Source organism: Massilia sp. TSP1-1-2, from assembly GCF_049896185.1.
Taxonomy (GTDB): Bacteria; Pseudomonadota; Gammaproteobacteria; order Burkholderiales; family Burkholderiaceae_D; genus Telluria_A.
On record NZ_JAFCTU010000008.1, the window covers coordinates 113,798 to 209,498 of the forward strand.

The window sequence follows — 95,701 nt, forward strand, 5'->3', positions numbered from 1 at the left end:
GCGCGCAAGCGCATGTCCGTGCTCGCGAAGGCCGCGCACGCCGGCGTGGCCCTGTCGAACGCGACGATCCTCGAATCGCTCAATGGTTTGCGCGAGGGCAGGGTGACCGGTTCGCGCCCTTTTCATCACCAGCGTCTGCGCACCGCGCTGCTGCAGAGCGAGGAAAAGTTACTGACGGCTCGTATCTACAGCGCATTGATGTTCGGCACGCTTGGCTTGATTCCGATTATCGTCACGGCCATGATCTGGGTGATCGGCGGCTGGAAAATTTCCACCCACGAGATGACGGTTGGCAGCCTGGTCTCCTTCATGTTTGCGCTGTCGATGTTGTACGGTCCCATCAATGGGCTGTTCGGCGTGGCCTCCGGTTACGTGTTCGAAGTGGCTGCGTTTGAAAGAGTTGCTGCGCTGTTTACGACCAGCACGGTCGCGCCGGCTGTCGCCGCCACGCTCGCGGTCGAGCGCGAGCGTGGCGCTGCGGCCGCCGCCCCAGCTTTCGAGGTGCGCGACGTGGCCTTCGCCTACGGCGACGAAGCAGTTTTCTCTGGCTTTAACGCCAGCATTCCGGCCGGTTTGTGCACCACCTTGGCAGGCAGCAATGGCGCCGGCAAGTCGACCCTGCTTTCGCTGCTGTGCGGCCTGGAAGCGCCGACCGGCGGCAGCGTGCTGTTGAACGGCATGCCGGTGACGGCGCTGGAGGCGGACTACCTGGCCAACCATGTCGGCTACTTGCCGCAGAATATACTGGTCTTCGGCGATACGCTGCGCATGAACATTACGATGGGACGCAGCATCAGCGATGCCCAAGTGCTTGCGGCGGGCGCCGAACTGGGCCTCGATGATTTTCTGGCCGACTGGAAGCAAGGACTCGACACGGTGATTCTGGAAAGCGGACGCGACTTGTCCGGCGGGCAGAAGCAGAAAATCGCGCTGTTGCGCGCCGTCGTCAACCAGCCCGCCATCCTGATCCTGGACGAGCCGGAAAACAATCTGGACCATCATGCGCTGACCCATCTGCTAGCCTATTTGCGGCGTGCCAAAGGCAAGTGCACGGTCTTGCTGGTCACGCACGGCGCAGCGTTCGAGGAGGTGATCGACCGCACGCTTGAGATATCGGCGGGCGCCAGGCCATTCCAACAAGCGGCCTGAACAACTCCTTCGGGAAGTCCAGGCAACAATTCAAGCATGATGACAAGGAGCTTTACATGACGCAATATCATTCAAACACACCTGCGCTTGGCCGCACCGTCAAGCTGGGACTGGCGCTGTTGCTGGGACTGACGCTGGCAGCCTGCGGCGGTCCGGGCGCCTCGACTGTGCCGCGTACGGGGACGCTGGAGGAGAAGCACGCCTACATGGTCTCCCACATCGACGATTTGCTGGCGCAACAGCAGGATGCGTCCCAGCCCGGCCTGAGCATCGTGATTGTCAAGGACGGCGCAGTTGCTTACAGTCGCAGCAAGGGCATGGCAGACATCGCCCGCAACACGCCTATCAGCGAGCAGACCGTCTTTGAGCTTGCCTCGTTGACCAAGCCGATTACCGCGATCGCCGTGATGCAGCTCGAGCAGCGCAAACTGCTCTCGCTCAACGATACAATCGGCAAGTGGCTGCCGCAACTGCCGCAGACATGGGGCGCCATCACGGTCCACCAGTTGCTGTCGCACCAAACCGGTATTCCCGACTATATGGGCGGCATCTCGCCGTTGGCCGCGCTGCAGCTCGACGGCTTAACCAACGACGACCTGTTCAAACGCTTCGCACTTGACAGCCATCTCAATTTTGCCCCCGGCACGAGTGCGGGCTACAGCAACAGCAACTACGTCATTTTGGCGGAGATCATCGCGCGCGCATCGGGCCGCAGCTATGCGCAATACGTGCAGGAGAATATTTTCACGCCGCTCGGCATGCGCTCCTCGTATGTCACCGGTGCCAGCGCGCTCCAGCCGGGAGACGCGGCGTTAAACTATGCGCGCAGCACGACGACTCACGGCGCCAGCTTCGTGACGGTGGGGCCGATCGGCGTGCACAGTTCGGCGGCCGACATGACGCTGCTGTTACGCAGTCTGGGGACCGGTCAGTTGGTATCGCTGGACACACTTGCCGTTATGACGAGTCCAAAATCGGGCTTTCCCGTACTTGGCAGTGGTGAGTACTACGGTTATGGATGGTTTATGCAACGCAACTCCTCGCCGCTGACCTTGTTTGCTCATCGGGGCGGTGCGGACGGTTTTCGCAACATCATGCGCGTCAACTATACAAAAGGAATCTATTACGTAATACTTAGCAATGGCGGCGATGCAACCGAGAAGACGCTCGATGCCGTGCTGCAGGTGGTGCAACCGCTGTACGAATAGTGCGCGCCGATTCAATGATGAGCTGTGGCCAATAGTGCGGTTAAACCAAGGAGTGAACAGATGCACCAAGATGTGAGACGCAATGGTTTCTTGATGCGCCGGCGGCCCGGCAGTCGCCTGGCGCTGGCGGCGCTGTTGGCCGTAGCACTGACTGCTGCCGGATGCGGTGCCCCGCGTTTGCAGACCCCCGAGGAAGTTGACGCCGTATTGGCCAAATCGGCAGAGGGGTATAACCGCCGTGAATGCGAACGCAAGAACATCGACGCCAGCGCTTACTTCGCTTGCAGGCAGCAGAACCACCGCTCCTACGAGCAGTGGCGCAAAGAACGCGACAACGCCAAGCCTTGAAGCGTGAGGCTCGCCGGCGCAGTCGCGGCGCCGCGCCGCTGGTGCAGGCAGCTTTGGCGCGCAGCGGTCGGGCCGCTACTTCCCCTGCGCCGGCACGAATTCCTGCATGACCGCTTTTCGCAGCAGCGCCGGCGGCACCAGCCCTTGCGAGAGCACGAAGTCGTTAAAGGCGAGCCGGTCGAATTTCTTGCGCAGCGCAACTTCGGCCGCCTGGCGCGTTTCCATCAGCCGCTGGTAGCCGTAAAAATACGCCGTCGCCTGGCCCGGCGCGCGGAAGGTATAGCGCTGCATCTCCTGCGTGGCCATGCCTTCGGACTGGCCCACTTCATCCATCAAGAACGCTTTCACGCCTTCCGGTGAAATTTCGCCCAGGTTGACCATCGGGTCGAGAAAAGCGCGCGCCGCGCGCAGCATGCGCGCCTGCTGCGCGAAGAGCTGCCCGTCGAGCGGCAGGTAAGGCTGCATTTCCGCCTCCGCATACAAGGCCCAGCCTTCGACGTTGACGCTGTTGAAGGCATACACGGCGCGCGCGGTCGACACGCCCGCTTCGATCATTTTCGCGAACTGCAGCTCGTGGCCCGGGCGCGCTTCGTGCGCCGTGATGGTCCAGGTGCCCGCCTGGTGCGAAAAATCGTCGAATGCAAGCGTCTTGCCCTTTGCGTCCGGCGCCATGCCGGTGGTGAGCACGAATTCGCCGTACTCGCCGGTATTGCCGAGCAGGCGCGGCGGGTTCATGTGCGGCGCGGGCGAGGCGGCGTTTTCGGCCACGCTGGCCAGCCGGATCACGGCCTTGCGCGCCGGTAGCGAGACGATGCGCTGCTCGTTGACCGCCTGTTCGATCGTGGCCAGGCGCTCGGCATACAGCGGCATCACTTGTTCGGCGCTTAACTGCTGCTTTTTCAGTTCGCGCATGACGGCGCGGTAGTCGGCCACGGGCAGCTTGCGTTCGCGCGCGATCTGGCCAGCGGTGATGTTCATCTGGTTGCGAATTTCCGCGAACGAGGTGAGCGACTTGGCGATCAGCTCTTGCGGGCTGATGTCGACGCCGAACTGGCGCAGGTTGTTGGCATACACTTCGGGCGGCAGGCGGTGGTCCAGGCGCGCGCGCGGCAGCACTTGCGCTTTGACTTGCGCGTTGTAGGCAACCAGCTGCGTCTCGAGGGTGGCGAAGGTGCTCTCCCAGCCAACCAGGCCGCTTTTGGCGAGCAGCTCGCGCATGCCCTGAATCAGGGTAGGGCTGTCGTTGATGGTCTGCTCCACTTCATCCTTGAAAGGCCCGAGCAGCTTGCCGTCGGCTTTCAGCCGCTCCTGCAAGCGCTCGTTGGCCAGCACCGTCAGCGGCCGGTAACCCTTGGTCAGGCCCGCATATTTTTCCAGCCGCACCAACAGCGCCTTCTGGCGCTCCTTGGGAATGCGCGGGTCGAGCATCTCGCGCACCACGCCGAACATCATCCCCGTTACGTCGATAAAAGGCAGAAAATAGCGTCGGTTCAGAGCCGCCGAGCGGATCTGGTCTTCGCCGGCGCCAATCAGGATGGCGAGGTCTTGCCGCACTTTGGGGTCAAGCTCGGACGCCAGCTGCTTTTGCAGTTGCGCGATGGCCGCGCGCAAGTCCTTGTTCGAGGCCTCGAACTGGTCGCGCGACAGGTCGGTGATCTGTTCGTCGTAGCCGTCCACCCCCAGGCCGCTGGCGCTTTCGGGCGAATATTTGGCCAGTACATGGAGCAGCAGTTTGGCGCTCTCATTGCTCTTGGTGACCCAGGCTGGCTGGGCCGCGCCGGCGGGCAGCGACAGCGCGCCGATGATCAGCGCGGCCAGCAAAACATGGGCCTTTTTATATGTATGCGACATGCCATTCCTCCTCGGTAGTGGCCAATAGCGGCATCGGCAAGTATAGGAGGCGCTCGCGTCCCATGTCAGCAAAATCTTCGCACAATCGTGTATGCATGCGCTGCCGCCTGGGCGCCTGGCTTCGCCGGGAATATTTGCCGATCGGCTCGTGCCCCCTTTTATGCGGCCCGGGCGGACTGAACTGATATACTGACGCCCCCGCGAACGAGCAGAGAAGCGCCCGAAATTACAATGATGGACAATATGGCAGGCGCGGTTTTGACCGCAGAACAACTTACCCCCGGGCAGGACGATCACGATTCGCTGCAGTCGCACTTCCACGCCGGCATTTCGGCCGACGAAATCGAGCAAGTGTTTCACCTCAAGCGCGCGCAGCCGACGCTGCAGGCGTTCACGGCACTGTTCCACGGCGGCGCCGACGGCGTGCTGATTCGCCTGCTGGTGCTGCGCGAACTGGCGGCCGACACCAGCACGGCCGCGTTTACGCGCGCCGACATCAACCTCAAGCTGTCGTACCTGATTCCGGAAAGCCTGGAGACGGTGCTGCTGCGACTGCGCTCGCATGGCTTGCTGGCCTGGGATGCGCAAGGCGCCGTGTACCGCGTCACGCCCATGGCGCGCAACGTGCTCTCGGCGCTCGACACGCTGCTCTCGCTGGGCAAGGCCGACGACGAAGCCGAGATGGGTTTTTTGCTCTCGCAAGTGGCCGGCGCGCAGGCGGTGGGCGGGGTGACGGTCGAACAGCTCAAGCACCTGCTCGGACGCCTGGTCGACTTGACCGAGGAGTTTCGCGACGCGATCGCCTCCGGTTCCGAATTCAAGCTGCGCACCTCGCAGTCCAAGTGGCACATGGCCTGCGACTGGGTCGAGAAAGGCTCGCTGATCCTGCGCGCCATTCTGGCCGACGAACGGGCCGACTCGGCCACCCACAAGGCGGCGCAGGCGATCGGCCGCGCCCAGAGCGCGCTGCTCAACATGCAGGGCATGTTTTCGCGCGCGCTCAACCAGATCGAACGCCAGCGCGTGCACCTGGGCCAGTCCGGCCTGTCGACGACCGACGTCAAGCGCTGGCTGCTGGCACACGACGACCTGGCTTCGCTCGCCACCGGCGCCATCGACCGCCCCGTCATGCCGATGTTTTGCACCCCGGCCGAAATGATCGACGTGGCCGAGACCGAACTGCTGCAGGAACGCTTTGCCGTCATGGCGCAGGCCGGCCTGCCGGTCGGCCAGGATGCGCCGCTGACCGTGAACGACGCGCCGCCCATGCAGGCCGAACTTGACGACTGGCTGGCGCGCCTGTCCGACTTTGCCAACCTGGGCAACTTCCCCAGTTTTTCGGAAGACGGTCCCAAGACAGTGCCGATCCAGGATTCGCTGCTGCCAGCCAGCTTTGCAATCGCCTCCTACCGCGCCTCGATGCTGCCGCTGCTGGGCGACGCGTCAGAAGCGAGCTTGCAAGGCGCCACCGCACAACTGGCGCGCCTGCCCATTACCTTCACGCCTACCGACGAGATGGTCATGCTCAACGATCCGCACGTGTTTGCGATGTCGATTGCCACCCTCTCACTAGACCTCGAAAGCGGCCTGCTTGATGAATGACGATTCCCAAATCCTGATCGCGCGCCTGCTCACGCATCAAACGCTGCGGCGCGACGACAAGCTGGTCAAGCGCGTGCTGTCGGACGAACTGTTTCGCGCCGAGGTGGACAAGCGCCTGCTCGACTCGGGCTTGAAGATGATCGACAACGTGTATGCCGACCATGTCACGCTGGCGCTGCACCGCGCCGTGGAGCCGAAAATTTTCGGCGCCAAGGATATCTGGCAAAACAATAACTTCGGCCTCACGCGCGACGGCGTGGCGCTGCTGGTGGTGCTGTGGGCGCAGATTATTCTGCCCAAGCGCGAGCGGCAGGAAACGCACCAGAACGCCGACGACGACCAGGACGACATGTTCGACAAGGACAAACCAATGCCGCGCGCCGAAGACACCTCGATCGGCATTTCGTACACGGCGCTGCTGTCGGACTTTGGCGACAAACTGGGTAAAAAAACGCGCATGGACATGAACCTGGGCGTGCTCTCGCGCATGGGCTTTATCGAGCGGCGCGGCGACGTGATCCTCGAAGGCGCGCTGCTCGACCTGCTGATGGACACCGACGTGCTCAAGGAGCGCATCATCAATGGCGCCCTGGCGGACGTGTTCAAGCGCGCGCCGGTGGCAGTGGCTGACCCGGTGGCTGACCCGGTGGCCATCCTTGACCCTGACGCTGGCGTCGATTCCGACAGCGCAGCAGACCCGATAACCTGAGGCAGACCATGTTCCATATTAAATCGCTAGAACTGGTCCACTGGGATTACTGGCAACGCATCAAGAATATTCCGCTCGACGCCAAGATCATCACCATCGCCGGCCAGAACGGCTCGGGCAAGACGACCTTGCTCGACGCGCTGCGCACGCTGTTTGGTCTTGACTGTTCGATGGGCCGCACCTACAAGCACTACGCGCGCCACTCGGGCCAGCAGACCGCGTGGATTCGCGCCGTGGTGGACAACAAGAACGTTGGTCGCCAGCTGTCGAACCGGCCGTTTCGCAGTTCCGGTTTTTTCAGCGACGACGAAGTCACGCTGTTTTGCCAGATCCAGAAAAACGGCGGCGACTGGAAGCGCCAGTATCTTATGCGCCCGGGCAATATCCAGATCGAGGATGTGACGGAAGCGAACGACTGGCTGGGCGTGGAAAACTACCGCAAGCGCCTGGCCAACGCCGGCCTGTCGCCCGCCATGGCCAAGGTGCTGGCGCTCGAGCAGGGCGAAACCGACAAGCTGTGCGAGTACGCACCGCGCCAGCTGCTCGACCTGGTGTTCCAGGTCTTTGGCGACAAGGAAGTGCTGGACGCGTACGACGAGGCCAAGCGCCACCAGCGCGACACCGAGACGGAACTGAAGCGCTTCGAGACGGAGCTGGAAGCGTCGCGCACCAACCTGGAAGGCCTGCGCCTGCGCGTGGCCAACTACCACCAGTGGGAAGACCTGCACAAGGAACGGCGCAACCTGCTCGAAGAAATCATGCCGAGCCTGGAGTACCACGAAGCGCGTGAAAAAGCCGGCGCGGTCAGCCGCAAACTGCGCGACGAGCGCAAACCCATGGCGCAGGCCGATTCGCAGCTGGTGGAAAAGCGCAATGGCCTTGCGGCCCAGGCCAAGGCACTGACGGACGCCCAGCAGCAGGAGACCTTGCTGGAGCAGGAAGGCACCGTGCTGGCCAGCCGCCTGACGCAAATTAACGCCAAGCTCAAGCCCCTGGACAGCCTGCTCGAACAGAAGGAACGGCTGCAAAAGCTGGCCGCCGATTCGGGCGCCGACATTGCCGAAGTGGCCGCCCAGCTGGACGCCAAGGAAGCGGAGCTGACGCGCCAGCGCCAGGCGCGCGAAACGCTGTCGAACCGCATCGCGACCGAACAGTCGACCATCTCCGCGCTGCAGGGCAAGAGCGCCATGCCCGAGCCGGAAGCGGTGCGCGGCATGCGCCGCGCGCTGCGCGAGGCGGGCATACCGCATGCCATGCTGTCCGATATCGTCGAGGTGACGGACGCCAAGTGGCAAGGCGCGGTGGAAGGCGTGCTCGGTGGTTACGCTTCCGTGGTGCTGCTCGAACGCGCCAAGGATGCGCCGGCCGCGTATCGGCTGGCCGAAAAGGAGCGCTATCGCCACTTCATCGTGCCTGAATGCGTCGACGCGCCCAATACCAGGGATGACAGCTTGCTGTCGGTGGTGCGCTTTTCGGCGCCGGCGCCGTCCTGGCTGATCGACCAGCTGGCCCGCATCGACCGTGTCGATTCGGTGGAGGCGGGTTTCAAGCTGGGCAAGGAAGCCGAATGGATCACGCCGGACGCGTATCATCGCGAACGGCGCGGCGGGCGCTCGCTGTTTGTGGAAGCGTCGCGTTACCGCTTTGGCGACGCCGGGCGCACCCAGCGCCTGGAAGCGCTGCAAAGGTCTTTGCCGGGCCTGGAAGCGAAGGAAGATGAGCTGACGCTGGCGATCAGCAAATTGGCCGCCGAAGTGGGCGCGCTCAAGGGCCGCATCGCCGGCGTGGACGCGGCCAAGGAACTGACGGCGCGCCACGCGGAGTTTGAAGAAGCGCTGCGCAGTACCGCGCCTTTGAAGGCCGAGCGGCTGGAAGTCGGTTCGCGCCTGGGTGAATTGCAAGGGCTGACCAAGGCCGCAACGGTGGCGCGCACGCGTGCCGACACCGTGTGGCAGAACGCGCGCCTGGCCTTGTCGGAGGCCGAAGCGGGTTTGCGCCTGGGGCACAAGCGCCAGATCGAACAGCGCAGCGAACATGCCAAGGCGCTGGTTGATCTGCGCCGCAGCTGGCGCCACCTGCCGCAAAGCTGGCGCCGGCGCGCCAGGCGCGCCTCGCTGGTGGCCGAACACCAGAACACGCACCAGGTCGACCTGCGCGTGGCCTCGCTGCAGCATAGCCTGGCGCGCGACGACTGGGAGCTCGACGCGACCGTCATCGACCAGCACCACCGCCTGAACGACCAGTTGCAGGGCCGGCAGTCGGAAACCGACGAGCGGCGCTACCAGAACAACCGGGCGATTGAAGCGACCGGCAATGCGCGCGGCGCGTATATCGAACGGCTGCGCTATACCATCAAGACTTACAGCAAGAACATCAAGGAACTGGGTGAACTGGCGGGGATCGAAGTGCATGCCGACACGGTGCGGCTGGAGAACGACGACGTGCAACTGGCGCAGGCCGGGCTGCACGTGCGTTTCAAGTTCGACGGCAAGGACCAGATCGGGATGAACGATGGCGAAGCGTCGGGCGGCCAGCAGGTGATGAAGTCGCTGGTGCTGCTCATTGGTTTGCTCAAGTCGGAAGACGGCTCGGGCGGGTTCGTGTTTATCGATGAACCGTTTGCGCACCTGGACATTCGCAATATCCAGCTGGTGGGCGAGTTCCTCAAGAACACCGAGGCGCAGTATTTGATGACCACGCCGCTGACGCACAATACGGATGTGTATGACCCGTCGGAGCTCACGCTCATCACCAGCAAGAAGAAGAAAGACATGCAGTGGGCGCAGCCGATTTTCGTGCTGCAGCGCAGGCTGGCGGCCGACAAAAAAGCCGCCGCCTGACCCACTGCACGGTCCGGGGCTCATGGTGGAAAAACCGCCACTTGATAAATCGCGCATTCCGCCATGCTCCGCCGGCGCCATTGCCCACTGGTTCCAGCGCTTACGGTGGCATGCGAGACCCGACCAGAGCCTGATAGTTTCTTTATTGGGAAATTCTGCACATAAGCAGCAATTAGAGCGTATTATTTCCATTTATGGAAACAACCTACTCTCAAGCTACTTCTGCATCGTTAATTTCTGAATGAGGAAACAATGGCTCGCTCCTTGTCCCATCCCGGCACGCCGGTTGGACCACGTATTGCCAGCCTCGCAGACCTGGGCGACCTGGTCCGTAACCGCCGCCTGGAGCTCAGACTGCGCATTGACGACGCTGCGCATGCGTGTGGCGTGGCGGCCAACGTCTTCTCCCGCCTTGAGAATGGCGGGCCGATTGGTGCTGACCGCCTCTTGCTCGTACTGGCCGGTCTCGGGCTGAGCATGCTGGTCACGACCAAAGAGCATGCCCATGCAATTCTGCCGGCCAGCGATGGATGCTACGGACGGCCATGATGACCCATCGCCTCCATGTTGCCACGATGGGTGCTGCAGTTGGGGAAATCATCTTTGAATCTCAGGACGACAATTATGGATTCCAGTATGACGCTGCCTGGACCCGGTCGACTGCAAGCTACTACTTGGCGCCTGCGATTCCCCTCAACGCTGCTCCGCACAGCCCGGGTTCCGTAAAACGCTTCCTGGAAAACCTGCTGCCGGAGGGACGCGCGCTGGACATTGCGGCCCTGGTAAGCCAAGTTTCGAAGAGCAATATTTTCGCGTTGGTACGGCTACTGGGGAAGGAGCCGGTCGGGGCCTTCAGTTTCCTGGCATTGGACGCTTCACCCGAGGAGGCCGCAAACATTGCACAGGAGCGGTTGAACGAGGTGGTTCGCCGATCTATTTCAGATGACGAGCTGAGCCAACGCATCCGCGAACGCGACGCCATTCCCTTCCCAGTCTGGGACGGCAAAGTGCGCTTGTCGTTGGCGGGCTACCAAGACAAGCTGCAGGTCCTGGTTGAGGGCGACCGCATATCGCTCGTCGATGGCGCGCTTAGCTCGACACATCTGCTCAAGCCAGAAAGTCAACATTCGCACATGCCATGCATGGTTGCCAATGAACACTTTTGCATGAGCCTTGCGGCGCGGGTCAATCTTGCAGCGCGACTGAACCTGCCGGTCGCACCGGTCAGCATCAGACGCTTGCCAGAACCGATCCTGCTCATTGAACGGTTCGACCGTGCTGTAGAGTGGAACCGGCAAGCTCCTGATGCCGTGACGGCTGTAACGCGGATGCACATCATCGACGCTTGCCAAGCCTTGGACGTCCCATCGACCTTGAAATATGAGCGGAACCTGGGCGCCGGCAAGGACGTGAGCCACATACGGGAGGGCGTGAGTTTCGAACGACTGTTCGGGCTGCTTAAACAGACGGTTGTGCCGGCCGCAGCGCGCTCTTACTTGCTGCGATGGGCAATCCTGCAACTTTTGCTTGGCATCAGCGACGCCCATGGGAAAAACATTTCATTTTTCGTTCGCCCTGCCGGGTTGGTGCCCGCGCCAATGTATGACCTGGTCTGCGTCAACGCTTATGGCGACGACGTCGAGCGAGACATGGCCATGGCCTACGGGGACGTGTTTATACCTGAGGGTATAACGCCGTATGCGCTTGCCGACTTCGCACATCGCACGGGCACGCCACCATGTGCTGCGCCTCGCGCCCGAGCAAGCAGCCATGGACATCTACATCGGCGACGAGCGCGCACTTGTGGCTCAGATTGCCGCGTATATTTGCGCCCAGGCCAGGCAGCTACTGACTATTGCGCGCGACGTCCCCAAGGTCGACCTGTCTTTGTTTGAAAATGTCCAAGGTGCACCACGATAGAATATCGAGCGAACCGCCTGAACCATTCGTCAGACGAGAAGAGGCGGCCCTTGTTGGTACCTGAGCCTGCGCCTCCGTCAACAACCGCGGCCTTACCCGGCATCCACCGCCTTGCGCAGCCTCCACCGCCACCGGAGCATCCCGGCCGAGTAGGTCCCGAAATACCCCAGCATCAGGCCCAGGCACGGCAGGAAAAACACATAATCGGTCACGCGCGGGGTCGGCTGTCCCGAGCCGTCGTTCGCATAAATCTCAAAGCCGATAAACAGCACGCACGCCACGAACAGCATCGCGATCACCAGCCCAAGGCGGGCATTCGGCGTGAAAAAATAACCATCCTGCACCGCCTCGAAGCGCGTCAGCTTCAAGCCCCAGACGCCGTAGGCGATACCGCCACCGACACCGACCGCCAGCCAGCCCAGCAGCGCCAGGTCAGGCGCCACCTGCGACGCCGTGACGGCCGCGATGGCCGTGAACACGCCTGCGCCTGTGTAGTGCCGCTGCATGACCGAGCGCTGGCGCTTCATCATGCCCTTGACGCGCGAGTAGATGCGCCACACCAGCAGCGGCGCCAGCGCCAGCAAGGCGAGCGTATAGACGGACAGGCCGTTCAAGCTTTTTGCTCCAGGGCGCGCTCGGCGCTGCGCCAGCGCAGCAGTCCCGCGCCGTACGCGAGGTAGTAGCCGGCCATTATGCCCAGGATGGACAGCGTCGGCGGGCTGCTGCCCAGGTTCGGCGTCTGCTGCACGCCCAGGGTGACCATCTCGAAAATCCGGTACGCCATGCGCGCGATGAAGAGCATCGACACCACCATGCCGATCGGGGCGTACGGTGTATAAAAATAGTCGCTGCCGACGCGCTCGAAGCCGGTGCGGCGCAGTGCGACAACGCCTAGAATGGCGCCCACGACGACGCCGCCGGCAATCGCGGCCAGCGCCAAAGGAATGTGAATCACAGCCGTTGCCAGTCCAATCAGTAACAGCGGAAACAGGGTCACGGCGCACCAGTGGCGCCAGGTGCGCGACTGCTGGCGCACCGTCAGGCGCTGTACGCGCTTGTAGACGCGATACATCAGCAAGGGGGCAAGTGCCATGATGACGATATTCGTATTGCTGATCATTTTTTGTCCTGGAGATGACATGGAAGGAAAACGAGACGAGCATTGTAAGCCACGCCGTAACGGGCAGGCGTGGCGGCCGGTCTCATGGTAATGTCATTACTTCATCATCAGGAGCAAAACCATGAATCCCGTGCCCTACGAATTTCATCGCGCCCCGGACCCGGCGCCAGTCGAGGAACCGCTGCCCGAGCCGTTTGACAATCCGCACCCCCACCATCCGCCGGTAAACCGGCCCAATGATGATGAGCCGGTGCCGGATCACAAGCCGAGCATGATGTAAGGGGCAAAAAAGGGGCCAGGCCGCATTGCGCCGTGTGTCTCGACGGTGCTTGTCCAAAGAATGGGCCGCCCAGGCCCCTTCGGCCCCTTCGGCCCCTTCGACCTTGTAGCCAACTGTTTTGCAATCCCTCCGTTTTCGAGGACGGGGGGCGCCTAGTCGTAGGCCCAGGTGTACAGCAAATCAAGCGCCGTATTGGTCCCGGTCTGGAACTGCAGCGTGATCTTCGGCGTCACTTTGTAGCGCAGCTTGACCAGGCTCGACGCCGTCGTCGCACCTTGTTCAAAGCTCAGGTATGCCTTTTTCGACAAGCGCTTGCCCACCGTGACCACGGTGCTTTCCAGTCCCTTCGCCTGCGACAATCCCAGCTCATCGAGGCCCAGCGTATTGGCGATGCGCGACTGGAAGCCGCCGCCATTGCCGCCCAGTAGCGCGCCGGCCGCCGCCGTCAACACGCCCGCCTCATTGCCCGACACCGCTTCCATGCCATGCCCCAGCACCAGCCAGGCCAGCTTTTCGCTGTCCGTCACGCTCGGCGTCGACACCAGCTTGGCCACGGGCGAAAGCGCCGTGCCGCGCACTTCAACGCCGGCTTCCACGTTGGTCTCGGACAGCTGCTCGCCTTCCGGACGCCGGCGCACCGCGCGGATATTCAAGGCGGGATTGTCGTACCGGCCGCTAAAGGTCAGCACGCCGCGTTCGATCGTCAGGTTCTGGCCGTACGCCTTGTAGGTGCCGCTCGTAACCCGGATGCTGCCGTTGGCGCGCGGTCCGCGCCCATTGCTGCGAATGCGCACCTGGCCGGTCAGATCGGCGTCGATGCCCATCCCGCGCAGGCGGAACGAGTCGCCCAGGTCGGCATCGAGATCGATGGTCAGCGGCAGCGGCGGGGCGCTTGGCTTTTCAATCGTGCCTTGCTTGGTGCGGCCCAGAACGATCACGTCGTCCGACAACGTCGGGCGCCCTTGGGGCGCCAGTTCCACCAGCGCGCGGTCGGCCTTGAATTTGCCGACCAGTTCAAAACGCTTGGCGTCGCGGACCAGGGTGCTCTCGCCCGTCACCACCAAGGTGCGGTCGGGACGCGAGAGAATCTCGAGCTTGTCGGCCACGAGTTTGAGTTGCGCGGTCGCTTCGCCGCCGGAAAAGCGCACGTTGCCGTCGGCCGTCATGCGTCCCTGCACGCCGTCAAAGGTGAGCCGCTGCAGCAGCAGCTGGTCGCCGGCCAGCTGCGCGCGCAGCACGCCGTTGCGCAGCTTGACGCCTTGCTCGGCCCAGCGCACCGCCAGGTTGTCGCCATTCACGCTCCCGTTCAGGGTCGGCGTGCCGACCGTGCCGGCGCCCGTCAGCGCCAGCTTCAGGCCGCCGCCAAGTTCAAGCCCGGGCTGGCCCGACAAAGGCGCCATCCATGCGATCGAGGTCATGTCGGCGTTGACGGCCAGCTTGAGCGGACTGGCGTTGGTCAGGCGTCCGCCGACCAGTTGGGCGGTGGCGTCGACGCTGGCCTGGCCGGCGCGTGCGCCGTCAAAGCGCACTTGCGTGCGCAAGGCGCCGCCGGCCACGTCGGCGCGCACGTCGAGCGTGCGCAGGCCAAGGACCACGGGAATTTCTGAGCCGACGATCAGGTCGCCCTTTTCGCGGAACACGTGCAGCATGCCGTTCAGGGCAGGCGGCGCGCCGGCCGCGGCAGGGCCCTGCATGTCGAGCGACCAGTCGGCGCCGATGGTCAGGTCGCCGGAAACGTTCTCGCGCATGGCGGGCGAAAACTGGGCCAGGTAATTGAGCGGCACGCCGGCGGCGGCGCCTTTGCTGGTCCAGTGCAGGCCTTTTTTGTCCAGCGTTTGCAGGCTGACGGTACCGTTGGGCAGCCGCACGACGGCGTCGCGCAGCGCGATGTCGGTCGGTTTGAGCAGACCCATGACGCCCGAGCCCGGGGCGCCTGCGATGCGCAGCGGTACCGGCGCTTGCAGCGCGAACGCGTAGCGGCCCTTGTTCTGCAAGGCGGCCACGGTGCCGCTCCAGACGCCGGCGTTCCAGCCGCCTTGCACGTCGCCGGCCGCGTCCAGGTCAGGATTGCGGGCGGCAAAACGCAGCGTGTGCGCGCCGCGCGTGCCGCCAGTGGTCAAGCTGGCCGTGTCGACGCGCGTGTCGCCATTCACGTAGCCGGTGACGACAATGTTGCTCACCAACGGGTCGGCCGCGCCGCGCCCGGTGCCCAGGTTGGCCGACGCCTTGATGGCGCGAATTTCATGCTTGCCGAGCAGGCGCAGGTTCTGGCCTTCGAGCGCCGCGTTGACCGCCGGCGCGGCCATGGTGCCCGAGACGGTGCCCGAGCCGCGCAGCACGCCGGCAAAGTCGGGACCGAGCGCGCCCAGTTGCGGCGCATCGATGCGCCAGTTGAGGACGTCGGCCCCGGCGCCAAAACTGCCCTTGGCGTTGACGACGTTCGCTCCCAGGCGCAGGTCGACGTCGGCGTTCGACACGTGGCGCGCGTCGGCGGCCAGCTTGGCGTAACCGGTCAGCGGCGAAGTGCCCAAAGTCGAGGGCTGCAGCGCCAGGTTGAGCGAGCCGCGCCAGTCGGGACCCAAGCGGGCGTCGGCGTCGAAACTGCCGTTGATACTGCCGGCCATGGGGGAACCCAAGGCGGCGGGATTGAACTGCTGCGCCGCGCCCTTGGCCTTGACTTCGACAAAGCGCGCCCCATCCTTGGCCGGCGCTGTCAGATAAGCGTCGCCGCTGGCGTGCAGCACGCCCAGGTTGTTGGCGCGCGCCGCCGGCGCCCAGCCCAGGCCCTTGGCGTCGACCTCGAACGAGGTGCGCGGCGCCCCGAATGTGCCGCTGACGGCGCCGGTGGCCACCAGCGTGCCGTACAGGTCCTTGCGCACGGCGGAAAGCTGCTTGCCGTCGACGCGCCACAGCAGTTTTTCGCCCGGGGCGCCAAAACTGCCGCGGATATCGACAACGTTCCCGCCCATCGCGAGCGTGGCCAATACGTTGCTGATGTGGGCCGCGTCCGCGTTCAGTTTCGCCTTGCCGGCGAGCGGCTGGTCGAACACGCGGCTCGGTCGCAGGTTGACGTCGGCAGCCACGCGCCACTTGGGCAGCACGAAGCCGTTGACGTTGATGTCGGCATTAATGTCGGCCTTGGGGTAGTCCCCGAACGAGGCGGGATTAAAGCTGTTGGCGCTGGCGCTGACCTTGAATTCCTGGTTGCCCGTGAGGCTCGCGTTGCCGGTCAGGTGCACCACGCTGCTGCCGGCCGCGATGCTCGTTTTTTTGATCTGCAGCAGATTGTCGGCCAGGGTGGCGTCGGCGTCCAGGCGCATTCCCGCTTCGGCCAGCTTGGCGCTCAAGGTTTGCGTATTGCCGTAGTTTGCCAGCGACAGGTCGCCCGCAATTTTCGTGCTCTTCATGCGGCTGTGCAGCTGCTTGAGGTCGAGCCGGTCGGTGTGCAGCACGAAGTTGGCGGTACCCAGGCCCACCTGTTCTTCCTGGCGCGCCAGGCTGCCCGAGCCGGTAAATTTGCCGGCGCCGCCAAAGTCGATGACGGCGTTGTTGAACACCAGCGCCAGCAGGTTGCCGCTCATGTCGCCATGCATGGCGCGCAGCGGCAGCAGTTGCTGGTCGATGGTGCCGGCCGGGCCCTGGTTTTCGATGTTGACGCTACCCTTGACGTTGCGGTTCGCTTCGATGCGCGCCGCGATCGTCACGGTCAGGTCGGCCTTGGGCAGGGCCGGGTTCAAAAAGGCCGGGTCCAGATTTTTTGCGTTGATCGACATGGCGCGCAGCGGCACCGGATCGAACGGGGAGAGCGTGAAGCGGGCGTCGCCCACCGCCTTGCCCGACTGCCCGGTGGCGGCCAGTTCGGTCGTTACCAGGTCGCCCGTGGCGTGCAAGTTCAGTTGCGCCGCCGCCTGGCCCTTGGGCGGCGCGAGCTGAGTCAGGCTGGCGCTGGCATCGAGCTTGAATGGTTTGTTCGCGTTGATGGTGCCGCTGGCCTTGGCGTAGCCCACCGGCGTGATGGCGCTGCCGTTACCAAGCTTCCACTGCTGTTTGGTACCCGCCAGGTCGAAGCGCACGTCGGCGATGACGGTCTTGACGCCCTTGTTGGTCATGATGACTTCATTGATGCGCGCGTCGTTCAGCTGCAGCGTGAAAGGCGCGGCCAGCGAGGTGGGCATCTTGGCTTTTTCGCCTTCCTTGAGCGTGTCCATGCGCAGCGTCATCACGTGCAGCTTGCTGATGGCAATGCCTTTGGTCAGATACTGGAACGGAGACCAGTCAATGGCGATGTTTTCGGCCGTGATCAGTTGTTCCGGGCTGCGAAACACCAGTTTGTCCATGTGCATGGAGCTGTACAGGGAGCCGGTGACGCCGGTGATGACGATGCTGCCGCCGCTCTCGCGTGCCACGCGGGCAGCGAGCGACTGCAGCGTGGATTCGCGCCCCAGGTACCAGTAGGCGCCAACCAGCACGGCGCCGGTGACGGCCACGCCAACGCCGACCCGGCGCGGCCAGCGGCGCGCGCGCGCCGCTGGAGGAACAGTCGAATTTGCCTCGGCAGGCGTGGCTGCCGGTGCTGGTGTGGGCACAAGTGTAGCTGCAGCTGCAGGTAGGGCGTCGTCGTTCATCAGAATGTAAATCCAAGCGAGAAGTGCAGGCGGGCTTTTTTAACGGCCTGGCCGTAAGCGATATCAACGTTGATCGGGCCGACCGGGCTGCGCCAGCGCGCGCCCACGCCGTAGCCCGACTCCGGTTTCAAGTCCTTGATGGCGTCGGCGGCGTTGCCGGCGTCGTAGAAAAAGGCGATGCCCCAGGGCGGCTTGAACCAGTACTGGTATTCGGCGCTGCCGGTGAGCAGGTAGCGCCCGCCGACGATGGCGTTACCTTCGCGCACGCCCAGTTGCTGGTAGCCGTAGCCGCGCACCGACTGGTCGCCGCCGGCGCGAAACAGGAAGGTGGCCGGTACCCCCGCTTTTTGTTTCGATCCCAGCGCGCCCGCTTCGGCGCGCAGCACCAGCGTGCCGGAGTCGCCCAGCGGACGGTAGGTGATGTAGCGCGTGGTCAGGCGCAAGAAGCGCTCGTCGGTCAGGAGCGGCAGCACGGCGGCCACGCCCTGCGCGTTGAAGACATAGCCTTTGGTGGGCAGCAGCAGGTTGTCCAACGCGCGCTTGGTGAAGTTGTAGGTGAACGGGACGCTCTTGCTACCGCGGTCGGGCAAGCCGTCGACGCTGCGTTTCTCGCTCAGGTATTCAAGCGTGATCGAGCGTTCCAGCAGGGGCGAACCCCAGGCCCGGCGCACCGCCAGCGAGGCCACGGCGGTGACCTCGCCCTGCACGTCGTTGCGCTCGAAGCCGGCGCCGAAACTGTCGTTGTAGCCGCCCGGCTTGGTCGGAAAATAAAAGTCGGCGCGCGCGCTCTGGCGCTTGGTCTCGGCAATCAGGTTGCTCTTCATGCGCAGGCCGTACACCGACAGGTCGTCGTAGGTAATCTGGGCGCGGTTGCCGGTGTTGGTTGAAATACCCAGGCCGACTGAAATATTTTTTTGCTTGTTCTCGGTCACCCGCACCAGCAGCGGCAGGAGCATGGGATTGTCGACCGGTTTCTTGGGGGCGGCCGCTTTTTGCTCGTCGGTCAGCGCTTCGATTTCTTCGGCCAGCGTTTCGGTCTGGTCGGTGCTCACTTCCACGCCGCTAAAATAGCCGGTATCTTGCAAGCGCGCCTGGAACGCTTGCATGGCCGCCTCGTTGTAGACCTCGCCCGGCTTGATTTCGTTCAGGTTCAAGATGATGGCGGGGGCATAGCGCTTCAAGCCTTCGATGCGCAGTTCGCCGAAGCGCACCTCGGGGCCGCTGTCGAGGACCACCTTGAGCAGGGCGCGCTTGACGTCCGGGTCGACGACGGCGCTCGACTCGACCAGCCGGGCGCGCGGATAGCGGTTCTGGATCACGCGGCGCAGCAGGTCGCGCTTGGCCGTTTCCCAGTCGTCCTGGCGAAAGCGGCGGCCCGCCGGCAGCGACCAGCGGCTGCGCAGGTCGGCGCTGTCGAAGGGCTTGGCGCCGCCTTCGATCGGCTCGAACCCCTGCAAGATCAGCTCGACGTCGCCCACCACCACCGGTTCGCCCGGTTCGACCAGCACGCGCGCGATCGGCGTGGCGCCGCTGGTGTCCAGCCCGGCGGAAACGCGCGGCGAATAATAGCCTTCGGTGGCGATCAGGGTCTTGACCTGGTCGGGCGCGGCCTTGACCAAGCGCTGCAGCTGGTCGATGTCCAGGCGCGGATTGCCCTCCCAGCGCAGCAGGTCGAGGTTTTCCTTGAGCAGCTTTTCGATAGGGCGGGGCGCGTCGATTGCCACGCTGTATTTAATGCCCTGGGCCCATGCGGCGGCTCCTGCCTGCAAGCTGAACACGGTGATGGCAATGTGTGCCAGAATTCGTGGCCGCCGCGGCGCATGCGCTGGCGTGTGTGCGGGTCGTGCAGAATACATGTCGCTCCATTGGGGAAATTGCTGGCACATCTTACCGGATTGCCTACTTTGGTGGCGAACGCTTAACATTAGAGAACTTCATGCCAATTCACCCTACCGACAGCGCCCTCGTTTTGTTTAGCGGCGGGCAAGATTCCACCACTTGCCTGGCCTGGGCGCTGGAGCGCTACGGGCACGTCGAGACCGTCGGATTCGACTACGGCCAGCGGCATGCCGTGGAGCTGACCGTGCGCCCCGCAGTGCTGGCCGGCGTGCGTGCTATCAAGCCCGAATGGGCCGCGCGGCTGGGCGAAGATCACATGGTCGACCTGTCGGTGATTGGCAAGATATCCGATACCGCGCTCACCAGCGACGTTGCCATCGCCATGCAGGACAATGGGCTGCCGAACACTTTTGTACCTGGCCGCAACCTGCTATTCATGACAGTGGCGGCCACGCTGGCCTATCGGCGCGGCTTGAACGTGCTGGTGGGGGGCATGTGCGAGACCGATTTTTCGGGTTACCCGGATTGCCGCGACGACACGATGAAAGCACTGCAAGTGGCGTTGAACCTGGGGATGGCCACCCGGGTCAAACTGGAAACGCCGCTGATGTGGATCGACAAAAAGGAAACTTGGCAGCTTGCCCATGCGGCAGGCGGCACGGCGTTGGTCGACCTGATTCGCTCCGGGACACATACCTGCTACCTGGGCGAGCGGGGCGCGCTGCATGCGTGGGGCTACGGGTGCGGCACGTGCCCAGCCTGCGAGCTGCGCGCGCGCGGGTACCAGCAATACGCCGCGGCAATGCCATAGTCCGGCCATACCGCGTCAGCGCACCACATCAAAAGTGCTTTTTAAAAGTGGTACTCGGCCCTGAGCATTGGCGTACTGGCCCGATAACCCTGGCCTCCCGTCGTGGCCGACGTATTGCCGAATTTATTGTTCCAGTACTGGTATTGCAGCCCGATCCGGAACTTGTTCTTGCCTTGCCCCAGGTCCAGCCCGACGTCGTACATGATCTGCATGTCGATATTGGTTTCCGCGCCCGTGTCATTGCCCACTTCGTCGCGGCCCTTGGCGGCAATATAGTTGGAATAGCCCTCGAAAGCGAGCCGCTCGCCGATTGGCAAGCCCCAGGAAGCGGTCAGCATGGGGTGGGTGTTGTAGGTGTAGCGGCCGGTGACGGTGGAAATGGGCGCAAAGGCGCCGCTGGGCGCATTGCTTTCGCGTAGCAACAGCAGGCTGGTGTTGAAAAACCCTTTCACATCCCACATCAGCGTGGGACCGGCCACCAGCATGCACTTGCGCGAATTGTAGCCGACATCATTCTTGCTATTCCAGTCGAAACCGATGGTCGCGCCAAGGCCGCGCAGGGCGCCGAACTTGATCTCGCTGCCGCGCAGCTTGCCGATGTCGAGCGTGTGGCGGTACACCACGTAGGCTTCCTGGGCGCCGTCGCGCTGGGTCAGCGAGCCTGGGTCGTTCTCATCGGACTGCAGCAAGTCGACGTTAAGGAAATTGCTGCCGTATCGGTAGCCGCTGGCGTGCGTGAGGGCAACAATGTTCTTGCGAATGTCCAGCGGGTTGTAGGGTTCGCGGAACGTGTTTCCGATGCGCCAGCTCAGCGCCGTGTCGCTCCAGTCGGCGGCGTGGACGCCCGGGCAAAACAGCAAGAAAATGCACGCGCACTGCAGCAGTGCAGGCTTAGCTTTGGCCATGATTTGCTCCTGTAGGGGCTATCCGTATAGCATGGTTTTCCGAGCTATAATCATCGCACCTTGCAGTGCGCAGTCATACAGCAGCACGGCAATGTTGGTATGGGTGTTGTTTTTCTGAAAAAAGCGGACCGACCCATTCTGCAGTAAAACCCACAGATTGTGACCATGCGCCTTGCCTTACTGACCGACCTGCACGCCAACCGAGAGGCCACCAGCGCCTGTCTGGCCCACGCCGAGCAGCAAAAGGCCGACCAGTACGCGTTCACGGGGGATTTTGTCGGCTACGGTCCGGATCCGGCCTGGGTGGTCGATACCGTGGCCGCTTACGTCGAGCGCGGCGCGATCGCGGTCCAGGGAAATCACGACATTGCGGCCACGCGCGACTCGCGTCCGAGCATGCATGCCGAAGCGCGCGAAGTCATCGAATGGACGCGCCGCCAGCTCGACGCCGGACAAGTGCGCTTTCTGGCCGAGCTGCCGCTGGTGCGCGAGATGAAGCAGATGCTGTTCGTGCACGCCAGCGCCAACAATCCGCCCAAGTGGGAGTACGTGACGGGGTTGGAAGAGGCTGAACTGAGCTTGCAGGCGACCGATTGCAAGATGGTGTTTTCGGGCCATGTGCACGCGCCGGCGCTGTACCGCAGGGCGGACGATGGCCGCATGGGCTCGCATGTACCGGGTCCGGGCAAGCGGATCGCGATTCATCCTCAGCACCAGTATCTGGTGATTCCCGGTTCAGTCGGGCAGCCGCGCGACGGCAACAGCGCCGCGTGCTACGCGCTGTATGACGACCAGACGCGCGAACTGAGCTATTTCAGGGTGCCGTATGACCATGGAGCGGCGGCGCGCAAGGTGATCGCGGCTGGGTTGCCGATCGTGTTCGCGATGCGCCTGATCGAGGGGATTTGACCTGTCACATTGCCTACATCGTCCTTGCGCGTGTGAGTGTTGCAACGCTTTTGGCGACCCTTTGACTGCACAAACGCCGCGCTATTTCCTACCTTGAAACCCCAAATAACATCGTCCTCGCGCACGCGGGGACCCATGGAACAGTTGCTAAATCGCACCGTTCTATAGGTCCCCGCGTGCGCGAGGACGATGTTGTTGAGATGCTCGTCATCATAGACAGCGTGGTCCTGGCGGGGCACCGTACCCTGTTTTCAAAGGCGTCGCCCGGCTATGAGCCAGCGCGCTGCTTCAGGTCGTGGTGGCGACGCTTGTCACGGCGTGACAGGTAGCAGATGATCGCGACCGGGATCAACACCGGCAGCATCAGCGGCGAGAGCGCGAGCACGGCGGCGATGGCTGCGAGCACCACGGCCACGATGACCACGATCCCCACGCCGGCGCATACCACTGCCGTCACCACTGCGGCGACCACCAGGGCCACCATGGCGACCAGCAGGCCGCCGCCCGCAAGCAGGGCGCCGAGCGGGCCGTCGGCATCGGCGTCGTCGATGTTGAACGACATCTGCCAGGGATCGAAAGTGGCATCCCAGATCCACATCGCCATGATGAATAAAAGAAGAAAGGGAAAGAGCTTTTTCATGTCGGAACCTCGTCAAGTGGTATGGCTTGACTGTAGCCAGAAGCCTGCAACGGCGCCATCCGTTTGCGACAGACTGCATGTTCGCGGGGTCGAATGGTGGCTTTGGGCACATCAAATTGCACGCTTGCCAACACGGGAAATGAGGCAATTTTTCACCTTGTAAATTGTCTTACGTTGCCTATACTGAATGCCTGTTCTATCCGGTATAGGGATTCAAAATATGCATTTCGTTTATTATCCAGCAGACCACCTCGCCTACGCGGCGTTCGGGGATCTGGCCCGCCAGCTGCGTACCTTGCTCGGCGGTGGGGGACCGAAGGGGCCGCCATCAGCGCCCCCTGCGATTCCGCCAATTATCATCAATCCGTTCAGCTACCAGACGCCCGGTCCGGCCATCGATCCGCGCGTGACGCCCGTGGGTCCTCCGATCCGACCGCCGCGCCGTCCGGATTGCCGCTTCGAAAGCGCACTTCAGTAAGGCCCAGCCCGCGTCAAGCGGGCTATTTATTGGTGCGCCTATGCGCCGCGCTCGCTGCGAACTGGCTGGAATTGGACTATCATTCAGGCCCCTGCAGTTTTCCCTACTTGAGCCCCGCACATGACCGATCACGCACCCGACGCCGCCGCCGACGAACCCGAGCAAGAAGACACCGGCGACGGCCTGGTCCAGGAGCCGCGCCTGTGGCAGGGCAATGGCTGGACCGCCAAGGTGATCAAGAACGAAGATGACGAAGGCTGGGCCGTGGCCATGATCAAGGATGGCGAGCCCGAACCGGCGCTGGTCGGCCCGTGGACCATGGGGCGCGACAAGAAAAACCCCAAGCCGCTCGACACCAACGCCTTCCATACGCTGGTCAAGACCGCCGCCGAAGTCATCCGCCGCCACGAGCAGCAACTGCATGCCATCCTGCACAAGAATATCTGGGTCAATATCGAGGGCACCGAATACAAGGTCACGCTCGACATCGTTCCCGACGAAGAGCATCCGTATGCGATGCTGGCCGCTTTCGACATGGATGGCGAACAGGTTGGCAAGGTGCGCACCTCGGCCGCCTTCAAGTTGTCGACCTCAAGCGCCATCAAGTGGATTGAAAACGACTTTCGCGATCCGTCACCGCAGCACGGCTAACTTTCCGTCACGCCGGCCAGCGGCGGGTAGCGCTTCTGGCAGCGCTCGCAATAAAAGGAGCGCCGCGGGGTATTGCCAAGGCGCCCCTTTTAAAAGGCAATCTTGCAGCGCGGGCAAGTCGATTTGGTGTGTGCCAGCCAGTTTTTCTTCAGCACAAACGTTTTTTTCCATGCGAGGAAGTCGAAACTGTACTCGCGCGCCTGCTCCACCAGCTGGCGCAGCTTGGGCGCGGGCAAGCCGCCGATGGTCGACAAGGGGTGCAGCCGGATGCGAAATAGCACGTCATTCTTGATGATATTGCCCACACCGGCAAAGATGTCCTGGTCGAGCAGGGCGTCGCACACCAGCATGTCCGGCTGGGCGCGCAACTTCTTGCGCGCCTTGGCCGCATCCCAGGTGGGCGACATGATGTCCGCGTCCCAGTCGTAGTCGGCATCGAGGTCCTGGTCGACCGGCTTGACGGAACAGGCGTAAAAATTGAGTTCGCTGCCGTCGGTGAACTGCAGCGACAGACGGGGCGCACTTTCCTTGCGTTCGTTGATGCGGTAGCTCCCGAACAGCATGAAGTGGATCCGCAAGGCGGACTTGGGCATGGCGATCAGGAAATGCTTGCCCCAGCTGCGCAGCGCCAGCACGCGCTGGCCCGCCAGGCTGTCCAGGTCGATGGCATTGGTATTGCCCTCGGCACGGACGATTTGTTTGCCGGCGAAATCGGCGGATTGTTCCCGCAAGATGACAAGCGATGGTCCTTCTGGCACGGTGCGCCTCCTTTCACGCCATTGTGCGGGCGAAATGGAAACAGCTGTGTGCGTCCCCTAACAATTCGATACAAACTTGCGAAGATCTGCCGCTGGCGGACGATGCGAAACGGCGTATATTGGTACGGTAAAGAATCGAAAGGAAAGACCATGATGACCCTGATACGCCCCTTGGCGCTCGCTGCGGCGCTGCTGTGTGCCGCTGGCGCGGCTAGCGCGGGCACCGCAAGCGTGAGCTTTGCCAATCCGGACCAATTCGCCGACCTGCCGCGCGACGCTTACCAACGCGAACAGGTGCTGGCCGACCTGGGCGAGCATTTTGGCGTGCTTGCGGCCAGGCTGCCTGCCGGGCAAGAAATGAAGGTGGAAGTACTGGACGTTGACATGGCCGGGCGCAGCTGGCCCGGCGGCTGGGGCATGCGCGAATTGCGGGTGCTTGACGGCGGCGCGGACTGGCCGCATATCAAGTTCCGGTACACAATTTCGCACGACGGCAAGGTGGTCAAGGGCGGCGACGAGATGTTGCACAGCATGGATTATCTGTCGCGGCTGAACCGGTATTCGAGCGGCGATACGCTCCGGTATGAAAAGCAGATGCTCGATACCTGGTTCAAGACGCTGACGGCGGTGCGCTAAGCGGCACGGCTTGCGGCACGGCTTGCGGGGCACGGGTGAAAAACCGTTGCCTGTCTTGCCCGCCCCCCAGTGCCTGACTGCTGGGGCAGGGCCTTACCTTTTTTCGATCTTGTCGCCTTTCCTGAGTTGGGCCATCATATCGCGGACGGTGTAGTCGGACGGTACGCTGAACAGCGACGCGGCCGGTTCGTCGCGCTTGATGCCCGCCACGCGCCAGGTGCGCTCCCCGAAGCGCGGGTCGGTTCGCTTGTTGAGCAACGTTACCTGCAGCTCGGGCGAATACCAGCTCTCGGTCGTCACTACGATGGCATTGCGGTTGCCTATCTCGCCGGCCGGGATCTCGTAGCTTTTCAGTTTGCCCTGGGCCTTCACCCCTTCGATGTCGCGCGTTCCCAGGTCCGTGACGGTGGCTTTTGCAGCCCATTTCATGTCGCCAAAGGCGCCTGCGACGAGCGGCCCGAGGCGTTCCAAGGCTGCGCGGGCCGGCCCGTCGCCGATGTCCTTTAGGACGCGAATGCGTACATCTTCGCGCAGGCGCTGGCGCGCCTCGCCGTCGGCAGGGCGTTCGATGCGCTTGACGATGACTTGTTCGCCGTCGTCCGAGCGCGCCTCTTCAACGTTCGCGCGCGCCTTGTCGGTGGCAGCGCGGGCTTTCTGGGCCGCCAGACGGGCGAGGTCGCGGTGGGGACCAACTTTGGTGGCGGTCCTGGCTTGCGGATTGAGGATATAAGTCACCTGTTCCACAGGATCGTGGATCGTCGCGCTGCGCACGTTGCCGGACGCGTCGCGCAGTTCCTGGCGGGTGCGCCCGGCGCTGTCGCGGTAGCTCATCGAACTGGTCTTGTTGACGATCTGGTTGCCGTCGGCGAGGTTGTGCTGCTGTTCGGTGACCACTTCGGCGCTGTAGGGCGCATTTTTGATGCTCTTGACATGCATCTGCATCATCGGGCCGCCAAGGGGGCCGCGCCCGATCGGCACCGCGCCGCCCACGTCCTCACCTTGGATGACGATGCGCTCGCGCTCGACGTCGCGCGGTCCGCCCGTGTCGTCGGCGGTGCCGCTGGCGAAGGCCGTGGCGTGGAACTGCAGCGCGGCGGCGCCGGCCATGGCCGGGGCAAAGGCGCCGGTCAGTAGCGCGGCGATCAGGATATGCTTGGTATTCATGTCGTCCTCTGGTGGTGGGTTGCTAAGGGAGTGAAACAAGACGCAGGGCCAGCGGCGCGCCGTCGGCGCCGACGAGCATCTCGGCGCGGACCGAGTCGCCCGCGTTTTCGGGACTGACCGGCAGGCCCAGCGCGGCCAGCGCGGTGCGCGGGACATCGGCTTCGAGTACGCGCGGGTCGGTTTCCTGCTCGATGCGTTCGGCCGATTCCAGTGCAATGAAGGCGCCGCTGTCCTGGCCCATCATGGCGGGGGCCGCGCCCGGCTCGGGCGTGGCTTGCAGCGTCAGCATCAGGGCCGTGAGTGCCACCAGTGCGGTACTGCCGGCGCCTACGCTCCACTGGCGTGGCGAGAATGCGTGATACCAGCGCCGTGTGGGAAAACGCGTGGCGAAGGCTGCCATGAGTGCGTTTTCCAGCGCTGGCGGCGCGTGCTGTGCCTGCATGGCGCCGCGCAGGGCGGCCAGGGGCGCGGCGAGGGCGGGGTCGGCTGCTTGGTCGATATTCATTGTTTGCACCTTAGTTGCAGCATCAGGCTGCGTTGATCGGTTCGCGGCGGTGGAGCGCCAGTCGCTTGGCCAGCGCCGCGCGCCCGCGCGACAGGCGCGAGCGCACGGTGCCGATATCGACCTGGCAAATGTCGGCGATTTCCAGGTAGGACAGCTCGTGCATTTCATACAAAATGACCACATCGCGGTAATGGGGTGGCAGCAGCGCGATGGCGCGCCGCACTTGCTCGGCCAATTCCTCGCTGAGCAGGCGCGCGAGCGGCTCGTGGGCGGTGCTGGCGCTGTCCGGATCCTCGTCGCCCTCGTCATCTGGCTCAGCGAGTTGGTCTTCGCGCTGGCGCGGATGCTCGTGTTTCAAAATGAGCTTGCGGGTCACGCCGAACAAAAAGTTGGGCAACGTCCCGCGCAAGGGATCGAACTTGAAGCTGTCGGTCAGCAGACCCATGAACACTTCCTGCACCACGTCGGCCGCGGTATCGGGCGAACCGCAGCGCAGCAGCGCGAAGCGGTACAGCGGACCCTGGTGACGCCGGTACAGGGCCTGGAACGCGGCCGCCATCCCGCAGCGCAGCTGGCGCAGCAAATCGGTGTCGGTATCGGTGGCAGGGGTGCTCGTTGTCATTGTCGTGTCTCTACTACTATTCCCGTTTCGACCGCGAAAAGTTCCAACTATTTCAACCCCGGGGTCAGACCTCAATTAAAAAACATTTCACAGCGTGCAAGGAATCGCTTTGCTTTTTGAAATGGATCTGTTGCGATGCGGTACGCGGCATTGCGGTGCGTGGATTCTCCGGGCGGGCACTGGCCGAAACGGTGCAAATTTGCGGCTAGCAATTTTTATCGCGTAAATATTTCTCAAATCTGGAGGTCTGACCCCAATTAAAAAACATTGCCCGGATTTGGAGGTCTGACCCCAATTAAAAAATGTTTCGCAGGCGCTTGTTGCTGATCTGGACGCTGGCCGAGGCGATCTTGCCGTCGATGACTTCGTAGATGGCGACGAGGTCGACTTCGCCGATGCCTTCCGGGAAGTTGCGGGTGACGACTTCCTGGTCGATAACGATATTGCCCATGACGGCGCGCTGCACCAGCCTGGCGTGCAAGTCGCTCTCCTGGAAACGCAAGGCCATGCGTTCGCGGATCTGCGCCGCGCCGCTCGCGGCCAGCGTGGCGGGGTGCTCGTACTGGCGCGCGTGCTCGCTGTAAGTGGCGAGCAGGCCGTCAAGGTCGCGCCGGTTGTAGGCGTCGAGCTGGCGCTGGACGACGGCGGCGGGGGTAGGGTCGGTCATATGGTATTTTTCTTGGTGGGATGGACGTGATCAGGCGCGGCTGCGCCCGGCCCGATGATTGTACTGGCACCAAGAAACTTTGCTGCTGCGGACCCGCTGTCAGGCGGCGACCGCTCCTTCTTGCCTGAGCAGCGCTTCGAACTCTGCCGGGGGCAAGGGAACGCTGAACAGGAAACCCTGGCCATAGTCGCACCCGGCCGAGCGCAGCACGTCGTACTGCTGCTGCGTTTCAACGCCCTCGGCGATGACCTTCAGATTGAGCTTGTGCGCCATGACGATGATCGCTTCGCACAGCGCCACGTTGGCCGCGTCGTTCTCAAGGTTGTAGACGAAGGATTTGTCGATTTTCAGATAGTCGAGATCGAACTTGCGCAAATAGGACAGCGACGAATAGCCGGTCCCGAAGTCGTCCAGGGAAATCTTGATGCCGGCCTGCTGAAACGCGAGCAGCTGCTTCATGACGGCGCTGTTGGAGGCGAGCAGCAAGCCTTCGGTGATTTCGAGTCCCACTTCCGGCGTGCCCGTCCCCCCGCCAAGAGGCATGCCGTCGCCCGTCAGCCAGTTCCACCAGTCTTCGCCATTGCTGTGATAGAACTGCGCCGGGGACACATTGACGTTGATGGTCAGTTCCGCGTTCCAGGCCCGGCAGCGCCGCGCCTCGGCCAGCGCCTGGTGGAACACCCAGTTGCCGATGCCGACGATCAGGCCGGTGTGCTCGGCGATGGGAATGAAGTCGGCCGGGCTGACGTCGCCCCGCTCCGGGTGCTGCCAGCGCAGCAACGCTTCCGCCTTCCGAATGCGCTCGCTCGTCATGTCGATGATCGGCTGACAGTATACGTCGAGCTGGTCGCCGTCTAGGGCGCGGCGCAACTCGTTGCTCATGGCCATGCGGGCCTGGGCCGCCTCTTGCATGCCGCTGGTGAAGTAAGTGACGCGGTTGCGGCCGTGGTCCTTGGACTGGTACATGGCCTGATCGGCGTTGCGCAACAAGTCGCCCACGGTGGTGCCATCGCGCGGGTAGAGCGTAATGCCCACACTGGCCGAAATGTAGGCCAGCTCGCCGCCCAGCCGGAACGGGCGCGCCAGGTCGTGCCGGATTTTTTGCGCGATGTCGGTCGCGGTGTGAATGTCGTGCAGTTCGCTGAGCGTGACGGTGAATTCGTCGCCGCCCAGGCGCGCCACGGTATCGGTTTCGCGCACATAGGTTTGCAGCCGTTGCCCCACCTGCTTGAGCAGCAGGTCGCCCGTAGCGTGCCCCAGCGTGTCGTTGATTTCCTTAAAGTGGTCCAGGTCGATGAAAAGCAGCGCCAGCGGCAAGCCGCTGCGGTTGGCCTTTTTGATGTCCATTTCGAGGCGGTCGTGGAACACGTTGCGGTTGGGCAGGCCGGTCAAGCGGTCGACGTTTACTTCGCGCAGCGCTTGCTCGATTTGCTGGCGGTCGCGCACCTCTGTCGTCAGCGAATAAGCTTGCTGCTGCTGCAGCGCGGCGATGGTGCGGTGCAGCGTCTGCGCATTGACGCCGGGGTTGAAGCTTTCGGCCGGCAGCACGTGGCTGTGCAAGGTGCACACTTCGTTGAACATGCTGGCGTCATTGGCGCTGGGAAAAGCGTTGAGCGGGTAGACGCACAGCAGCGAAAAGGCAAAATGGCGCTGCAGATTGTTGAAATAGCGCTCGACCCGGATGGCAGCGTCATGCTTGCCCGCCGACTGCAGCGAACAGTGGCTGGTGGCACACAAGATGGCCACCATTTCGCCAAAGACATAGACCTGGCCGCCGCCATGCTCGGCAGCGTGGCGGATCACGCCGCCGATGGCATCGCGAAAGCGGTTTTCGTCAGGCATGCCAGCGTGCATGAATAGCGGTAGCATGTCATCGGCCCGCAGCGGCAGATAGGTGCCATTGCGCGCGCAGCCCTGCGCGTCGAGCAAGCCACGGGCCGCCAGCGAGCTTTCAAGCATGTGGAGATGCTCGGACGTGGCGATGGCGATGCCTTGGCTTCCGCTTGCAATGGCATTGCCGATGTAGTCGGCCAAGCCCTTGATGAGGAGAACGTCATCTTCGTAAAACTGCACCAGATGAATGGTTCATGGCACGCGCCAAAAGGAGTGAACCTTTTTAGACTATCGCGGCGGTATGGAGTTCAGTTGGATTTGGCGGGAGCGGGAACGGGAACGGCGGGAAGCGGCTCGCGCCGGCGTGTCTTGCTGACCACACCGGCGCGGTCGAACAAGACCACGTATTCGGCGAACTGGCCGCCCGCGCGTGGCGTCTGGTACAGCCACACTTCGTAACCGCTGTCGAAGGCAATGTTGCGCGTGGGGCCGAGCGCGGCCTGCACGCTTGCTTTGGTGGCGCCCGCAACCACACTGGCCGAAAAACGCTGCTCGTCAACCTGGGTGCCGGGCGGCGGCGCGCTGGTGGCGCAGGCGCCCAGGACCAGCAGGCAAGCCAGCGCCGCGGCAGAAAAAACGGGGCGCGTCATGGCTGGCCATCCATATAATCGAATTCGATGATGGTGTCGTCCGGCCAGCTGCGGTCCCACAGCGGCGCGTAGTAGCTGCGGTCGAGCAAGACCTGGCAATCGCAGAACGGCAGCGTCTCGCGCGTCTGGTCGCCGCCGGCGTACAGCATTTTGAATGGCAACACCTCGCTGCGCCCGCCGTGGCGCAGGGTGACGCTGAACACGGGACGGTCGGCAAAAAACAGGTAATTGCCATCGGCATTGCTGCACACCTGGTCGGTATTGGCCAGCGCGTTCGAGAGCCAGCCGAACATGGGCGAACTGTTGGAAATGAGGCCCGCGTCCATGCCGACCCGGCATTCCAGCCGCAGGTCGCCCAGGCGGCGGGTGCCGCTCGCCAGGCCCGGCGTTTGCACCCAGGCGCGCCAGGTCATGGAGTCGCTGCGGCGGTTGGCGATGACGGCGGCGTTTTCGCGCAGCGCCTGCTCGTTGCGCGGCAGCACAAAACTGTAGTCGGGCGCCACTGGCACCGGCACCGTCGCATTGTCGGCAAGCACGCGCAGCGTGACGCCGTCGAGCTTTGAATTGGGCAAGCGCGGCAGCACGCGAAAGCGCAGCGTGGCTGCAGGGGCCAGTGCATGTTCGCGCGCGAAGCGCTCCATGCCTTTGATCATCTTGGGGTAGGACTTGTCGACCGGATCGCGTACAAAGGGCACGTGCACGGTTTGCATTGGCGCTGCCTGCGCTTGGGCTTGGACCTGAGCTTGAGCAAGCGCCGCGCTGCCGGGCACCAGCAAGGCGAGCGCAGCGATGGCCGCGCAAGAGGCGAACCAATGCGCCACCGCGCGGAGCCGATGCGGTGCTGGCAATGAGCGCGAGTGGCGCATGGCCGTTACCAGTGACGCGGGCGGCCAGTGTCCATGTGGACAAATTGCGAGGCGGGATAATAGCCGACCCCGCCACCGTTGGCGTTCATGGCCGCCTTGTGCAGCGTGGCCAGGCTGCGCCCCGGCATGCGGATGTCGATTGCCTTGCCCTCGAGGTGCATGCTGTGCTTGGCCACGCCGTCGCTGGCGGCGGCCAGCAGGGCGTTCGATGCCGGCGAGCGGTAGCCCGAGATCACGTGCAACATGTCGTTCGGGCCCACGTTTTTGCTCACGCGCTCAAGCAGCAGCAGCAGTTGCGGGTCCATATTGGCGATGCTGTCGTTGCGGTGGTCGCGCAGCAGCTTGTTGATGTCGGCCAGCGCGTCTGGGACGAATTGACCTTCGGCCCAGAACACGCTCTTGACGCTTTCACCGGTGTGGGTGTTGTACAAGCGCAAAACGCGTTCGTTGGGCGCCGTCACGGCGGCGCGCGCCAGGGCGGGCACGCTCATTGCCGAAGCGATGACAGCGGAAGTCTTTAAGAAGGAGCGGCGTTGGTTCATGGAGAGTCCCCTGCACGTGTTCATAAGGGATCATGATAACCCCATCGGCAACTTTCTGCTGAGATTTCCGAGCAGCAATGTTCTTATTGTCAAGTATTTAACGGGCAACTTCTGTCAATTGTCGCGATTGTGCGACGCCTGCGCCTTGGCAAGACCAGTCAGAGCGCCCCGTTGTTTCCGCCGCTAACGCAGCGTCCCGCACTGCAGCTTGCACCCGGATCCATGACCGCTGAGCAATTGGACAACATGCCCGAGGCCAGGTTGTCGGCCTTGCGCCGCGCGCCGTAGGCGTCGGCCAGGCGCTGCAATTTGGCGCCGTCGGTGCCTTTGGTGGACCAGGCCAGGTAAGTTTCCGGTCCGCCGCATGCCTTGTGGCCGATTGCGACTGTCCGGCATTGTTGGGCCGCGTCGCAGGCTGCGCCGCCAATTTCGGCGCGCAACTGCTGCAGCAACGCCGTGCTGGGAGTGGGCGCCGCCGCCTGCGTGCTCACGCCGCTGCAGGCACTGCCCGCAGCGCCAAGCAGGACCGCGCCGCACAGGCGCACGACGGAAGACGAGATGTTCATGCTTGATGATCGCCCACGCTTGCCGTGTTGGCAAGCGCGGCACGCAAGAAAAGCGCTAGAACGGCGAGAGCACTGGCAGCGCGGATAATTTTTCAAGCAGAAAATCGAAACAGGCCCGCAGTCGGGGCGGCATGTGGCGCGCGCTGGGCAGCACCAGCTGGACCGGCACGGGCGCGAGCTCGTACGCGACCAGCAGGCGCTGCAGCGCGCCGCTGGCGAGCTGGTCGGCGACCTGGTACGACAGCGGCCGACCGATACCGCGCCCGGCCAGCACGGCCATCAGCATGGCGTCGATTTCATTGACCGACAGACGCGGCGTGAGGCGCACCACCTGGTCGCGAAAGCGCCATTCGGTGTTGTTGCCAAGCCCAGAGTTATAGATCACATCGTGTCCTTCAAGTTCCTGCGGGGTGGCGGGTGCGCCGCGCCGCGCCAGGTAGTCGGGACTGGCGACCAGCACGCGCGTGACTTCGCCCACCTTGCGCGCCACCATGCCAGTGTCGGGCAGGGGGCCGATGCGCACTGCCAGGTCGATGCCGTGTTCAATAAAGTCCAGATTGCGGTCGTGGAACACCATTTCTACCTGCAGCGCGGGGTGCAGGTCGAGGAACGCGATGATGGCCGGGGTCACATGGCGCCGGCCAAATACGTGCGGCGCCGTGATGCGCAACTTGCCGCGCAGCTCGGCGCTGTCTTCTTCGCGCACCGCATCCTGGTAGTCGGCCAGCACGCGCCGGGCGCTGTCGGCCAGGCGCAGGCCAGCGTCGGTGGCCGCCAGGCGGCGCGTGGTGCGCTCCACCAGCCGCGCGCCGACCCGCTCTTCGAGCGCGGCAAGCGAACGCGTCACCGACGGCGGCGAGCGCCGCAGCCGTCGCGCAGCGCCACTCAAACTGCCGGCCTCCAGAATGGCGATGAAAACTTCAAGTTCATCGATGCGGCCCATTGATTCTTCCAGTAAATGAAATAATTATTTCCACTTTAACATTATTGTGGTCAAGCCGTGAAATGGCTAGGATGAGATCTTCTTTGACAGCGGAGGCACCATGACCAATACCATCACCCTGCACGGCACCCCATTGTCCGGCCACGTCCACCGGGTAAAACTGTTGCTCCACATGCTGGAGCTGCCCTACGCTTTTGTGGAAGCGGGCGCCGACGTGCGCGCCAGCGCCGCCTTTCGCGCCCTGAACCCGCTCGGCCAGATCCCGGTGCTGCAGGACGGCGAGCTGACCGTCTGCGACAGCAACGCGATATTGGTGTATCTGTGCAAGCGCTACGCTCCCGAAGGCAACTGGCTGCCAGACGACGCCGCCGGGGCCGCCAGCGTGCAGCGCTGGCTTTCCATTGCCGCCGGCGAACTGGCCTTCGGTCCCGCCAATGCACGCGCCATTGCCCTATGGAAGGCGCCGGGCGACCCGGCCGGCGCCGGCGCCATCGCCCAGCGTCTGCTTGGCTTTATGGAAACGCACCTGGCTGGGCGCGCATTCCTGGCAGCCGAACACGCCACCATTGCCGACCTGGCCTGCTACGGCTACGTGGCGCATGCGCCCGAGGGTGGCGTCAAGCTGGACGGCTACCCGGCGCTGCACGCCTGGCTGCAACGCGTTGAAGCGTTGCCCGGCTTTGTTCCGATGTCCGATTCGCCGCTGCCATGATCGACGCTCCCTTTCATGCCGGTGAGCTGCAGGCGCAGCAGCTGGCGGGGCAGGCGCCGGCCCGCCACGGCATTAACGAGTTCATGCCCGAACAGCACCGCCTGTCTTTCGAGGCGCTGCCTTTTGTGCTGCTTGCCAGCGCCGCGCACGAGGGCTCACCGCGAGCGCAAGTGCTGTACGGCGCCCCCGGTTTCATCCATAGTCCCGATCCGCAGACGCTGGAAGTTGCGTGCAATTGCCAGCTGGCGGCGGGCGCGCAGGTGGGGTTGCTGGGGATCGATTTCGCCACCCGGCGCCGCAACCGCGCCAACCGGGTGGTGCGCAGCAATGCGCTGGGCAAGCTGGTCATCGAGGTGCGCGAAAGCTTTGGCAACTGCCCCAAGTACATCACGCCGCGCACTGTGCAAACGGCGCCGCGCTTGCCGCTCGCGCCGATCGCCTTTGAAGGGCTCAGCGAGGCGGCGCGCGCGCTGGTGGCCGCGTCCGACACTTTTTTTGTGGCCAGCAGCGGCGCCGGGCACGGACTGGATATCTCGCACCGCGGCGGTCCGCCCGGCTTTGTGCATATTCAAGGCGACAGCCTGGTCATTGCCGACTTCAGCGGCAACCGCTACTTCAACACTTTTGGCAACCTGCTGCTGGACGCGCGCGCGGCGCTGCTGTTCATCGATTTTGCCTCCGGCGACGTCTTGACGCCGGCCGGCACGGTGGTCATCGCGTGGGAAGAAAACGCGCGCAGCTGGCGTTTTCGCTGCACCCAGGGGCTGCTGGCGCCGGCGGCCCTCCCATTCTGCTGGCATTAAATGCTACAGTTCAGTTGTCACAGTATAATTTGAGTCGCAGTTCCACTTTTATGGGCCCGAGCATGCCAACTGATTTGACAATGTCCTTCACGCCGGTCAACGTTCCGGTGTCGCAGCGTATCCGCGAGCGCCTGGTCGCGAGCAAGACGCGCTTTCACGCCAACGACAATATCGCGCCCTACATCGAACCGGGCGAGCTTGACGCCCTGCTTGACGAAGTGAGCGCCAAGTTGCAGGGCGTGCTCGAAAGCCTGGTCATCGATACCGTGAACGACCACAACACCCAGGACACCGGGCGCCGCGTGGCGAAGATGTTCATCAATGAAGTGTTTGGCGGTCGTTACGTCGACATGCCGCCGGTGACCGAGTTTCCCAACGCATCGCACTTGAACGAGCTGATGATCGTCGGCCCCATCACCGTGCGCAGCGCCTGCTCGCACCACCTGTGCCCGGTAATTGGCAAGGTGTGGATCGGCGTCATGCCCAACGAGCACTCGGCGCTGATCGGCCTGTCGAAGTACGCGCGCATCGCGCAGTGGATCATGGGCCGCCCGCAAATCCAGGAAGAAGCCGTGGTCCAGCTGGCCGACCTGCTGCAGGAAAAAATGCAGCCCGATGGCCTGGCCGTGGTGATGGAAGCCGATCACTTTTGCATGCAGTGGCGCGGCGTCAAGGACATGGATGCGAAAATGATCAACAGTGTCATGCACGGTTCGTTCCTCAAGGACCCGAACCTGCGGCGCGAGTTTCTCTCGCTGATCAAACGCTAACCGAACACGAAAGAGGCCACCATGCTAGTCCGACTCCTGTATGCCAGCCGTGCCGTCGGTAAGATCGATTGCGCAGCGGTCCAGAACATCATGCAAAAATCGCATGCCTACAATCCGAGCAACGGCGTGACGGGCATCTTGTGCCATAGCGAAAAGGTGTACATGCAAGTGCTCGAAGGTGGGCGCGACGCCATCAATTCGCTGTATGCCAAGATCTTGTGCGACGAGCGGCACACCGACGTGGTGCTGCTGCACTACGAAGAAATCGGCGAGCGCCATTACGCCGGCTGGACCATGGGGCAGGCCAACCTGTCCAAGGTCAATGCCTCGGTGTTGCTGCGCTTTTGCGACCTGCCCGATATCGATCCGCATGCCATGTCGGGCAAAAATTCGCTGGCGTTGATCGACGAGTTGATGGCGACCGCCACCATCGTCGGCCGCCCGTAAGAGAAGGCGGCAACGGACGGTTCGCGCCGCTTATTCGCCGCTGTTTTTCATTTGGCCGATTAGCCGGTACGCCATGAAACCGAGCACGCACACTCCCAGCAGCAGCACGCCCCACAGCATCAGCATCCGGTTGCGCGCCGCACTGCCGGCAGCGGCGGCGTCGCTCGGCGCTGCCGCCTGCACGCTGCCAGCCTTCATCTGACCTGCCACCGCCTGCTCCACCGCCTGCAATTCCGCCGCTGAAAATCCAGGCGCCACTTGCGCCACGTCCAGCGCCGCACTCTTGGCGCCAGCACGCCCGAAGACCATCGAATAAGGCCCCGGCCCACTGGCCATGAACACCAGCGTGGCCGGTAGCCACGACAGTTTCAGTTCGGGGGCCGCATCGCTTGGCGCCGATGTTGGCCGCAGCACCCAGCGCGCTTCATGCGCGTCGTCGACGATCACGTCGCCCGACTTGCGCAGCTTGCCGTCTTGCGTAATCTGGAAGAACGTGGCCTGCAGCTGCGGGCGAAATTCCCAGCGCGAGGTGCTTGCGCCTTTCAACGCGGGCAGCTCGACGTAGTTGCCAAACACCGCAGGCAGCACCACGTTCTTATCCGAAAACTGCAGGCTCATGCGGCGCACCGGAATCGCCTGGGCTGCGTTATAAACCAGGTCGCCGGCGAGCTTGCCGGGTTCCGGCTTGAGCACCACGCTGTCGAACGCGGGCGGCAGGTCGGTCAGCGTGGGCGACTCGGCCACGATGCGGGCAAACTGGATCGGCGTGCCTTCGCGCCACGACAGGCGCGCATAGCGAAACGCGCGCGGCGCAAACTCCATGCGGTTGCTGGTGAGGGTCTGGCGCTCGCTGTTGGCCAGCCAGCTCAGGCTCGCGTAGCCCAGGCTTTCCCAGCTGCGCAAATCGTCGCTCACTTCCAGCTCCACCTGCGCGTGGTAATTGGTCACGGCGTCGGGCAGCGTGAACGAGAGCGCGTCGAAGGCGGCAGGCGCGCCTTGCGCCTTGCCCATGTCGAACACCAGCGCCTCGAGACGCGCGCCGTCGGCGCCGCTCTTGCTCTGGGCGCCGTGGCGCGTCGTGATCGACATGACCGAACCGTCGGCCGAGGTCTTGATCTCAACATCGTTCTTCACGCTTGCGGCCTGGCCGGGCGCGTTGACGGGGAATACCGTCACCGGCACTTCACGCCTGCTGGCCTGCGATTGCGCCGCTGTCTGTACCAGCGCGAACGGCAGCGCCTTGCCGCTGGCGTTGAACACCCGCAGGTCGCGCAGGTCGGCGCTGCGGGCGTTGAGGTATACCGCTTGCGGCAGGCGCAGCTGGACCACTGCGTTTTTGCCGCTGACGGTGAGCCCAATTGCGTGCGAATAGTCGGCTGCGGTGTCGCTGGCCGGCTGGGCCGCCGCCACCAACGCCCAGCAACCAGCGGCCAGCGTCAAGCTGCGCAGAATGGTCATGTTTGTCATTTATGCTCCTGAGGGTTGTGGTTCCTGCTCGCTCGGATACGGGGCCAGATAGCCGATCAGCACCATCAGCAAGCCAACGCCCACGAACGAGACAATGCGTGAAACGCTGCCGTTGCTGGCCAGGTCGATCAGGAACAGCTTGGCCATGACCAGCGCCAAAAAGCCCGCGCCCACCATCCACCAGCCGCGCGAACGGCGGCGGGTGGCGGCGCGCATGATGACCATGGCCGTCACGCTCCACACCAACGAGAGCATGGCCTGGACGAACAGCGACGCGATCAGCGCGCCGGCCTGGTAGCCGATGTCAAGGTAGTGCGCGGCGCTGCGCAGCAAAATCAGGTTGAGCCAGGCGTACGCGACGATCATGCCGGCCAGCGGCAAGCGTGCCACCAGTGCCACCAGTGCCACCAGCGCATTGCTGGCCCCGGCCAGTTGCGCGCTGTCGGCCTTGAGCATGCGGTAGCAGAACGCGCCCAGCATCAGCGCAAAAGCGGTGGTCAGGTCGAGTGGATTGAGGACCGGCACGTACGGCAGCGGCGCCATTGAACCGTCCTGGAACAGATTCCAGACGGCCGCCAGCACCAGCGACCAAATGGTCGCCGCCGGCAGCAGCAGGTGACGGTACCAGGCGGCCAGCGGCGCCGCCGGCCAGCGTTCCTGCGCGCTGCGGCGCATCAGCCACACCACGGCGAGCATCATCGCCCACGCCGGCACGAAGTTGGCCCAGCTGCCGCTCACCTGAAAGCCGCCTTCGGCCAGCAGGCGCGCCTCGGCGCCGGCGCCGTACAGCCAGGTGCTAATCGCAATTTCGCCCACTTTCCACAGCATGATCCACGGTCCCGCAGTGCGCAGCAGGTGGATCGGCTTGAGCAAAAAGTCAGGCGTGTTCCAGCCACTGGCCGGCCACAGGCGCAGCATCAGTTCGCTGGCGGCCCAGGTCGCGCCAAAGCCGATCCAGACCAGCGCGACAGGCAGTCGCTGCTCGACAAAAAGCAGCGCAAGGACCAGCAGCGTGGCCGGGGCCAGCGCCAGCCACGCACTGGCGCTGTACAGGCGCAGCACTGGCCAGGAGAGGCGGCGCGCCAGCAAGGCAAAGCCGGCGGTGGACGCGCCGATGCACACCAGGTACCACGACCACCAGGCATGCTCGCGCATGGTGTCGGCAGCGAGCGGGGTGATCGTGAGCATCAGAAAACCCGACAACGCATTGAGGATGGGGCCGAACCACCATAACGCCGACCAGCCAAGCATCAGGCGCGAGATGCCTTCCAGGTCCTGCGCGTCGCGCGAGCGCCACAGGGTCCAACTGGTAAAAAAGGCGGCCCCGAAAATCATCAAGGCGCCCAGCAAAGCATTCTCGAACAGGCCGGCCGTCGGCTCGGTCCACGACCATTCGGTGGCGATCAGCAGCGTCAGCGCAACGCCCGACAGCACCTGTGCGACCAGTGCGAAGGTGCGGGCGCGCGCCCACTGCATGCGCGCTGCGATGACGGCCAGGATGCTCGCTGTCGCCAGGCCGCTGGCCACGAGCATATTGGCCATTGCCGTGCCGCGCTGGTGCAGGATGATTTCGGTCCAGGCGCCGGCCATGAACCAGGCAGCGGCCAGGCCAAGAAAGAGCGCGGCGGCGCGCGGGAAAGCGTGGTCGGTGCCGTTTTCATCTTTTTGGGCGCGGAAGGTGGTCGCCATGAAAAAGGCGGTGCCGGCCAAAATCAGGAAGCCGAGCCACAGGTTCGACTGTCTGGCGGCCTGCTGGTCGAGGCCACTGACGGCGCCCAGGAACGAGATCCAGCCCGCTGCTTGCACCAGCAGGCCGAACATCATCGTCAGTTTCTGGCGCTGGCGCAGGCCAACCCAGACCACGCCTGCGCCTTCGAGCGCCCAGGCGGCCGACGTCCAGCGCCCGTCCAGCGCAAACGGAATGGCCAGCGTACCGAACACGATGCTAAGCGCCAGGAACGATTCGATCAGCAGCTTGAGGCGCGATTTGCGGCGGCCCCACAGGGCCAGCGCCAGCGCGGTATAAAACCCGCCCATGGCCAGGGCCGAAAACGCGTTGCCGAAGTGGGTGCCTTGCATCAATGCGATCTGCAGGCCGAAGGCGGCCAGCGGCGTGCCGAACACCAGCGTGGCGTCGACATAGGCTTTCAGCTGGAGCGACTGGCGCATGGCCCAGACCAGGGCGATGGCGACGTAAAAGACGAAAAACAGGATCAGGAACAGCTGGGTGGAGAGGTAGTGCAGTTCCGGCACGTAGCTGCGCATGCCCCAGGCGGTGCCGATGACGAAGGTGAACGCAAAGCCGAGCAGGTTGAGCGCGCGCCAGCTGCGCTTGAGCGCAATGGCCAGGATGCCGGCGTTGAGCAGCGTGTAGTACGAAAACAGCGCCACGTGGCTGCCGCTGCCGGTGGAAGTGAGAATCGGCGAGACGAAGCCGCCGACAATGCCGAAGGCGGCCAGCCAGAAGGCATTTTGCAGCACCGCCAGCAGGCAGGTAAAGGCAGTGAGCACGAACAGCAGGCCAAAGGCCAGGCCGGAGGGAATCAGGTGGTAGAGGCGGAAGGCGCCAAAGGTCACCAGCATCATGATTGCGAGGGCGGCGCCCTGGATCGGCAGGCTCAGGCCGCGGTGCGTCAGGCGCATGCGCCAGCCCCATACCAGCAGGCCAATGTCGGCCAGCACGATGCCGGCCAGGCGCAGTTCGATCGGCACGGTGACGTGCTCGGACGCGTATTTGAGCAGGAAGCTCACGCCAATGAACAGGATCAGCAGGCCCATCTTGGCCACCAGGTTGCCGGTAAACAGCCAGTTCTTGACGGCCTTGATCCATGCCGGCGTTTCCGCCCGTGGGTAGACGGGGCTCGGCTCGGGCAGCATTGTGGGTGCAGGTGCAGGTGCAGGTGCAGGTGCAGGTGCGGGTGCAGATGCGGGAATCGGCGCCGAGGCAGTGTTAGGCGCAGGGGTAGCAGCGGCCATGGCGGGCACCGGCTTTTGCGGCGCGAGCGGCGGCGGAGACAGTGGTTCCGGTTCCGACACCGGCGCAGGGGTGGGGGCAGGGATGGTTTCAGGTGCCGGTACAGGTCTGGCGCGCGGCACAAAGGAAGGCACGGGCTGCGCGGTCTTTTCAGCTTGCGCCGGCGCAGCAGCAGTCTTGAGCTTGGCCCGCACCTCGTCGAGCTCAGCTTCCAGGCGCCGATTGGCGCTCTCGAGATTGTCAAGCCGGCGCCGGACCGCCCCGGTCGCTATCAGCGCCGCCAGGAACGGATAGCCGAAGATGAATAAAATACCAAATACCGCCGCCAGAAACATACAACCCCTCTTCTTGTCATTCTGAAAAAGTTTCCAAAGAGGATTGTATACTGACGGCGGGTGCAAAAGAATAATTCTTTATTAACTTATGCTACCTTGGTTCGGTGGTATCAATCCGCGCGACCTCGGGTAGCGCGGCCCGCAGCGCACGCGCACATTACCAGTTCGATTCGCGCTCAGGTGTCGACGAAATATGGTGGATCGACAGGTCGGCACCCTGGAATTCCTGCTCGGGATCGAGCCGCAAACCCATCGTCGCCCTGAGCACGCCATAAATAGCGCAGCCGCCCGCCAGTGCAATGGCGATGCCGAGCAAAGTCCCGATCGTTTGCGAGGCAAGCGACACGCCGCCCATCCCACCGAGCGCCTTGAGGCCAAAAATGCCGGCCGCGATGCCGCCCCAGGTCCCGCACAGGCCGTGCAGCGGCCAGACACCCAGCACGTCGTCGATCTTCCAGCGGTTTTGGGTGAGCGTAAACATTCCCACGAAAATGAGGCCGGCGATGGCGCCGGTGGCCAGCGCGCCTAGCGGATGCATCAGGTCCGAGCCGGCGCACACGGCCACCAGGCCGGCAAGCGGGCCGTTGTAGGCATAGCCGGGATCGTTCCGACCGGCAATCAGCGCGGCCAGCGTGCCGCCGACCATGGCCATCAGCGAGTTGACCGCCACCAGTCCGTTCATTTTTTCGAGCGTTTGCGCGCTCATGACGTTAAAACCGAACCAGCCCACCGTCAGGATCCAGGCGCCCAGCGCCAGGAAGGGAATTGACGAAGGCGGGTGGGCGGCGATGGCGCCGTTGCGCCCGTAGCGCCCGCGGCGCGCGCCGAGCAGCAGCACGGCCGGCAGCGCCACCCAGCCGCCCAGCGCATGCACCACGACGGACCCGGCAAAGTCATGGAATTCGGCGCCGAAGGCGAGCTTGAGCCAGGCCTGGAAGCCGAAGCGCTGGTTCCAGGCGATGCCCTCGAACAGTGGATAGACCAGCGCCACCAGAATAAAGGTGGCGATCAGCTGTGGATGAAATTTGGCGCGTTCGGCGATGCCGCCCGAAATAATGGCAGGAATGGCCGCGGCAAAGGTCAGCAGGAAGAAGAACTTGACCAGCTCATAACCGTTTTTCTGGGCCAGGATCTCGGCACCCGAAAAGAAATCGACGCCGTAAGCCACGCTGTAACCGACGAAAAAATAGGCAATGGTGGAGACGGCAAAGTCGGCAAGGATTTTGACCAGGGCATTGACCTGGTTTTTCTTGCGAACCGTGCCCAGTTCAAGAAAAGCGAATCCTGCGTGCATGGCCAGGATCATGATGGCACCGAGCAATATAAAGAGGGCGTCGGCGCCGCTGTGAATGACGTTCATGGGATTCCCGAAAAAGGTGCAAAAGTGGAAGATAGCAGTTGCTAAGCAACAATCGTTCCAAATTGGTGCAGTAAACTAAGTCATTGTTCGTAATGAACTTTTTCTGTCCCACGCTTTCGGGTGCCCGCCGCTTGCACCAAAATGTTTGCCCCTTTTCAGTGCGCGCCGCTACCTGCGCATGGCGCCGACGACCTTGACGTGCACGCTTTCGCCCTCGTATCCGCTTCGTCTGCCCCATTGCCGTAGCGCCGACAGGTAGCCGGTTTCCCGGGCCAATGCTTGCGGTGTGTCGCTGCGCCGGATGATGAACACCTCCAGCGTCGGCTCTTGCCTGCAAGGTCGGTCCGGCAGGGCGGCGTTCGACGCCGGGACGTCTTCGCGCACCAGCAGGCGGCAATTAAAATGCAGCAAGCCGGCGGCCAGGACCCGGCCGGCGGCTCCTTCCATGATCGTTGCGGATTTTTCAATGCAGCTATGGGGGCGGCAGCCGTGGATTAGTATTGTCCCATCCGTTAATACTTCATTCGGTGCGGGATTACCCATCGACAGGTTGATAGCATCTTTCAACAAGAAATCGTTATTCAGCGTGTCCTGGCGATCTTCACCAAACAGGGTGTTGATTTGCCTGGCGCTCATGGCGTGCAAGTCCGGTGCGGGCGCGTCCGGTACGCCGTACGCGCCCGCACCGGACATGCAGGTCAACAGGACTGCTGTAAATAACGGTGCTTTCACTGGTTTTCCTTTTTTACGACGCTGTACCGCCGGCCTGCGCCGCAATCCAGTCCAGCAATTCGCGCCCGCACACACGAATGCGCGCCGCTTCCACCTGACGCCGCTTGTACGCCGCATGGCTGGCCGGCCCGCTCAAGCTGCGTTCGTGACTTTCTCGGTCCATCAGCTGGATTTCGTACTCGAAAAAGAAATCGACATCGCCGCCCTCGCCGTGCAGGTGGATCATCTTGCGCAGCGTGACCTGCAAGCTGTTGAAGCCACTGCCGCTGTGCGGATTGTCGCTGCGGGTTTGCGGTTCGGACAGCGCCAGCAGCTCGTCATCCATTGTTTGCAGCAGTTCGGCCGGATAAGGCCCGCTGCGGTCGAGCAGAGTGCGGTACTTGACGAAGACTTGCTTTGCCGCATCGAGGTCGAGCAGCGTATTGCGCGTGCGCTGGGGATCGATATTGGTGACCGACAGCAAATGAACCCGCTGCAGCGTATGCAGCGCGAGCAAGCATTCAAAGCGTGTCGCAAAGGTCAGCCGCACGCCCAGATGGTCGTAAATGTCGGACGCCAGGTAGGCTGCCTTTTGCAGCAGTTTCAACAGAATGCTGTCGCGTCCCTTGTTGCTTTTCTTGTCGTAATGTAGCAGCGGCAGGCAAACTTCGCCGTCGGTCAGGAAGTATTGCTCGCCATCTTTGCGGATCACTTCATCCAGGCTGGCGAACACTTGCTCGCGGATGGTGTGGAAGTGACGCAGCTTGAGGTCGCTGTCGATGTAGAAGATCCCGTGCATGACCTTGAGCACCGCGCACGACCACATGTGCAGCGCGTCATTGTGCTCCGCGCGCTGCGAGGCGTAGACCAGCAGTTGCAGCGGATCCTCGGCCAGGCGCACTTGCGCCGGCATCAGCTCGCTCTGCTTGGGTTCGAGGAAATGGGACAGGATGAAGGCGACCGCTTCGCGGTGGCCGCGCACAATGCGCGCGACCGTGGCCGCGTTCTCAAGGTCAAAGCCGTACTCGCGCGCGAACTGGCGCGCGTCGTGCATATTGCGCAGCGCCAGCGACGCCAGGTCAATGGCCGACATGCCATTGGTGATGGCAGTGAGATAGCCCCAGTTCAGCGAAAACTTGTGCTTGCTTTTGAGCGATGCAACGTGCTCCGACATAAACTGGGGCGGCGCGCTTTACTTTGTGGCGGAAAGGCAGGTTTTCATGAAGGCTTTGCGCTCCCCGCCAGTTTTGCCGGTGGCGTCGGTGTTGCAGCTTTTCATTTTTTCCTGCTGAGGCGTCATGGCCTTGACTGGCTTGGCACTAAGGCATTGCTTCATGAACGACTTGCGCTCATCGCCCTTTTTACCGCTTGCGTCGGCGTTGCAGGTGACCATCTTGTTTTGCTGCGCGGATTTGGCCGGCGCGACAGCTTCAGGGGCGGCAAAGGCGCCGCTGGACAGGGTGAGGGCGGCGATCAGGGCAAACAGTGTTTTCATATAAGTCTCCTTCAGTCGTTGAGGAATGAATGCAATTTTGCAACATCACGACTATACGATAGCCCGGCATTTTTCGCCCGTTATTTTGCGCTGCAAGCGCCGCGTCAGCGGATCACCTCCAGCTTGGTCTTTTTGCCGCCCCGGAAAGTGTAGATCGTCATGGCCGCATTGAGCAAGTCGCCTTGCGGATCGAAGCGGATGTTGCCCGTCACGCCCTGGTAGTTGATGCGCTTGATGTAGGGGGCGTAGCGCGCAGGGTCCGGCGATTTCGCTTGTTGCATGGCCGTGGCCAGCACCATCACCGCGTCGTAGGCGTGCGGCGCATAAGCCTGCAGGTCCACCTTGTAAGTCTTGCGGTAGCGCGCCACAAAGTCCGTGTAGCCCTTTTCCTGCGCCGGCGTCACGCCGCCGGCCACCGCGCAGGTGACATTGCCCTCGCCGAGCGCCTCGCCTGCCAGCAGCGGCAGTTTTTCGGAACAGATGCCGTCCCCGCCCATGAAGCGGGCCTTGAAGCCGAGCGCCTGCATTTGCTTGAGCATGGGGCCGGCGACCGCGTCCAGACCGCCATAGAACACCAGGTCAGGCGTTTTGCTCTTGAGCTGGGTGAGGATGGCGCTGAAGTCGGTGGCCTTGTCGTTGGTGAACTGGCGGCCCACGATCCGGGCCGATCCGCCGCCCGCTTTGACACCCTTGATGAATTCGTCGGCCAGGCCCTGGCCAAAGGCGGTGCGGTCGTCGATCACGCCAATGCGGCGCGCCTGCAGCTTGCCCAGCGCATAGCGCGCCAGCGTGCTGCCGATCAGGGTGTCGTTGGCGACAATGCGAAACGCCGACTTGAAGCCCTGGCGCGTGTAGACCGGCGTGGTGGCGGACGGCGTGATTTGCGGGATGGCGGCGGCGTCATAGATTTTCGAGGCTGGCACGGTGGTGCCGGAATTGAGGTGACCGACCACCCCGGCGACCTTGGCGTCAACCAGCTTTTGCGCGACCGCAGTGCCTTGCTTGGGGTCGCCGCCGTCGTCTTCGGCCATCAGCACCAGGCGCACTTTTTTGCCGTCGATGGTGAAGCCCTTGGCGTTCAAGTCTTCGATGGCCATGCGGGCGCCGTTCTCGATGTCCTTGCCCAGGTGGGCGCCGGCGCCGCTGGCGGGGGCGGCGCTGCCAATGCGGACCACGTCGTCGGCGGCGCGCGCGGCGAAGCTGGCGGCAGTCAGGCCGAGGCCGAGGGCGAGGGCGAGGGCGAGGGCGAGGGCGCGCGGGAGGGCGCGGGGGAGGGCGAAGGCGAAGTCGAAGTCGAGGGAAAGGGAGAGGGAAAAGGAAAGGGACAGCGGGGAAAAGGTCGCGCGCATGGGATCCTTGGCATCGGTGTGCGGCTGGCAGGCCGTGACCCCTGATTGTAGCGTGGCGCTCTGCACGCGGCGCCCGGTACGCCGGCGCACCGCCACACCCTGGCAACGCGGACCTTGCGCTGCAGGAAACTGCTGTTGGCGGCGCCGCTTAACCGGGCAAGCGCTGGGCGTCGATATGCTCGCGCAGCTGGGCCAGGCTGGCCTGGGTGTAGTCTTTGTTCAAGTCCCAGGCGAGCAGCGGCTTGAGTTGCGGGTCGAGCAACTGGCGCAGCAAGCCGAGAAATTCGGGACTGGCGATCAGGGCAACGTGCTGGAAGCGGCCTTGCTGTTGCTCTGCAGCAAGGCGGCAATGACGCTGCGGGCGAACAGTTCGGTCTCATGTTCGGTGGGCGTTTGCGGCGGCTCGTACGCCTTGTTGGGCAGGGCGCCGCCGGTGTTGTGGATGCTGTTTCCCGCCGACGTTGGTCCCAGGCGGTCCGTTTCGGTCTCGGCCGTGCGCAGCCGAACGGCAGCGTTGACCATGTCGTCGATTTCATCAAGGGCGCCGTTGGCGCCTGCGCGTGAAAAAAGACGGGCGCGGGAAGCGTTGGCGACGACGATCCAGGTATGGTCCAAGGCGGCTCCAGGCAAGTTGGCTAGAGGTTAGAGTGGATTGAGGGCGCTTATGTTCCCGCGCTGCCGCAATTTTTGTGCAGCGCATGGGACGTGCCATGCAGCTGTTACAGGGCCGGCAGATAGTGGGTTTCGAGCATTTTCTCGAACGCTGCAATCGGTACCGGCTTGCTGAACAAATAGCCCTGGTAGGCGGTGCAACCGTGCAGCTGCAAAAAGTCCAGCTGCGCCTGCGTTTCCACCCCTTCGGCAATCACATGAAAATGAAAATTGCGCGCCAGGTCAATGATGGTCTTGACCATCACCGCATCGGTCGCATCGGTGGTGATGTCGCGCACGAAACTTTGGTCGATCTTGATCTGGTCCAGCGGCAGTTGCTTCAGATACGACAGCGACGAGTAGCCAGTGCCGAAGTCGTCCATCGACAAACTTACGCCCAGGGCGCGCAGCGCCACCATCTTGGTGACCATGTCGGCCACGTCGTTGAGCACCACGCTCTCGGTCAATTCCAGCTTGAGCCGGGCGGCGTCAAAGGCGTGGCGTCCCAGCAGCGCGGCCAGCGCCGGGACAAAATCGCTCTGGTGGAACTGGCGCGCACTGACGTTGACGGCCAGCGTCAGGTGCTGCAGGCGCGCGTCGCGGTGCCAGCGCGCCAGCTGGGCGCAGGCGGTGGCCAGCACCCAGTCGCCAATGTCGAGAATGAGCGAGCTTTCTTCGGCGATCGGGATGAATTGCAGCGGCGAGACGGCGCCGCGGGTCGGATGGGTCCAGCGCGCCAGCGCTTCGGCCCCCAGCGCGCGGGCGTCGGCGTCGATCTGCACTTGGTAATGCAGGCTCAGTTCGCCGCGCCCGACCGCGTGGCGCAGGTCGGCCTCCAGCGCGGCGTGGGTTTCAACCGCCAGCTGCATGGCGGCGCTGAAAAAGCGCATGGTGTTGCGCCCGGCATCCTTGGCCTTGTACATGGCCATGTCGGCCTGGCGCAGCAGCACGTCGGCACTCTCGCCATTGCCCACGAACAGGCTTACGCCGATGCTGGGCGAACTGTGGTGCGCGCTGCCCTTGAGGTAAAACGGGGTGGTGAGCGCGCGCCGGATTTTCTCGGCCACCAGGGCGCTCGACTGCGAAGCGGCTTCCACGCCAGGGTCCAGTTCCCCCAGCAATACGGCGAATTCGTCGCCCCCGATGCGCGCGACAGTGTCGGTTTCACGCACGCAGCCGAGGATGCGCTGCGCCACCTGCATCAGCATCTGGTCGCCCACGGCGTGCCCGAGCACGTCGTTGATGGCCTTGAATTTGTCCAGATCGATGAACATCACCGCACCGTAATGCAGGCTGCGGGCCGAGGTGGCCGTCGCTACCTGCAGCCGGTTCATTAACAGGTGCCGGTTCGCCAGGCCGGTGAGCGAATCGAAAAACGCCAGATGATGGATTTTTTCCTCGGCCTGCCTGCGCGGCGAAATATCGTCGAAATTGACGACCACCTGGCGCAGCACGCCCTGGCCGTCGAATTCGGGAAATGCGTGCACCAGCAGCCAGACCACCCGCAGCGTCTGGTCGCGCCGCACGCCCACCACCAGCGCTTCGAGCGGCTCGCTGCTGCGGATGACGCGACTGACGGGGTAATCTTGCGGCGCAATCGGCGCGCCTTGCTCGTCGACAAAGCACCACGCGACATCGAGCGCAACCTTGCCGCGCATTTGCTCCGGCGACAGGCCAAGCAGCGCCGAGGCGTGCGGGTTGCAGTAGATGACGCTGGTGTCGGGGGCGTGCACCACGATGGCGGTGTGCAGGTTGCGCAGCAGTTCGCGGTGCTCGCGTTCGCTTTCGACGAGCTGGCGCTGCTGCTCGGCGATCTGCTCTTCGTGGCGGCGCCGCTCGTCGATATTGAAGGTGACGCCGATCAGCCTGTGTCCGCGCACACCCGTGTCGTCCCCCATGATCTTGCCGTGGTTGGCGTACCACACCCATTGCCCGGCGCTGGAGCGCAGGCGAAACTGGCAGCGGTAAGTTGACGTAACGCCGGCCAGGTGCTCGGCCAGCGCGCTCTTGACGCCGGCCACGTCGTCGGGATGGACCAGCAGGAACAGGTCGTCGATGCAGGCAGCCGCTTCCCCGTCGGTGTAGCCGAGCTCGGCAAAAATCTTGGCTGCCTTGCGCGTCACGGCGCCCGTGACGAGATCGTTCTCCCACAGGTCCATGCCCGCAGCTTCCATCACCAGCTCGAGGCGTTGCTTGCCGTATTCGCCATCGTCCCGCGCCATTTGCTGTCCTTGAAAATTGATGTCCCGCGTGTGCCAGTGTAAGCCAGAAGTGACAATCAATGCGCTACAGTAATGTGCTTGAAGCCTGCAAATTTCACGGCGCTGTGCACTCTGCTCCGGTTTTTTTGCACTCGCGCCCTGCGACGGTTGGCAATGTCCTGCCTACCTGTTAAACTTTTGAAAATAGATGTCCAGATGAAACTTCTCCTGCTTGTATGAATTTTTTAGCAAGCTTGGTCTCGCGAAGACCAGGCTATCCGGGCCGGCTGCGGCACGCCTAATCACTCTTACACAACGACAGGGGACGCACCCGATGACAAGACAGTCTGGGCGATGTATGCGGGCGTTGCCAGCTGCTTTGATGTGCGTGTTTTCGGGCGCTGCGGCGCAGCAGCCGTCCGCAGCGGTCAACGCGCCGGCGCTGGCCAAAGTGCTCGACGTGCTCGACGGGGTCGAAGTGATCGTCACGGCGCAGCGCAGCGCGGCGCCCGCCTCCAAAACGCCGGTCTCGATGTCGGTGCTGGGCGAGGCCACCCTGGCGCGGGCCGCAATCGACAACCCCGCCGCGATCGGTGCGCGCCTTCCCAACGTGCATATCGATGGCGCCGCCGACGGCTTGCGCATTACCATGCGTGGTGTGTCGAACAACGACACCAGCGAAAAGGGCGACCCGTCGGCCGCCTTCATGCTTGACGGTATATATATAGCGCGCCCGCAAAGCATGAACGTCAGCATGTTCGACCTGGCGCGCGTCGAGGTGCTGCGCGGCCCGCAAGGCACGCTGTACGGACGCAATGCAACGGCCGGCGTCGTCAACGTGGTCTCGAACACGCCCGCCGGTCAGCTGGAAGGCGCGGCCAGCATCGCCCTTGGCAACTATGCCAGCCGCGATGCCAGCGCCATGCTCAATGTGCCGGTGTCGGCAACACTGGCCTTGCGCGCCGCGCTTGCCTACAACAAGCATGACAGCTACCTGATCAACGGCCAAGGCACCGGCTTTGGTCTGGGACTGGACCGCGACGAGCGCGCCGCGCGCCTGTCGGCCAGGCTCGCGCTCGGCCCGGCGGCGGCGCTGGTGCTGCGCTACGACAGCGCCACCCAGGACCAGAACAAGGACAGCATCGTCCCCGAATCGAATTTTTATGCGCGCGACGCCGCCGGCCATCCGGTCTGGGTTGGCGGCAACGCAAACGCCCGTCTGACCAATGCTTTTGCGCCGCCCAACGCGCCACTGCAGCAGGGCGCAAGCCGCGGCAAGACGTCCGGCCTGGGCGCACAGCTCGACTGGAACCTGGGGCCGTACAGCGTGCACTACCTCGGTTCGCACCGTCATTTTGCGCACGACTACCGCGTCAACTACTATTACCGCATCGCCCCCGCGTTCGCGATCGGCGTGCGCGCGGGCTACAGCGGCCAGTACCGGCAGGACTCGCACGAGTTGCGCGTTGCTACCGCGGCCAAGGGACCGCTCACCGCGCAGGCCGGTATTTACTACTTCCGCGAAAAATCGGACCTGCGCGCCGATTTCCGCGACCTGGAACTGCTCGGTCTGCCGCCTTACTACCTGTTCCACCAGGGCCCGACCGTGGCCGTCGGCAAGGCGCTGTTCGGGCAGGCAACGTGGGCGTTCACCGAACGCGCGCGCCTGACCTTCGGCGCGCGCTATTCGGACGACGGCAAGTCGCGCCTGGGCAGCACCAGTTTCCAGCAAGGCCCCGCATTTAACGCGGCAACCGACTTCAGCCTGCCGAATGCAGCATCGCTGGACACGCACAAGACGACCTGGCGCCTGGGGGGAGAATGGGACCTGGGCGCGCGCACCTTGTTGTACGCAAGCGTTTCCACCGGTTACAAGGCCGGCGGCTTCAATGACGGCTGCCGCGCCGGTTCCAGCGCCGACGGCATCGCCTGCCCGGCCGTGCTGGCGGTGCCCGAAGCGGCGCTGCTGTACCAGCCAGAAACGCTGACATCCTGGGAAGCCGGCGTCAAGACCAGCTTTTGGGGCAACAAGGCAAGTCTGCAAGCGAGCGCCTTCCATTATGACTACGCCAATTTGCAGCTGTCGGGCGTGGTGGTGATCTCCGGCGCGCCGCGCTTTACGACCACCAATGCCGGCCAGGCAAAGGTCACGGGGTTCGAACTTGAAGGCCAGCTGCGGCCAAGCGCGGCCGACAGCATCAGCTATGCGCTGGGGCTGCTCGACGCCCATTACGACGCCTACCTGCCGGACGGCGTCACGTCGTGGGCCGGCAAAAAGCTCGACCGCGCGCCGCGCGCGAGCGTCACATTCGGCTACGAGCATACCTTTGGCCTGCAGGCGGCGCAGCTCACTGCGGGGATGTTTTCGCGCACCAGCGCCGCTTACTTCATCAGCGTGCCGAGCCAGTTGCTGCAGTACCGCGTGCCACGCCGCACGCAAAGCGACATCAGCGTTGGGTACCGGCCGCAGCAGGGCGCATGGAGCCTGCATGCGCACGTGAAAAACCTCCAGAACAAGGTCGCGCCGATCGCCATCGACAGCTTTGGCATGGTCCAGCCAAGCGATCCGCGCACCTGCGGGGTGCGCCTGGACTACCGCTTTTAGGGGCGACATGGCAACGCCGATCTTCAACCGTCGACAGGACGCCGGCTTGACGCGGCTGTTGGCCCTGGCGCTGGCCTGCCTGATATGGCTGGCCGTGCCGCCGGCCGCTGCCTCGCCGGCCGCGGCCCCGCTGCTGCTGCAGGACCAGGACGCCCAGATTGACGCCTGGCCCGCCGTGCGGGTGCTGTACGACGCCGGCGGGCAGCTCACGCCGGCCGCCGCGCTGGCCAAGGCCGGCGCTTTCGCCGCGCCCACCTCGGCCTACGCCACGCTGGGTGTGCGCGAGGAAGTGGTGTGGCTGCGCATTCCCGTGGTGGTGGCGCCCGCCGGCGATGGCCGCTGGATCATGAACATCGATTACGCGCTGCTCAATCGCGTGGACTTGTATGTCATCGATGGCGGCAAGCTCACGCGCCATACCGCGCTGGGCAGCCTGCGCGACAATTCGGCAGCGTCGCTGGCCGGGCGCACGCCGGCCAGCATGCTTGAACTAACGCCCGGCACCAGTTACGTTCTGCTGCTGCGGGTCGAAAACTCGGGCGCCAAGATCTTGCCGATCCGCCTGTCTAAGCCCTACGCCTTTCATGCCACGGCCATGAACGAGCAAATGCTGCAGGGGCTGCTGATCGGCTTGAGCGTTTGCCTGCTGTTGTACAGCCTGGCGCAGTGGGTCAACCTGCGCTCGCCGCTGTTTGCCAAATATGCGCTGATGGTGGCGGGGCTGAATCTGTTCACGATCGAGTTTTTCGGCATCGGCACCCAGTACCTGTGGAAGAACAATCTGTGGATGACCGTGCATTGCGGCGGCATTTTCGCGCTGATGGCGTCATGCGGCGCTTACCTGTTTGTCGAGCAGGCCTTGGCGCGCCCCGGCAAGGACCACGTGTTCAGCTGCCTCATGAAAACCGGCGCGGTCCTGACGGTGCTCGCCGCGCTCGCCTATGGCCTGGACCTGGTCAGCGTGGCTCAACTGGTGCTGATCGTCAGCACGCTGGGCTTGATGCCGATGCTGCTCGGGCTTCCGGGCGCCTTTCTGCGCGCGCGCCGCGGCGACACGGTCGGCACATATTTTTTAGTCGGTTGGGCGATCAGCTTTGTCGCTTCGCTGACAGTGGCGCAGGTCATCTCGGGCAGGGTGGGGGCGACCTTCTGGACCATGCATGTGGGCCAGTTCGGCAATACGCTCGACATGCTGATCTTCATGCGCATCCTGGGTATGCGCAGCAAAGCCGCGCAAGAGGCGATGTTGCGCGCCGAAGCGGCAAGCCGCCTCAAGTCGGATTTCTTGGCCAATATGAGCCATGAAATCCGCACGCCGATGAACGCGATTATCGGCATGAGCCGGCTGGCCCTGATGACCAGCCCGAACGCCACGCAGCGCAACTACCTGGCCAAGATCCACGGCGCCGGCGAGCACCTGCTGGGCATCATCAATGACATTCTCGATTTTTCCAAGATCGAAGCGGGCAAGCTCAGTGTCGAATCGGTGGCCTTCAAGCTCGCCGACATTTTCGAGCACTTGTCGAGCATGACGGTCATCAAGACCGATGCGTCGCGCGTGGAGCTGGTGTTTCGGGTGGGGCGCGACGTGCCTGCCACGCTGGTGGGCGACCCGCTGCGCCTGGGCCAGGTGCTGATCAACCTGACCAACAACGCCGTCAAGTTCACTGAAAAAGGCGACATCGTCGTCGCCGTTGACGTCGCCGAGCGCTTGGACGATGCCTTGGTGCTGCGCTTTAGCGTGACCGATACCGGCATTGGCATGGACCACGAGCAGCAGGCCCGGTTGTTCCAGTCGTTCAGCCAGGGCGACGGCTCGATCACGCGCCGCTACGGGGGCACCGGGCTTGGCCTGTCGATCTCCAGGCAACTGGTGGAACTGATGAAAGGGACGATTGCGGTCAGCAGCACGCCGGGCGTGGGTAGCCGCTTCAGCTTTACCGTGCAGCTGGGAATCGGCAGCGACGCCGTGGTGCCGCTGGCCACTCCCGTGGCGCTGCTGCACCAGGTGCGCGTGTTGGTGGTCGACGACAGCGTGACGGCCGCCGATGCGCTGGTCGAGATGCTCGGCTCGTTCGGCATCAATGCGCAGTCGGCCCATTCAGGCGAGCGCGCGCTCGAGATGCTGGCCGCTGCGGTGGAGGCGGGCACGCCGTACCACGCGGTGCTGATGGACTTCATGATGCCGGGCTGGGATGGGATCGAAACGATCCGCCGGATTCGCGGCGATGCGCGCTTTGCGGCGCCGCCGTCGATCCTGATGGTGAGCGCCCTTACGCGCGAAGACATGGTCCGCGCCGACGCCGACGCCGACGCCAACGCCAACGCCAACGCCAACGCCAACGCCAACGCCAACGCCCACGCCCAGCTGCAGCCGGACGGTTTTTTGTCCAAGCCGGTGGGGCCGTCGCTCTTGTATCACAGCCTGCTGCAGGTGCTGCGCCCCGAGCTGGGCGAGGCGCAGGGCGAGCCGGGACGCGTGGGGCCGCGCGTGCCCGATTTGTCGGGCTTGAACGGTGCGCGCATTTTGCTGGTGGAAGACAACGCCAATAACCGCGAAGTAGCGCTCGACTTTCTGGCTGCCGCCGCCATGCAGGTGGACGTTGCCATGCATGGCGTCGACGCGGTGCGCATGGTGCGCGAGCACGACTACGACCTGGTCCTGATGGACATCGCCATGCCCGACATCGACGGCTTGGCCGCCACCCGCAAGATCCGCGCGCTGGGGCACCGCAACGAGGTGCCGATTGTCGCCATGACGGCGCACGCGATGGCGGGCGACCGCGAGCAAAGTCTGGCGGCCGGCATGAACGATCATGTGACCAAGCCGATCGACCCGGAACACCTGTTTCGCACGCTGCTCAAGTGGATTGACCCGGCGCGCCTGGCCGGGCGCCGCGCCGTGGAGAACGCAAGAGCGGCGGTCGCGGGCGCGGACGGCATGCCGGCGCCGGTGCCCGGCATTGAGTGGGATAAAGCGCTGGCCGACGTGGACGGCAGCCTGCCGCGCCTGCACAAGCGCCTGCGCAGCTTTCTGCGCGAGTACGCGCGCGCGCCGCAAGTGGTGCGCGACGCCGTCGCGAGCGGTCGCTACGATGCGCTCGAGCGCCTGGCGCACAACCTCAAGTCAAGCGCCGTGTACGTGGGCGCGAGCGCGCTGTCGGCCATGTCGAACACGGTCGAACAGGCGCTGCGCGCCGGGCGATCCGAACAGGCGGCCGCGCTCGCGCCCGAACTGATTGAGTTGCTCGACACGCTGCTCGCGGCGTTGGCTGACGTACGCGCTCAACCTGCAGACGCAGACCGAGGGGAGTAGCGAGCCTGTGCGAGAATGACGGATGGATGAAAAAAAGCGACACGAACTTATAGAAACGGGTTGGGAAATGCACAGTGCGGTGGAAGAAGCCTACCTTCGCCATCCCGCCACCAGGCAAGATCAGAACGCCGCGGACGCTTGGCGCGAGAAGCAGCGTTTACTGTTGGCTGACATGGCGATTCATTTATTGCAAACAGCAATTGCGCCAGGACCCATCGAGCGCGATAAATTGAGGAACAATTTGCACGCCATTCTCACCATTTCGGATCCATTCTTGCCGCTTGCCGAACTTAAAAAGGCAACGGAAAAGCTCTATAGCGGCAGTTAACTGGCCGATGGGAACCCTGGGCGCTGACCGTACCGGCCGAACAATTTTCCCGTCGTCCAGGTGCGGTTGGCAAACCACAGCAGCAAAGCCGACGCGGCCAGCGTGCAGATCGCATACGTGAGTGGCGCCACCCGCACATGCATCGAAGCGTCAAGCGACGGAGAAAACAGCAGGCTCACGCAGTAAATACCCCCAACCAGCTTGATCCGCGCCGGACCGTAACGGCCCGCCAGTACCAGCGCGCCACTGGTCATCAGAGCCAATTCCAGCAGCCTTGGCCAATAGCCCAGCAGATTGGCGAGCAACAGTGAACTACTGACGCCGCGGCCAAGCAACCAGGCGCCAAGCAGTGCATACGCGGCCAGCATGAGCAGCAATTGCGCCGCGAACGTGAAGCCGAAAATGCGCGTTGCGATGCGGCCGCGCCGCAGACCGCCGGGCACCAGCAGTTCGCGCAGGTGCAGGTCGCGCATCAGCAATGAACAGCTGATGAAGGCAGCGCCCATCGCCAGGCCGCCCAAGCGCGCCAGGTCGAGCACGCCGTCATGGGCCACCGGCCGGGTCGTCAGCAGCGCCAGCGGCATGCCGATTTGGAGTACCCGCTGTGTCAGGAGTGCTGCCGTGGAAGCGGGGCCCGGGATGCCGTTTTGGTCCCAGCCGAGGATCGTCCAGCGCCGCAGTTGCGCACCGAACCAGAGGTGCAAGCCACCCGTGCGCTTCGGCTGCGAGCGGTACGATTGCAAGCCACGTTCGCGTTGCAACTGTGTGCCCAATAGCAGGGCAGGGAACAGCAGTACGCATCCGGCCAGCAGCAGCGGCGGCAAGCCGTCAAGCCCGGCGAGCACCTTGTCCACACCGCCGATCAGCACTGCGACGCCCGCCAGCCAAGGCGCCGCTTCCAGCAGCCGGGCCAGCGCCATGCTCCCCCGGCCAGTGCCCGGCGCGCCTCTTAACAGGCCGAGACAGGCCGTGAGCGAGACGAGGGCGGCGCCGCTCAGCGGGGTGTACGGGGAGTGCGGAAGCTGGAATTGCAAACCGATGCCCGCGGACAGGAAAGCCCAGGTCAGGGCCAGGCGCATGCTGGTGCCGCGGATCAGGCTCTGGCGCAGGCGGCGCGGCGACTGGCGTTCGCCGAGCATGACGAGCGCGCGGGCCAGCTGTGCACTTTGAAAGCGGGCCACCCAAAACATGGTACCCATCACGGGCAACATCAGCACGGTGCTCGCCGCTGCTAGCGGCCGCCCGGGAGCCGCATCGAAGACGAGCATGCAGATCCAGTACACCAGGAAAATCGCCATCACGAGCAGGTAGGCTTGTGCATGGCGCATCGGTTTGAGGATGGCGGTGCTCATTGATTCAGTTCCGCGAATAGTTCGGGCAGTGTCATGGCCTTGCCGGCAGCGGCCAGTGAGGGCGCGTGGCGAGTGTCGATGATCATGCTCGCGTGGCGCGGCGGCGCACTGACGATGGCGGCCGGGTCCACGGCGCTGGCGGCCGGCACCAGCCGCAGGTAGTCGAGCATGGCATCCCAGGTGTCGAGCAGTTGCAAAACGCCGCCGCGCATGAAAGCGACGTGCGAGACCACCCGTTCAAGGTCGGTCAGGACATGGCTGGAGATCATGACCGTGCGTTCGCACGCGTCGCCGCGGGCGAACATGGCGCGCATGAATTCCTGGCGCGTGAGGGGGTCGAGGCTGGCGACCGGTTCGTCGAGCAGCAGCAAGTCCGGGTCGTGCGAAAGGGCCATCACGAGGGCCATTTTTTGCTGGTCGCCGCCGGACAGTTCGCCCACCTTGCCCGCCAGCGGCAACTGGAAACGCGCCGCGAGCACGTCGCAGCGCTCCAGGCTCCAGCCGGGATACGCTTCGCCGACCAGGCGCAGGTGGTCCGACACCACCATCCATTCAAGCAGGTCAGGCGTCTGGCCGACGTAGCCGAGGCGCGCGCGGGTGGCGTCGTCCAGGTCAAGCGAGGCTCGCCCCAGCAGTTGGCTGGCGCCGCTGTCGGGCTCCTGCAGCCCGGCGAGGCAGCGCAGCAAGGTCGACTTGCCCGCACCGTTGCGCCCCACCAGACCGACTACCGCGCCGGACGGGATGTCGAAGGTGATGCGGTCGAGAATGGTGGCGTCGGCGTGGCGGACGGTTAGGCGCTGGGCGCTGATGGCCGGCTTATTCATTATCTTCTTTCTGGGTAAATTGTTGCAGGCTCAGTTCAAACAGGGACATTGCGTCGGCGTTGCTCAGGCCAAGCTGGCGGACCGTGCGTGCGGCGGCGTCGAGCGCCGGTTGCAGCATTGCCAGCTTTTCCTGGTGCGGCGTGACGCCTGTGACCGCGGCGATGGCCATGCCCACCCCGCGCAGCCGCACCAGTAGTTGCTCGCCTTCCAGCAAACTGTAGGCCTTGCTGACGGTCATCGGGTTGATCGCATAGTGCTGCGCCACGGCGCGCACGGAAGGCAGCGCATCGCCAGGCTTGAGCTGGCCGCTGGCGACCCGGCGCCGTATCTGCTCAACAATTTGGCGGTAGATCGGGGTTGGGGCGTTCGGAAAGATGTCAAAGTCCATGTGAATCAGTGTATCACTACAATAATTCACCTAGCTAGTTCTTTTCAGCGCGCTGGTAGTATTGCTGTAATAAAATGGTTGCTAGCGAGTTAATGGAAGCAAGTTATGGCGTCGAATAAAAAGCCGGCCGGTAGCGCAGTTCCAGACAATTGCCGCAGCGGCACCAGCATGGACGTGGCGCACATCGTCATCCTGATGCAGGAAAACCGTTCCTTCGACCATTACTTCGGCACCATGCCCGGCGTGCGCGGCTTTGGCGACCGCTTCCCGATCCCGGTTCCCGTTTCAGCTCTCGCCCCAAGCGGGCAGGAGCGCGACGTCTGGACCCAGCGCGCCGCCGATGGCACACTGATCTCGCCATTCCATCTCGATACCGGACAATCCTTCGCGCACATGCGCGCAGCGGGAACGCCCCACACCTGGCCGGACGCGCAGCGCGCCTGGAACAACGGCATTCTCGATGCCTGGCCCACGCACAAGCACAAGCACGCGATGGGCTACTTCACGCAAGCGGACATCCCCTTCCAGTTCGCGCTGGCCAACGCCTTTACGGTATGCGACGCCTACCATTGCGCGGTCCAGGCGGGCACCAATCCGAACCGCGTGTACGCCTGGACCGGCAGCATCGATCCGCTGCGGCAGGGCCATGCTCCGGTCATCGGCAACAGCTACGACAACGTGCTTTTCGACCCGGACGGCGGTTACACCTGGAGCACCTATGGCGAGCGCCTGCAGGCGGCGGGCGTGAGCTGGCAGGTGTACCAAGACACGGCCGACAACGACACCGACAATCCGCTGGCCGGTTTCAAAGCATTTCGCGACGCCCTAGCCGGCGTGAGCGGATCGGATCCTGCGCTACGCGAACGCGGCATGAGCACCCGCACGCTGGACCAGCTGCGCGCCGACGTTGCCGCCGGCACGCTGGCGCAGGTGTCGTTCATCGTCGCCACCGCCGACGGATCCGAGCATCCCGTCCCTTCCAGCCCGGCGCAGGGCGCCAATTACACGGCGGGCGTCATCGGGGCGCTCAGTGCATGCCCCCAAGTGTGGAGCAAGACCGTGCTACTGCTGATGTTCGATGAAAACGACGGCTTTTTTGATCACATGCCGCCCCCGGCCGCGCCCTCGTACCAGCGCTGGGACGCCGATCCGGACCAGGCCGTGCTGGCGGGCGCCTCGACGGTCACCACGGCCGGCGAATACCACGAATCTGCCAGCACCGAGGCGAGCGAAACGCCGGAGCTGATGCACCGCCCCTATGGCCTGGGCCCGCGCGTGCCGATGTATGTGATTTCGCCGTGGAGCACGGGCGGTTGGGTCAACTCGCAGGTGGTCGATCACAGCTCCGTGATCCGATTCATGGAGCGGCGTTTCGGCGTGCCGGAGCCGAATATTTCGCCATGGCGGCGCGCCGTGTGCGGCGACCTGACGAGCGCTTTTGACTTCACCCGTCCGGATGATCGCGCGTTTTTCGCCGCGCTGCCCGCCACCGGCGAGCTGGCCGCGCGCGCGCGAACTGGCCGGCACCGTGTTGCCGGCGCCGCCGCCGCTTGCCTCCCTGCCTGTGCAGCAGGGCGGCACCAAACCATCGCGCGCGCTGCCCTACGTGCTGCACGTCCATGACCTGATCGACAATGACCGCATCGCGCTTGCCTTCGTCAACAGCGGGCAGGCCGGCGCCGTGTTCCATGTCTATGACAAGCGCCGCCTGCAGCTTGGACCGCGCCGCTACACGGTTGAAGCGGGCAAGGAGCTGCGGGCCGATTGGCTGCCCGACGCCGACGGCGGCTACGACTTGTGGGTGCTGGGCCCGAACGGCTTTCATCGCCATTTTTGCGGCCACGGATCGCAAGGCCTGGCAGTGCGCTGCGCTGATGGCGTTGACGGGATTGCCATCGCGCTGGCCAATCCCGAACCTGGCGCGCTCGCCTGCACGGTCAGCGACAACGTCTATGGCGCGCCGGCCTGGATTGTCACCGTCGCGCCAGGCGCGAGCGCGGTGCGCCTCTGGCCGCTGGCCGCCAGCGGCAACTGGTACGACCTGAGCGTGCAGGTGCACGCGTGGCCCGGCTACCTGCGGCGTCTGGCCTGGCGCATCGAAACCGGGAGCGACGGCATCAGCGACCCGGCGATGGGCGCCGTTCTGCGATAATGACTGCCTTGCTCCATGCCCCGGCCGTCCCTCCATGCAATTCTCCCTGAACGATATCCTTCGACACTACGATCGCGGCACCTATTCCCGGGGCCACGACTATGCGCAGCGCGGCAAGGTGCGCGCGCTGGCGATGGTGCGCGGCGTGATCCAGAGCGAAGTGAGCGGTAGCGGCGGCCATCTGTACCGCCAGTCCATTTCATTCGGCGCCTCCAAGTCGGGCGTCGTCATTGACGGCGACTGCTCTTGTCCCATGCAATCGAATTGCAAGCACGTGGTGGCGGCCCTGCTCGCGTATCTGGACCGGGAACCGTTCATGGCAAACGAGCCCGATGCCGGCCCGGTCGTCCCGCAAGCCATGTCGGCCTGGCTGCAGCAGGTCGAGCAGATGCAAAAGATCGCCGACAAGAGCGCCGCCAAGCCAAAAAAAGTGCGGACCGCGTCGCTGCGCCTGCTGTTCGTGCTGCAGCCCGATCACATCTTCCACCGCATCGATGTGCGCGTGGCCAAGGCAAAAATGGACGACGGCAAGGTCGTTTCCGCCACCCTGTTCGGCGACTCCTACAGCCTGCTGCGCAACACGCAGCCGTTTGTCCGGGCTGCCGACCGGGCCGCCGTGGCGCTGCTGGTCGGCATGGCCAACGGCGGCCTGTACGCTTCTCCGACCGCCGAGGTGCACGGCGAAGACGGCGCCCGCTTCCTGCGCCAGGCGCTCGACGGTGGCGCGCTGGCCTGGGCCGATGAGCATAGCGACCTCAAGACCGGCAACCTTCAGTTGCTGGAACAGGGGCCGGCGCGCGCCGGCCAGATCGCCTGGATTTCCGAGGGCGAGCACAGCGACAGTCTGCGCCTGGACTGGCAGTTCACGGGCGCCGAAGCGGTGGCCTGCGTCTTGCCAACCGTGCCGCCCATGTATGTGCATGGCGGGCGGGTGGGCGAATTCATCCTGCCCGATTCGGCCCGGACGGTGCCGATCGCCGAACTGCAGGCGCTGCTGCTGCACGCGCCGCCGGTCAGCCCGCGCGACCGCGATGCCGTCGCGCGCCGCATCGTCGAGCAGGGCCTCGGTTTGCTGCTGCCCGCGCCCCCCAACTTGCAGAACTCGGTGCGCAGCGATATCGCGCCGCTACCCGTGCTGTGGCTGGGCAGCATTGCCAAGCGCGACCCGCATACCGGCCAGACCGGCTGGGATGACTACGCGGTGCTCGGCTTCGACTACGACGGCGAGCGCGCCGGCCCCGCCGGCGACATCTACCGGCATACAGCGGCCGGTTTTGAAACCATCGTGCGCGACATGGCGCGCGAAGCGGCATCGGCAGCCATGCTGGCCGACCTCGGCTTTTCGGTGCCGGCCGCGCTCAAGGGCATGCGGCGCCTGGCGCACCTCGACGCCTGGATGCGCTTCGCGCGCGAGCAATTGCCGCTGCTGCGCGAGGCTGGCTGGGAGATCGAGCAAGACCCGTCGTTCCGGTTCGACCTGACCGAGGTCGACGACTGGTATGCCGACGTCGAGCAGGGCGACGAAGGGGGCAACGCCTGGTTCGACCTGGAACTTGGCATTGTCGTCAATGGCAGCCGCGTGGCGCTCATGCCGCTGCTGCTGCAACTGATCGGCAGCGCGCCGCACGAGTTCGATCCGGCTGCGCTCGAAGCCCATCCGGACCATGAACAATTGCTCGCCCAACTGCCCGACGGCGTGCGCGTGGCGCTGCCTTGGGGCCGCATCAAGCCCATCTTGCGCACCCTGGGCGAACTGTATTTCACCGACCACGTAGGCAGCACGCTGCGCCTGTCGGCGCTGGACGCGGCGCGCCTGGCCGAACTGGAGGCGAGCGCGCGCCTGCGCTGGGCGGGCGGCGCCCAACTGCGCGCGCTCGGCCACAAGCTGCGCGACTTCAAGGGCGTGCAGGCGGTCGCCGCGCCGGCGGGCTTGCAGGCCAGCTTGCGCGCCTACCAGTTCGACGGCCTGGCGTGGATGCAGTTCCTGCGCGAGTTTGGCATGGCGGGCATCCTGGCCGACGACATGGGCTTGGGCAAGACGGTGCAGACGCTAGCCCACATTCTGGTGGAAAAAGAAGCCGGCCGTTTGACTTCGCCGGCACTGGTGGTGGCGCCCACCAGCCTGATGGGCAACTGGCAGGCCGAGGCGGCGCGCTTTGCGCCCGGCCTGCGCGTGCTGCTGCTGCACGGCGCCGAGCGCCAGCAGCATTTTGCCCATATCGGCCAGTACGACCTGGTGCTGACCACCTACGCCTTGCTGGCGCGCGACGAAACGCAGCTGCGCGCGCAGCGCTTCCACCTCTTGATCCTGGACGAGTCGCAATACATCAAGAACAGCCGCGCCAAGGCGGCGCAGACGGCAGCATTGCTGGTGGCCACGCATCGCCTGTGCCTGACCGGCACGCCGCTGCAAAACCACCTGGGCGAATTGTGGTCGCAGTTTCATTTTCTGATGCCCGGCCTGCTGGGCGAGGAAAAAGCGTTCAATGCGAATTACCGCAAACCGATCGAAAAGCTGGGCGACGCCAGCCGGAAGGATTTTCTGGTGCGCCGCATCAAGCCATTTTTGCTGCGCCGCACCAAAGACGCGGTGGCCAAGGAATTGCCGGCCAAGACCGAGATGGTGCGCGAAGTCGAACTGACCGGGCTGCAGCGCGACCTGTACGAAACGGTGCGCCTGGCGATGGATAAAAAAGTGCGCGACGCGATTGCCAGCAAGGGCGTGGCGCGCAGCCAGATCGTGATCCTCGACGCGCTGCTTAAGCTGCGCCAGGTTTGCTGCGACCCGCGCCTGGTCAAGATCGCCGGCAAAAAGGGTGCCCCGGCGCCGTCGGCCAAGCTGGTCGAGCTGATGGACATGATCGTCGAGCTGCTCGACGAAGGGCGCAAGATCCTCGTGTTCTCGCAATTTACCAGCATGCTGGCATTGATCGAGGACGAGCTGCGCGCGCGCGACATCGCGTACGCGCTGCTGACGGGCGAAACGCGCGACCGCACCGGTCAAGTGGCCGCTTTTCAGCGCGGCGATGTACCGCTATTTTTGATCAGCCTGAAGGCGGGCGGCGTGGGCTTGAACTTGACGGCGGCCGACACCGTGATCCACTACGATCCGTGGTGGAATCCGGCGGCCGAAAACCAGGCCACCGACCGCGCCTGGCGCATCGGCCAGGACAAGCCGGTGTTTGTCTACAAGCTGATTGCGCGCGGCACGCTGGAACAGAAAATCCAGGAATTGCAACGCAAGAAAGCCGACCTGGCCGATGCCGTGCTCGACGGCGGCGCCTCGCAAAACCTGGCGCTGACCCAGGACGACTTGCAAGCCATCCTGGCGCCGCTGCACGAACAGAAGTAGCGCGCTGCAGCCACGGCAAAGGCAGGGTGCCGTCCTGGACGGCGCCCTGCGGTGCTAACGTGCGACAATCGTTTTCCGATAAATTGACTTGGGAATACGATGAAAAAACTACTTTGCATGTTGGCCATGGTGCTTGCCGGAAGCGCTCAAGCCCAGGTCCACTTTGAATCGGGCAGTACCCGTCCCATCAACCCCGGCGCGGCGACGGTCCAGATTGAGCAACAGCAGCGCATGGCGCCGCGCGTGAGGGTGCAAAAGCTGGTGCGCTGCCGCGACGGCTCGCGGCGCATGGTGCGCCAATGCCGGCATCACGGCGGGGTAGCACGCCGCTGACGAACACTGGCGCGCACGCAAGGTCGGCGTTCGCTCCGGCCCGCGTGCGCTTAGCCGTCGATCACAACGCCAAGCTGTGGGTTGGCGTTGTCGATTGAGGAAACTGTTAAAGACGCTACAGCACGGCCAGCGCCGGCCCGCCGGGCTTCCCCAGCCACGTGGTCGCAAAGCGTTTTTGCGCCGCTGCCAGTGCGGCCGCGTCACCGCGCTGGCGATACACCTCGACCAGCCCGCGCAGCGCCCAGCCGTTCGACGGCGTGCGCGCCAGCGAGGCGCGAAAGGCCTGTTCGGCGTCGTCTAACCGGCCCGCGCGCAGCAGCACGGCGCCCAGCGACTGGCGCACCGGGTAGTACCAGTACGGCGGCTCGGTGTAGGGCCGGGCATCTTGCACCGCGACCGCCTCCTGGTAAGCCCGGATCGCTCGCGGCAAGTCACCCGCAGCGTCAGCCAGGCGCCCGGCCGCTACCGCGCGCGCCGTATGCACCATGTCCTGCGCCGGGATGCCCCACTTGGCAATCGGGGTAAAGTCGGCCGTGCGCTCGATCTGCGCGATGGCGTCGATTTCCTTCTGGCTCTCGCTGAGCGCGCCGGTACGGGCGTAGCCGGTGGCGCGCGCGTAATGCCACATGGCCCGGACCAGCACCAGGTCGGGGCCGGGATCGGGCAGCGCCAGCAGCACTTCCGGACGGCTGAACTGCACGTGCGAAAAATAGGGCGCGGCCTTGACTGGCTGCAAGTTGGCAAAGTCCTTGAGCAGCGCCGCCGGCAGCGCCCGGTCCAGCTTGGCGGCAGCGGCGAGCGCCGTCTTGCCGTCGCCGCCCATCAGTGCCGACACCATCACGAAGTGGATGTTGTGCGGGTAGTAGGCGCCCTTGTAGACCGGATCGCTGCCGGAGCGGCGGAAGTACCGTTCGTCGGCGGCAATCGCGTCCAGGTTGGCCTGCAGCGCTTCCTTGTACATGCCGACCCGGTAGTAGATGTGGGACGGCATGTGCACGATGTGGCCGGCGCCCGGTATTTGCCGGGCCAGCACGCGCGCCACCGGCAAGGCCTTGTCGGGGTGGGTCGACGCTTCCATCGCGTGGATATAGTAGTGGGCCGCGCCGGGATGGGTGGGGTTGCGCTCGAGTACCCGTTCGAGCGCGTCGACCATCTCGGCGGTGCGGTTCTTGGGCTTGCTGCCGGCCGCTTCCCAGTAATCCCAGGGCGACAGGTCCATCAGCGCTTCGGCGAACAAGACCTGGATCGTGTCGTCGTTGGGAAAGGCGTGCGCGGCCTCGGTCGTAGCGTCGGCGTAGGCACGGTCGAGCGGGGCCCGGTCGGCCGCCGTCTCGTGGGTGTAGCGGCGGGCGACGGCGCGGATCAAGGCCTGTTCGGCCGGGCGCGCACCACCGGCCAGGCGCAGCGCTTGCGCGGCCGCCGCTGCGGCAGGCGCTGCGGCGGCGGGAAACATGGGCGCGTTGATGTTGGGACCGAGCACCAGTGCCTCGCCCCAGAAACACATGGCGCAGCCGGGGTCGAAGCGCTGGGCGGCGCGAAAGGCCTGGGCCGCTTCGGCGTGGTTGAAGGCAAACGTCAGGCGCATGCCCTGGTCAAAATATGCCTGGGCCCTGGGGTTGGCCGTACTGACGGGAACATGCAGTTTTCCCAGGTCGGCAAACAGTGGCGGCAGGGCTGCGTTGATCTGAATGGGACCTTGCTGCGCAGAGCGGAAGGGCGCCGTTTCGCCCTGGGCCTGGATCAGCCGCGCCAAGAGCAGCGGCGGGCCGCCTTGTGCTGGCATGCACGCAGCGCCAGAGGAAAACAAAGGATCGAACGCGACGGGATCGAACGCGACCGGATCGAACGCGATGGCATCGAACGCGGCCAGCGACGGCCTGACCAAGGTTACGGCAAGTAGCGCACCACCAGTGAGCGATGCGGCAATGATCGTCTGTTTCAGTTTCATGATTCCCCCTTCGGCCTGTGCTTATGGGGCCGAATGCGACGTCGGAGTAGCTTAGATGCGGGGCGGGGCGGCGAGTTCCCGCCGCGCGTTCGTCCGCCGCGCCCCGCACTGGTCCCTTCGATTCCGGTGTTCGTCGCACGCGTTTCCCCGGGGGGCGGTGGCGCGCTTATCCTCGTCGCACCACAACAACGCTGCGAGGACTTTCCATGAATCTGATAGTGAGCCGTGTGCCGCTTGCGGCCGTTATGGCGCAAGTTTTGATGGGGCTGTTCCTGGTGCTGGCGCTGGCCGTGCTCTAGGGATCGATTGTCGATCTGCAACGCAACCATTACACTTGAAACACAATGAAACTTTTCAACACGCTCTGGAAGGGGCTGCGCCGCGCGGGCAGTCTGGTATATCAAGGTAACGATTTGTCGGTGCACAGCGGCGTGTGGGTCACGCGCATTTCGCGCGAAGCTGTGGTGGTGCAGTTCCTGCTCATGGCGGCCATTGTCGCCTTTGAGCTGCTGATGTGGTGGAGTTCCAACCGTTCCCCCAGGCGCTGGACGGGCATTGCCATGATGTTGTGCGTCTTGCCGCCCGTTGCGGTGAGCACCTGGCTGGCGCACACGCTCGACAAGCATCCGGACCGGCCGCCGTCGAACCGGATATTTGCCGCCTGGGCTGCACTCACGGCGGTGCTCGGCTTGCCTTTGGGACACCTGGCATTTTTTCTGCTCCAGCAAGTCCAGCCGATTGCCAATGTGTCGCGCTTCATGCGCTTTTTTCCGGAAATTGGCGTTGGCTTCCTGATTGCCACCAGCTACTGGCGGCTGGTCATCATCCGCCTGTGGCACGAACGCGTTGCCAATGAAGCGCTCAAGCGGCACACCGCCGAGCAAGGCCAGGCGCTGGCAGAAGCCCGGCTGCAGATGCTCAAGGCGCAGATCGAGCCGCATTTTTTGTTCAATACCCTGGCCAGCGTGCAGCACCTGGTGCGCAACGATCCGGCCCAGGCCGATTTTTTGCTGACCAAGCTGATCAGCTACCTGCGGCAAGCGATTCCGGAAGTGCGCGGCGCGGCGTCGACGCTGGAGCGCGAATTTGCGTCGGTCCAGACCTATCTGGACATTGTGCGCGTGCGCATGGGCGCTCGCCTCGAGGTGAACGTGCACTGCGATCTGGCGCTGGCGCAAGTGGCCTTTCCCGCGCTGATCATCCACACGCTGGTGGAAAACGCCATCAAGCACGGCATTGAAATGAAAACCGGCGCCGTGCGCATTGCCGTGCTGGCGCGCAGCGTCGCGCTTGGCGCGCAGCGGGAGATTGTCATCAGCGTCGAGGATAACGGGGTTGGGTTTGGTGCGGCCGAGACGGTCAGCGGCGGCGTGGGATTGCGCAACATCCGCGACCGCCTGGCCGCAGCTTATGAGGGCCGCGCCCGGCTCGACATCAGCGCCGCGCATGGCGGCGGCGTGTGCGCCACCGTCACCATTGCGGGGAACCCCGCATGACCGTGACCGCCATCATTGCCGACGACGAGCCGTTCGCGCTGGCCGGCCTGGTCGACGCGCTGGCGCAGGTGTGGCCGGAACTGACCGTGCTGGCCACGGTCCGCGACGGCCTTGACGCTTTCCAGGCGATCCAGGCGCACCGGCCCACGCTGGCGTTCCTGGACATCCGCATGCCCGGCATGACCGGCCTGCAAGTGGCCGAGGCGCTGGGCGGGCAAACCATCGTGGTGCTGGTGACGGCGTACGACAACTACGCCTTGAGCGCATTTGAAAAAGGCGTGGCCGACTATGTGCTCAAGCCGGTCGAATTGGCGCGCCTGGCAAAGGTCGTGCTGCGCCTGAAGGAGCGCATCGTGCAGGGCGTGGCCAGCCGGGCGCCAGCGCCAGTGCCGAGCGCGCATGCGGCGCCGTCGCAGGCGCTGCAATGGATCAAGGCGTCAGTCGGCGCGCAAGTGCGGCTGATCCACGTGGACGACGTCCACTATTTCGAGTCGGACGCGAAGTACACGCGCGTGGTGACGGCCGACAGCGAAGCCTTGATCCGCATGCCGCTGCGCGAGTTGATCGAGCAGCTCGATGCGCAGTGGTTCTGGCAGGTGCACCGCAGCGCGGTGGTCAACGTGCGGCACGTGGCCAGCGTGTACCGGGTCGATGAGAACATGGAAGTGATCCTGAAGGAGCGGCCGGAGCGGATCAGGGTGTCGGTGGCGTACCAGGGCTTGTTCAAGCAGATGTAGCGGCGCTGGCGGGAGCATGCGTGGCCGCGGCATAGCCCGCGCCAGCCGCCACGCCCGACAGCAACGTGCCCCAGGCCATGTCGATGATGGTCAGCTGCCACGGCCAACCGCGCAAGGTGGCCAGGTTGCTCAAGTCATAGGTGCCATATGCCACCAGGCCAAGCAGGCCGCCCAGCCCGGCCGCGGCGCGCCAGTCGCGCTTGCGCACGGCGGGCGCGACGGCAAACACGACCAGTCCCATCGGGTACAACACGTAAAACAGCGCTGCCGGCGCCAGCTTCGGTTCGGCCAGCATCAGCGCGCCGATATACGCTTGGTAGGTAGCGCCCATCAGCACGGTAAGCCAGAGGGCGTCGATGGCCAGCAGCGTGAGCATGGTGGCGAAAAAGGCGAACAGCAGCTTGCGGACACTCATGCGGGGAACCTTTGCGGGATAACTGTTCAATTTCAGAAGTAAGTTCTTGAACGCTAACACAAACCTGCGTGACGCGCCGTTCAGCGTGGCGCGCCCAGTGCCTGGGTCCAGTACACCCGGCCGGCGCGCTCGCCGCCGCTGATGGCAAAGGCCGCGCCCATCTCGGTAAAGCCGGGGTTCATGATATTGACGCAGTGGCCCGGGCTGTCGAGCCAGCTGGCGACGGCATCGGCCGCGCTATCTTGCCCGGCGGCGATGTTTTCGCCGATCAGGCGCCAGCCATAGCCCGCTTGTGTTGCGCGCTGCGCCACCTGGCGCCCGTCCTTGCCTTGGTGGCTGAAATAGCGCTGCTCGGCCATGTCGCTGCTGTGACTGAACGCCGCCTGGGCCAGCGCGTTATTCCAGGCCAGCGGCGCGGCAGCGTCGAACTGTTGCTTGCCGCAGGTGCGCGGCGCGGCGCGCGCCGCGTTGACGGCCGCCAGGATTGCCGGGCCGGCACTGTGCGCGTCCGGCAGCATGCGCACCGGCGCCGGCGGGGCGCTCTGGGCCAGCACCAGCATCCAGGTGTCGCCCGTGCGCGTAACGCCGGCAGCGGTAAATTGCGGGTTCAGCAGTGCGGCGCAGTGCGTGACGAGCATGGCGGCCAGCACTGACCGGGCTTCGCCCGCGCCGCTCACCGAAATGGCGTCGGCCTGCGCCACCGGATAGCCGGCCCGTTCCAGCACCTGGTCGAGGAAGACGCCGGCGCCGATGTTCAGATCGGCCAGGGCCGGATGCGCGGCAAGGGGCGCCACCGGAGCCGGTACGCGGGCGCCGCAGCGGCCGGGCGCGGCGCGGTAGGCATTGACGGCGTCGATCAACGGGTCGCGCTGCCCGGCCAGCACGGGGCTGGCGGCGAGCAGCGCCACTGCCAGGGCCAGGCCTGGCGCTCCGTACGGGCGCGCGGCATGGCGCAATTGTAAGTACAGCGTGCTTTTCGTTTCCATGAAGAGAAAATGTCGTCCTGACGTTACGGGCAATGTCGGTTCCAGGAGGATACGCCATGACTGCCAGCGCATGTGGCCGGACGAAAAAAACGCCAACCCCAGGGTTGGCGTTTTTCTTGGTGCGTTTATCTTGCCGCTCATCGCGGCCAGCGTGCGCAATTAAGGCGCGGGCTGGGTCACGGTATTTTTTTGCAGGGTCACTTCGGTCTGGGCCAGCAGGCGGCCGTTGATCGTTGCGCCGGTCTTCACGGCGACCAAGGTCTTGGCCAGCACGACGCCTTCAAAGTGGGCCGTGGTGCCGATCGTGACCACGTCGGCTGCCTGCCAGAACACGTTCTTGGCCAGCACGCCGCCGGTCAGGTTCACGCGCGTGGCGCTGGCCTGTTTGATGCCACCGGCGATCTGGAAGATGAACACATCGGTCGAGCTGCCGGTCAGCGTGACGTCGGTCGAGATCTTGACGTCGGTGCCCCATTTGTACAGACCTGGCTTGAGCGTCAAGCCGCCGATTTCGCCGGTACCGAGTTCAGTGAAATCCGGGCGCACACGGCCGGCTGCATCGAGGTAGGCAGTTTGCATGTCGCTCACGGCTGACGTGAGCAGGGTGGCCGCGGTTACGCTGCAAGGCAACGGGCCGGCGGCATCGACGGTGTAGAGGATGCCGGTGGCGACTTCACCGCAGGTAAGACCAATGGCCGCGCCGGTAATCGGGCTGGCGCCCACGTCGCCGTTGATGACCGAAGCGTATACATCTGTGATGCCGGTCTTGCTCAGCAGGGCAAAGGTGCCCGCTGAACCGAGCTTGACCGGAGCCTGTGAACTTGCTGCGCCGGCAATGGCGTGCACTGCGAGCAGTGCGCTCAACAGCGTGGCAAGGAATAAGGCGCGTGGCTGGGTGTCAAAACGGGTCATGGGTTTCTCTCTATTTTTTGCGCATCCACCACCGGGTTTTTCGGGTGATGAATGGGCCGGCACGGGGGCCGTTGCAGTGCCTACGTTATACAGTTGTTGCTTTACATTATTGTGTGCGGTAGCGCGCTTAGTTACACAAGTTACATTTGACTGGACTCCATATTTGACATACAGGCGCGAATTTTGTTAAGTAAATAGCGCGGTTCCTGAAGCGCGCCCGAAGGCGCGGGAAAGTTGTCAGCCGGCGCTCTCGACCGGTAGCCGGGCCGCGGTCCAGCCGTTGATGCCGGCCGACATCACCCGTACGTCCGTGTAGCCGAGCTGCTTTGCGCGTCTGGCAGCGCCGGGCGCCTTCCTGCACAGGGGGTTCGAGCAATAGAACACCAAACCCGCGCTTTGGTCGGCCGGCAGGGCGCCCGCATCGAAGTCAACGCCAAGGTTGATCGCCCCCGGCACGCGCGCCTTCTGCCACGATTGCCGGGAGTTGACGTCGATAATGGTCAGCGCACCGCCGTGCATGCGCAGGTGCAGGTCTTGTGGTGAGATGGACTTCAGTCCCATCAGCATGGCGAACATGGCAGCTTCCTTCAGCTTGGTGCGTTGCCGGCGCCGGTGCGCACGCAGCGCAGCACGGCAAGAATCAGCGCAAAAGCGAGCACGGCGCCACCGATCAGGCCAGCCATGGCGAACGGGGCCAACAGCCAGGCAGTACTGTAGCCGAGGCCGCCGAGCACCAGTGTCCAGCCGGCAAAGCGGCGCGCAGCCTGGTCTTGCGCGGCCGTGCAGCGCAACCGCGCGCGTGCCACCAGCGCCTTGGGAATAGCGTCGGCATACACCACCACCACCGCGCCCAGCATGGCGCCAAGCAGCCGGTGCGACAGGTCGGTGCTGATATACACCGGCGCCAGCCATGCCAGTGCGGCCGAGACGGCGATGATGATGGCCGCGGCAAGCAGGGAACGGCGCAGCGGGGAAGCGGTATTGGCGGTACTCATGGTTTCTCCTTCGATGACGAGTTGTTCTTGCCCGTTTCCGGGCGGCTTACCTGCAGGCCGAACGTTTGCGCAAACATGAGCAGTGCATCTTCGAGCACCGACAGCTTGAGGCGGTAAGTGATCGTGCGCCCCTGCTTTTCCGGCTCGATGAGACCGGCCGCAACGAGCACGGCAAAGTGGGCCGACATGGTTGGCTTGGAAACGTCGAACAGGTCGGCCAGTTCGCCCGCGCCCAGCGGTCCTTGCTGCAAATGCTGCAGGACCTGGCGGCGGGTGGGGTCGGACAAGGCTTTGAAGATTGTGCTCATGTGATCGATTATTAGCTAATCATCGAACTATTGCAAGCAAAATCGGCGGCAATCGCCAATCTGCCGGGCCGCCAGGTTTGCTATGCTAGCGCCTTTGCACCGGCGCGCGCCGGCGCCTTCATTTTACGAAAGTGGCAAGTATGGCCTCGTTACAAGAGCAGTTTTTGAAATCCGGCCTGGTCGACAAGAACAAGGCCAAGCAGGCCAACCAGGAAAAGACCAAGCAAAAAAAGGACGAGCGCCGCAGCGGCACGCAGACGGTCGATGAAGTGCGCCTGGCCGCGCTGGAAACGCAGCGCAAGAAAGCCGAACAGGCGCGCGAAGCGAACGCCCAGCGCGATGCAGCCGCCACCCAGAAGGCGATCCTGGCGCAGATTGCGCAAATGGTACAAAAGAACCGCCAGAACAAGGGCAATGGCGACATCGCTTACAACTTCACGCACAACAACAAGATCGACCGGATCTATGTATCGGCCGCGGTGCAGGCGCACCTGATGGCGGGGCGTCTGGTGATCGTGCGTCAGGGTACGGCCACCGACTTGGTGCCGCGCGTGATTGCCGACAAGATCGCCGAACGGGACGCCTCGATGGTGGTGCGCGTAAACAAAAAAGCCAGCACCGAGGTCGATGCCGACGATCCGTACGCGGCGTTCCAGATTCCCGACGACCTGATGTGGTAGCCGCGGGGCGCGCGCTGCGTACGTACGCGGCAGCGCCACACATGCATATCCGATTTATCGCGCGTGGCCTGTTCAGTGACCACCGTCTGCTTTAGCATCTGACGGACAACAAACCTCGTCAGGAGCGAAACATGCAACGAACCTTGTGCAATACCGTCATCGTGGGGCTGCTGGCCGGCATGTCGTGCGTGGCCTCGGCGGGTCTGGCCACGGCGGCGCCAATCGTGGAGGCCGCGCGCTCCGGCGTCGACGTCGGCTCGCACGACAGCGCGGTGCGCGCCCAGGACGACTTCTTTCGCTATTCGCTGGGCAAGTGGCTCAATGACGTCGAGATTCCGGCGGACCGTGCCAGCTGGGGCGCTTTTAATATCGCCCAGGATAATGTGGAGAAGCAAATCCTGGCGCTGGTTGAAAAGGCAGACCAAGACCCGCAAGCCAGCGCGGACGGGCGCAAGATCGGCGACTACTACGCCAGCTTCATCGATGAAAAGCGCCGCAACGCGCTCGGTCTCGCGCCGCTCAAGGCCGAGCTGGCCGGCATTGCCGCGCTGCGCGACACGCGCCAGCTGGCAGCGCTGATCGCCCACTTTACGCGCATAGGCGTGGGCACGCCGCTCAACCTGTCGGTGGGCCAGGACAACCGCAACGCCACACGCACCATCGTCAATATTTCGCAGTCCGGTCTTGGTATGCCCAACCGCGACTATTTCCTTGCGCTCGATGACGCCAAGCTGGCGGCCACCCGCGCCAAGTACCAGGCGCACGTGCAAAGCATGCTGGCGCTGGCCGGCCACGAGCAGGGGGCGACCGAAGCGGCGAACATCGTCGCGCTCGAGACCGAGATCGCGCGCGCGCAGTGGAGCGCGGTCGAAAACCGCGACCCGGTAAAGGCTTACAACAAGCTCGACCTGGCCGCGCTGAACAAGCTGATGCCCGGCTTTGACTGGCCGGCCTACCTGAAGGGAACTGGTGTGCAAGGCAAGGTGACGTCACTGATCGTCAGCCAGCCGAGCTACCTGGGCGCGCTGGACGCCATCATGCACAAGACGCCGCTGGCAGCCTGGCAATCGTATTTCACCTTCCGCCTGCTCAGTTCAACGGCGCCTTTCCTGTCGCAGCCGTTCGTCGACGAGAGCTTTGGCTTTCGCGGCGTGGTGCTGTCGGGCGCGAAAGTGAACCGGCCGTTGCAGCAGCGCGCCATTGGCGAAGTGAACCGCGCGATGGGTGAAGCGGTGGGCGCGGCCTACGTGAAGGCGCATTTCCCGGCCGAGCGCAAGCGGCAGGTGGAAGCGATGGTGAAAAACTTCCTGGCCGCGTTCAAGGACGGCATCGCCACGCTGGACTGGATGTCGCCCGAGACAAAGCAACAGGCGCAGGTCAAACTGTCGAAAATTGGCGTCAAGGTGGGCTACCCCGACAAATGGCGCGACTACAGCGCCCTGAAGGTGGCGCGCGCGGACCTGCTGGGCAACGTGATGCGCGCGCGCGCCTTTGCGCACGAACACGATATCGCCAAGCTGGGCAAGCCGGTTGACCGGCTGGCGTGGGAAATGACGCCGCAAACGGTGAACGCGTATTACAGCCCGGAGATGAACGAGATCGTGTTCCCGGCCGCGCGCCTGCAGTACCCCTTGTACGATCCGAACGCCGAGCCGGCGATCAATTATGGCGCGGTGGGCATTTCGATCGGGCACGAGATCAGCCACGCCTTTGACGACCAGGGCGCGCAGTACGACGGCGACGGCAACCTGCGCAACTGGTGGACCAAGGAAGACAGCGCCAAGTTCGCCGCGCGCGGCAAGGTGCTGGTGGCGCAATACGGCGCCTACAGTCCGCTGCCGGGATACTTCATCAATGGTGAATTGACGCTGGGCGAAAATATTGCCGACAACGCGGGCGCGGTCATGGCCAGCCGCGCGTACCGCATCTCGCAAGGCGGCAAGGAGGGGCCGGTGATTGACGGTTTTAGCGCCGAGCAGCGCCTGTTCATGGGCCTGGCGCAGGCGCGGCGCGGCAAGGCGCGCGAGCCGAGTCTGATCGCGCAAGTCAAGTCCGATCCCCATTCGCCGGCCGAGTTCCGCGTCAACGGCAGCATGCGCAATCACCCGGGGTTTTACCAGGCCTTCGACGTCAAACCGGGCGACAAAATGTATTTGCCGCCGGAGCAGCGGGTGATTTTTTGGTGAAGTGAAGTGGGTCTACGGACGAAAAAAAGCCCGCTTGAGCGGGCTTTCTTGTCACTGCTTGCAGTGTTTAGAATTGGTTCATGGTGTTGTCTTTACCCGACGCCTTCAGGGCTGCTTCGCCGCTGAAGTATTCCTTGTGGTCGTCGCCGATGTCCGAACCGGACATGTTCTGGTGCTTGACGCAGGCGATACCTTGGCGGATTTCCTTGCGCTGCACGCCGGCCACGTAACCGAGCATGCCTTGGTCGCCGAAGTAATCCTTGGCCAGGTTGTCGGTCGACAGGGCGGCCGTGTGGTAGGTCGGCAGCGTGATCAGGTGATGGAAGATGCCGGCTTCGCGGGCAGAATCTGCCTGGAAGGTGCGGATCTTTTCATCGGCGGCCAGCGCCAGTTCGGTCGCATCGTACTCAACGCTCATCAGCTTGGCGCGGTCGTAGGATGACACATCCTTGCCTTCGGCCTTCATGCTGTCAAACATTTGCTGGCGGAAGTTCAGCGTCCAGTTGAACGATGGGCTGTTGTTGTAGACCAGCTTGGCGTTCGGGATCACCTTGCGAATGGCGCTGACCATGCCGCCGATCTGGGCGATATGCGGTTTTTCGGTTTCGATCCACAGCAGGTCGGCGCCGTTTTGCAGCGACGTGATGCAGTCGAGGACGCAGCGCTCTTCGCCGGTGCCGGCGCGGAACTGGAACAGGTTGCTCGGCAGGCGTTTCGGGCGCAGCAGCTTGCCGTCGCGCTTGATGACGACGTCGCCGTTGCTCATCGATTCGGTCGACACTTCTTCCACGTCCAGGAACGAGTTGTACTTGTCGCCCAGGTCGCCCGGCTCGCGGGTGACGGCGATCTGCTTGGTCAGGCCGGCGCCGAGCGAGTCGGTACGGGCGACGATCAGGCCGTCGTCCACGCCCAGTTCCAGGAAGGCGTAGCGCACGGCGCGGATCTTGGCCAGGAAGTCTTCATGCGGGACCGTGACTTTGCCGTCCTGGTGGCCGCACTGCTTTTCGTCCGATACCTGGTTTTCAATCTGGATGCAGCAGGCACCGGCTTCAATCATCTGCTTGGCCATCAGGTAGGTCGCTTCGGCATTGCCGAAACCGGCGTCGATGTCGGCGATGATCGGCACCACGTGGGTAATGTGCTTGTCGATCTGGTCCTGGATGGCAGCCTTGGCGGCGCCTTCGGCAGCGTCGAGCTGGCGGAACAGGCCGCCCAGTTCGCGCGCATCGGCCTGGCGCAGGAAGGTGTACAGCTCGCGGATCAGGTCGGCGACGGCGGTTTTTTCATGCATCGACTGGTCCGGCAGCGGGCCGAACTCGGAGCGCAGCGCGGCAATCATCCAGCCCGACAGGTACAGGTAGCGGCGGTCGGTGTTGTTGAAGTGCTTTTTGATCGAAATCATCTTTTGCTGGCCGATGAAACCATGCCAGCAACCCAGCGACTGGGTGTACTTGGACGAGTCGGCGTCGTAGTTCGCCATGTCGTCGCGCATGATTTTTGCGGTGTACTTGGCAATGTCAAGGCCGGTCTTGAAGCGGTTCTGGGCGCGCATGCGTGCGGCGGACTCAGGATTGATCGCGTTCCAGGCACTACCTTCTTTGTCTTTCAGGCTGGCGATGGCTTGAATGTCGTCTTGATACTGGGACATGTGAATCTCCTAGATGATGAAGCAAAAATGAGAAAAATCGGATTCGAAACGCACCTTCTGTTCACGCTCGCACTGCCCGGGGGCGGAAATCGAAAGCAAAACTGCACACAAGAATGATAGACGACTTTTCGAAAACGATCGAGTCTTATATAAGACATATAACTCTATTTTTTTCGTGCGTTTTCAAGCACTTGGTACTTGCATTTCGGTATGTGGAATGAATTTTCAAAAAATGGGATGGTCGGCGGGGTTTGCAGGCGGGCTGCCTCTCACATTGTGAAATGGTTTTTCAGCTCAAGCAATCCAGGCATGCGAAAACACAGCGCCGCCGCCTGGAAGCCGCGTCTGGTCCCGCGAAGGCGACGTTTTAGGATGGCATGCTGTAAAGACGGTGTCAACCTGCACGCCAGCGGGGCAGGCTAGCTGGTGCGGCGCAAGTGGCGGGCACATCGCAGTGTGGGATTTGTGCAAACCTTGCGCCAAAGTTGATCGTAGAAAAAAATGCGCTACAGTAATATTGTAAATGCGCATAGCAGCTTGAGGCTCGACACATCCTGGATCGACCTGATCTTGTCCACTTATTCCGTCCACCTGCGCCGTCCACCGTCCAGGAGAAAACCTTGCCACTTTCGCGCGTGCCACCTACCCGTTTCTCCGCCATGAGCGTCCTGGCCTGTGCCTTGTTGCCGGTGCTGGCGCTCTACTGCGCCAGCACCGGCGCCACCACCACCGGCAGCCTGGGCGCTGCGCGCATGTATCACCAGGCCACGGCCATGCCCGAGCCGCTCAAGATCGATACGGCCACGCTGCTCGAGAACGGCAACGTCATCCTGACCAGCCCCACGTCCAGGAATCTGATGCATTACCAGAGCGCCACGGGCGCGTGGAATGTCACGGGGCCGAAGCGCGCAGCCACGCGCGACACCAGCGTGACGCGGCTGTCGAACGGCAAGCTGCTGCTGGCCGGCGGCGCCGCCCTTAACGACGCCACCGCAAGTGCCGCATTATGGGACCCGGCGTGCGCCCCGCAAAAGCTGGCGCTGCCGCTGCCCGCGCAAGGCGTGGACGGCGACGGCGGCGCGCTCAGCTGGACCGTGACGGGCGCGCCGGGTTGCCACTTTGACGCGGCCGACTTGCCCGCCTGGCTCACGCGCGTCACTGGCGAAGCGCTGGAAATGGCGGCCGAAGGCAGCCTGGCAGTGGGTTTCATGGCCGCGCCCAACACCACCGGCTCGCCGCGCACGGCCAGCTTCATGCTGGGCAACGAGACGGCCACGCTGACCCAGCCATCCGTGCCGGCGTGGCCGTCGATGCCGACCTTTTCGCCCACCTATGCGCTCAAGTCTTGCGCCGCCACCGGCGCCATTAGCGTGAGCGCCGCACCGAGCTGCCCGTGGCGCATCAGCGCGCTGCCCGGCTTTGTGACGGCCACCTCAAGCCTGGGCGGCAAGGGCAACGGCAGCGTCAGCTATGCGGTTGCGGCCAACGGGGGCGCCGCGCGCAGCGGCCAGGGCCGGATCGATGCGCTGGACATGAGCGGCGCGTTTACCATGAACCAGGAAGCGGCCCCGTTGTGCCCGAGCGCGCCCGCCTTGAGCTTGACCAGCGCGGCGCTGACGGCAGGTGGGGGCAGCGGCGCCGTCAGCGTCAGCGCAGCTGCCAGTTGCCCGTGGCACGTGGGCGCGCTGCCAAGCTGGGTCACGCTCACCGTGGGCGCCGACGGTACCGGCGACGGCAGTTTTTCGTTCTCCGTGGGCGCCAACAATGGCGCGGCGCGCAGCGCCAACGGCGCGGTGACCGGTCCCGGCGTGTCCTCCACTTTTGGCCTGAGCCAAGCGTCGGCGGGTGCGCCGGGTGCCTGCACGAATGCGCTTGGCAGCGCGTTGCCGTCGAGCGGCACTTTGCAGGCGTCGGCCTGCAGCGCCTGCGCGCGCGGCGCCAATTTGTACACCGACCGCTATACGTTTTCCAGCATGCCGGGGCGGCAGGTGACGATCTTGCTGACTTCGTCCGCCTTCGACACCTACCTCTTTCTGCGCGACCCCTCCGGCGTGGTGATCAAGTCCGATGACGACGGCGGTGGCGGCACCAACTCGCATCCCGTACGGCAGCGACAGTTTTACCTTGCCCCCCCGGCAGCGGCGGCGTGTACACGATTGAAGTGTCCAGCTATTACAACAAGGGCGGCGGCGCTTACAGCCTCAGTGTCAACCAGTGAGGCAAGGTGCCGATTTCCGTGCAGCACCGTACAGAGCATGTGCATGGACCCTGCCATGCTGTTCTCCAGCAGTGACAATCACAGGAGAGCAAGCATGGGCAAATATGTATTGGGATGGATTTTGGGTATTCCGGCGGTCGTGCTGGTCGTCATCTACCTGATCGCGAACTGATCAGCTCGCGGCCGTTTCCGCGTAGCAAAAAAAGCCACCTGAGGGTGGCTTTTTTAATGGGGCTGGCAGGGGCCGGCACTTTTTTTAAAAGTCGGCGTTGAAACCGGCGCCAATGGATTTTTGCGAATAGTTGTAGTCGATCAGGCTTTGTCCGTACCCGGAGAACACTTGCAGGTAGCCCTTCAGGTTGGTCGTGATCGGATAAGCCCAGGCCGCCTGCAGCGCGCCGTGCCTGGTGCGCCAGTTGCGCCGCGCCGTGACCGAATATTCATACCCGTTGTCGCGGTACACGGCGTGGATGTCGCCGTGGCCCAGGAAGTCCGTGATGTCCGGGTTGTCGTTGTTCGACTTGGCATTGTCCAGGCGCCGCCAGAGCCGTCCCGCCACTGAAAAGTTGCCGCGGTCCACGCCCAGTTCGGCATACATCCGGTTCCAGCTGCGCGACAGCGTCCTGGTCTGGCCGTTCGATTGGTGCACGATGCCGACGTTAAAATACTGGAAGTGAAGCCCCGCAAATTCCTTCTTGATGGGCACCACCGCCATGACTTCTGGCTGATAGTTGGTTTCCCTGAACGGGCTGGAAGCGGCGCGGTTATACGCTTGCCAGAAACTTTGCTGCGTGTAGCCGAGCCAGATATCGATCGGCGAGCCGGCGACCTGCTCGGCCGCCTTGACCTTGAAACTGAGCTGATAGCTGATTTCCACCCGCTTGGGCGGCAGCCCGGCCGGCGTCAGCGCGCGGTAGGGCTCGGTGTTTGACTGCGCGCTGTAGTTTGCCAGCAGCAGGTAGTTTTCGTGGTGCGGACGGAACGAGAACACGCCGCGCCGGGCCGACGGCACCAGTTCCCATGATTGCTCGGTGCGCGAAATGGGCGTTTCGGGCGGGGCGGCAGTGGCCGACGCCACCGGCGCGATCACCTTGGGTTCGGCGGCGGCTGTGGCTGCGGCGGCCGGGTTGGCGGGGGCGACTGTGCGGTCCACCGTGGGGTTGCCCGCCACGGTGGCGGCGGTGGCCGCGCGGGTCAGCTCATCGAAACAGCCAAGGCGGGCGCTGGCGTCGCCCAGCGCCGAGCAGCGCAGCAATTGTTGCTCCAGTTCGCCAGCCTGCGCGGCGGCGGTGGACAGGAGGAGGGTGGCGACGACGATTCGGGGTACGGCAAGGTGCATACAAATAATTTCTATAGGAAGGGGAAAGAGCGTGGCGCGCTCGCTTGAACGCGACGCAGTTTAGCCTAAAGGCATTTTCTTTGCAGACAGACACCCACTGCCCGGCGGCTGCCACGCGCCTGCCGCCGGCGGTGCCGCCAAGCGCGCCTCTACAGTGCCTTGCTACACAGGCGAAAGTCCGGGTCCTCGGTGTACGGACGAATCTGAAAACCCAGGCTCCCCATCAGCTTGAGCATGCCGCTGTTTTTGCACAGTACCAGGCCGTCGATCTCGGTCAGGCCCTTGTCGCGCGCCACCTCCATGATCCCCAGCATCAGGCGCGTGCCCAAGCCCTGGCCGCTGAAGCGGTCGTCGACCAGCAGCGAAAACTCGCAGCTGCTGCGGTCCGGGTTGGCGATATAGCGCGACACGCCGATGATGCTGGTCGTTTCGACAAAGTCGCCGTCCGGCCCTGGCGCGCGCTGCGTCTGCACCGCCACCAGCGCCATTTCGCGGTCGTAGTCGATCAGCGTATAGCGCGCCAGCATCGGCACCGACAGCTCGCGCAGCGAGGAGGCAAAGCGGTAGTAGCGCGATTTTTCCGACAGGCCGCGCACCAGGTCTTGCAGCATGCAGGCGTCGTCCGGCTGCACCGGCCGCAGCAGGTACTGGCCGCCGCCGCGCATCGGCCACTCCTGCGTGTAGTTCGACGGGTAAGGCAAAATGGCTAGGTGAGCATAGCTGTGCGACGCTTGCGGCGCGGCGTCGACGACGATGCGGGCGTCGACCGCCAGCGCCCCGTGCTCGTCGACGATGAGCGGGTTGATGTCCATTTCGCGCAGCTGCGGCAGCGCGCACACCATTTCAGAAACGCGCAGCAGCATGTTCTCGACCGCTTCGCGGCACGCCGGCGGCGCGCCGCGCCATTCGTCGAGCATGCTTGACGCACGTACCCTGCCGATCAGGCGCTGGGCCAGGAACTGGTTCAGCGGCGGCAATTCGACGGCGCGGTCGTTGATCAATTCGATCATGGTGCCGCCCGCGCCAAAGCTGATGGCAGGGCCGAACAGGTGATCGGTGACGACGCCGATATAGAGCTCGCGGCCATGGCGCTTGCCGGCCATTTTCTGGATCGTCACGCCATTGATGCGCGCCTCGGGCGCCAGCCGGCGCACGGTGGCCATCATGTCGCAGTAGCCGTCGCGCACGGCGGCCGCATTGGTGAGGTTGAGCACCACGCCTTGCACGTCGGACTTGTGGGCGATATCGGGCGAGTCGATTTTCAGCGCCACCGGGTAGCCTAGCTGGCTGGCGATGAGCATGGCTTCGTTGCTGCTGCGCGCCAGGATGGTGTGCGTGATCGGAATGTGGAACGCTGCCAGCAGCGCCTTCGATTCCATCTCGGTGAGCACCTTGCGGCGCTCGGCCAGCACGCCTTCGATCAGCAGGCGCGCGCCGTCCAGATCGGGCTTGGTCAGTTGCGACAGCGGCGGCGGGGTCTGGCGCAGCAACTGCTGGTTCTGGTAAAACGCGGCGATATTGCTAAAGCCGTCGACCGCCGCTTCCGGCGTGCGGAAGGTGGCTACGCCAGCCGCGTTGATGATCTGGCGCGCCGCCGTCACTTGCCGGTCGCCCATCCAGCAAGTCAGGAGCGGCTTGCCCAGGCTGGCGTTCAGCGCGCTCACGGCGCGCGCCACGGCCGCCGGGTCGCCCCCGAGCTTGGGCGAATAGATCACCAGGATACCGTCGACCAGCGCGTCGCGCGCGCAGGCCTGCACCGCGGCGCAGAAGGCGTCGGCGTCGGCCTCCTCGGACAGGTCGATCAAATTGGAGAGGGTGGCCAGGGGCGAGAGCAGCGGGGCCAGCGCCTGCACGCTGGGCTCGGACAGGCGCGCGAGCTGCAGGCCGAGTTCTCCGATCCAGTCGGCCGCCAGTACGCCGGGCCCGCCGCCGTTGGTGATGATGGCCAGGCGCGGACCGACCGGGCGGTAGCGCGAGGCCAGGCATTTGGCCGCCGAAAACAGCTGCACGAACGACTTGACCCGTACCGCGCCGGTGCGGCGCAGCGCGGCGTCGAACACGTCGTCGCTGGCGACAAAGGCGCCGGAGTGGGTCAGCGCCGCCTGCGACGCGGCGGCCGCGTTGCCGGCCTTGAGCACCACCACCGGCTTGGTATTGGCGGCCCCGCGCAGGGCCGACAGGAAGCGGCGCGCGTCGGTCAAGCCTTCCATGTAGATGACGATGCTCTGGGTGGCCGGGTCGGTGGCCAGAAAGTCCAGCGTCTGGGCCAGGTCGACGGCGGTGTTCGGGCCCAGCGAGACCACGGTGGAAAAGCCGACCGCATTCTGGCTGCCCCAGTCGAGGATGGCCGAGGTGAGCGCGCCCGATTGCGAAATGAGCGCCAGGCTGCCCGGTTGGGCCATGGCGCCGGCGACGCTGGCGTTGATATGCAGGCGCGGGCGCTGGTAGCCCAGGCAGTTAGGGCCGAGCAAATGGATGCCGAACTTGCGGGCGATGGCGTGCAGTTCCCTGGCCAGCGGGCTTTGCACGCCGCTCGACAGGATCAGCGCGGCGCGGCACTGGATGCGCCCGGCCACTTCCAGCGCGAACGCCAGCTCGTCGTTGGGAAGCGCGATCACGGCCAGGTCGGCGCGCGACTGGGCCAGGTCGGTCAGGGTGCCGCTCATGCCCACGTCAAGGAAGGTGATCGGGCCGGTAAAGCCGCCTTGCTCCAGTTGCGCGCCGATGTCGCGCCCGTAGCTGGTCTGGGACGGCGGGAGCTCTGGCTGGTCGGCCTTGCCCGCGAAGACGACAATCGAGCGGGGTGAAAACAGCGGCGTGAGGTAGTGATTTTCCATGAGCGTGCCTGGCAAGTGAAGGGGGGCGTTACAGGTCGGACTGGTCGTCAAGCCCCAGCAGTGCCTTGACATGGGCGGCGGCGCTGCGCGCCAGCGACGACAGCTCGTAGCCGCCTTCCAGGCAGGAGACGATACGGCCCTGGCAATGGCGCCGGGCCACGTCCAGGATTTGCCTGGTGACCCAGGCATAGTCGGCTTCGACCAGGGCCAGGTTGCCCATGTCGTCGTCGCGGTGGCCGTCAAAGCCGGCCGACATAAAAATCAGTTGCGGGCGAAAGCGCTCCAGCGCGGGCAGCCACTGGTCCGTCACGGCCTGGCGCAGCAGCTCGCCGCCGGAACGGGCCGGCAGGGCGACGTTGATCATGTTTGTCCCGCGCGCGATGTTGCCGCAAAACGGATACAGCTTGTCTTCGAAAATGGAGCACATCAGCACCCGTTCGTCATCATGCAAAATGTCTTCGCTGCCATTGCCATGATGGACGTCGAAGTCGATCAAGGCGACCCGCTGTAAGCCATGCACGTTGAGGGCGTGGCGGATGCCGACGGCGGCATTGTTGAAAAAGCAAAAGCCGCCGGCCGCGGCATATTCGGCATGGTGGCCGGGCGGGCGCACATTGCAAAAGGCGGTGGCGCAGGCGCCGGTCAAGACCATATCGGTGGCCAGCACGGCGGCGCCTGCCGAGCGCAGCGCAGCCTGGTAGCTGAAGGGGTTCATGCTGGTGTCAGGATCGACCTGCACCGATCCTTCCTCGGGCGCGAGCGCGGCAAGGGTGTGGATATACAGGCTGGAGTGGGCTTGCGCCAGTTGCTTTTCGGTCGCCAGCGGTGCCTCGCACGGCTGCATGAAGTCGAGCAAACCCTTGATCAGCAGCATATCCCGGATGGCGCCTAGGCGTTCCGGACACTCGGGGTGCTGCTCTCCCATCGTGTGCTTCAGGCAGTCGGGGTGGGAGATATAAGCTGGGAGCATCGTTGAGGCTGGGAGCATCGCTGCCTTTGTTTGACGTTGCAGGCACGCGGCGTACCCGGGCCCGTACTTGATCGGGAATGTAATGATGTGGTTTTAGCTCAGTGTAATGATCGATGTCAAACAATTCGTTGATCCAGATCAAAATTGACAATCTCAGTACACAGTGCGCCATGCGTCTTGTCGCTATGGTCAAATGGACTGATAGACCACGATTGACGGGAAAGGGGAATCACCATGGCAGAGGCATTCAAGGTGGGCGACAAGGTGCAATGGCAGTCAGCGCAGGGCACGGTGCATGGCACGATCCAGAAAAAGCTCACCGAGCCAATGGAAATCCACGGCCACCATGTGGCGGCGTCCCCTGATAACCCTGAATACCTGGTGGTCAGCGACAAGACGGGCGCGCAGGCCGCGCACAAGGCTTCGGCACTGAAAAAAGCCTAAGGCAAACGGCGTCAGCGCCGTTCGCCACCCTCAGTTGGGCTCGGGGCGGTCGCGCGGCGGCACCGTTCTGAGCAATATTTGACCTGTTCCCAGTCGCGTTCCCACTTCTTGCGCCAGGTAAAAGGAAGCGCGCAGTGGGCGCATAGCTTGGAGGGCAGCTCGGATTTTTTTCGCATCTTCATGCCGGCCATTCTACAGCCGTACCTCGCCGGACCGGAACCGGACCACGGCCTGCAGCGCGCGCCCGCCGGCAATGCGGCGCAGATGCACGGTTACTGTGCGCCAAACCCGGTATCATTGCGCGAGGGCGCCTATGCAGGATGGGCATTTTCCAGGCGCCGCACATGAACGAGACTGGATTTTTGTATGGTAATTGTGACTCACAGCGGCAAGTTTCACGCCGACGACGCGTGGGCCGTCGCGGCGCTGAAGATACTGTTCCCGCAGGCGCAAGTGGTGCGCACGCGCGATGCCGCAATAGTTGAGGCGGCTGACTTTGCCGTCGACGTCGGCGGTATCTGGGACCCGGCGACGGGGCGCTTCGACCATCACCAGAAAGGTTTTTGCGGCGCGCGCGCGACCGGCGTGCCGTATGCCAGCGCGGGGCTGGTATGGAAGGAATACGGCGCGCGCTGCGTCAGCGCCCTGGCGGCGGCGCATACGGGCACCACCCTGGCCGACGACAGGGCGGTCGAGATGGCCCATGCCATCGACGCCGATGTCGTGCAGTATCTGGACTTGTCGGATGTGGGCGCGGCCAAGAATGCGCCGGGCGGCTATGGCCTCTCGGCCGTGGTGTCCGGCTTCAACCCCAACTGGCTCGACGAGCAAAGGGTGGGTTACGGCGACGCCGACGCTGCCTACCGGCTGAGCCAATTTACGCGCGCCATGGAACTACTCACCGACATCATGATCAACGCCGTCAAATACCGCGTTGGCGCGCTGCTGTCGGTGGAGCAGGTGAGGCAGGCAACAGTGCTTGACGATGGCAGGGTGCTGTTCCTGGAAAACGGCGCGCTGCCCTGGGCCCAGGTGGTGCGCAAGGAAATGCCCAAGGTGATGTTTGTCATCAGCCACAATATCGCCGAGCAGCGCTACATGATCCACACGATCCCGGTCAGCCCTGACAGTTTTAAGGCGCGCGCCGATCTGCCCGACGCATGGGCCGGCTTGCGCGACGCGCAACTCGCTGCCGTCACCGGCGTGGCCGATGCCGGTTTTTGCCATAATGGCCGCTTCATCGCGTCGGCCAAGTCGTATGAAGGCATACGCAGCATGGCGGCGCAGGCGCTGCAGGCGCTCGGGCAGTAGCGCCCTGGCGCCGGCGCGTTTTTTGCGATTTACCTCGCGCTGAAAAATTCGGCGTGGATCAGGCGCAAGGCCAGGCGCCGGTCTTCGCGATCGACCAGCATATAGGCGGCCACTTCGCTGGCGCCGGCAGCGCTGAGCGTCACGCGTACGCCGCCGGCGAGCGCCGCCGACAAGGCCCGGCTGGCGATCGCGCTGCCCACGTTGGACGCGTCGAGCACGCCGTCGCCGACCACCGCCACGATGGCAACCGCATCATTGCGGCTCACTTCGACGACCCCCGCCATGTGATGCGTTGCCAGCGCATCGTACGCTGCTTCAAGGTGCTCGCGCGCGAGCAAGATATTGATCGCCGTTTGGGCCGTCAATACGCTCTTGATGTTGATGCCCTGGCGGTCGAGCGTGGAGGTGACCTCGGCCAGGATGCCGGGCTTGAAGCCCACGCCCGGGCCGTGCAACTTGAGAATGGCGACGTCGTCGCTGGACGAGACGCTTTTCACCACATCATGGGTGACGGTGCGTTCGCCGTCGATGACGGTAAATGCGTGCAGGCCCAGGTCAGGACGGGTGATGTTCAGGATGCGGATCGGGATCGCCTGGTCGAACAGCGGTTCCACGGTGCGCGGATGGAGGATCTTGGCGCCAAAGTAGGACAGCTCGGCAGCTTCCAGGTAGTGCAGGCGCGCGATCGGATGGGGCGCTTCGACCGCGCCCGGATCGGCGCTCAGGAAACCGTCCACGTCTTTCCAGACGTCGAGCGATTCGGCGCCGATGCAGCGCGCGATCGACGCGGCCGAATAGTCGGAGCCGCCGCGCCCGAACAGGGTGGTCTTGCCGTCGCGGCTGACGCCGTAAAAGCCCGGCACGACAACGATGCCGTCGCCGGCCAGGGCCGCTGACACCGGGCCGGTACTGGCGTCAAAATCGCAGGCGGCGTTGCCGAACACGCCGTCGGTAAACAGACCAATATCCTCCGGCAGGGCTTCGCGGGCGGCGATGCCGCGGCTTTGCAGCACCGCCGTCACCAGCAGGCTGGACAGGCGTTCGCCATAGCTCAAGATGACATCATTGACGAAGTCGGGAACGTCGCCAATATAGTGGATGCCGGTCAGGAAGCGCTCCAGCTGGTCGAGGCGCGCGTTCAGGGCCGCTTCGGTGCGGCTGCGCTGCTCCAGGTCGGCGATGTTGGCGTCCAGGATGTCCTTCTTTAGCGTGCGTAAGGTGAGCGTGTAGTCGCGGCTCTCGGCCAGCGCGGAGAGCTTGCCGGCCCCCTCCTTGGCCGCCTGGACGCAGGCAACGAGCGCGTTGGTGATGCCGAAAAAGGCCGACACCACCAGCACCAGCGGGCGCTGGTAGGTTTGCACGACATTGACCACGCGATCGATGTCTTCGGGGCGGCGCAGGTTGGAACCCCCGAATTTGACGACGATTTTCTTCATTTGATGTTCCTGGATGGGCATGGCGATCATGTGGGGTGGCGCTGGCAACTGGCGCGGCATCGCCGCGCGGCAGGCTTGCCTTGTGCGAGGCTCTGGAAGTATGGCGGCGCCTCCGGTGCTTGTCAAAGTTTGCCGCGTACCACCAAGCCACCTGGCTTGCAGCGAACAACGCTAGGGTGCGAACCGAATTGACAGTGGCAGTACAGAAAACCCGGAGGCTGGATACACCGCCTTCAAGGCTTCCATTCCCGGCATCAGGGCGATGTGGACGGTGCGTGCCAGCAATTGCTCCATGCAAATTCGCAGCGACATCCGTGCCAGCGGCGCGCCCGGGCAAACATGGATGCCTGCACCGTACAGCAGGTTTAGCGCTGGGTCACGGTCCAGCCGGAATTCATCGGGATTGCCAAAGACGGTTTCGCTGCGGTTGGCGGAGGCCCAGATAAGGCTGATGCGTTCTCCTGCCGCGAGCGTGCGCTCGCCGATCTTGACCTGCCTGGTGGTAATCCGGCGGCTGGCAATCAGCGGGGCATGAATCCGTAGTATTTCATCGATTGCGGCGGGCAATAATGCCGGTTCCTCCCGCAGTTGTTGCTGCAGCGACGGTCGCTCGGCCAGGTAATGGACCAGAATGCCCACGCAGCTGGCAATCGTGCTCAGTTCCCCTACCGTCCAATTGCGCAAGATACTGATAATGTCCCGATCGCCCAGCAGGCTCTCGCCTATCCTGTCGCGCAGCAGGCTGGTGGTGATATCGTCGGGGGCGTCGGCGCCGGCGTCGCGGCGCGCGGTGAGCAAGGCTTGAATGTAGCTGTCGAATTCGAACGCCAGAGCGTTCATGGCGCCGGTGTCGCCCGCCAGGGTGGCCGCGTGATTCTTGCCGATCCAGTGGCGCAGCGGTTCGTGCAAAGCGGCCGGCCAGCCCAGAAAGTCGGACTGGACTTGCAGTGCAAAGTCTTGCGCGAACTGCGCCATCAGATCCGTTTGCTCGCGCGCCGCCATCTGGCTCACCAGCTTGGCGGCGATGCTGCGGCACGCAGGCTCGAAAGCGTCCATGCGCTGCGCGCTGAAATAAGGATCAAGAATGCGTCGGTACGCAGTGTGTTCCGGAGGATCCATGCCATTTGGCACGGAAAGGTGCCTGGAAACGTGATTGCTGAAGCTGTCGTGGTCGTCCAGCACGCGCGCCACATCTTCATGCCGGAACAGCGACCAGTGCAGATAGTCGCTGTGCGCCACCGGGCAACGTTGGCGCATGTCATCGTACACGGCAATCTGATCGCAAAGCGCCGCTTCACCCCTTGGATCCCAATCGTTTTTTGGTTCGCTTGTCATCTTGCCCCCTATAAGCCCATGCGTGTTTTGCCGCAATCGCGCGCATCGTAGCCTTCGCCATGCTCGGCGCAGAACCTCAGGTGGCGCCGTGCATGCCCGGCCCTGTCCACTGGAGACCAGTCTAGGGTAATGCCTTGCTTAAAGCAATATACTAAATGCATCTTTATTGGGAGTCCGTTCCAGCCAGTGCGTACGCTGCCGGCCACGGGTTCACAAACTTGTTATTGGTGGCAACGCCACCCGCGCCACGGGCTTGGCTTGCGCGTCGATGAAACCTTCAAGCGCGCTCGACAACGCCTCGAGTGCATGCTTGCCGAACGCTTGCTCAAGGTATTGGTACTGCAATTCGATCAGCGGCGCCATATGATCGATCAGTGCATCCCCTTTTGGCGCCAGGCTGATCAGCAAGCGCCGCTGGTCCGCTTCGATCCGGCTGCGCTGCACGAGTCCGGTTTCTTCCATGCGCGCCAGGATGCCCGCCATGCTGCTGCTGAGAATTTGGCACAGCGCGCAAATTTCACGCGGTTCGAGTTGCGCGTGTTCATCGAGCGCGCGCAGGATCCGCCACTGCTGTTCGGTCATGCCGTAGTGATTGAGGACGGGGCGAAAATGCGTCATCAGCGCGTCGCGCGCCTTGAGCAACTGCTGCGGCAAGTTGCCGTGGGTGAAGCGGTGAGCCACGTTAACTCCTGATGTCGGTCGCGGTGAAATGGGCAAAATTGTCGGCAAGCATGCACGCATGACTTGACTTGCTAGCATATGAGTGATTAAATCACTCATATGCTAGTGAATTATACCCGTACTTCCTTCCCATTTGACAGAAAAGACCGGCCATGATCGTGCGCGACCGGCCGTCCGGGCTCAGGCTATTCCTCGCTTTGCGCGGTTCCGTATTGCCGCGCATCTTGCCGGCACTGGTCGTCAACATTGCCATTGCCACCTTGGTAACCTGGTCGCATGGCGACGTGTTCCAGTTAAAAATCACGCTGACGACGATTCCATTCACGCTGATCGGCTTGCCGCTGTCGATCTTTCTCGGCTTTCGCAACAACGCCGCCTACGACCGCTTCTGGGAAGGGCGCAAGTTGTGGGGCGAACTGGTGCTGCGCAGCCGCAATTTTGCGCGCCAGTGCCTCAGCCTGATCGACTATCCCGCGCCGGCAAACTTTGCAGACGGGCTGGCCGACGCCCGCGTGCGCATGGTGTATCGGGCCATCGCGTTCACGCATGCCGTGCGCGACCTGCTGCGCGACCAGCCATCGGACGCGGGCTTGACAGCGTTGTTGCTGCCGGCCGAATGGGAGCAGATGGCGCGCGCCCGCAACAAGCCCGACTTCCTGATGCTGCAGATGGGAATGGACCTGCGCCAGTGCCTGAAAGAAGGGCGGATCGACCCGTGCCTGGCCGCTGCCATCGATGCCACGCTGTCGGCCCTGACCGGCGCCGGCGCCTCGTGCGAGCGGATCAAGAACACGCCGGTGCCGTTTTCGTACACGCTGCTGTTGCACCGCACCGCGTATCTGTATTGTTTTCTGCTGCCGTTCGGGCTGGTCGATTCGATCGGTTTCATGACGCCGTTCGTGGTGGCCATTGTCGCCTACACGTTTTTCGGCCTCGACGCCCTGGGCGACGAGATCGAGGAACCGTTCGGCCTGGAACCGAACGACCTGCCGCTCGACGCTATCTGCCGCGCCATCGAAATCGACTTGCGCTCGGCGCTGTGCGACGTGAATGTGCCGGCGCCGCTGGCGCCCGTCAATGATTGCCTGACCTGATTGCCCCATTTCTGCCGTAAAAAAGGACTTACCATGCATGACGAGTATCAGGATCGCATCCGCAATCCCCTCTTGCGAGAACGCATCACCAGCGCCGCCGCTGCCGCCGCGCTGATCGAAGACGGCATGACGATCGGCATGAGCGGGTTCACGCGGGCCGGCGACGCCAAGGCAGTGCCGCTGGCGCTGGCCGAACGGGCGCGCCATGATCCGCTGCAGATCACCTTGATGACCGGCGCCTCGCTGGGCAGCGATGTCGACAAGATCCTGACAGAGGCCGGCGTGCTGGCGCGCCGCATGCCGTTCCAGTCCGATCCGACCCTGCGCGCGGCGATCAACCGCGGTGAAGTCATGTTCATCGACCAGCACCTGTCCGAAACCGTGGAGCTGCTGCGCACCGGCCAGATCGCGCCAATCAATATCGCCGTGATCGAGGCGATTGCCATTACCGAAACCGGCGCCATCATTCCCACGACTTCGGTCGGCAACAGCGCCAGCTTTGCCATCCTGGCCGACAAGGTAATCGTCGAGATCAACCTGGCCCAGTCGCTGGCGCTGGAAGGCCTGCACGACATCTTTATTCCGAAACACCGACCGCAACGCGAACCGATTCCCTTGATGACGCCGAGCGACCGGATTGGCACCACCGCCATCATGATCGCCCCCGAAAAAATCGCCGCCATCGTCATCACCGAAAAAAGCGACAGCTGCTCGACCATCCTGGCGGCCGATGAGGACACGGCGGCGATCGCCGCCCACCTGGTCGCCTTTTTCGAACGCGAGGTCGCGCTCGGACGGCTGACCGAGCGCCTGCTGCCGATCCAGGCCGGGATCGGCACGATCGCCAATGCCGTAATGGCCGGGTTCATCGACAGCCCGTTCCAGCACCTGACCATGTATTCGGAAGTGCTGCAGGATTCGACCTTCGACCTGTTCGACGCCGGCAAGCTCGATTTCGCGTCCGCCTCGTCGATCACGCTGTCGGCGCCCAAGGCGGCGCAGGTGTTCGGCGACATCGGCCGCTACAAGGAGCGCCTGGTGCTGCGCCCGCAAGAAGTGAGCAACCACCCGGAGGTGGTGCGCCGGCTCGGCATCATTGCGATCAATACCGCGCTCGAAGCGGACATCTACGGCAACGTCAATTCAACCCACGTGGGCGGAACGCACATGATGAACGGCATCGGGGGCTCGGGCGACTTTGCGCGCAATGCCTACCTGGCCGTGTTTGCCACCAAGTCGCTGGCCAAGGGCGGCCGCGTGTCGAGCATCGTGCCGATGGTGTCGCACGTGGACCACAACGAGCACGACGTCGACATCATCGTCACCGAGATCGGCCTGGCGGACTTGCGCGGCCTGGCGCCGCGCGAGCGCGCCGAGGTCATTATCGAAAACTGCGTGGCCGACCCGTACCGCCAGATGCTGCGCGACTATGTGGCGGCGGCGAAGCTGCGCGGCGGCCACACCCCGCACGTGCTGGAACAGGCCTTGTCGTGGCATGTGCGCTACGCAGCGACCGGTTCAATGCTGCCCGAGCCAGGTGACAGCGGGCCTGGCGGGCAATAGCGCCTGACGGCTCGTTGCAGCAAACCTTACTGGCGTACCGTCAGCGACGGCGTTTCCGGGTCGGACACGTCCACCATGAAGGTATAAGCCGCCGTGGCCGGCACGTTCAGTTTGATGTTGGCGCCGACTGCTTCCAGCTTGCGCGTTTCGCCCGGCGCTATGGCGGCACTGCCGTTCACGGCGCCAAAGTCGATGGCGGCAAAGTCGTCCGAGCCGATCTTGAATTCGTGCGAGCCGCGCTCCAGCGTGACCGTGGCCGTGAACTGTTTGCCCTTCGCCCGCAAGGGCGTTCCCACGCCCCACTGGTTCATGCTGCCGCGCAGGTAGACCGGGGTGGCGGCGAAGGCCGATACCTGCGGCGCAGGGGGCGCCAGCGGTGTGATCGCCACTTTGCTGAATACCAGATTGCGCACGCGCCCGTTATTGATGCTAAAGCTGTTGCAGGCGCGCTTGGCGTCGCAGCGGTATTCCACTTTCCCGATCGGGAATGGTGCGTTGAACGTGGTGGCGGAAATCGCGCTCAGCGCCATGTCGTCGCGCGGGTGGTGCAGCACCAAGGTGCCATCCTTCTGGCTGATTTGGTAGATGACGTTCAGTTCCGCGCTGTAGAAGGTACCGCTGCGTGCACGCAGTTCCTCGTCGCTTAATACAGTGGCCTTCACCCGTCTGGCGGGGTGATCCTGGCCGTTCTGGTGCAGCGTGCCGCCGTTGACAATGCCGTCCGGGCCCGGCGCGTCGAAGGTGAACTGTGCCTCGACGACCTTCAGGAAGAAGGTGCGCTCGCTCGACGGGAATAGCGGAAACTTGGGCTGGCCGGTGGCCTGGGTCATCAGCCGCTCGTTTTCCTTGGTGAAGCTGATCACGAACGACGGGGTGAGGGCAAAGTCGCCGACCAAGGCATCGAGGCGCTGTGGATCGAGCTTGATCTCCTTCTGTTCGATCTTGGCGCTTGCCACCGGCAACGGCTCGGCATTGGTGCCGAGGTAGGCATCGGCCACCTGGCGCGACAGACCCGGCGCGTTCAGGTCACCGGCATTGGACAGGATCACCACCGACAGGTGCTCCTTGGGGAAACGCACGATATTTGAACGGTAGCCGGCGTCGCCGCCACTGTGCTCGACAATGTCAAGGCCGCGGTACTGGCCGATCGCCAGGCCGCCCGCGTAGTCAATCTCGCGCCCGCCGGCCAGCTTGCCCTTGGTCTGCAGCTGCGCCAGCAGCGCCTTGCCGCCGACTTTGCCGTCGTAGAAATTCTGGTCCCACAGGGCCAGGTCGTCGACCGTGGTAAACAGGCTGGTTGCGCCCACGTTCGAATACGACAGCGCGACGTATTGCCACTTGCCGTCCCGGCCTCTGGCATACGACGATGCGCGCCCGTTGACCAGCGTTTGGTAGTCGTCATGGAAATGGGTGTGCGTCATCCCGAGCGGATCGAACATGCGCTCCTTGGTGAACGCCGCCAGCGATGTGCCTGCGACCCGCTTGACGATAATCCCCAGCAGCGTATAGCCGGTGTTGCAGTACAGGTGCTCCCGGCCGGGCGTGAAATTGAGCGTCTTCTGGGCGCTGACCACGCGCAGCACGTCGTTTTCGGTGATCACGTCCTCCAGGCGCCAGCCGGCCAAGGCCAGCAGGTTCCACTGGTCGCGCAAGCCGCTGGTATGGGAAATGAGCTGGCGAATGGTAATCGTGCGGCCGAAGTCGTGCAGCTCGGGAAGGTACTTGCGGATGTCGTCGTCCAAGCCGAGCTTGCCATCTTGGGCCAGCAGGTAAATGGCAAAGGCGGTGAACTGTTTCGACACCGAAGCGACATGGAAGGGAGTGGAGGCCTTGTTGGGGGCCTCGCGTTCGATGTCGGCCATGCCGTAGGCGCCGCGCCGCACTACCTTGCCGTCCTTGATTACCGCCAGCACCGCGCCGGGGGAATCGGGCTTGCTCCACGCCGAGAACAAGGCATCAATGTCGGTGTCGGCGGCGAACGCAGGACTGGCGAGCAGGACGGTGGCGAAAACGGCGAAGGAGTACTTCATGGCAGCCTTGATAAGTTGATCAAAACTCATCATAGCTGGATAATATTTATATATGTTATTGTTTCGGATACATATATGCCGGCTGACAATTCATTCGCGGCCGAAGCGTACCGGACGGTTCCGATCCTTCAGGCAGTCGGCGCAAAGTCATGTATTCCGCCTTTGCCGAATCGGGAGCGTTCGCGCCGGAAGGCTCGCGCATCCACCGCTGGCGCTGCAGCAGCACGGCGCATGCGCCGGATGAGGTCAGCCACTGGGATGCGCTGCGGTTGGGTCGTGTGGCGACTAGTGTCCTGAGTTGGAAGTTCGTTGCTTATAAATGTTCCGAAATCGCCGAGAGACAAGGAACAAAAGCGGAGCAAGGCCGAGGCCTTGCGAGCATTTTTGACGCAGTATCGCGGGGATTCTCGGGATATTTATACTGCGAACTTCAAACTCGGGACACTAGCTGAACGACTGCACCGTCGAAGCGGCCTGGTTGAGCGGGCGCGCGCTGGCACAGTGCATGTCTATTGCCTGGCCCAAGGTTTTGCTACCAGGGCAGCTCCGCTCCGTCATACGATCTGAATGAACCGCTTTCGGCGGGCGTAAGCTCGTCAAGCACGTTTAGCATGTCGGCCGCAGCATCTCGCGCGGCACGGCCGATGGATTCGCCACGAAACGGGCGCGACAGGCGCGAGTTCACTGTGCCCGGATGCAGCGCGACCAGCACGCTGTTAGCCTGCGTGCGCGCCAGCTCGATCGCAGCAGTCTTGATCAGCATGTTTAGCGCAGCCTTTGACGCTCGGTAGCTGTACCAGCCACCCAGCCGGTTGTCGCCAATGCTGCCCACCTTCGCCGACAGCATGGCCATGATCGCCCGTTCGCTGTGCAAGAGCGGCGCAAAGTGGCGCATTACCAGCGCAGGACCGAAGGCATTGGCTTGGAACGTGGCCTGCATCTGCGCGTAATTCATATCTGCCAAGCGCTTTTCAGGCATGAACGATTCAGCATGCAGGACGCCGGCAGCATTGATAATGAGATGGTATTGCGGGCCAGCAGCCAGTGCGCGTGCGGCTTCGGCAATACTGTCTTCGTCATTGAAATCGAGGTGGGGCTTGGTCTGCCGGTGGAGCGCCTGCACCGAGGCGCAACGCGGGCATTCCCGGAGCAGATCAATAAACGCGGCGCCGATCGTGCCGGATGCACCGATTATCAACGCGTGAAACTGGTCAGGTAAGCTATTCATCATTGGGTGCGGTTCCATGGTTGATTAAACATAGCAACAGCACGGATGCTGGCGCTGCTTGAATTGCATATTTGACATCGCTAACGTGTTGATGACATGGATCACGCTGTTGTCGGCCACAATGCCGGTTTTGGCAACGCGCGCCTTGTCGATTGTTATTTTACCTACGTTGAACTTGACGATCACCGGACCGCCTTCCATTGTCTTGACCATCCCGGGCGCGACGTCAGCTGTCTTGACCTTGCCCGAGACGACTTAGTAGGTCAGCACCTTTGCCAACGCTTTTTAATCCTTCAGCAGCGCACCCGGCTAAGCTTTGCCACAATCCTCCAGTAAGGACCATAGCTTAAACCGCTGTCTCAAATCGTGGGTCCACTATAGCCGCCGATGTCGCCGGTGACTGCAACGCCTCCGCGCGCAATCGGTGCAATTCCCGATCTCCGGCCTGCGCTGCTATTTAAACAATCGCATCAACTGATTTTTCGTCAATACCACCAAGCCGAACATCAAATGCGACATCACCTTGTCCGGACCGCGCACTCAGATGTTGCGCCCACAAAATTCATCCTTGAGCCTTGCGTTGCTGCGCTCGGCCACGGTGCGCTCCTTGTAGCGCACGGCGTCGGCAGGTTCAAACTTTTCCTTCAGTCCGCCGCGCGCGTTGTAGTCGATCGGCGCAACGTGGCTCAGACTTCGGCTATGCTCGTGCAATTACTTGCTGCAGTACGCCGCGTCGAACACCCATACAGGTTTGTCACGCGCGCCGCCGTCATCGTCGCCAGCGGCTCCGCCGCCGGGCTGTCGTGCACTCAAGCGCGGGTGAGAACGGCACTGACCGGCACGCCGCAATCGGCTGTGTCGATGTGTAGCTAATAGCCGTTCCAGCTATTTTTGTAGCCTTGCGCGTTGCACTTCGCGCCGCAGTCGCAAACGCTGGGCAAATCGTGCAGCATTTCCGGCAAGCTCCGCGTACGCTGCTGCCTGATCCTGTTCACTTTTGGCGCCGGCATCTAGCCTGAATTTTGCATAAAAAAGGGCAAGAATGCCGTAAGTGATTGATAGAATGGGAGTTATCTAGAAACCTAAGCCATCAGCACGAACACACCTTGCCCGATATGAATTCTACTCCAGAACAGCTCCGTTTTGCCTCTATTCCAGCTCACACAGTTCGCGCCGATTTCGCCGGTGGGGGCTTGTCGTCCGATCTTGGCCCGGTTCTACTGCGTGGCGTCGACCTCCGGATCGGCCTGACCAAGCGCCTCGCCGCAGCCCTGCCGGACCGCCGCCATCAGAGTTACGTCAGCCATTCGTATCACGATCTTTTAACGCAGCGCATCTACCA

Annotated in this window: 80 protein-coding genes and 3 pseudogenes (1 of these 83 only partly in view); 34 read left to right on the forward strand and 49 right to left on the reverse strand. The window is 63.8% G+C overall.

The features are described 5' to 3' along the window. The 3 genes in view from ACP7BV_RS09245 to ACP7BV_RS09255 are tightly spaced (at most 60 nt apart) and all read left to right on the forward strand, a layout consistent with a single transcriptional unit that may run on beyond the window. Nucleotides 1-1,149 carry the 3' portion of an ABC transporter ATP-binding protein gene (locus tag ACP7BV_RS09245; RefSeq protein ID WP_426103519.1) on the forward strand. It extends 561 nt beyond the left edge of the window, so only the last 1,149 of its 1,710 coding nucleotides appear in the window; the start codon falls outside the window, past its left edge; the stop codon is at nucleotides 1,147-1,149. Nucleotides 1,150-1,205: 56 nt separating this feature from the next. Beyond that, nucleotides 1,206-2,357 carry a serine hydrolase domain-containing protein gene (locus ACP7BV_RS09250; RefSeq protein WP_426103520.1) on the forward strand — a complete coding sequence of 384 codons (1,152 nt, stop codon included), beginning with the start codon at nucleotides 1,206-1,208 and terminating at the stop codon, nucleotides 2,355-2,357. Nucleotides 2,358-2,417: 60 nt separating this feature from the next. Continuing rightward, entirely contained in the window at nucleotides 2,418-2,705 is a 288-nt protein-coding gene (locus ACP7BV_RS09255) for a hypothetical protein (RefSeq protein ID WP_426103521.1), read from the forward strand. A gap of 75 nt (nucleotides 2,706-2,780) precedes the next feature. Here the strand turns inward: ACP7BV_RS09255 and ACP7BV_RS09260 are convergent, their stop codons facing one another. Continuing rightward, on the reverse strand, nucleotides 2,781-4,556 hold the full coding sequence (locus ACP7BV_RS09260; protein ID WP_426103522.1) for a DUF885 domain-containing protein: 1,776 nt from the start codon (nucleotides 4,554-4,556) through the stop codon (nucleotides 2,781-2,783). Between the two features lie 231 nt (nucleotides 4,557-4,787). Between ACP7BV_RS09260 and ACP7BV_RS09265 the strand changes: the two genes are divergently transcribed. From ACP7BV_RS09265 to ACP7BV_RS09285, 5 genes are all read left to right on the forward strand, one after another. Further along, a complete protein-coding gene (locus ACP7BV_RS09265) occupies nucleotides 4,788-6,158 on the forward strand; it encodes a hypothetical protein (protein ID WP_426103523.1) in 1,371 nt (456 codons plus the stop codon). Continuing rightward, nucleotides 6,151-6,867: a hypothetical protein gene (locus tag ACP7BV_RS09270; protein WP_426103524.1), complete on the forward strand. Its 717-nt coding sequence runs from the start codon at nucleotides 6,151-6,153 to the stop codon at nucleotides 6,865-6,867. The genes ACP7BV_RS09265 and ACP7BV_RS09270 overlap by 8 nt, the downstream gene beginning before the upstream one ends. 8 nt (nucleotides 6,868-6,875) lie before the next feature. Beyond that, nucleotides 6,876-9,707: an AAA family ATPase gene (locus tag ACP7BV_RS09275; RefSeq protein ID WP_426103525.1), complete on the forward strand. Its 2,832-nt coding sequence runs from the start codon at nucleotides 6,876-6,878 to the stop codon at nucleotides 9,705-9,707. Between the two features lie 252 nt (nucleotides 9,708-9,959). Then, the gene (locus ACP7BV_RS09280; protein WP_426103526.1) at nucleotides 9,960-10,256 is read left to right on the forward strand and encodes a helix-turn-helix domain-containing protein; all 297 of its coding nucleotides are present in this window, start codon (nucleotides 9,960-9,962) and stop codon (nucleotides 10,254-10,256) included. Then, nucleotides 10,253-11,602, forward strand: a complete 1,350-nt coding sequence (locus tag ACP7BV_RS09285) for a HipA domain-containing protein (protein ID WP_426103527.1) — start codon at nucleotides 10,253-10,255, stop codon at nucleotides 11,600-11,602. Before ACP7BV_RS09280 ends, ACP7BV_RS09285 begins: the two co-directional genes overlap by 4 nt. Nucleotides 11,603-11,719: 117 nt before the next feature. Here ACP7BV_RS09285 and ACP7BV_RS09290 read toward each other — a convergent pair whose 3' ends face one another. Continuing rightward, nucleotides 11,720-12,241: a hypothetical protein gene (locus ACP7BV_RS09290; protein ID WP_426103528.1), complete on the reverse strand. Its 522-nt coding sequence runs from the start codon at nucleotides 12,239-12,241 to the stop codon at nucleotides 11,720-11,722. After that, nucleotides 12,238-12,747, reverse strand: coding sequence for a hypothetical protein (locus ACP7BV_RS09295; protein ID WP_426103529.1), 510 nt, complete (start codon nucleotides 12,745-12,747; stop codon nucleotides 12,238-12,240). Before ACP7BV_RS09295 ends, ACP7BV_RS09290 begins: the two co-directional genes overlap by 4 nt. A gap of 121 nt (nucleotides 12,748-12,868) precedes the next feature. Here ACP7BV_RS09295 and ACP7BV_RS09300 point away from each other — a divergent pair, with 121 nt between their 5' ends. Next, nucleotides 12,869-13,027: a hypothetical protein gene (locus ACP7BV_RS09300; protein WP_426103530.1), complete on the forward strand. Its 159-nt coding sequence runs from the start codon at nucleotides 12,869-12,871 to the stop codon at nucleotides 13,025-13,027. Between the two features lie 152 nt (nucleotides 13,028-13,179). Here the strand turns inward: ACP7BV_RS09300 and ACP7BV_RS09305 are convergent, their stop codons facing one another. Next, nucleotides 13,180-17,652: a translocation/assembly module TamB domain-containing protein gene (locus tag ACP7BV_RS09305; RefSeq protein WP_426103531.1), complete on the reverse strand. Its 4,473-nt coding sequence runs from the start codon at nucleotides 17,650-17,652 to the stop codon at nucleotides 13,180-13,182. Beyond that, on the reverse strand, nucleotides 17,652-19,508 hold the full coding sequence (locus tag ACP7BV_RS09310; protein ID WP_426103532.1) for an autotransporter assembly complex protein TamA: 1,857 nt from the start codon (nucleotides 19,506-19,508) through the stop codon (nucleotides 17,652-17,654). The genes ACP7BV_RS09305 and ACP7BV_RS09310 overlap by 1 nt, the downstream gene beginning before the upstream one ends. Before the next feature lie 80 nt (nucleotides 19,509-19,588). On the opposite strand from ACP7BV_RS09310, the gene queC reads away from it, so the two are divergent. Next, complete coding sequence (queC, locus tag ACP7BV_RS09315; protein WP_426103533.1) at nucleotides 19,589-20,302, forward strand: 7-cyano-7-deazaguanine synthase QueC; 714 nt, start codon at nucleotides 19,589-19,591, stop codon at nucleotides 20,300-20,302. 41 nt (nucleotides 20,303-20,343) lie between these two features. On the opposite strand, the gene ACP7BV_RS09320 is transcribed toward queC, so the two are convergent. Next, the gene (locus tag ACP7BV_RS09320; protein ID WP_426103534.1) at nucleotides 20,344-21,207 is read right to left on the reverse strand and encodes an outer envelope protein; all 864 of its coding nucleotides are present in this window, start codon (nucleotides 21,205-21,207) and stop codon (nucleotides 20,344-20,346) included. A 165-nt stretch (nucleotides 21,208-21,372) separates the two neighbouring features. Here ACP7BV_RS09320 and ACP7BV_RS09325 point away from each other — a divergent pair, with 165 nt between their 5' ends. After that, nucleotides 21,373-22,116 carry a metallophosphoesterase family protein gene (locus ACP7BV_RS09325; RefSeq protein ID WP_426103535.1) on the forward strand — a complete coding sequence of 248 codons (744 nt, stop codon included), beginning with the start codon at nucleotides 21,373-21,375 and terminating at the stop codon, nucleotides 22,114-22,116. 268 nt (nucleotides 22,117-22,384) lie between these two features. Here ACP7BV_RS09325 and ACP7BV_RS09330 read toward each other — a convergent pair whose 3' ends face one another. After that, complete coding sequence (locus ACP7BV_RS09330) at nucleotides 22,385-22,756, reverse strand: hypothetical protein (protein ID WP_426103536.1); 372 nt, start codon at nucleotides 22,754-22,756, stop codon at nucleotides 22,385-22,387. A 598-nt stretch (nucleotides 22,757-23,354) separates the two neighbouring features. On the opposite strand from ACP7BV_RS09330, the gene ACP7BV_RS09335 reads away from it, so the two are divergent. Beyond that, nucleotides 23,355-23,885 carry a hypothetical protein gene (locus tag ACP7BV_RS09335; protein ID WP_426103537.1) on the forward strand — a complete coding sequence of 177 codons (531 nt, stop codon included), beginning with the start codon at nucleotides 23,355-23,357 and terminating at the stop codon, nucleotides 23,883-23,885. 89 nt (nucleotides 23,886-23,974) lie between these two features. Here the strand turns inward: ACP7BV_RS09335 and ACP7BV_RS09340 are convergent, their stop codons facing one another. Next, the gene (locus ACP7BV_RS09340) at nucleotides 23,975-24,643 is read right to left on the reverse strand and encodes a DNA-formamidopyrimidine glycosylase family protein (RefSeq protein ID WP_426103538.1); all 669 of its coding nucleotides are present in this window, start codon (nucleotides 24,641-24,643) and stop codon (nucleotides 23,975-23,977) included. Nucleotides 24,644-24,793: 150 nt separating this feature from the next. On the opposite strand from ACP7BV_RS09340, the gene ACP7BV_RS09345 reads away from it, so the two are divergent. After that, entirely contained in the window at nucleotides 24,794-25,279 is a 486-nt protein-coding gene (locus ACP7BV_RS09345) for a DUF3016 domain-containing protein (RefSeq protein ID WP_426103539.1), read from the forward strand. 93 nt (nucleotides 25,280-25,372) lie between these two features. On the opposite strand, the gene ACP7BV_RS09350 is transcribed toward ACP7BV_RS09345, so the two are convergent. From ACP7BV_RS09350 to ACP7BV_RS09395, 10 genes are all read right to left on the reverse strand, one after another. Continuing rightward, nucleotides 25,373-26,443: a hypothetical protein gene (locus tag ACP7BV_RS09350; RefSeq protein ID WP_426103540.1), complete on the reverse strand. Its 1,071-nt coding sequence runs from the start codon at nucleotides 26,441-26,443 to the stop codon at nucleotides 25,373-25,375. A gap of 22 nt (nucleotides 26,444-26,465) precedes the next feature. After that, nucleotides 26,466-26,948 (reverse strand): hypothetical protein, encoded by a 483-nt coding sequence (locus ACP7BV_RS09355; RefSeq protein ID WP_426103541.1) that lies wholly within the window; start codon nucleotides 26,946-26,948, stop codon nucleotides 26,466-26,468. 22 nt (nucleotides 26,949-26,970) lie between these two features. Beyond that, a complete protein-coding gene (locus ACP7BV_RS09360) occupies nucleotides 26,971-27,570 on the reverse strand; it encodes an RNA polymerase sigma factor (protein WP_426103542.1) in 600 nt (199 codons plus the stop codon). Between the two features lie 295 nt (nucleotides 27,571-27,865). Further along, a complete protein-coding gene (locus ACP7BV_RS09365; RefSeq protein ID WP_426103543.1) occupies nucleotides 27,866-28,237 on the reverse strand; it encodes a nuclear transport factor 2 family protein in 372 nt (123 codons plus the stop codon). Nucleotides 28,238-28,336: 99 nt separating this feature from the next. Beyond that, a complete protein-coding gene (locus tag ACP7BV_RS09370; RefSeq protein ID WP_426103544.1) occupies nucleotides 28,337-30,310 on the reverse strand; it encodes an EAL domain-containing protein in 1,974 nt (657 codons plus the stop codon). A 68-nt stretch (nucleotides 30,311-30,378) separates the two neighbouring features. Then, nucleotides 30,379-30,720, reverse strand: a complete 342-nt coding sequence (locus ACP7BV_RS09375; protein WP_426103545.1) for a hypothetical protein — start codon at nucleotides 30,718-30,720, stop codon at nucleotides 30,379-30,381. Then, complete coding sequence (locus tag ACP7BV_RS09380; RefSeq protein WP_426103546.1) at nucleotides 30,717-31,430, reverse strand: hypothetical protein; 714 nt, start codon at nucleotides 31,428-31,430, stop codon at nucleotides 30,717-30,719. The genes ACP7BV_RS09375 and ACP7BV_RS09380 overlap by 4 nt, the downstream gene beginning before the upstream one ends. 161 nt (nucleotides 31,431-31,591) lie before the next feature. Next, nucleotides 31,592-32,128: a DUF882 domain-containing protein gene (locus ACP7BV_RS09385; RefSeq protein WP_426103547.1), complete on the reverse strand. Its 537-nt coding sequence runs from the start codon at nucleotides 32,126-32,128 to the stop codon at nucleotides 31,592-31,594. Between the two features lie 158 nt (nucleotides 32,129-32,286). Then, a complete protein-coding gene (locus ACP7BV_RS09390) occupies nucleotides 32,287-32,694 on the reverse strand; it encodes a hypothetical protein (protein ID WP_426103548.1) in 408 nt (135 codons plus the stop codon). A gap of 55 nt (nucleotides 32,695-32,749) precedes the next feature. Next, nucleotides 32,750-33,637, reverse strand: a complete 888-nt coding sequence (locus ACP7BV_RS09395) for a LysR family transcriptional regulator (RefSeq protein WP_426103549.1) — start codon at nucleotides 33,635-33,637, stop codon at nucleotides 32,750-32,752. Nucleotides 33,638-33,737: 100 nt separating this feature from the next. Here ACP7BV_RS09395 and ACP7BV_RS09400 point away from each other — a divergent pair, with 100 nt between their 5' ends. The 4 genes from ACP7BV_RS09400 (at nucleotide 33,738) to ACP7BV_RS09415 (ending at nucleotide 36,369) form a co-directional block, all read left to right on the forward strand. After that, nucleotides 33,738-34,349: a glutathione S-transferase family protein gene (locus ACP7BV_RS09400; RefSeq protein WP_426103550.1), complete on the forward strand. Its 612-nt coding sequence runs from the start codon at nucleotides 33,738-33,740 to the stop codon at nucleotides 34,347-34,349. Beyond that, nucleotides 34,346-35,152, forward strand: coding sequence for a pyridoxamine 5'-phosphate oxidase family protein (locus tag ACP7BV_RS09405; protein WP_426103551.1), 807 nt, complete (start codon nucleotides 34,346-34,348; stop codon nucleotides 35,150-35,152). The genes ACP7BV_RS09400 and ACP7BV_RS09405 overlap by 4 nt, the downstream gene beginning before the upstream one ends. A 62-nt stretch (nucleotides 35,153-35,214) precedes the next feature. After that, nucleotides 35,215-35,922 carry a GTP cyclohydrolase I gene (gene folE / locus ACP7BV_RS09410; RefSeq protein WP_426103552.1) on the forward strand — a complete coding sequence of 236 codons (708 nt, stop codon included), beginning with the start codon at nucleotides 35,215-35,217 and terminating at the stop codon, nucleotides 35,920-35,922. 21 nt (nucleotides 35,923-35,943) lie between these two features. Next, a complete protein-coding gene (locus ACP7BV_RS09415) occupies nucleotides 35,944-36,369 on the forward strand; it encodes a BLUF domain-containing protein (RefSeq protein ID WP_426103553.1) in 426 nt (141 codons plus the stop codon). Nucleotides 36,370-36,399: 30 nt separating this feature from the next. On the opposite strand, the gene ACP7BV_RS09420 is transcribed toward ACP7BV_RS09415, so the two are convergent. The 9 genes and pseudogenes from ACP7BV_RS09420 to ACP7BV_RS09460 form a co-directional block, all read right to left on the reverse strand. Further along, complete coding sequence (locus ACP7BV_RS09420; protein WP_426103554.1) at nucleotides 36,400-37,836, reverse strand: DUF3999 family protein; 1,437 nt, start codon at nucleotides 37,834-37,836, stop codon at nucleotides 36,400-36,402. Further along, complete coding sequence (locus tag ACP7BV_RS09425; protein ID WP_426103555.1) at nucleotides 37,837-41,145, reverse strand: DUF2339 domain-containing protein; 3,309 nt, start codon at nucleotides 41,143-41,145, stop codon at nucleotides 37,837-37,839. Nucleotides 41,146-41,302: 157 nt separating this feature from the next. After that, nucleotides 41,303-42,505, reverse strand: coding sequence for an ammonium transporter (locus ACP7BV_RS09430; RefSeq protein WP_426103556.1), 1,203 nt, complete (start codon nucleotides 42,503-42,505; stop codon nucleotides 41,303-41,305). Between the two features lie 168 nt (nucleotides 42,506-42,673). Further along, nucleotides 42,674-43,237 (reverse strand): hypothetical protein, encoded by a 564-nt coding sequence (locus ACP7BV_RS09435; protein ID WP_426103557.1) that lies wholly within the window; start codon nucleotides 43,235-43,237, stop codon nucleotides 42,674-42,676. A 13-nt stretch (nucleotides 43,238-43,250) separates the two neighbouring features. Continuing rightward, nucleotides 43,251-44,390, reverse strand: a complete 1,140-nt coding sequence (locus tag ACP7BV_RS09440) for a TIGR04552 family protein (protein WP_426103558.1) — start codon at nucleotides 44,388-44,390, stop codon at nucleotides 43,251-43,253. Between the two features lie 18 nt (nucleotides 44,391-44,408). Continuing rightward, nucleotides 44,409-44,711 (reverse strand): PsiF family protein, encoded by a 303-nt coding sequence (locus tag ACP7BV_RS09445; RefSeq protein WP_426103559.1) that lies wholly within the window; start codon nucleotides 44,709-44,711, stop codon nucleotides 44,409-44,411. Nucleotides 44,712-44,815: 104 nt separating this feature from the next. Further along, nucleotides 44,816-46,060: a branched-chain amino acid ABC transporter substrate-binding protein gene (locus tag ACP7BV_RS09450; RefSeq protein WP_426103560.1), complete on the reverse strand. Its 1,245-nt coding sequence runs from the start codon at nucleotides 46,058-46,060 to the stop codon at nucleotides 44,816-44,818. 148 nt (nucleotides 46,061-46,208) lie between these two features. Beyond that, nucleotides 46,209-46,690: pseudogene (locus ACP7BV_RS09455) on the reverse strand (host attachment protein). An 89-nt stretch (nucleotides 46,691-46,779) separates the two neighbouring features. Next, nucleotides 46,780-48,933: a putative bifunctional diguanylate cyclase/phosphodiesterase gene (locus ACP7BV_RS09460; RefSeq protein WP_426103561.1), complete on the reverse strand. Its 2,154-nt coding sequence runs from the start codon at nucleotides 48,931-48,933 to the stop codon at nucleotides 46,780-46,782. Between the two features lie 337 nt (nucleotides 48,934-49,270). Between ACP7BV_RS09460 and ACP7BV_RS09465 the strand changes: the two genes are divergently transcribed. From ACP7BV_RS09465 to ACP7BV_RS09475, 3 genes are read left to right on the forward strand one after another with little or no spacing between them, the layout of a single operon-like run. After that, nucleotides 49,271-51,517 carry a TonB-dependent receptor gene (locus tag ACP7BV_RS09465; RefSeq protein WP_426103562.1) on the forward strand — a complete coding sequence of 749 codons (2,247 nt, stop codon included), beginning with the start codon at nucleotides 49,271-49,273 and terminating at the stop codon, nucleotides 51,515-51,517. Nucleotides 51,518-51,524: 7 nt separating this feature from the next. Next, nucleotides 51,525-54,833: a response regulator gene (locus ACP7BV_RS09470; protein ID WP_426103563.1), complete on the forward strand. Its 3,309-nt coding sequence runs from the start codon at nucleotides 51,525-51,527 to the stop codon at nucleotides 54,831-54,833. Between the two features lie 22 nt (nucleotides 54,834-54,855). After that, nucleotides 54,856-55,161 carry a hypothetical protein gene (locus ACP7BV_RS09475; RefSeq protein WP_426103564.1) on the forward strand — a complete coding sequence of 102 codons (306 nt, stop codon included), beginning with the start codon at nucleotides 54,856-54,858 and terminating at the stop codon, nucleotides 55,159-55,161. Here the strand turns inward: ACP7BV_RS09475 and ACP7BV_RS09480 are convergent. Genes ACP7BV_RS09480 through ACP7BV_RS09490 form a run of 3 tightly spaced genes read right to left on the reverse strand, consistent with a single transcriptional unit; the run spans nucleotide 55,158 to nucleotide 57,725 of the window. Then, on the reverse strand, nucleotides 55,158-56,513 hold the full coding sequence (locus ACP7BV_RS09480; protein WP_426103565.1) for a hypothetical protein: 1,356 nt from the start codon (nucleotides 56,511-56,513) through the stop codon (nucleotides 55,158-55,160). The genes ACP7BV_RS09475 and ACP7BV_RS09480 overlap by 4 nt on opposite strands. Then, the gene (locus tag ACP7BV_RS09485) at nucleotides 56,510-57,337 is read right to left on the reverse strand and encodes an ABC transporter ATP-binding protein (protein ID WP_426103566.1); all 828 of its coding nucleotides are present in this window, start codon (nucleotides 57,335-57,337) and stop codon (nucleotides 56,510-56,512) included. Before ACP7BV_RS09485 ends, ACP7BV_RS09480 begins: the two co-directional genes overlap by 4 nt. Then, nucleotides 57,330-57,725, reverse strand: a complete 396-nt coding sequence (locus tag ACP7BV_RS09490) for a GntR family transcriptional regulator (RefSeq protein ID WP_426103567.1) — start codon at nucleotides 57,723-57,725, stop codon at nucleotides 57,330-57,332. The genes ACP7BV_RS09485 and ACP7BV_RS09490 overlap by 8 nt, the downstream gene beginning before the upstream one ends. 105 nt (nucleotides 57,726-57,830) lie before the next feature. Here ACP7BV_RS09490 and ACP7BV_RS09495 point away from each other — a divergent pair, with 105 nt between their 5' ends. The 4 genes from ACP7BV_RS09495 (at nucleotide 57,831) to ACP7BV_RS09510 (ending at nucleotide 63,562) form a co-directional block, all read left to right on the forward strand. Further along, nucleotides 57,831-59,348 carry a phosphocholine-specific phospholipase C gene (locus tag ACP7BV_RS09495; RefSeq protein ID WP_426103568.1) on the forward strand — a complete coding sequence of 506 codons (1,518 nt, stop codon included), beginning with the start codon at nucleotides 57,831-57,833 and terminating at the stop codon, nucleotides 59,346-59,348. After that, a complete protein-coding gene (locus ACP7BV_RS09500; RefSeq protein ID WP_426103569.1) occupies nucleotides 59,332-59,877 on the forward strand; it encodes a phospholipase domain-containing protein in 546 nt (181 codons plus the stop codon). The genes ACP7BV_RS09495 and ACP7BV_RS09500 overlap by 17 nt, the downstream gene beginning before the upstream one ends. Nucleotides 59,878-59,911: 34 nt before the next feature. Further along, nucleotides 59,912-63,229: an SNF2-related protein gene (locus ACP7BV_RS09505; protein ID WP_426103570.1), complete on the forward strand. Its 3,318-nt coding sequence runs from the start codon at nucleotides 59,912-59,914 to the stop codon at nucleotides 63,227-63,229. A 99-nt stretch (nucleotides 63,230-63,328) separates the two neighbouring features. Next, nucleotides 63,329-63,562: a hypothetical protein gene (locus ACP7BV_RS09510; RefSeq protein ID WP_426103571.1), complete on the forward strand. Its 234-nt coding sequence runs from the start codon at nucleotides 63,329-63,331 to the stop codon at nucleotides 63,560-63,562. A 115-nt stretch (nucleotides 63,563-63,677) separates the two neighbouring features. On the opposite strand, the gene ACP7BV_RS09515 is transcribed toward ACP7BV_RS09510, so the two are convergent. Then, complete coding sequence (locus ACP7BV_RS09515; protein WP_426103572.1) at nucleotides 63,678-65,510, reverse strand: hypothetical protein; 1,833 nt, start codon at nucleotides 65,508-65,510, stop codon at nucleotides 63,678-63,680. Nucleotides 65,511-65,854: 344 nt separating this feature from the next. Between ACP7BV_RS09515 and ACP7BV_RS09520 the strand changes: the two genes are divergently transcribed. Both ACP7BV_RS09520 and ACP7BV_RS09525 read left to right on the forward strand, forming a co-directional pair. Further along, complete coding sequence (locus ACP7BV_RS09520) at nucleotides 65,855-67,006, forward strand: sensor histidine kinase (protein WP_426103573.1); 1,152 nt, start codon at nucleotides 65,855-65,857, stop codon at nucleotides 67,004-67,006. Next, the gene (locus ACP7BV_RS09525; RefSeq protein ID WP_426103574.1) at nucleotides 67,003-67,743 is read left to right on the forward strand and encodes a LytR/AlgR family response regulator transcription factor; all 741 of its coding nucleotides are present in this window, start codon (nucleotides 67,003-67,005) and stop codon (nucleotides 67,741-67,743) included. The genes ACP7BV_RS09520 and ACP7BV_RS09525 overlap by 4 nt, the downstream gene beginning before the upstream one ends. Here the strand turns inward: ACP7BV_RS09525 and ACP7BV_RS09530 are convergent. The 6 genes from ACP7BV_RS09530 to ACP7BV_RS09555 form a co-directional block, all read right to left on the reverse strand. Beyond that, on the reverse strand, nucleotides 67,730-68,158 hold the full coding sequence (locus tag ACP7BV_RS09530; protein WP_426103575.1) for a DUF2177 family protein: 429 nt from the start codon (nucleotides 68,156-68,158) through the stop codon (nucleotides 67,730-67,732). The two genes, ACP7BV_RS09525 and ACP7BV_RS09530, sit on opposite strands and share 14 nt — an antisense overlap. 80 nt (nucleotides 68,159-68,238) lie before the next feature. Then, complete coding sequence (locus ACP7BV_RS09535) at nucleotides 68,239-69,144, reverse strand: CAP domain-containing protein (RefSeq protein WP_426103576.1); 906 nt, start codon at nucleotides 69,142-69,144, stop codon at nucleotides 68,239-68,241. A 159-nt stretch (nucleotides 69,145-69,303) separates the two neighbouring features. Beyond that, a complete protein-coding gene (locus tag ACP7BV_RS09540; RefSeq protein WP_426103577.1) occupies nucleotides 69,304-70,056 on the reverse strand; it encodes an ice-binding family protein in 753 nt (250 codons plus the stop codon). A 237-nt stretch (nucleotides 70,057-70,293) separates the two neighbouring features. After that, nucleotides 70,294-70,632 (reverse strand): rhodanese-like domain-containing protein, encoded by a 339-nt coding sequence (locus tag ACP7BV_RS09545; protein ID WP_426103578.1) that lies wholly within the window; start codon nucleotides 70,630-70,632, stop codon nucleotides 70,294-70,296. An 11-nt stretch (nucleotides 70,633-70,643) separates the two neighbouring features. After that, complete coding sequence (locus tag ACP7BV_RS09550; RefSeq protein ID WP_426103579.1) at nucleotides 70,644-71,051, reverse strand: hypothetical protein; 408 nt, start codon at nucleotides 71,049-71,051, stop codon at nucleotides 70,644-70,646. Next, nucleotides 71,048-71,359 (reverse strand): metalloregulator ArsR/SmtB family transcription factor, encoded by a 312-nt coding sequence (locus tag ACP7BV_RS09555; protein ID WP_426103580.1) that lies wholly within the window; start codon nucleotides 71,357-71,359, stop codon nucleotides 71,048-71,050. Before ACP7BV_RS09555 ends, ACP7BV_RS09550 begins: the two co-directional genes overlap by 4 nt. Before the next feature lie 140 nt (nucleotides 71,360-71,499). On the opposite strand from ACP7BV_RS09555, the gene ACP7BV_RS09560 reads away from it, so the two are divergent. After that, on the forward strand, nucleotides 71,500-72,039 hold the full coding sequence (locus ACP7BV_RS09560) for a DUF2058 domain-containing protein (RefSeq protein ID WP_426103581.1): 540 nt from the start codon (nucleotides 71,500-71,502) through the stop codon (nucleotides 72,037-72,039). Between the two features lie 131 nt (nucleotides 72,040-72,170). Further along, nucleotides 72,171-74,225, forward strand: coding sequence for a M13 family metallopeptidase (locus ACP7BV_RS09565; protein ID WP_426103582.1), 2,055 nt, complete (start codon nucleotides 72,171-72,173; stop codon nucleotides 74,223-74,225). 67 nt (nucleotides 74,226-74,292) lie between these two features. Here the strand turns inward: ACP7BV_RS09565 and ACP7BV_RS09570 are convergent, their stop codons facing one another. Continuing rightward, nucleotides 74,293-75,873 (reverse strand): isocitrate lyase, encoded by a 1,581-nt coding sequence (locus tag ACP7BV_RS09570; RefSeq protein WP_426103583.1) that lies wholly within the window; start codon nucleotides 75,871-75,873, stop codon nucleotides 74,293-74,295. A 620-nt stretch (nucleotides 75,874-76,493) separates the two neighbouring features. Here ACP7BV_RS09570 and ACP7BV_RS09575 point away from each other — a divergent pair. Further along, nucleotides 76,494-78,263 carry a hypothetical protein gene (locus ACP7BV_RS09575; protein ID WP_426103584.1) on the forward strand — a complete coding sequence of 590 codons (1,770 nt, stop codon included), beginning with the start codon at nucleotides 76,494-76,496 and terminating at the stop codon, nucleotides 78,261-78,263. Between the two features lie 84 nt (nucleotides 78,264-78,347). Here ACP7BV_RS09575 and ACP7BV_RS09580 read toward each other — a convergent pair whose 3' ends face one another. The 3 genes from ACP7BV_RS09580 to ACP7BV_RS09590 form a co-directional block, all read right to left on the reverse strand. Continuing rightward, nucleotides 78,348-79,430, reverse strand: a complete 1,083-nt coding sequence (locus ACP7BV_RS09580; RefSeq protein ID WP_426103585.1) for a phospholipase A — start codon at nucleotides 79,428-79,430, stop codon at nucleotides 78,348-78,350. Nucleotides 79,431-79,579: 149 nt separating this feature from the next. Continuing rightward, nucleotides 79,580-82,267: a GNAT family N-acetyltransferase gene (locus ACP7BV_RS09585; RefSeq protein WP_426103586.1), complete on the reverse strand. Its 2,688-nt coding sequence runs from the start codon at nucleotides 82,265-82,267 to the stop codon at nucleotides 79,580-79,582. 28 nt (nucleotides 82,268-82,295) lie between these two features. After that, nucleotides 82,296-83,237, reverse strand: coding sequence for a histone deacetylase family protein (locus tag ACP7BV_RS09590; RefSeq protein ID WP_426103587.1), 942 nt, complete (start codon nucleotides 83,235-83,237; stop codon nucleotides 82,296-82,298). 234 nt (nucleotides 83,238-83,471) lie between these two features. On the opposite strand from ACP7BV_RS09590, the gene ACP7BV_RS09595 reads away from it, so the two are divergent. Further along, nucleotides 83,472-83,681, forward strand: a complete 210-nt coding sequence (locus ACP7BV_RS09595; protein ID WP_426103588.1) for a DUF2945 domain-containing protein — start codon at nucleotides 83,472-83,474, stop codon at nucleotides 83,679-83,681. 11 nt (nucleotides 83,682-83,692) lie between these two features. On the opposite strand, the gene ACP7BV_RS09600 is transcribed toward ACP7BV_RS09595, so the two are convergent. Beyond that, on the reverse strand, nucleotides 83,693-83,872 hold the full coding sequence (locus tag ACP7BV_RS09600) for a DUF2256 domain-containing protein (protein ID WP_426103589.1): 180 nt from the start codon (nucleotides 83,870-83,872) through the stop codon (nucleotides 83,693-83,695). Nucleotides 83,873-84,047: 175 nt separating this feature from the next. Between ACP7BV_RS09600 and ACP7BV_RS09605 the strand changes: the two genes are divergently transcribed. Continuing rightward, nucleotides 84,048-84,992, forward strand: a complete 945-nt coding sequence (locus ACP7BV_RS09605) for an MYG1 family protein (RefSeq protein ID WP_426103590.1) — start codon at nucleotides 84,048-84,050, stop codon at nucleotides 84,990-84,992. A gap of 29 nt (nucleotides 84,993-85,021) precedes the next feature. Here ACP7BV_RS09605 and ACP7BV_RS09610 read toward each other — a convergent pair whose 3' ends face one another. From ACP7BV_RS09610 to hpaR, 3 genes are all read right to left on the reverse strand, one after another. Beyond that, entirely contained in the window at nucleotides 85,022-86,428 is a 1,407-nt protein-coding gene (locus ACP7BV_RS09610) for an aspartate kinase (RefSeq protein ID WP_426103591.1), read from the reverse strand. Between the two features lie 171 nt (nucleotides 86,429-86,599). Next, on the reverse strand, nucleotides 86,600-87,685 hold the full coding sequence (locus ACP7BV_RS09615; protein WP_426103592.1) for a cytochrome P450: 1,086 nt from the start codon (nucleotides 87,683-87,685) through the stop codon (nucleotides 86,600-86,602). A 288-nt stretch (nucleotides 87,686-87,973) separates the two neighbouring features. Then, nucleotides 87,974-88,444 (reverse strand): homoprotocatechuate degradation operon regulator HpaR, encoded by a 471-nt coding sequence (gene hpaR / locus ACP7BV_RS09620; protein ID WP_426103593.1) that lies wholly within the window; start codon nucleotides 88,442-88,444, stop codon nucleotides 87,974-87,976. Between the two features lie 152 nt (nucleotides 88,445-88,596). On the opposite strand from hpaR, the gene ACP7BV_RS09625 reads away from it, so the two are divergent. Together ACP7BV_RS09625 and ACP7BV_RS09630 are read left to right on the forward strand one after the other, a co-directional pair. Next, the gene (locus ACP7BV_RS09625; RefSeq protein WP_426103594.1) at nucleotides 88,597-89,538 is read left to right on the forward strand and encodes a bestrophin family protein; all 942 of its coding nucleotides are present in this window, start codon (nucleotides 88,597-88,599) and stop codon (nucleotides 89,536-89,538) included. A gap of 33 nt (nucleotides 89,539-89,571) precedes the next feature. Next, nucleotides 89,572-91,101: an acetyl-CoA hydrolase/transferase family protein gene (locus tag ACP7BV_RS09630; RefSeq protein WP_426103595.1), complete on the forward strand. Its 1,530-nt coding sequence runs from the start codon at nucleotides 89,572-89,574 to the stop codon at nucleotides 91,099-91,101. A gap of 26 nt (nucleotides 91,102-91,127) precedes the next feature. Here the strand turns inward: ACP7BV_RS09630 and ACP7BV_RS09635 are convergent, their stop codons facing one another. From ACP7BV_RS09635 to ACP7BV_RS09650, 4 genes and pseudogenes are all read right to left on the reverse strand, one after another. Next, a complete protein-coding gene (locus ACP7BV_RS09635; protein WP_426103596.1) occupies nucleotides 91,128-93,131 on the reverse strand; it encodes a serine hydrolase in 2,004 nt (667 codons plus the stop codon). A gap of 532 nt (nucleotides 93,132-93,663) precedes the next feature. Then, entirely contained in the window at nucleotides 93,664-94,359 is a 696-nt protein-coding gene (locus ACP7BV_RS09640) for an SDR family oxidoreductase (RefSeq protein ID WP_426103600.1), read from the reverse strand. Between the two features lie 24 nt (nucleotides 94,360-94,383). Continuing rightward, a pseudogene (locus ACP7BV_RS09645) lies at nucleotides 94,384-94,602 on the reverse strand (fasciclin domain-containing protein); the annotation flags it as partial. Between the two features lie 210 nt (nucleotides 94,603-94,812). Then, a pseudogene (locus ACP7BV_RS09650) lies at nucleotides 94,813-95,357 on the reverse strand (transposase); the annotation flags it as partial. A gap of 117 nt (nucleotides 95,358-95,474) precedes the next feature. On the opposite strand from ACP7BV_RS09650, the gene ACP7BV_RS09655 reads away from it, so the two are divergent. Further along, nucleotides 95,475-95,701: transposase (locus ACP7BV_RS09655; protein WP_426103601.1), on the forward strand; the 227-nt coding region annotated here is incomplete at its 3' end.

Bases quoted from the DNA above. Each gene is read 5' to 3' on its own strand.
- ACP7BV_RS09250 (WP_426103520.1), top strand. From the start codon at position 1,206: ATGACGCAATATCATTCAAACACACCTGCGCTTGGCCGCACCGTCAAG.
- ACP7BV_RS09255 (WP_426103521.1), top strand. From the start codon at position 2,418: ATGCACCAAGATGTGAGACGCAATGGTTTCTTGATGCGCCGGCGGCCC.
- ACP7BV_RS09260 (WP_426103522.1), bottom strand. From the start codon at position 4,556: ATGTCGCATACATATAAAAAGGCCCATGTTTTGCTGGCCGCGCTGATC.
- ACP7BV_RS09265 (WP_426103523.1), top strand. From the start codon at position 4,788: ATGATGGACAATATGGCAGGCGCGGTTTTGACCGCAGAACAACTTACC.
- ACP7BV_RS09270 (WP_426103524.1), top strand. From the start codon at position 6,151: ATGAATGACGATTCCCAAATCCTGATCGCGCGCCTGCTCACGCATCAA.
- ACP7BV_RS09275 (WP_426103525.1), top strand. From the start codon at position 6,876: ATGTTCCATATTAAATCGCTAGAACTGGTCCACTGGGATTACTGGCAA.
- ACP7BV_RS09280 (WP_426103526.1), top strand. From the start codon at position 9,960: ATGGCTCGCTCCTTGTCCCATCCCGGCACGCCGGTTGGACCACGTATT.
- ACP7BV_RS09285 (WP_426103527.1), top strand. From the start codon at position 10,253: ATGATGACCCATCGCCTCCATGTTGCCACGATGGGTGCTGCAGTTGGG.
- ACP7BV_RS09295 (WP_426103529.1), bottom strand. From the start codon at position 12,747: ATGATCAGCAATACGAATATCGTCATCATGGCACTTGCCCCCTTGCTG.
- ACP7BV_RS09300 (WP_426103530.1), top strand. From the start codon at position 12,869: ATGAATCCCGTGCCCTACGAATTTCATCGCGCCCCGGACCCGGCGCCA.
- ACP7BV_RS09305 (WP_426103531.1), bottom strand. From the start codon at position 17,652: ATGAACGACGACGCCCTACCTGCAGCTGCAGCTACACTTGTGCCCACA.
- ACP7BV_RS09310 (WP_426103532.1), bottom strand. From the start codon at position 19,508: ATGTATTCTGCACGACCCGCACACACGCCAGCGCATGCGCCGCGGCGG.
- queC (WP_426103533.1), top strand. From the start codon at position 19,589: ATGCCAATTCACCCTACCGACAGCGCCCTCGTTTTGTTTAGCGGCGGG.
- ACP7BV_RS09320 (WP_426103534.1), bottom strand. From the start codon at position 21,207: ATGGCCAAAGCTAAGCCTGCACTGCTGCAGTGCGCGTGCATTTTCTTG.
- ACP7BV_RS09325 (WP_426103535.1), top strand. From the start codon at position 21,373: ATGCGCCTTGCCTTACTGACCGACCTGCACGCCAACCGAGAGGCCACC.
- ACP7BV_RS09330 (WP_426103536.1), bottom strand. From the start codon at position 22,756: ATGAAAAAGCTCTTTCCCTTTCTTCTTTTATTCATCATGGCGATGTGG.
- ACP7BV_RS09335 (WP_426103537.1), top strand. From the start codon at position 23,355: ATGACCGATCACGCACCCGACGCCGCCGCCGACGAACCCGAGCAAGAA.
- ACP7BV_RS09345 (WP_426103539.1), top strand. From the start codon at position 24,794: ATGATGACCCTGATACGCCCCTTGGCGCTCGCTGCGGCGCTGCTGTGT.
- ACP7BV_RS09350 (WP_426103540.1), bottom strand. From the start codon at position 26,443: ATGAATACCAAGCATATCCTGATCGCCGCGCTACTGACCGGCGCCTTT.
- ACP7BV_RS09355 (WP_426103541.1), bottom strand. From the start codon at position 26,948: ATGAATATCGACCAAGCAGCCGACCCCGCCCTCGCCGCGCCCCTGGCC.
- ACP7BV_RS09360 (WP_426103542.1), bottom strand. From the start codon at position 27,570: ATGACAACGAGCACCCCTGCCACCGATACCGACACCGATTTGCTGCGC.
- ACP7BV_RS09365 (WP_426103543.1), bottom strand. From the start codon at position 28,237: ATGACCGACCCTACCCCCGCCGCCGTCGTCCAGCGCCAGCTCGACGCC.
- ACP7BV_RS09375 (WP_426103545.1), bottom strand. From the start codon at position 30,720: ATGACGCGCCCCGTTTTTTCTGCCGCGGCGCTGGCTTGCCTGCTGGTC.
- ACP7BV_RS09380 (WP_426103546.1), bottom strand. From the start codon at position 31,430: ATGCAAACCGTGCACGTGCCCTTTGTACGCGATCCGGTCGACAAGTCC.
- ACP7BV_RS09385 (WP_426103547.1), bottom strand. From the start codon at position 32,128: ATGAACCAACGCCGCTCCTTCTTAAAGACTTCCGCTGTCATCGCTTCG.
- ACP7BV_RS09390 (WP_426103548.1), bottom strand. From the start codon at position 32,694: ATGAACATCTCGTCTTCCGTCGTGCGCCTGTGCGGCGCGGTCCTGCTT.
- ACP7BV_RS09395 (WP_426103549.1), bottom strand. From the start codon at position 33,637: ATGGGCCGCATCGATGAACTTGAAGTTTTCATCGCCATTCTGGAGGCC.
- ACP7BV_RS09400 (WP_426103550.1), top strand. From the start codon at position 33,738: ATGACCAATACCATCACCCTGCACGGCACCCCATTGTCCGGCCACGTC.
- ACP7BV_RS09405 (WP_426103551.1), top strand. From the start codon at position 34,346: ATGATCGACGCTCCCTTTCATGCCGGTGAGCTGCAGGCGCAGCAGCTG.
- folE (WP_426103552.1), top strand. From the start codon at position 35,215: ATGCCAACTGATTTGACAATGTCCTTCACGCCGGTCAACGTTCCGGTG.
- ACP7BV_RS09415 (WP_426103553.1), top strand. From the start codon at position 35,944: ATGCTAGTCCGACTCCTGTATGCCAGCCGTGCCGTCGGTAAGATCGAT.
- ACP7BV_RS09420 (WP_426103554.1), bottom strand. From the start codon at position 37,836: ATGACAAACATGACCATTCTGCGCAGCTTGACGCTGGCCGCTGGTTGC.
- ACP7BV_RS09425 (WP_426103555.1), bottom strand. From the start codon at position 41,145: ATGTTTCTGGCGGCGGTATTTGGTATTTTATTCATCTTCGGCTATCCG.
- ACP7BV_RS09430 (WP_426103556.1), bottom strand. From the start codon at position 42,505: ATGAACGTCATTCACAGCGGCGCCGACGCCCTCTTTATATTGCTCGGT.
- ACP7BV_RS09440 (WP_426103558.1), bottom strand. From the start codon at position 44,390: ATGTCGGAGCACGTTGCATCGCTCAAAAGCAAGCACAAGTTTTCGCTG.
- ACP7BV_RS09445 (WP_426103559.1), bottom strand. From the start codon at position 44,711: ATGAAAACACTGTTTGCCCTGATCGCCGCCCTCACCCTGTCCAGCGGC.
- ACP7BV_RS09450 (WP_426103560.1), bottom strand. From the start codon at position 46,060: ATGCGCGCGACCTTTTCCCCGCTGTCCCTTTCCTTTTCCCTCTCCCTT.
- ACP7BV_RS09460 (WP_426103561.1), bottom strand. From the start codon at position 48,933: ATGGCGCGGGACGATGGCGAATACGGCAAGCAACGCCTCGAGCTGGTG.
- ACP7BV_RS09465 (WP_426103562.1), top strand. From the start codon at position 49,271: ATGCGGGCGTTGCCAGCTGCTTTGATGTGCGTGTTTTCGGGCGCTGCG.
- ACP7BV_RS09470 (WP_426103563.1), top strand. From the start codon at position 51,525: ATGGCAACGCCGATCTTCAACCGTCGACAGGACGCCGGCTTGACGCGG.
- ACP7BV_RS09475 (WP_426103564.1), top strand. From the start codon at position 54,856: ATGGATGAAAAAAAGCGACACGAACTTATAGAAACGGGTTGGGAAATG.
- ACP7BV_RS09480 (WP_426103565.1), bottom strand. From the start codon at position 56,513: ATGAGCACCGCCATCCTCAAACCGATGCGCCATGCACAAGCCTACCTG.
- ACP7BV_RS09485 (WP_426103566.1), bottom strand. From the start codon at position 57,337: ATGAATAAGCCGGCCATCAGCGCCCAGCGCCTAACCGTCCGCCACGCC.
- ACP7BV_RS09490 (WP_426103567.1), bottom strand. From the start codon at position 57,725: ATGGACTTTGACATCTTTCCGAACGCCCCAACCCCGATCTACCGCCAA.
- ACP7BV_RS09495 (WP_426103568.1), top strand. From the start codon at position 57,831: ATGGCGTCGAATAAAAAGCCGGCCGGTAGCGCAGTTCCAGACAATTGC.
- ACP7BV_RS09505 (WP_426103570.1), top strand. From the start codon at position 59,912: ATGCAATTCTCCCTGAACGATATCCTTCGACACTACGATCGCGGCACC.
- ACP7BV_RS09510 (WP_426103571.1), top strand. From the start codon at position 63,329: ATGAAAAAACTACTTTGCATGTTGGCCATGGTGCTTGCCGGAAGCGCT.
- ACP7BV_RS09515 (WP_426103572.1), bottom strand. From the start codon at position 65,510: ATGAAACTGAAACAGACGATCATTGCCGCATCGCTCACTGGTGGTGCG.
- ACP7BV_RS09520 (WP_426103573.1), top strand. From the start codon at position 65,855: ATGAAACTTTTCAACACGCTCTGGAAGGGGCTGCGCCGCGCGGGCAGT.
- ACP7BV_RS09525 (WP_426103574.1), top strand. From the start codon at position 67,003: ATGACCGTGACCGCCATCATTGCCGACGACGAGCCGTTCGCGCTGGCC.
- ACP7BV_RS09530 (WP_426103575.1), bottom strand. From the start codon at position 68,158: ATGAGTGTCCGCAAGCTGCTGTTCGCCTTTTTCGCCACCATGCTCACG.
- ACP7BV_RS09535 (WP_426103576.1), bottom strand. From the start codon at position 69,144: ATGGAAACGAAAAGCACGCTGTACTTACAATTGCGCCATGCCGCGCGC.
- ACP7BV_RS09540 (WP_426103577.1), bottom strand. From the start codon at position 70,056: ATGACCCGTTTTGACACCCAGCCACGCGCCTTATTCCTTGCCACGCTG.
- ACP7BV_RS09545 (WP_426103578.1), bottom strand. From the start codon at position 70,632: ATGTTCGCCATGCTGATGGGACTGAAGTCCATCTCACCACAAGACCTG.
- ACP7BV_RS09550 (WP_426103579.1), bottom strand. From the start codon at position 71,051: ATGAGTACCGCCAATACCGCTTCCCCGCTGCGCCGTTCCCTGCTTGCC.
- ACP7BV_RS09555 (WP_426103580.1), bottom strand. From the start codon at position 71,359: ATGAGCACAATCTTCAAAGCCTTGTCCGACCCCACCCGCCGCCAGGTC.
- ACP7BV_RS09560 (WP_426103581.1), top strand. From the start codon at position 71,500: ATGGCCTCGTTACAAGAGCAGTTTTTGAAATCCGGCCTGGTCGACAAG.
- ACP7BV_RS09565 (WP_426103582.1), top strand. From the start codon at position 72,171: ATGCAACGAACCTTGTGCAATACCGTCATCGTGGGGCTGCTGGCCGGC.
- ACP7BV_RS09570 (WP_426103583.1), bottom strand. From the start codon at position 75,873: ATGTCCCAGTATCAAGACGACATTCAAGCCATCGCCAGCCTGAAAGAC.
- ACP7BV_RS09580 (WP_426103585.1), bottom strand. From the start codon at position 79,430: ATGCACCTTGCCGTACCCCGAATCGTCGTCGCCACCCTCCTCCTGTCC.
- ACP7BV_RS09585 (WP_426103586.1), bottom strand. From the start codon at position 82,267: ATGGAAAATCACTACCTCACGCCGCTGTTTTCACCCCGCTCGATTGTC.
- ACP7BV_RS09590 (WP_426103587.1), bottom strand. From the start codon at position 83,237: ATGCTCCCAGCTTATATCTCCCACCCCGACTGCCTGAAGCACACGATG.
- ACP7BV_RS09595 (WP_426103588.1), top strand. From the start codon at position 83,472: ATGGCAGAGGCATTCAAGGTGGGCGACAAGGTGCAATGGCAGTCAGCG.
- ACP7BV_RS09600 (WP_426103589.1), bottom strand. From the start codon at position 83,872: ATGGCCGGCATGAAGATGCGAAAAAAATCCGAGCTGCCCTCCAAGCTA.
- ACP7BV_RS09605 (WP_426103590.1), top strand. From the start codon at position 84,048: ATGGTAATTGTGACTCACAGCGGCAAGTTTCACGCCGACGACGCGTGG.
- ACP7BV_RS09610 (WP_426103591.1), bottom strand. From the start codon at position 86,428: ATGAAGAAAATCGTCGTCAAATTCGGGGGTTCCAACCTGCGCCGCCCC.
- ACP7BV_RS09615 (WP_426103592.1), bottom strand. From the start codon at position 87,685: ATGCGCCAACGTTGCCCGGTGGCGCACAGCGACTATCTGCACTGGTCG.
- ACP7BV_RS09625 (WP_426103594.1), top strand. From the start codon at position 88,597: ATGATCGTGCGCGACCGGCCGTCCGGGCTCAGGCTATTCCTCGCTTTG.
- ACP7BV_RS09630 (WP_426103595.1), top strand. From the start codon at position 89,572: ATGCATGACGAGTATCAGGATCGCATCCGCAATCCCCTCTTGCGAGAA.
- ACP7BV_RS09635 (WP_426103596.1), bottom strand. From the start codon at position 93,131: ATGAAGTACTCCTTCGCCGTTTTCGCCACCGTCCTGCTCGCCAGTCCT.
- ACP7BV_RS09640 (WP_426103600.1), bottom strand. From the start codon at position 94,359: ATGAATAGCTTACCTGACCAGTTTCACGCGTTGATAATCGGTGCATCC.